Below are 115,343 nucleotides of genomic sequence, written 5' to 3'. Positions count from 1 at the left end.
TCGGTCTTGGCTGGAACCCACGTGCCACTGATGGGCAAGCCTTTGACTTAGACGCGGTCGCGTTTTTGGTCAATGAATCGGGTAAAGTACGGTCAGATGCAGATTTTATTTTCTTTAACAACCTAAAATCATCCGATGGCTCAGTAGAGCATACGGGTGATAACCGCACTGGTGAAGGCGATGGCGATGATGAAGTCATCAAAGTGGATTTAACTAAAGTCCCAGCCGATGTGAGCAAAGTAGTATTTTGTGCGGTGATTTATGATGGTCAAGCGCGTAACCAAAACTTTGGTCAAGTAGCAAACGCTTATATTCGCATCGTGAATACCCAAGGCGGCGCTGAAGTGGCTCGGTATGATTTGTCAGAAGACAGCAGCACCGAGACAGCAATGATTTTTGGTGAGCTTTATAAGAACAATGGCGAGTGGAAATTCCGCGCAGTTGGACAAGGTTTTGCTGGCGGTTTAGGACCATTGGCTGCGTCATATGGCGTTGCTGTTTAGTTCTTTGGCTAAAATTTTTTAACATTTTTTTAACAATGGGGTGGCATCGGCTTGCCCCTTTTTTTCAGCCTGAGCGCTTTTTTCAGCCTAAGGACTTTTTCAAACTTAGCTACTTTTATTATCATTTTTGCCAGTTATTTTATAAGGATACATTAACCTATGGCAGCGACGTTTAGTATGATTGGGACGATTGAGCCATTTTTGCATTGTAATCTCAAAAAAGGCGATTCGATTTATTGCGAATCCAATGCCATGGTCATGATGGAGTCAAATCTTGAGCTTAAAGGTCAGATGCGTGGCGGCATCATGCAAGCTTTGATGCGCCGATTTGCCAATGACGAGTCGATTTTTCAACAGCAAATTGAAGCGGTCAATGGTGAGGGTGACTGCTTACTTGCGCCCACACTTGATGGTGATATGCAAATTTTAGACGTCGGTGCCAATCAGTATACGCTCAGTGACGGTGCCTTTGTGGCAGCGACTAATGGCGTTGATTTGCGTGCCAATATCCAGCGCAATTTAGGCGGCGCTGTATTTGGGGATACCGGTGGCTTTATGGTCATGCAAACGCAAGGCCAAGGTCAGCTCGTGGTATCTGGGTTTGGTTCTTTGTTTGAGATTGATGTCACGCCTGATAAAGATGTGATTATTGATAACGGTCACGTGGTATGCTGGGATAGCCGACTGCAATATAGCCTGTCAATGGCGACCAGCCAGAAAAAAGGCTTTTTGGGCAATATCATCAATTCAGTCACGAGTGGCGAAGGCATGGTACTAAAGTTCTCAGGTCAGGGCAAAGTAGTGATTTGCTCGCGCAACCGTGATACTTACCAAGGCTGGATTCAAAGTTTACTGGGGTCAAACTCAGGCGGACGCGGTGGCAATGAAGGTATTTTGGGCGGTTTGTTATAGTCAGTTTCTGCTAAACCGTTATTAACCTCTTAAAACATAGCTTAAAACATAGCTAGATAGAATAGTAAAAAAATAAAATAAGGAAACCAACATGGCAGTGAATTTATCAAAAGGTCAAAAAATCTCGCTAGAAAAAGAAGCAGGTGGGGCACTTAGCCAAATCAAAATGGGTCTGGGTTGGGATGTCGGTGCTGCGCCGCAAAAATTAGGTGGATTTTTGGGTGGCTTGTTTGGCGGTGGTGGCAGCGCAGGCGGCAGCATTGACTTGGATGCGTCGTGTATCATGCTTGATGCCAACAAACAAATGGTGGATGCGATTTGGTTTGGACAATTGCAGTCAAAAGACAGTAGCATACAACACACAGGCGATAATCGCACTGGTGCTGGTGATGGCGATGACGAAGTGATTAATGTTAATTTATCTCGTATCCCTGACCATGTGCAAGCCTTGGTTTTTACTGTCAATAGCTTTACGGGTCAAACTTTTGCCACGGTCAATAATGCGTTTTGTCGTTTGGTGAATGCCAGCAATAATAGTGAAGTTGCCCGTTATGATTTGTCAGCCCAAGGCAGTCATACCGCGCTGATTTTGGCAAAAATTTATCGCCATAACGGTGAGTGGAAAATGCATGCTATTGGTGAAACTGCGTCAGGTCGTACCTTTCATGATTTGATGCCTGCGATTTTACCGCACGTGTAACCGCGCTTTTTAATGTGCAGCCATAAAGAAAGCCCTGTGATACGCAGGGTTTTTTATTTTGACAGCTATTTTTGATAAGTTTGTGTGGATTTTGCGTTGGTGGGTTTTGCATGCGGTGTGGGTTTGCTAAAATAGCGGCGATTTAGTTTTGCACTGTTGAATTTTACAGTCAGTTTTTTCAAAGTCATTTTTTTTAAGTCATTTTTTTAAGTCACTTTAGCGAAGCGACTCAAATAATTTTATGACGACAACCCACCGCTACAAAGGAATCCAACACCATGCCATTTAATCGTTTACAGCCGATTTTGATAGCAAGCTTGCTGCCGCTGCTGGTTTTTACTTGGTTTAGCCGTGACTACATTGGGCAGATTGATTTTTGGTTGTTGTGGCTAGTGGCGATGACCTTGGTCGGGTTACCATTGGTGTTTGCAGAGATTGGTTTGGCGCATCGTAGTGGTACGTCACCGCTGGTCGGTCTGCCCATACTGACCCGTGAAGCTGACGTGTCAACGGTCTGGCGCGGGTTTGGTTGGCTGACGATTGTGCTGCTGATGGCGGTTGTGGGGCATTTACTAGCAAGTAGTGGCGAGATTATCCATCCGCTGGTGAGCAATATTGCTCTGCCTGCCTTGTTAGCCATCATGGTGCTGATAGTGATTGGTTTGAGTTTTATCAAGCATTTGGCAGGTTGGTTGGCGGTCGGTTTTGCCGTTGCCGCGTTGGTGGTCAATGTCATGCAGGGTGGGTTTGTGGCGTGGCAGATGACAGCCACCTCCTTGACGGAGTGGGCGGGGGCGGTCGTGTTGGCGCTGGTCTGTGTTGGCGCAGGTACAGGATTATACTGGCATGCGCGCACCCACCAAATGCTCACGATGAACACTACGGCGACAGATCAAGTACGCGAATCCGCGAGTCGGTATGTATTACCGGTGTGGAGTTTTCAGTTACTAGCGGGTGCGCTGATTGCCATGACTTTATCGCCAAACAGCGCGATGGCGGCAGTGCTGAATGCATTGGCGATGCTGGCAGGGGCAGCGTATTTACTGCATATCTTGACCCATCAAGTGTCATTACGCTGGCAACAACAGCAATTTAACTTTTTGGCATTGGTGGTATTGGCGGTGCTTAGTCTTGCGCTAACCATGGTGCCAACTGCTTGGCTCAATCAGCTAATTATTGTAATAAGTTTAGTCACGGCGGTATGGCTAGCCGTATTTGCAGGGTGGCAAATGAAAATCAGCCATTTGCGCAAATCATTGAATTTTAGCTCAGAAGGCTTATATAACCTTTGGCGCATTGCGGTGCGTATTATTGTGCCATTGGCGGTGATTTTGGCGATGGTGGGGTGGGTGCTAGGATTGGCAAAATGATTACTGTTGATATAGCCTTTGCGCCTGATAGCCAAACACAGTTGCGGTTAACCCTGCAACTTGCCGATAATAGCCGCGTGATTGATGCAGTCAATGCCACAGGTTGGCAACAGCAGTATCCGCAGATTTTTAGCTATAGTGTCGGTGTTTTTTCCCATAAATTAGACTGGCAAAGTGCGATCAACACAGGCGATAGAATCGAAATCTATCGCCCTTTGACCATCGACCCGCAAAACAAACGCAAATTACTGTCCAAAAAATCCAACCGATGAGGGTGTGAGTCGGTATTATTGTGTATCTCACAAAAAAAGCCAATCACAGCATCACGGCAATGATTGGCTTTTTTAGTCAAAAAAACTTACTGAGTCACCGCTGGGCGCTCGATACGGGTGACAATACCATTTTGGTCAAAATAAATTTTGGCGTATTGTTGGGCGTTATGAATCGCTGGCTTGTTGGCGCGTTTGGCGTTAGTACCTGGGGTAAAATCATACAGGTAATCCCAACGTACTGGATTTAGGGTGTCTCTAAAGGTTGGGCTACCTAGTATATACAGCACTTGATTGGCATTCATACCCACTTGCACTTGGCTTAATTTGTCTTCATGAATCGGCTTGCCTTGTGGGATATCGATTTTGTACACGCTAAACCATGAGCAACCTGGTAATACGCTGACGCTGCTAATTACGGCAACCAAAGGCAGGACTGCCAGTTTTTTTGATAGTGTTGTGATAGATGTCATTTGTCAAACCGCTTTGAGATGGTGAACGATAAAATTTACGACTTATCATACGTGATTTGGGTTTTTTTGCCTACCTATTGACCGCAAAATTTAAATTATTTTACATACAGTTAATGTTTGGGTGTAAAACGCCGCGGTGTTTTGGTATTTGGCGTTCTAGTGGTTGGCGTACTTTGTCTATAGTCTGCATTCGCCCGTTATCTTTCAACGGGCGCTTTTGCCAGTGATGTCACGTTTTTTTACTGTGGGATTTTATCGAATTTGTTATTATAGTTATAATTTTCAGTTTATAAGCGACACCTGATAGGGTGTAAGGATTTATATGTCGTCTTTTACCAACCAAGATTTGCGTCGTGCCGGTTTGAAAGTCACGTTACCGCGTTTGAAAATTTTAGAATTATTAGAAAAGTCCGAATCCCATCACATGAGCGCGGAAGATGTGTATAAAGCCTTGATGGAGCACGGTGAAGACGTGGGGCTTGCGACTGTTTACCGCGTGTTAACCCAGTTTGAACAAGCGGGGATTGTCGAGCGTCACAATTTTGAAAACAACTTGTCGGTATTTGAAATCGCCAAAGATGAGCACCATGACCACTTGGTATGTGACCAATGCGGCAAAATCATTGAATTTCACAATGAAGAAATCGAAGCGCTGCAAGAAAAAGTCGCCAAAGACTTTGGCTTTACCCTATCAGGGCATTCGCTGGTACTATATGGAATTTGTGATAATAAAGACTGCCAAAATTCAGTAAAACGCTAATGCCTTGGCGCCTTAATAGATGAATAGGTTAAAAAATCTCACTTGCAAAAATCAGTCACAAAAATCAATTAAAAAAGCGGCTAGATAAATTTTATTTAGCCGTTTTTTTTGCCCGTCGTCTATTTTCTATTGTTTATTGAATGCTATGATGCGGTTTTAGTTCTGATAGTTTAAAGCCAGCGATTAGTAGCGCTGCGCCATACACCACAGCGCCCAACACACACAGCGCTAATAGCGCAACAATACGAATACCTTGATGCGCGGTAACCGGGAAAAAATGAATACCAGCAGCAAGTGCCAATCCCATTGCGCCATTTGCGATGGCAAAGATAACCGCTAATCGTCGCCAAGCCGCACCAAACCGGTAAATACCTTGGGTATGTAAATAAAAATATAACAGCGCCGCATTGATAAAAGACGCCAGTGTGTTGGCAAGCCCTAGCCCGGCGTGGGGTGCGATTTGCCACTTTTTAAATAACCCAGCCAGTACCAGGCTTAGCACGACATTGGCAATCACGCTAATCACACCGACTTTGACAGGGGTGCGACTGTCATGACGGGCAAAAAAAGCCGGGGCAAATATTTTAATCAGCATAAATGCCAAAATCCCACCCGACAAGCACTGTAGCGCAAGCCCACTCATCATGGCATCTTGCCGCACAAATTCCCCATGTTCAAACAGGGATATCATAAGCACATTACTAATCATGCCAAGCGCGATGGATGCAGGTACACCGACCAACACCGTCAATCGCGTCGCCCAATCTAGGGTGTGTCCAAATTGTTGATGGTCGTCGCTTGCGATACTTTTGGATAGACTGGGCAAAATCACCGTGCCAATCGCCACCCCAATCAGTCCTAGTGGCAGCTCACTCATCCGCTCTGCGGTGTACAGCCAAGAGACCGAGCCATCGACCATGGTTGAAGCCAGCACCGTGTTGACCAGCATATTGATTTGGGTGACCGAGACCCCAAACAGCGCAGGGAGCATGAGTTTTAAAATCCGTCGCACGCCAGGATGACGAAAGCTAACCTTTGGCATCACCAGCAGCTGATGGCTGTGCAATTGCGGTAATTGAATCAATAGCTGCAGCAAACCTGCCACCGCAACTGCATAACCGATTGCCAAAATTGGCTTGGCAAGCAGCGGCGCTACCCAAATCGCGCCCGCAATCATACACACATTTAAAAGCACCGGTGCAAAGGCAGGCAAGGCAAACCGCCCCACGCTTTGCAAAATACTACTAGCAAACGCAGTCATGGCGATAAATAACAAATAAGGAAAAGTGATACGAAGTAGCTCAACTGCCGTTACAAATTTGCTAGGCTCATGCAGATAACCGACCGCAAACACAGCAATCACGGCAGGCGCGAAAATGACTATCACGGCGGTTAAGCCTGATAGAATCAACAATAACGTACCTGCCACCCGACTGATAAGAATTTGAATGCTGAGCAAGGCTTTTTTGCTATCGGTCATGTCGTTATTTTGGGCTTGGTGCTGATAATCGGATAGTACAGGGACAAAAGCTTGGGCAAAAGCGCCTTCAGCGAACAGCCGCCGCAAAAAATTGGGCAATTTGAATGCCACCAAAAACGCATCCATCATGCCACCCGTACCAAACACGCTCATCAATACCATGTCGCGAATCATGCCCAAGATACGTGAAAATAAGGTAAAAAAACTAATAATAGCGGTGGATTTGATAAGTTTTGACATGAAAGAATCACTGCAAGTTTTGCCGAGAAGTGGGTGTGCTAATTGAATTTTGTAGTTTGATTTGGGCGCTATTATCTTACAAAGTTTTTATCTTGCAAAATTGTCATCTTACAAAATCGTTATCCTACAAAATTGCCATACGATAAATTTTTGAAAGTCATCTAACGGCATTTAATGGTTGATTTCACTTCTATTGACCATTTTTCTTAGTTTCACCCAATCAAAATACAGCCCCGGGTCGGACTTGCGACCGCGCGCGATATCGCTATGACCGGCTAGATGATTAATGGTTTTGGGATAAGCTTGATAAATCGCGGCAATCACGCCACTTAACGCTTGGTATTGCCTATCATCAAACTCGCTATAATCATCACCCTCCAGCTCAATCCCAATCGAATAGTCATTGCAGTTTGGCACGCCCAAATAACTAGATTTGCCAGCATGCCAAGCCCGCTCATCAAAGCTCACAAACTGCGTGACCCTACCATCGCGCTCAATAAACAAATGCGCGGAGACCTGCTGCTGATAGATGGTTGCAAAATACGGATGAGCTTTAGGGTCTAACTGATTTTGAAAAAATGCACGAACAAAATGCTCGCCTTGGTCATTTTTTACACCAAATTCACTGGGCGGCAAGCTGATGTTATGAATCACAATCAGGTGAATATCGTTAGGGTCGGGGCGTTGTCCAAAATTGGGTGACGCCACAAACTCGCATGGGCTTAACAAACCCTGCTCAATGCTAAATCCCGACATAACTATACCCCGCCCAATCATCCAAATGGTGTTTAAAATAGTTGGTAAAACGCTACTCAATGCTGTGGCTAATTTAGCATAAAATTGGTCTTATCTTCACCTTAACCGAAAGACACAGTTAAAAAAAAGCAATTTGGAAAAAAAATGGTATGCTATCGCTAAGCTGACAACAAGGGTAGGACATCTGATGGATACGATTATAGCGGCGTTGATACTGGCAGTGGTGGGAGCGCTTTATAAAATTTTTGTCCAACAAAAAGCAATTACCCGACTTGAATCCAAGCTCGACAACCTGCAAAAACAACTCGCTGACGTTATGGCAACTGTGTATATCCTAAGCAGCGAGGCAAAGCCATCATCTACCCAGCAATCGGCAAGCGATATTCGCCAAAATCAGCCTGTCACTAAACCTATTACTGACCCTATCACTCAGTCCATCAGTCAAGCTCCAGTCTCAGCGCCCCTTCCAGTGCCACTCCCAACATTAAACTCTTTGCCAATGGCGAATACGCTTGACGCTTCGACTAGTTCAGCTCCGCCAACGGCAACGCCGCCGTCAGTGAATGACGCAGCCCCACCGCATAAACCTAGCGTATCACAGCCATCATCTCCTTCTTTAAAAGATGATGAAAGCGCTACCAATATTGTGACATCGCTTTGGGCAAGTGCCACCCAATGGTTTTTTGGGGAGAACTTGGTGGTGCGTGTGGGTGCACTGGTATTGCTAGTAGGCGTGGTGTTATTACTCAAACTTGCCAGCCAATATATTGAGGTATCGATGCCTGTGCGCATGGCGCTGGTAGCGTTAGGTGGCTTGGTAATAACGGTAGTCGGTTATCGCACCACTGCCAAAAAACGCAGTTATGGGTTGACTTTGCAAGGTGTCGGCTTTGCGGTGATTTATTTGACGGTGTTTGCAAGTTTTAAATTGTATGGACTACTACCATCAACCTTAACCTTCGGCGTGCTTGCGTTACTGGCAGGGTTAACAGTGATGTTTTCGGTGTGGCAAAATGCGCTGCCGCTTGCGGTCTTGGCATTCGGTGGGGCGTTTTTTGCGCCGATACTGGTCAGCCGACCTGACGGTAGTGTGGTGATGTTATTTAGTTATTATTTATTACTCAATATAGCGGTTGCGGTGATTGCCCATTATCGCACTTGGAAATTGCTCAATGCGCTCAGCCTAGCAGTGACCTTTGGGCTTGCTTATGTGTGGGGATTTCGTGCATTTAGTGCCAATAGTGCAGGCTGGCTGTCATTACGCTGGCAACTGCTGGGGTTATTGGTTGGGCACATGGCGCTGTATTTGTTTATTGCAGTTAGATACTCTCAGCAGGTCGTGAGCTATAACCAAACGCTGCTACAAATGAACAGGGGGTTAGCCAAACGCCCGATTCTATCGATAGATTCAGGCTTGTTGTTTGGTACAGCGTTACTAGGGTTTGGGCTGATGGCAAGCTTGCTCAATGATTTGCCTTATCATCTGGCCTTTGCGAGCAGTGCGTTATCGGCTATTTATTTGAATTTAGGACTGTGGCTGCTCAAACATCATCGCCGTAGCATCGCAGGCGACCCACAAGCCAACAACCAATTTGATAACAGCTTTGAGCTACTTATTGAAGCCAGCCTTGCACTCGGCTGTGGGTTTTTGGCTTTGGTGATACCACTGGCGCTATCAGCCAAATGGATTAGTATCGGTTGGGCAGTGCAAGGTGCTGCATTGGTGTGGCTCGGTGCGCGTACCCAAAGACGCTGGACGGTATATTTTGGGTTGGCATTGCAAGGCTTTAGTATCGTGTTATTGGTGGGCTTTGATACCCTCATGCGGCATTGGTATGGGCTACTGGATCAATTATCTGTCCCGCACCAAATGTCTATAGTGGCTGCTTCATCCACCTTGCCACTGACCGTATTGACAGCGTGTGTGCTGCTGTCTGCTTTTATTTTGCGTCATGGTAGGGGCAATATCGCGGCAGCCACACCCCAAACGGCAGCCACACTCCAAGCTAAAGCCCAGCCTCAAACTCAGCCTCAAACTCAACCTGCGGCAGTCAAAACCACGCCTAAAAGGGTTCAACAAATTGCTGATAATGCCAGTCACAGCTTTGTTACCACCGCGCTTGTGGTTGTTGGGTTTGTGCTGTATCTGTCGGCGATTTTATCCGCTGACCCCTTTTGGAACAACGGTGGCAAAACCACCAGTATCAAACTTGCCGTGGCTATGGCGGTATTTTTAATTGTGGGACAGCTGATTCATCAGCGTTTTGTTTGGCGCAGTATGCGTAAGGTGAGTCGCTTGATTTTACCGTTTGCGATGATAAGTTGGGTGCTAGTCTGTCTCACCCACGTTAAGGTCGAGACGGTTGTAGACTTAAACGATTATCACATCAAAGCATTTAGCGGGTTGGGGCGTTATTTGCTCGCCATGCTCGGCTGTTTAGCCATCGCAAAATTGCTAGGCGCGTGGCTGCTTAGTCGCTGGCACCGCGACCGACTCGATACAAGATTTGACGCGCTCGTTTGGTTTTTGGTACTGATTGCCATGCTAACTTGGATGCTGCAACAAGTGCCATTTAACTATTGGCAGCATGCCCAAGAGCTTCGAGCCATTATCACTATTTTACCGACCGTGCTGGCTGTGCTTGGTTTGATGAGTTTGTTGTTGCTGCCAAGATTGCAGGCGCTTGGTGGTCGTTTGCTTGGTTGGTTAGAGGTTGATACGCTACTGAAACACAGCGCTTATATTTTGGTACCGATGACCTTTATTTGGAGTTTATCTGCCAATTTCTCGTTAGACGGTCAGCTATTGGGTGTTTATCTGCCCCTGCTCAATCCGCTGGATTTGACCTTAATCAGCATTTTAATGTACCAATCTTATGTGGCACTCAAAGTTGATAGCAACTATCGTACTATCGTTTCGGTGGCTTGCGGTCTAGGGGCATTTGTGACAGTCAGCAGTATGTTGGTGCGTGGGTTTGCCAGCGTTTGGGGCACGCCGACGTGGGAACATGGTGCTTGGTCAGTCAGTATGGTACAGACGGGGCTGACTATCTTATGGACCGTAATTGCGATGGTATTGATGTTTTTGGCAAACAAAAAAGCCATTCGCTTGGTATGGTTTGCCGGTATCGCATTATTGACCATTGTGGTTGCCAAGTTGGTATTGATTGATATGTCGAATACCAGTGCGGTACTGCGTGTGGTGTCTTTTATCGGGGCAGGCTTGTTGATGCTAGTCATTGGCTATCTTGCACCCTTACCGCCTAAGTCAAGTAAACCTAAGGCAGGTAAACTCAAGTCAGATAAACTTAAGTAAGACAAACCCAATGCAGCCAAAAAAAGATAAGTAGACCCCTGCTAAAGCTCGTGAATAACGTGGGTTATTTTTCGTATTTACGGCAGGCGGGCTTAGCTAAATGCACAAAGACTTGCTGCCTAATTGTCTTTAAATTGTAACATCTGGCTAGAATTTATCCAAAATATCGGTTCTCTTGTTAGTGGTTTGTAGCACGGTATAGAAGTTTTGAATGGGTATTGTTAATATCTTTATAGGGCAAAGTGCAACAGCAATTAAAGTATAAATCTAATTACTATCAATAAGTTAGAAAAACACTTATCGCGTTTCTAACATAAAAAATTAATGTTGTTACTGTCTACTGATGCTTACAATGCGAGGCCATGGTTTTTTTAAATTTTTTTAGATTAACTGCAACTGATGGCTTTATGTTGATACCCAAACACACGCTACGCTGCTTCTTGGGATGATTAATCTGGTAGGTCGGGGTTTTGTCAATGTGCTTCGCAATTTGCTAAGTTATAAAGCAACATAAATTATCAAGTAGCTATGCAGCTAAAATGAAGTAACAATGAAGCTAAAATGAAAAACAATAAGCACTGTCACGTAAGATTAGCCAAACACCGCGCCTGTATTTTATCGGCAACCTTATTTTCGCCGCTATTGTTGATAGCTATCATTTACACACAAGCAGATGCCCAAAATCCCACGCAAACGGCATCCATCACTGTTGCTTCGCAAAAAACCAACACGACCACGGTAGCGCCCGCCATCGTTGACAATTCAGAGCAAGAGCATGACACTGACAGTATCAACTATGGCTTTGAGGCATTGCAAAATAGCTTTGCAATCGATATTGATTTACCGGTCGAAAACCTAGATGACAACCCTAACAGTGCCCAACTGGTAAAATTTTCGTCGTTAACGCCCAGTTTGTTAGCTTTAATCATGCAGCAAAATGGGGCAACTATTAGCGATAAACAAAATTACCGCTTGATTGATGCCAAAGGTCATATTATGCCGATGGCGATTCGCCCGGTCAGTAAACAATCATCCGTCAATCAAGTATTGCAAGTAGTGAGCGTGGAGACGGATAACCCCAATGCGGTGGAAAAATTACGCCATGCGTTGACCGTACAGCTTGATAACCCAGACAACCAACAATCGATTAACATTGACCTTAGTAATTTACCTTCAAACCCAGTCGCCGCTGTTACCAATAGCCCAGTCAGAACTTGGTGGTTAACCAATCCCAACTTTGCCAAAAATCAATCTACTTTATCAACCGCGCAAGCAGTCAATCTTTGGCTAAAATTTTTACCCGTGAATTCAGCCCAGCCCAGCAAGCGCCCACTACAACTGCAAATTTATGGCAGTGATGACTTGCAAAGCTGGCAGATGGTCAGCCAAACGGTGGTCAGCCCTTTTGACTCTAGCCAACGTGGTCAACCTAGCCAGGCTACTCAACATAGCCAAATGGTAGCGCCGCAAGCTGACGGTACCAATCAGCCGATAGCGACAGGCAATGCTATTGCCATCGAGCCGCAGCAAACCAATTATCGGTATTGGCAAGTGGTGGCAAATCAGCCTATCAATCTTGAGGCAGCAAGCTTAAATCGCATGGTGAGTGAGGCAAGTTTCTTCTTGACCCGCGCCAATTTTTCAAAAACCAAAGATAACGCCAACCAATGGCGGCTTAGCCTTGCTCAACCCATGTTGACCACAGGGGTGAGTTTTTTTGTCCCCGAAAATCAGCTGTGGCAAGTGAGCATCAACGTACCTGAGCAAGAAGCCAATCAATTGGCTAAAATCAACAAGACCGCTAATGTAAGTGAGGATAAAACTCTAGCCAATTCACAAATTGATAAAAACCATACCACGGTCAGTTGGCAACCCACGTTGACCAAGTCGCTGCAATTGGGCGGTCAAATGCAGCAAGATGATTTACCAGTTGATCTGTTAACGCCCATGTATGAGATGTACTTTTTAGCACAAGGCACAGCGCCTTACCGACTGGTGATTAACGAGCCAGGTGTATTACAACAACCCAATATCACTCTCTCCAACCAACAACTAACCAGCCTCGGCAATACCGTTGAAGGACAAATGCAAAATATCGAGGCATTGAACAATCCCAACGCGTCATTTGAACGCTACAAAAAATGGGCACTGTGGGGTGTGCTCGCCGCGATTGTAGCGGCTTTGGCGTTGATTGCCCTGCGTTTATATCAACAAACTACTACCCAAGCCCCCAAAGAATAAGCGATAATACAATCAAACATACTTCATCGAAAATACCCCATCAAAAATAAGGGATTATTTGCATGCCTGCTGCTAGCCAAACCATTAGTGACACCTCGACCACCGCGCCGCACATTAGCTCACTACTACGTATTGAAATCGCCAAACAAGTCGCACTTGCGCTGCAAGAAGACATCGCGACTGGGGATATTAATGCCCAGTTAATACCTGACACACAGCGCGATACGGCAACGATTATTTGTCGTGAACCGATGGTAGTCGCGGGCAAGGCATGGGTGGATGAAGTATTTCGCCAGCTTGACCCCAACATGCAGCTTGATTGGGCAGTCAAAGACGGTGATGCTGTGGCAGCCAATCAAGTTTTGGTGACGCTCATCGGTAACACCCGGGCACTGCTGACGGGTGAACGTACCGCGCTCAATTTTTTACAGACTTTATCATCCACTGCCACTGTGGTTGCCAACCATGTGGCGGTTATCGCAGAACTACCGACCAAATTGTTAGACACGCGTAAAACCTTGCCAATGCTACGCCATGCGCAAAAATACGCCATGCTATGTGGCGGCGGCAATAATCACCGTATCGGGCTATACGATGCCTTTTTGATAAAAGAAAACCATATCATGGCGTGTGGCGGTATCGCCCAAGCAGTCAGTCAGGCGCGTCAGATTGCCAATAAGCCAGTGGAAGTTGAAGTAGAAAATTTTGATGAGTTGCATCAAGCCATCGCTGCCAATGCCGATATCGTGATGCTCGATAATTTTACCATTGAAGAAACCCAAAAAGCGGTCGAGCTAGTTGCTAGTCTTGGCAAGCCTTGCCAGCTTGAAGCTTCAGGCGATATTAGTCTTACCAATCTACGCCAAGTGGCAGAAACCGGGGTGGATTTTATCTCAATGGGCGCATTGACGAAGCATATTAAAGCCATTGATTTATCGATGCGTTTTCAACAATAAATCGGTTAAAAATACATCGATTAAAAATAGTCAGCTTTTTTAATGCCATTCACGATAGGTCATAGCATGATGCAAACCATTTTAATGATTGGACTGGGCAAAATTGGTTTACCTGTTGCTAAGCAATTAGCGGCGCAGGGGCATTGCGTGATTGGTGTCAGCCGCTCCACGCCTACAGATTTGGCTTTCTGCAGCCCCGTGACAGCCAAGCTGCCGCCCGATAATGATAATCTATATCAGGAAAATCTACATTTTGTTGCCAGTGATGCGCGCACGTTAGCCATTGCGCAGCTAAGTCAATGGTCAAGCCAAATTAGCCAAATCTGTATCATTGTCAGTCCAGATACCGTGTCGCTACAAGGTTACCGTGACAGTTATTATGCGATTGCCGAGCATGTGGTGCGATTGGGTGACCATCTGCCAAACCTCAAGCGTGTGATATTTATTTCTTCGACAGGCGTTTACGGACAAAACGCGGGCGAAATCATTGATATCAATACGCCTGTGTTCGCGCCAGCGAGTGCAACGTCTCAAGTGATTTTGCAGACTGAGCAGTTGTTGCAGCAGCACTTTGAAGATAAGAGCGTTATCATTCGCCCAAGTGGGATTTATGGGCAGTCACGACTGCGTCTACTGACCATGGCAAAACAGTTAGCAGCGCAGTCGCCAAATAGGGCGAGCGATTATCCGAGTAACACATGGACTAATCGTATTATGGATACAGATTTAGTCAGCATCATTGTCACTGTCATCAATGCAGGTGAAACCGTGCCAGTTTACTTGGCGACAGATAACGCGCCAGTCCCGCTCTATACTGTGCTAAACTATTTGGCGACTGCACAGGGCTTGAGCTTATCGCTGCCCTGTATGGAGCCAACAACGGGCAAACGCATTATCACTAACTTGCCAGCTACTTGGCTCAACTACCCAGATTGGCAGTCAGGCTATCAGTATATTTTGTCGAGTTTAGGCGAATAGTGATGGGTGGTGGGTTTCAACAAAAATTTTTCATCATTTATCTATCAGTGATTTTATAGCCGTGTATGCCATGACTTATTCCAACACCGAGCGCCACGCCGCAAAAAACCAAGTGGTTAAAGACAGAGACCAGCTACGCCATCCCAATGTGATGACTGAGGCAGAAAGATTGGCTTTGCCCGATCCTTGTCGCCCGATTGACAAGCGCGTCATACCCGCCCGTCACACCATTGACGTCTATATGCAAAAACCGCTTTCATTGCCAGTGGCGGATACTAACAACAACACCGCTAGTGGAAAAGACGTTGCCAAGCCCCACCCAACGAAGGATAACACAACAAAAATCGCTAAAAAAAATCCGCAAAGTCATCAATCTGACATGCTAGAGCAGTTACTATCTGAGCAAAGCATTGAGATGCGGCACTTTATCCAGCAGCAGCAACAGCAGGCAAATAGCAGCCAAAGCAAACACCCGTCATTGCATTTACCGCTGTCTTTGTTGCCGCAGCTCGTCAATGACAGCAGTGTTTCACTGATGAAAGAGGTGATGGGTCAATACCCACATTTAGCGAGTATGAATACGCTTACAACATCCTTCTCACAGCAGACAGTGCAAAATCTCTGCGCACATCAAGCCAACGATGCCCCCAGCACACAGTCTGACGCCACCTATAACCAAGCGTTACTCAATATCGAAACCAAACTGTATCTGATGGGACAAATGTACCATCTTGTGCTTTGTGTATTTTTGCTATGCCAATGCAAATCACGCAAATCACTCAACCCACAAATCACCTTGCAAGACTTGGCTGATGCTATCAATCAATACATCGAGGCGCATCGCACCCAATTGCATTTTTTGACCCGGCATAACGATTTATATATCGAGCCGACACATGTTGCACTCGCTGCCCTTGCCATGGATTGGCAAGTGGGTAAGCAAACAGCCATCAGCAAACGTACGATTACCATTAGCTCGCAAAACCCAATCACAGGCGGCTAATGGTATTTTTTAACTTGTTCTTTTTTGGAGTCGCGTATGTCGCAATTATCTCAAGCCCAAGCATCTCAAACCCCATCCTCTCAAACCCAAGCCGCTCACGCACCGCAGTTTATTCCCCAGCATTTTATTGAAGTGGCACTCAAAAACAATGTATTAAAATTTGGCGAATTTACCCTAAAATCAGGTCGTATAAGCCCGTATTTTTTTAACGCAGGTTTGTTATCAACCGGTGAGCTATTATCGGTGTTGGCAAATGGGTATGCGGATGCCCTTGCCAAGCAGCTACAATCTACCGAAAGTAGCGATTTGGTGATTTTTGGGGCAGCATATAAAGGTATTCCGTTTGTGGCGGCGACCGCGCAAGCACTGTGGAACAATCACCAAATCAATGCCGATTGGGGCTACAACCGCAAAGAAGCCAAAGACCACGGGGAAGGCGGTATGCTGGTTGGAGCCGATCTCAAAGGCAAATCAGTTTGGGTGATTGATGATGTGATGACCGCGGGTACAGCGATGCGCGAAGTCGTTGTGCTACTAGAAAAATCAGACGCCAAAGTCGCGGGGATTATCGTTGCGCTGGATCGTAAAGAAAAAGGTCAAAGCGAACAATCTGCCATTCAAGAATTGGCACAAAGCCTCAATGTACCGGTACTTGCCTTGGTCACGATGGATGACATTACCGAGTATGTCGCCAAAAATGGCACGCAGGAGGAACTTGCCAAAATGCAAGCTTACCGCGAGCAATACGGCGTTCAATAAGCGGCTGCTATCACCCAACCCCGCTAACGATAGATTGTTTTTAATTAACCATTGAAGAGGACGGCTATGTTGACAAAAGCCTTGCCCACCACACTAATAACTGCACACCTTTTACGTGTTGGCACTGCACTTACCTTATCGGCAATATTATTTGCGCTTGCAGGTTGTAGTAGTATCAATGAACTGATGGCAGAGGGTAGCAAACCGCCTGCGATTGTCAATGTGGCAACTGACCAACAGCCGTTTTATGATGCTTTAAATAGCCTTATCTTGCCGCCAAAATCGCCACAAGCTGCGCCACAAGGCATTGCCGATGGTCCTTATAATGGCGTGATGCCAGAAGGCGAGCAATTTACCACCTTTGTGAAAAACGGTTACTTCGATGAATTTTTGGCGGTGTACTACCCAAACTTTGTGACCCAGCTTCGCACCGACTTGGTTAACGGTTTATATAATGGTTGGGTGACATATCGATTCTCCGATAGCCGTATCAAACAAAAAGTATTGTTCCGCCAAGGTGCAGTACAAGAAGCGATTGTTTACAGCCAAGCGGGAAATCCTGAATACCATTTTTGGTTTACCAATGAACAACCGACCAGCGGTATGCGCTATGATAATAATGGCAATGCGGTCGAATCGATGTTTTAATAGCAAAACGAACAATTGATAAAAATTGAACAAGCATACTAACAAGGATCATAATGAAACCACTGAATTTTCTGATCGTCATGGACGATATCCACACCATCAACTACAAAAAAGACACCACGCTTGCGATGCTGTGGGCGATTGCAGATCGTGGTCACACAGCGCATTATTGCCAAATTCACGATTTGTGGCTCGATAATGGCGCATTGCAAATTGATAGCCAATCGCTCAAAACGTCTAAAGACCCTGCACATTTTTATGAGCTGGGTGAAAAAACCACGCAGCCTGCTAGCGAATTTGATGTCATCTTGATGCGTAAAGACCCGCCGTTTGACATGCGGTTTTTGTATAGCCTGTACTTGCTAGAATACGCTCAGCGAGCAGGTGTATTGGTGGTCAACAACCCAGCAAGCGTACGTGACTGTAACGAAAAACTGTTTGCAACGCAATTCCCTGAGCTGATGACACCGACGATTGTGACCAACAAACAAACCCATATCCGTGATTTTATCAAAACCCACCAAGATGTCATCGTCAAACCGCTTGATGGCATGGGGGGAATGGGTATTTTTCGTCTGACCGCCGATAGCCCTAATATCGGTTCAACCCTTGAGATGCTAACCCAGCTTGAAAGCTTGCCTGTGATGGCGCAAAAATACTTGCCTGAAATCAAGGACGGCGATAAACGCATTTTAATTGTCGGTGGTAAGCCCGTGGATTATTGCTTGGCGCGTATCCCAAGCCAAGGCGAAACGCGCGGTAATCTAGCCGCAGGTGGTCGTGGGGTCGCCATGCCACTGTCAGCGCAAGAGCGCCAAGTTGCCGAGCAAGTGGCGCCTGTGCTACTACAAAAAGGCTTGTACTTTGTCGGACTCGATGTGATTGGTGGTAAAGTGACAGAGATTAACGTGACTAGCCCCACCTGCGTGCGTGAGATTGACGACCAATGCGGCACGCATATCGCAGAAGATTTTATTGCGTTTATTGAATCGCATATTGAAACGCAAATTCACTAGCTGTCATTGTCAAAGCAAAATAAAAAACCCAGTCATTGACTGGGTTTTTTATATCATCGCTTGGCAGGGTATTAAGCTTTAAACGCCAAATAACCCACCGCAGCACTGTAGCCATCTTTGAAGTTTTGGTTAATGAGCGGGCGAACTGCTGTCTCAACGGCGGGGACAAATGTCATATCACCTGGGTGTTGGAAGTTTGACATGATATAGGTATAGCCATTGACTTCATCAACCGCGTGTAGACCCGTTGACTCAGCGCCCGCTGGTGTTGACAGGATGCGCGCTAATTTTTTGGTATCAACATTGTATGCCCAAAGATAGTTGTTAACGTGGTAACCAGAGTCTTCACCGATAAATAAGGTACGCATTTTTTCAGAGAATTTTAGGTTATCGGGGCAAGAGATTTTGTCAATGTTTGACGTGTTACCGAGCGCGTCTTTGGCAATGTCTTCCCCTGCTAAGCCTTCAGGTACATACATACGGGTAGAGACCCACTCAGAGTTAATCGCTTTACCATTGTTATCAAGCTGACCGCCTTTAAGCTCATGGGCATACACTGCGCCTGATTTTAGCTGAGCCACTTTGACATCGTACTCGTCCGTGGTCATGGATTTTTCAATGCGCGACATGGCAGAGTAGGCGATTTTATCCTTGATATTGACCGTGGTGCCTTCCATTTTGGTAAACGCCATTGACGCACCTTGCAGCGCTGCGTAGCGGTGGGTTTCTAAAAATGCAGCCGCTTGGGTGAGTTTGTCTGCCGGTAATTTGCTATTTGGCGCAAGTTTTACCCAGTTACTTGCCCCGTCATAGCCGATTTTTTTGTAAGAGGTATCATTGGGGTCAGTGTATTTGACATCCATGATATCGGTTGGTACTACCGTATTGGCTAAGGCTTCGATTTCAGCGCTGGTCGCATGTCCCAGATGCATCCATTTGATGCTAAAATCACTGGCAGCGGCAGGGCCACCTTTGGCTGACGTTTGGCTGATTTTGGCAACGTAGAGGTTACCTGCAGACAGGTCAGCTGCTTTATCGGCAACAAACATGAATAAACCACTGTTAGTAAAGTCATCACCCATCAACGCAGTACGTTGGTCAGGCATCACTTGAATCAGTTCGTGAGAGGTACGACCTAGATTGAAATGTTTTTTGGCGATACCAGACCCATCCGCATTGACTACGATTTCTGGTATATGACCATAGTGGTATGGGTTTGCTTTGGTTTCATCACCGTATAAGTTTTTACTAAATGCTTTAAATTGGGCGCTGCTTTTAGCCATGAAAGCGTCTGGTTCATACTCTTCTGATGACAAATGCGTATTCCATGGTGAAAGTGATGCACCACAAGTAATCCATAACCCATACACTTTTGACATATCCACATTGTGGTATTTGACGACTTTGAGTTCGCCTGTTTGTGGGTTTTGGTCAAGCGTGACTACCGCAATGGGTGAAGGTAGTGTACCGTAAGCATTGCTGCCTGCTTGGTCTTTAGTTGTATATTCAAACTGCACCACCGCAAATACGGTATTACCTGTTACACCTGCCACGCGCGCGCCTTTAACTGTCAATAATGAAGAACCATCGGGACAATCAGAGAAAAACTGGCGCGTAGAGGCTGGCACTGAACTATCCATGATAGGCTTGTTATAGATATCAAAATAGCCGCCTGCAATGATGTCATTACCCTTTAAGTCTTTTAATTTATCGCCTGTTATAAAAAAAGGTTGATACTGTAGCTTATAGTCAGTCGTGGTATTGTCATCAAAGGTTGCTTTTAGCTTTGAATCGACATACACCGTTGCCATATTGGCGGGATTTGATAAATTTGGTGCAGCCATACCGACAAATTCAGTCGCTTTAATGGTTTTTTGTGTATTATTGAGTATACCTGCTGTGCTATTAGTATCACTATCACTATCACTATCACAACCTGTTAATAAGGTGGCAACAGAGCCTGTGGCAAGTGGCAACGCAGGCACCCCTGCCAAAAAACGAATGACATTACGGCGGCTAATGGTTTGGTCTAATTGATTAATTTCAGTCATGAGTGAATTCCTTGCTGATAGCAGTTAGCAGTTGGCTACGAAATAAATTTTATTGAAATAATGCAGAAACAATTATGCTGAGTATGTTAGAGGGGATATGTGACAGTGGCTTGACTGATTCGTGACAGAACGGTGACAACTAATCATCCGGTTTGAATATAAAGCGATACCATGGCTGCAAAATCTTGATGCTACTTAGCAATTAAAGTGATTTACTTTATTATTGAGTGAAATAATGCTATGATTTTGCCATTTTTATGGTGATTGTTTTTTCCGATAAACGGTCAGTCATACGGGGTTTTCTAATCCCCACCTCACCTAGATTGGATTGATCAAGGATAATAAGATGAGTGAGCCAACGATGCAAAAACCGCGCGTGCTGATGATGGCAGCAGGCACGGGTGGGCATGTGTTTCCCGCGATTGCGGTGGCTCAAGCGTTACAACAATCAGGTGCCCAAGTACATTGGCTCGGCACCCTAGTCGGTATGGAAAATGAGTTGCTACAACATTACGACTTTACCTACCATGCCATCAATATGCAGGGATTACGCGGTAACGGTATCAAACGCTTATTTAAAGCCCCGTCAACCTTACTCAAAGCAACATTAGCGGCTATCAAAATCATCAAAACCAATAAAATCGACATCGTGGTAGGGTTTGGTGGTTATGTGACCGCACCCGGTGGATTGGCCGCCAAATTTTGTAAAATACCAATTTTGATTCATGAACAAAATGCCATCGCAGGCATGAGTAATAACTATCTATCTAAGCTTGCTAATCAAGTGTTAGAAGCCTTCCCAAACACCTTCACCGAACTACCTTCTAATAAAGTAATGACAGTGGGCAACCCCGTACGTGAGGCTATCGTACAAGTACCGCCACCAAAAGCCCGTATCGATGTCAATGATACCAGTCCTTTAAAGCTATTGGTGATTGGCGGTTCTCTGGGTGCTCAGGCACTAAATAACCATATCGCGCCTACGCTAAAAAAATTAGAAAGTATGCCAGATACCAAGCCGTGGCAAGTGCGCCATCAATGTGGCAAAAACAACCAAGAGGCTACCCAAGCGGTATATCGCGAAGCACAACTCCAATCAACCCAATATGAGATTTTGCCATTTGTCAAAGATATGGCAGAAGCATACAGCTGGGCAGATGTGATAGTCTGCCGTGCTGGGGCGCTCACGGTCACAGAAGTTGCCACGGTTGGATTGCCTGCGGTGTTTGTGCCACTGCCCCATGCAGTCGATGATCACCAAACGGCCAATGCCAAAACCCTATCAGAACATGGCGCCGCGTTTTTAATGCCGCAAAAAGAATTAACGGCAGAGAGTTTAAGTGCTATTTTAGCCAAGCTCGACCGTCATCAAATCTTAGCGATGGCAGAAAAAGCACGTGAATTTGCCAAACCCAATGCCACACAGCTGGCTGCCGATGCCATTTTATCCCAGTTAAAACCCTAATTATTTTTTACAACTTATAAGTCATTTATCATTGAGCCTGTCTATGTCAAAATCAGCCAAAACTGCCACTGCCCAATCCACCGAAAAACCTGAAAAAACCAACCGTGTCACCAAAAAAATTACCAAGCGTGTGGTCGAAATCCCAGAGATGCGCCGTATTCGCCACGTGCATTTTGTCGGTATTGGTGGGGCAGGGATGTGCGGTATTGCCGAAGTTGTCCATAATCATGGCTATATGGTTAGCGGTTCAGACATCAAACAAAGCCCAGTGACCGACCGTTTGACCCAAATGGGCATTCAAGTGTTTATCGGGCATGATTCCAAAAACATCAGTGAAGCCGATGTGGTCGTGGTGTCATCAGCCATTGATCATACCAATCCAGAAATCCAAGCCGCCTTGTCAGGACGTATTCCTGTGGTACGCCGCGCCGATATGCTAGGTGAGCTGATGCGTTACCGTCATGGTATTGCAGTAGCGGGTGCGCATGGCAAGACTACCACCACTAGCCTGCTTACCATGATTTTAACCGAAGCAGGGTTAGATCCTACTTACGTGATTGGTGGTAAACTTAACGCCTCAGGCAAAAACGCGTCATTAGGTCAAAGCCGTTATTTGGTGGCGGAAGCGGATGAGTCAGATGCGTCATTTTTATCGCTGCGTCCGATGGCAGCGATTGTCACCAATATCGACCAAGACCATATGGAAACCTATGGCGGCAGTTTTGACAAACTAAAAGCGGCGTATGTGCAGTTTTTACAAAATATGCCGTTTTATGGGTTGGCGGTATTGTGCGGTGATGACAAAGAGTTATACGGACTGATTGATAAAATCGCGCGCCCTGTGTTGACTTATGGGCTGGAAAAACATAACGATGTGCAAGCCATTGATGTGGTGGCGGACGGCACCAAAACCCATTTTACCGTACTGCGTAAAGACCGTGAGCCACTGCCGATTACTTTGAACATTCCCGGTATTCATAATGTCTATAACGCGTTAGCGGCTATCACCATCTCCACCGATGAAGGTGTCAGTGATGAAGCCATTTGCCAAGCGGTCAAAAAATTTGCCGGCGTGGGCAGACGTTTTGAAAACAATGGTAACTACCCTGTGAAAGATGGCGCAGGCGATGTGCTATTGATTGACGACTATGGTCACCACCCAACCGAAGTGGCAATGACCATCAAAGCGGCTCGCCAAAGCTATCCCGATCGCCGCTTGGTGATGATTTTCCAGCCTCACCGTTTTACCCGTACCCGTGATTGCTTCGATGATTTTGTGGACGTATTGTCACAAGTCGATGTGTTGATGCTGCTCGATGTGTATAGCGCGGGTGAAGCGGTGATTGAAGGCGCGGACAGTCGCAGTCTTGCCCGTACCATTCGCACCCGCGGACAAGTTGAGCCGATTATGCTAAACATCAATGACATGGATCAAATCCGTCAGGTGCTAGGTAGTATGTTAAAAGGCAATGATTTGCTGATTACCCAAGGGGCGGGTAACGTGGGTCAACTTTGTCTGGATTTGGCAAAAAACAATTTATTTCTCGCGGAAAAATAACCGTTTGATTGAACAACCGCTTGATTGAAAAGCACGCGGTAAACGGTTATGAAACTTAAGGTATTGAAAAGCTGATGTAGCTTGCCCATGCTGCCAGCAGGCGATTATTTTATGAGTGAAAAAAATTACTAAGACATACCCAAACCATAGCTAAGTCATAACCAAGCGATAGTTTAAAAATTTGTGTGAAATAATTATAGCAATAAATTCGGTTAACAAAAGATTAGGAATCAATATGTCAGAGCTTATCGATGTCAAACAATTTGGTAAAGTGGCGGTTGTCTGTGGCGGCTGGAGTGCCGAGCGTGAAGTGTCGCTGACCAGTGGTCAAGCTGTGCTTGATGCGCTACTCGCTAAAGGCGTGGACGCCCATCACTTTGACCCCAAAGAAACAGATATCTCAAAACTGCGCGACTATGACCGCGTATTTAATGTGCTGCATGGCACTTTTGGCGAAGATGGTAGCCTGCAAGGGGTGCTAGACGGTTTTAATATTCCGTATACCGGTTGTGGCGTGTTAGCCTCTGCGATTGCCATGGATAAGTTTCGCAACCGCCTAGTTTGGCAAGCGTTAGATTTACCAAACGTACCTTATGTCGTGCTTGACGACAATACCGATTTTACCGCTATCGAACAGCAGCTAGGTTTACCACTGTTTGTCAAACCCGCCGCTGAAGGCAGTAGTGTCGGCGTCTTTAAAATTAAAGAAGTGGGCGAGCTTGCCAAGACTTACCCACAGCTCAAACAATACCACGGCGCTATTTTGGCAGAAAAAGCCATCACAGGCGGTGAGTATGCTTGCTCAATCCTCGGTGATGAGGTGTTGCCCAGTATTCGCATCATCCCAACGACCGAGTTTTATGACTACGAAGCCAAATACAATCGTGATGATACCGTCTACCAATGCCCATCAGATTTGAGCGAGGCGCAAGAACAAACCATGCAACAAATCGCCAGAAAAGCGTTTGCCGCCATTGGGGGCAAAGGTTGGTCACGCGTGGATTTTTTACGAGATGACGAAGGCACGCTATATCTACTTGAACTCAATACGGTGCCAGGTATGACCAGTCATAGTCTGGTGCCGATGGCAGCAAAAGCGCGTGGCATGGATTTTGCGACGCTATGCGTGCGTATCTTAGAACAAACGTTGAGCAATTAAGTCGTTTTCGTTTATATTTGTTTACAAAAAAAGTACTTGAATTGTCTAGAAGCGTATTATCTATTTACCATTCATTTCATTGAATTTGCTATGATATGCTTCTAAGCATAAATCCTTGTAATATTTTTAGTTATTTTGATTTTTGTTGTTGAGATTTTAGTAATTAATAATTTTAGACCGAGTTATGATTGGTCAATATGGCAAATTCATTTGTGGCAACTGCTTCTCTAGATACTACGCTCCCTAATCGCTTTCATCAGCTGCTGCCAAAGTTGTTAATGCTTGGCGTTGTGTTATTGTTGCTGATATTAGCGGCTTTGGCGATTAATGTTTTCAATAAATTACCCAATGCAGCAATTAGTTTGCAGCATAAAGGGTTAAATACCCAGCAAACTCTGCAGCTTCAGCAATTATTGGGCGAAAAAGCCGACACAAACTTACTCAAGGCTGATTTACAAAGCTATCTAGCAAAACTTGAGACGGTAGATTGGGTAGGGCAAGCCGATGTGCGGCGCGATTGGCAACAAGGTATTGTGGTCAATGTAGTACCGCGCCAAGCCGTTGCCAAGTTTGGTAGTGAACGTTTAGTCGATGCCAATGGTACGGTATTTAAACCTGCCGATAGCAATGACTTAAATAATGCCAGCTTGATGCAGCTACAAGGCGATAGCCAAAATGCCGTTGTCATGATGCAGCAAATCAAGCAAGTTAGTGATTGGTTTATGCCACTGGGTATAAAAATTGAAGAAGTCATCGTAACGCCCAGAATGGCATGGTTATTTCGCTTTGATAACGGACTTCGGGTACTGGTTGATAATGACAATACGTCAGAAAAACTGTATCGACTAAGCATCATGTTACAAAATCAGCTTAAACCACAGCTCAAAACGCTGCAAACGGTGGATTTACGCTATAAAAACGGCATGGCAATTACCAAACGACCTGTGATACAGCAAGCTGGTGATACAGCTGCCGTCAATGCCAAATCGGATGATACTAAATCCGTGACCGATGCCAACTCAACAACCGATTCGAAAACTAACGCCTTAAAAACCACCGCCAACCCCAGCCATTAGGTGAAACATAATTTTGTAGTGTTCTATGAAAAAGCCAGATCTGATCGTCGTCGTCCACCTAAGTGCTACCGCTATTCATACTGTGATTGGTCAAATCCACAGTGCGCAAGATATTCGTATTATCGGTTTATCTACCGTCAAAAACCATGATTTCGCCCAAGGTACCATTCGCCACCGCGAACGTCTAAAATCTGCCATCAAACAATCTATTCAAAACGCTGAAGACATGGCAAATTGCCGTGTCAACAGTGTTTGGCTGAGCTTTTCTACCCCAGATTTGCAAAGCGTCAATAGTGTGGGCGAAGTCAAAATCAAACATGACATCGTACAAGCCAAAGACGTGGTCGCCGCGCTAACCCAAGCCAAAAATAAACATCTTACAGATGATTTGTATTTGATGCATTATGCCCAGCAAGGCATTGCTTTAGATGGCAATGCTGAGATGATTGATGATGCGATTGGGATGCAAGCGAGTGACTTGATGGTGCTCTATCATCTGATGATGATGCCGGTCAAAGGCCGCCAAAATTTGCAGCAACTGCTGCAAGAATGTGATGTCAGTATCGACCAAATGCTATTTGATGCGGTATCTACCGCCGAATACGGCTTATTGCCTGAAGAAAAATATCATGGCGTATGTCTGATTGATATTGGGGCATCGACCACCAGTGTCTGCGTTTACCGTGAGGATAAGCTGATTTATACCCATTGTTTTGCCGAAGGCGGACATCACGCAACGCTGGATATCTCTATGTTGCTAGACGTTACCATTGCTGAAGCGGAAAATATGAAAAAATCCCAAGCCAGTGTCGATCGTCATGGGATTGACTCAAGCCAATTTTTTACTATCAAGCGCTCACAGCATGACGATGAAAAAACCATTAATATGCTTGAGCTACTTGAAGTCACTGAAGCTCGCTATATCAGTATTTTAGGCAATATTAAAAAAGAGCTGGATAAAGAAGGGCTGAGTGATTTTTTACAGCAAGGGTATGTGATCACGGGCGGTGGTGCTGAAATGCGCGGATTATTGCCATTGGCCAAAAAAATCTTTGCCAATAAAGTCAATAAGGTCAATCAACACGCAGCGATTTCTGCCTATACCCAATACGGCGATGATGACAAGCTTCGCACCATTGCGGCAATGATTGGTGAGCGTAAATACCAAACCGCGTTTGGCACACTGTTATATAGTCAAAGCGAGGCGTTTCATCATAGCGAGAAAAGCTCACCTGACTCTTTGCAAGTTAAGCCCATGCGAGAAAAACTCAAAACTGTGAATAAATTTTTTGGTAAATTTTTCTAAAAAAGAGATATTTAGTATTTTAAGAGTGCTCATGTTATGATTGACTCTAAAATCCACTAATTGTGTAATGATTTAATTGATATTTAATTTAATATGTTTGCTATTTATGCCGCTCAAGCCTACTTGACAGCATACGGAGATTTTCAATTATGGAAGCGAAGTTTAGTATTGTACAAGATCACACTGATACATTTGCCGATTCAGCCCGTTTAACCGTCATCGGTGTCGGCGGTGGCGGTGGCAATGCCGTTGAAACCATGGTGCAAAATGGTGTAAAAGGCATTACCTTCGTCTGTGCCAATACCGATAGACAAGCGCTTGACCGCCTGTCAGCACCCAATAAAATCCAGCTAGGTATCAAAAATAACAACCGCGGCTTGGGCGCAGGTGCCAACCCAGAAGTAGGGCGTGAAGCGGCTGAGAGCGATGAAGAACAAATTCGCCAATTGCTAGAAAATTCTGACATGGTATTTATTACCGCGGGTATGGGCGGTGGTACAGGTACAGGCGCTGCGCCAGTCATCGCCAGACTAGCCAAAGAGCTGGGGGTCTTGACCGTTGCCGTAGTGACCATGCCATTTACTTTTGAAGGTGGCCGACGTAATAAAGTAGCTAGAGAAGGTATTGAGCAGCTTTCTAACTTTGTCGACTCCATCATCACTATCCCTAACGATAAATTGATGACAGTGTATGGCAAAATCTCTATGAAAGATGCCTTCAAAAAAGCCGATGAAGTCTTACTTCAAGCGGTGCAAGGTATCTCTAATATGATTTCAAAAGATGGTTTTATTAACATCGACTTTAACGATATTCGCACTGCAATGACCTCCCGAGGGCATGCGATGATGGGTATCGGTAAAGGCAGTGGGGAAGACCGCGCTGAGATCGCTGCTGAAAAAGCCATCAAAAGCCCATTGCTTGACAACTTATTGCTTAAAAATGCCAAAGGTCTATTGGTCAACGTGGTGGCTAGCTCAGATTTCAATTTTGAAGAGCAAGAACGCATCACCCAAAAAGTGCATAGCTTGGTGGATATTGACGAAGCCAACATCTTCTACGGTGTGGTATTTGATGAAGACATGGGCGATGAAATCCAAGTAACCGTGGTGGCAACGGGTCTTACGCTAGATAATACCCCAAAGCACCCAGCTAGAGATTTTGTCTCAGATGCCTCTAGCACCCACAAAGTGGAAGCAGGTACGCATGAACCTGCGTATGCGGCACGCCGTGATATACCACAATCCATCCCTGCACCTCAGCCACCTGTACAGCAAACTATCGAGCCTGCGCCAGCACCGCAATCATCGCAGCCACAGCGCACAGGCAACAGTATTCAAGACTATCTACGTCGCCAGCAAAATCGCTAAGATACTGTATGATTTTTTAAAAGCCCCACAGCTTAATCGTTGTGGGGTTTTTTTATCACTGTAGCCAATCGTAAAGGTCGATAAAATCAATCAAGCATCACTATGATGTAGCAAGGGACAATGGTAGAATAGCCAAATGTAACAAATTATATCAACCTAGCTTTGGCTAAGGATGAGTGCAATCTACTAGGGGGCATTATGCAGCAGCGTACTATTCAACAACCCATCAATCTTGAAGGCATCGGCTTACATAGCGGTAACCCTGTACACCTGCGCTTTTCTCCTGCACCCATTGACTATGGGATTCAGTTTTTACGTAGCGATGTGGCACAGGCAAAGCCCATTCCCGCTATCTATCATGCAGTAACCGATACCATGATGTCCTCAAATCTCACCAATGAATTAGGTCAGCGCATTGGGACAGTCGAGCATTTGATGAGTGCAATCGCTGCGCTTCAAATTGATAATTTACAAATCGAAGTGTCAGCGCCTGAAATCCCAATTATGGATGGTAGTGCCATCGAATTTGTGCAAGTATTGCAACAAGCGGGTATTGCCGAGCAAACGTCTGCCAAACGCTATATTCAGGTGTTGCAACCGATTGAGGTTCGCGTGGAGGATAAAGTCGCAGGATTTCGTCCCTACGATGGATTTGTGTTAGATTTCCAAATTGACTTTAATCACCCTGCGTTTGATGGCTCACATCAAAAGTTTAAATTGGATTTTAATGAAGGCAATTTTATCGAGCATATTGCCAAAGCGCGCACATTCGGCTTTTTAAAAGATATTGAGTACCTAAAAAGCAATAACTTAGGGCTTGGGGGTAGTATGCAGAATGCCATTGTTTTAGATGATAGCGGCGTACTTAATCCTGAAGGGTTACGTTTTGACGATGAATTTGTGCGCCATAAAGTACTAGATGCGATTGGTGACTTATACCTTGCCGGTCACCAAATTTTGGGTGAATTTTACGCTTACAAGTCAGGTCATGCACTCAATAATAAATTATTACAAGCTTTATTCAGTGATGAAACTAACTATAAAGTTGTAACAAAAAATGACAATGTTAACTAGATTTATTTAGATTTATTAATTTTATTATGTATTTATACTAATCAAAAAATTTTACCTATTGTTTGATTAGTAACATTTTTTCATCAAGAAGTTATCATTTTATTACACTAATTAAACCCAACCATCCAATTTTATCATTTAATTTTTGGATATCTTTTTTTAGCCATTGACTACTATAAGCGCACTAAAAATAAAAAAAAAGATATCTTTATCTATCATGTTAATTGTAAATTTTTTTCTACTTTTTTACTTTCACTTGCACAAGCCATCAATGCATTGATAAATCTTACTATATTAGTAACATAATTTACATAAAATTACATTGTAACTTGGTTATTTTAGTCTTTTATCAGTTTTTGTAACGCCGCTCTAAGTGGCTCGTTGTCCGTGACAAGGTCACATAGCTGTGTTATATTTCGCTTCGTAGATTCGCTTAGCTCACACTTCTTTACATTGCTAACATTGTGATTACACTGTAAATTTGGCATTTGCGAGTCATAACTAGCTTTGACAATCACCACGCGAAAACGTAACTGATTAAATTGATGAAAATTGTTATCGAACGCTTGCAGGGTTGACAGTAGGTGCTGCTGGTTGTAATTGAGGTGATTGGCAAGGGTATGACTATTTGTACTAACCACAAGTCTAAACGATTCACAAGCAATCACTTGTAAGCTTGCTAAGACTTCTTGAGGCAATACGTTTTGCCAAGCGCTGCGAACATCGTCCGTCAACTGCTGTAATTGCTGCAGTTTTTTTTGAAACGGTAATTGATAGTTGGCAAGACGCTCAGTGCGAGAAGCAAGATGGTTGGTTGGTTTTTTCATAGTCAATGCGCAGTGTGGTGGGTAGTTAAGCGACAAAAATTTTGATTTAGTCTTAGTATTGGGTCTTAGTGTAGGTGATTTTAAGACCAAATTATAGTGAATTAAATCTTGCCAATGCGCTAAAGTAGCGTTCACATGACATTGGCACAGGGTTTAATAGCATAAGGTTTAACAAAGGATAAAAGATGAAGTTAGCTCTAATCGCATTACCAGTTGTTGCTTTAACTACAATGAGTGTTGCACAAGCTCAAATTCTATCGATTACCAATGCTGGTAAAACCAGTCAAGTTATTGTCCGTGAAGACGATGGTGAAGATTATTATCTGCCTTCAGATGCCGTCAATGCCGCTATCAAAAATCTAAGCCAACAAACCCAGCAAAAAGAAGACCGCCTCGCAAGTTTAGCACAAAAGCTATCGACTCAGCCAACCACCACCATCATCAATATGCCTACCACGGGCAGCTATGCGGGTAATGGCATGTTAGCGTTGCGCCCAATTACGTCATCTGCACGCATGAGTTCAGGTTTTGGCTATCGTATCCACCCGGTCACTGGTAAATCACAGTTTCATAAAGGGATGGACTTTGCTGCTCCCATTGGCACCCCTATTTATGCCACCGGTAATGGTGTGGTGACTTTCTCAGGTTGGGGTACCGGGTATGGTCGTTATGTTGAAGTGGATCATGGCAACGGTACTGTCACCCGTTACGCCCATACCTCTGCAAACTATGTTAACGTTGGCGATACGGTGTATGCAAATCAGCAAATCGCTGCGGTAGGCAACACGGGTCGTTCAACAGGCGCACACTTACATTATGAAGTACGCCAAAATGGTCAAGCCGTCAATCCGCAAACTTACTTGGCAATGGCGCCAGCGCGTTAATCGTGACACTATCTCGATATTAAAAAAACTGGCTTATAGGCCAGTTTTTTATTTTTCGCTGCGCTATGGTTTAAAACGGTTTAAAACCATCATAATTTAGGTATTTATCCAGTGTGCCTTGTTATGAAAGTCCGCTGGTTGTGCATGCTGTATGGCCCAATAACTCATTTCATCGACTATTGGAGCTGAGTTATCTGCTAATCCATTGTCAGACGGTTGCTGAATCACACGCGTTGGATTTAGCGCATAATTACCCTTTGCATCAACCAGCTTGTTCAATGCTGATTTGGCAAATGTCATACCGACACGAAAAGTACCAGTGCTAAACCCATATTGCTGCTGTACCGCTCGTACATGAGTGAGCAGCATTGGACTTGCAGAACACCAAAAAACAAGCGGAAGCTCGCTATCTTGTGTAACTGCCTGGCTAAAAAAATTGATATCCTCACCATAAGTCAGCGCTGTGATAGGCAAGCGCCGAGGGGGTAACGCATTCGGTGTCCGATAGCTGTCAAAATAATAAAGATTAAACTCACCATTGGTCGCCAAATTGACCTCAAGATACGGGCTATCCGCTTGGCTATCTTTGGCAATAAAACACTCAAAACAATCTGCTTGCCATAAATAATCTTGACGCATTACACGTTGAAGTGCCGATGGGCTAAATGTCGGAAAATTTGCCCATAGACCAGCTTGTAGAGCGGTTTGACTATCATCAATCTTGGGATGGGCAGCATCAAATAAGATAGTTAAAAATTTACTATCAGCGACCACATGTACTGATAGCTGGTAGTCCAGTATTGCCGATACGGTGAGTGGCTCAACCGTGCTCGTCAGTGCGAATGTCACACCCTGTAACGTATCCATTGTAGCCCTAGCCAAAACGTACCAAGTTTGATAACTTAGGATTGGCGTCCAGATTGCGACGTAATAATAACACCATACGACCGATACTGGTGACCAAAATCGCATCAGTGGCTTCAGCAATCGCATTTGCCACAGCGTCACGATCTGCTTTGCTACCGGCTGGGATTTTTACTTTAATCAGCTCATGATCGTTCAGTGCGCGCCCAATTTCTTCAATAACGGTTGGGGTAACGCCTTGACCACCAATCATTACCACCGGGTTCAGCTGGTGACCGATGCCTTTTAAATGTTTGATATCAGCATTTGATAAGCTTGAATTTGCCATAACTGTCAATTGACCTATAAAAAAAATTAGCTAGCATTATACCATATTAATCATTTTGCCTAATAAATTATGGGCAATACATAGGCAAAAACACATAGGCAAAAACGCTGCCATGACTTATCAATCTACAAAAATCACTGGATTAAAAAAATCAATAGCCAATCCATGAGTTAACACAAGCTAACTGGGTGAAATATGCTAAAATAACAGCCTTAACCCTTGAGATTGTCAAAATTTACCAATGGTCATTCTAGGATGGCTTTGGATTTTTTAGCCAAATCCCAAGTGAAGAATTTTTAAACTATATATAAAGGGTAGTTTGTAGAAAATTATGGCAACGCGTATTACCAACAAAAAATTGTCCAAAAGTAGCCGTGCGTGGATGAAAGAGCACATTGACGACCACTATGTCAAACTTGCCCAGCGCGATGGCTATCGGGCAAGAGCGGCTTACAAATTGCTAGAAATCAACGAAAAACTGCAGCTGATTAAAAAAGGCATGACAGTGGTCGATTTGGGTTCTGCCCCAGGCAGCTGGTCGCAAGTTGCTGGCAAACTAGTCGGTGACACTGGCAAACTCATCGCCTCAGACATATTGCCGATGGATACGCTAGAGAATGTGACCTTTATCCAAGGGGATTTTCGTGAGCAAGAAGTCTTTGACAAAATTATGGCAGAAGTTGCTGATAAAAAAGTGGAAGTGGTGCTGTCTGATATGGCGCCTAATACCTCGGGGTTTTCTGCAGTCGATCAGCCACGCATGATTTATTTGTGTGAGCTTGCTATGGACTTTGCCGAGCAAGTGCTTCCTGAAGGTGGCACCCTAGTGATTAAGGTATTTCAGGGCGAAGGCTCTGATGCCTTACGAAAAAATATGCAGCAGCGTTTTAGTAAAGTGCGCAGTATCAAGCCTGCAGCGTCACGCGCACGCTCAAAAGAAATGTATTGGATTGCCACCAAATAAGATAATTTGCTTTAATCTATCCGTGAAGTTAACTGGATAAAAATTGGTAATATGTTTTTACTAGAAAATAACAGAGAATTCGCTTGATAATGTTAAGGTAAATCCATATATCATGCTATATTGAAAGATTAATGTAACGTCTATTTTTGGTGAAACATCTACCTATCTTTGGTAAACATTTTGATTTAACCCCACTTTTTTGATTAACCCCCTAACGCGAAGGATGAAAAATAACGTGAGCGACATGGTAAAAAATACCTTATTGTGGTTAGTTGTGATAGGGGTATTAGTGCTAGTCTTTAGCAATTTTGATACCCGCAATGAACCTGATAAGCTCAATTACTCCCAATTTGTCACTGCAGTGGCAACTGACCAGGTCAAAAGTGTCAAAATTGACGGTGAGCAAATTTCTGGCGAAAAGAAAAACGGCTCAACCTTTGAGACAGTGCGTCCTGCAGTCACTGACACTGAGCTAATGCCAAAGCTTATCAAGCATAATGTTGAAGTTCAAGGCGCCACCCCTGAACGTCAAGGTGTGATGATGCAATTACTGATTGCAAGCTTCCCAGTGCTATTGATTATTGGTTTGTTCTTGTTCATCATGCGTAACATGAGCGGTGGTGGTGCAGGTGGTGGTCGCGGTATGGGTCCGATGAGTTTTGGTAAATCTAAAGCCAAAATGTTATCAGAAGACCAAATCAAAGTGACATTTGCAGATGTAGCAGGGTGTGATGAAGCCAAACAAGAAGTGACAGAAATTGTTGACTTCTTACGTGACCCAGAAAAATTTACCAAACTTGGCGCGACTATTCCACGTGGTGTGTTGATGGTAGGCCCGCCAGGGACAGGTAAAACCTTGCTTGCCAAAGCGATTGCAGGCGAAGCCAAAGTACCATTCTTCTCAATTTCAGGTTCTGACTTTGTTGAGATGTTTGTGGGTGTCGGTGCAAGCCGTGTGCGTGATATGTTTGAACAAGCCAAGAAAAATGCCCCTTGTATCATCTTTATTGACGAGATTGATGCTGTCGGTCGTCATCGCGGCGCAGGTATGGGCGGTGGTCATGACGAACGTGAACAAACTTTAAACCAGTTATTGGTTGAGATGGATGGTTTTGAAGGCAATGATGGGGTGATCGTGATTGCTGCAACCAACCGCGTCGATGTACTCGATAAAGCATTGTTGCGCCCAGGTCGTTTCGATCGTCAAGTGCAAGTCGGGTTGCCTGATATCAAAGGCCGTGAGCAAATTCTTCGTGTACACATGAAAAAATTGCCCTCAACAATTGGCGTCGATATTCGTTCATTGGCACGTGGCACCCCAGGTTTTAGTGGTGCGCAATTAGCGAATTTGGTGAACGAGGCAGCGCTATTTGCTGCACGTAACAACAAAGCGTCAGTCGATATGAATGACTTTGAAGAAGCCAAAGACAAGCTTTATATGGGTCCAGAACGTAAATCGATGGTACTGCGTGAAGAAGAGCGTCGTGCAACGGCTTATCATGAAGCAGGGCATGCCTTAGTGGCTGAAATGCTACCGGGTACCGATCCTGTCCATAAGGTCACTATTATGCCGCGTGGTTGGGCATTGGGTGTCACTTGGCAATTGCCAGAGCATGATCAGACTAGCGTCTATAAATCAAAAATGCTAAATGACATTGCGATTTTATTTGGTGGTCGTATCGCTGAAGAAGTGTTTATCAATCAGCAATCGACTGGCGCGTCAAATGATTTTGAACGTGCTACTAAAATGGCACGTGCCATGGTTACCAAATACGGTATGTCAGATGCCATGGGTGTGATGGTGTATGAAGAAGATGAAAACCAAGGTTACTTTGGTGCCTCATCTCGCACTATTTCAGAAGCGACCCAGCAGAAAGTGGACGACGAAGTTCGTCGTATCCTAGAAGCGCAGTATGATATCGCACGTGCATTAATTGAAGGTAATGCGGACAAAATGCATGCCATGGTCGACGCGTTAATGAAATGGGAAACTATCGACCGTGACCAATTGCAAGATATTATGGCAGGTATTCCACCACGCGAGCCTAAAGTTTATCAAGAGCCTGTTAGAGTAAATTTCGATAAACCAAGCAACCCACCGTCAAGTGGGTCGGGCTTAACCCCGCCGCCGTTACCTGCAATGTAAATTATCCATGATATGAGTTACTCAAAAACCGCTACCAACTTGATAGCGGTTTTTTTGTTTTTCACTTAAAATAGTAGAAAATTTTAGCCATTATTGTAGACATCATGCAGTTACAGCCCATTCCCAACTTTGCCATTCATTATCATAATCAAACGCTTGATTTATCTTATCCCCGTATCATGGGTATTTTAAATGTTACCCCAGATTCATTTTCTGATGGCGGTCGATATAATCATATCGACCAAGGCTTGCGTCATACCGAGCAGATGATCAAAGACGGGGCGACGATTATCGATGTGGGCGGTGAATCTACTCGCCCAAACGCCAGTCCCGTGAGTGAGCAAGAAGAAATTGACCGCGTTATTAAAGTGGTTGAAGCGATTAATCGCAGCTTTGGTGAGCAAGTGTGGGTGTCGGTTGATACCAGTAGCCCGACCGTGATGACCCTCGCCAGTCAAGTCGGCGCCAAAATTTGGAATGATGTCCGAGCCTTGACACGCCCCGATGCCATTGCTACCGCTGCCAAACTTGATATTCCTGTCATGCTCATGCATATGCGCGGTGAGCCAACGACCATGAATCAGCTAGATAATTATCAAGATTTATATAGCGATGTTATTAGCGAGTTACAGCAGCGCATTGATGAGGTTATGGCGGGTGGGGTCAGACGTGACAATCTTATCATTGACCCAGGGTTTGGCTTTGCCAAAAACGCCCAGCAAAATCTGGCATGGCTGAATGAATTTTATCGGTTGCATACGTTTAACTTACCTGTCATGGTGGCATTATCCCGTAAACGCTTTGTTGGGGAAGTCCTTAAGTCAGCCAATCTACCCCATGACCCTACCGATAGAGATGTTGCTAGTATGGTTGCAGGGCTATTTGCTGTGCAGCAAGGGGCGTGTATCTTGCGCACCCATAATGTAGCAGCGACTAAAGCGGGGCTTGCGATGTGGCAAGCGACGCAACAGGCAAAAGCTTAATAACAGGTAAAAAAATACATGAATTTAACGCGCAACGACAAGGATTTATCATGAGTGACAATCAGCCAGAACCTACATTAGAGCAGCGCAAAGTCATCTATCGTGCCAGACGCGGTCTAAAAGAACTCGATTATTATTTTGACCCGTATGTGAGAGCGCACTATCTAAAAGCCGACTCACGAGAGCAGCAAATTTTTGCAGAATTGGTGAAAGAAGAAGATCCTGATTTGCTGGATTGGTTTTTACACAATCATCCGACCAAGCCAGAATTTGCTGATTTGATAGCCAAGCTCAAATCATTAAAAGCAGCCTCTTAATTTAAGATGAACGAGCGCTACTTGTCGCGTCATAACACCGCATTTATTGATATTGATGCCACGCTCAAACCCAGTGTGGATAAAAAACTGCTTTGGGGAGCTTGTTTATGGGTGGTTGTTGGCATTTTGGCACTCGTACCTTTGGCGCTTACCTATAAACTTTTACTAGGTATGGTCGCTATAGCCAGTCTTTGGTTCGGGCAAGTCTCTAGTTGTCACTTATTGGCTATTTCATCGTTACACGCCAAACCGCAAAGTAACAATCAAACCTTACCTTATGACAACTTTGATTTTTTAACTTGGCAAATCCAGTGGGTACGTGGGGTTGTCAAAGTACCTAAACAGGGTAAGCAAGCGGTTTGGCAGGCAAATTTGCTGGGCATCGCTGATATGGGGTGCCTAATGATTTTAACGTTTGGGTTGATAGAATCAGTGCCAGCTAAAATCAGTGTAACCATTTGGCAAGATCAAGTGGATAGCGATACCTGGCGGCAATTTAAGGTGCTAGCGAACACAGTAGGGCGATAACAAAAATGGTGTATAAGTTATAGTCAATATTGCTACAATTAAATCAACCAAGTGTTGAGGCGACTGCGCATTTTAGTTTGAACTTAAGTGCAGTTGGCAATGGGCGTGCATCAGTGCATTATTATTGGTGATATACGACAATCATTGAAAAAGATAAAAGGGAATGACCATGGGTCTATTAACAAGTCTAGTAACACAAGTGACGCAAAGTGCCATTCAAAGCAAAATGGGACAAAGCAGAATGGGCGGTCAAAGCCAAGCGGATATGGGCGGCCTAGGGAATATTTTTGGTAATGTATTAGGCGGCGGAATGCAGCAGCCGCAAATGCAATCAAACGGTTTTGGTTTGGATGATATCATCGGTATGGCGATGAACCAAAATCAAGGTATGTCGCAAATGTCTCAGGGTGGCGTGCTAGGGCAAGTGCTAGGTAGCGTGTTAGGGGGTGGCATGGGCGGCGGCCTAAATGGTGGTATGGGCAATAACATGGGTATGAACCAGTTGCCGCAAAGTCAAAGTGGCTTTGGTGGTAAGGGTATGTTAATGGCGGCTTTGTTGCCAATCGCGTTAATGTTTATTCAGCGTAATGGGGGTCTATCAGGCGCTTTTAATAAAATCCAAAATATGGGATTTGGGCATCAAGCCAACTCTTGGATGAGTGCGCATCAATCAAACCAACCGCTGGATGCTAATGATATCAATCAGCTATTTGATAATGATGAGTTGGCGCAAGTTGCGTCACAAACTGGTGTCGACCAAAGTGAAGTCCGTCAAAGTATGGCGGAGCTTTTGCCACAGTTATTTGATAGTTTGACGCCAAATGGCGATACCCAAACTGAGAGCCAGGCCAACAAAGAAATCAGTGATATTTTATCGCAATTAGGAAATGCGAATCGCTAAATTAGTATGACTAAAAAAAGCTAGTGACAAACTGGCTTTTTTTATTGGGTTTTCCTGCGCTCTCTTGGGCAAATTTTGGTTTTGTCTATTTTATCTAAAGCGTAGGCGAGTGCGTAGTGCTTTTTTATGAGAAAGCTAAAACTGAAAATTCGTCAAATCGACTTGTTTACCCGTCCAAAGCGCAAAACTTAATGCCCCTTGATTGACCAGCATTCCCAAGCCATCCGAGGTTTTGGCATGTTTCGCTTTAAAAAAGTCCAAAAACGCGGATGGTTTGCCATACATCATGTCATAGGCAAAATCGACCGTCATATCCTTAGCGAACGGCAAGGTGTCACCGCTTAGACCTATCGACGTTGCATTAATAATCACCTCAATATCATTGGGTAAATCCGTCAAATTTGAAAAGGTGAGCTTATCGGTATCAAATAATCGGGTTAAATTCTCTGCTTTTTCTACTGTGCGATTGGCAATATGTAGCGATTTTACTTGCGCATCTAGCAACGGCAAAATCGCGCCACGAGTCGCCCCACCTGCCCCTAAAATAGCAACGTTTGCGTCTTTTAACCTGACGCCTTGCGACAATAAATCTGCCACCAAACCGCGACCATCGGTATTGTCGCCATACAGTTTGCCCGCTTTGATGGCAAGGGTATTGACTGCACCCGCCAAGCGCGCGTATTCAGATAGCTCACCGCGCTGCTGGCACAGCGCAAATGCCATCTCTTTAAAAGGTACGGTCACATTTGCCCCTGTGCCACCGCCTGCAAAAAATGCTTCGATGACAGCGGTAAAGCTGTCGACATCGTTGGGACAATATTGGCGTTGGTAAGACAAGGTGATGCCAGTTTGTTTGGCAAAGGCTTGGTGCAAATCAGGCGATTTGCTATGGGCAATCGGATTGCCGATTACCATGCAATGATAACGGACGTTTGAATCAGGAATTGATGACATGGGAAAACCTATAATACGATGAGTAAAATTACCAATTGCCACCACTTTACAATAACTATGGCTGCGACATCAATGCTGGGTTTTGATTGGCTAGGTTTTGATTGGCTAGGTTATGATTGGGTGGATGTAAAGCGTAGCAATTCATCGATTCGGCTAAAAATAACAACAAAAGCGTACTGTTAACTGCTGTCAATGCCTTGTTACAATGCGCTATCCACACCAACCCGTTATACAATATACGTTTACAAAACACAATGAAGCTAATTGCCCGCAAACCGCTTTTTTTACCGCGTCAAAACCGCTCAGAACATCCGATAGGCGCTACTCAAAAAGGCGCTACCAAAAAATGCGCTGCCCAAAAAAGCGTTACCCAAAATAAACCCACTTGGCTAAAAAATCTTGGCGGGGGGTGCGTTATTCTAACACTCACCTTAACTGGCTGTGATAAGGTCAAACAAATCGCCTCACAGCATAATGCCAGTGTGACTGCTAGCACTACCGCATCGACCGCAGCCGCCAATCCGTCTATCAACCCTACCTCGCAGCCAACACCTGTGGTCTATCCCATCAATGAATGGCAGCAACAAACGCTGGCAAACAAAGTCAGTATTCACGATATCGACGCTGTGACGTTATTATTGGGTCAACCCATCACCATTGATACGCAAAGTTTGGACTACCGAAGCAATGTGGCAAGTAAATATAGTTTTGCCAAAACTGGCGAGCCGTATTTTGATTTGCTTGATTCGCCTATGTATATCGAGTTACAGTGGTATTATGCCAGTGCCTATGACAATGCCAGCGTTAAAAACATCAGCATCAAGCATGCCAAAACAGCGTTTCACCTGACCCAAAATTGGTTTGGACAAGATGGCTCAGACATTGTTGCCCACATGGTGCAAGGACAGCCGATTAAAAATGCGAGCTACCACGGAATTTTGGTAGAATTAGCACGCTGTGACAATTATCATTGTGATTTGGTGGTCAGAAAACCCACTGTCACCGCCAAAACCGCTAAAAAAAGCGGCTAATTGCTGCGGCTTTCACTGTCATACAGTCAACTATTAATTTAATCAAGTAGCCAAATAACCATGTGGTATTCATTATCTGATGCTCAGTATGCCAAGCAAACGCCAATCACCGCTATCGATATTGACTCACGGGTGATAGCGTATGGCGATGGGTTTTTTACCACCATGGCGGTGGTGGCAGGACAAATCAATTGGCTAAATTACCATTTAGATAGAATCAAAGAGAGTGTCCATGCGTTACAACTCAATTTAACCAACGCGGACTTAGACGCAGCCAATTTAGACGCCTCCAATTTAGACGCCTGCAATTTAGAATCCCCCAATCACACTATCCGCGCATACTTTAATAGTCAGTTAGCCAATTTTGCTAAAACCCTCAATCACGGTATGCTCAAGCTGATAGTCTGCCGAAAAAACCAACCTATCAAAGGCTATGGATTTTGTAACTCTGAATTTGACGCTTTTATTAAGCTTATGCGCACGGATAAGCCATTATCACAGCAAGCCAATCAAGTCATCATCCAATCTGCCGCTACCGCCATCTGTCTTACGCAGCAAATTGCGTGTCTACCCAAACCCTTGGTAGGACTTAAGCTACTAAACGCCCAAGATAAAGTGATGGCAAGTCACGAGCTGTGGCAGCACCAAACTCAAAATGCGCAAATGATTGATGGGCTGGTACAAGATGTGATGGGGCATTGGGTAGAAGGTACCTTTTGCAATGTGTTTTATCAGCTTAATCATGAAAACGTGTGGTACACACCGCCCATCAACCGCTCAGGGGTAAAAGGGGTGATGCGGCAGGTGTTATTGGCTAAGTTTGCCGACTCTGATAGGGCTCATGAGGAGCGGTATTTAGCCAGCGAGGAGTTAGCCAATATCACAAGCTTGTTCTTTTGCAATGCTGTACGCGGGATTTTGCCCATTCAGGCATTGATGCTACCTAATGGGCAGTCAACCGCGCTTGATTTGACCCCAATCTATGCGCAAAAATTCACTTAAATCGTGTTGCTGGTAACTAAAAAAAATTGCTATTTTTGTCATTAATTGTTAAATTCTCGCTTATTGAGTCAATATAAGCCTTCTCTATGAACGACCAATCTGATAATAATATGTCTAGTAACTCAGACGGTTCTGAGCATCATCCTACTCAGCACAGTGACGCCCCTCACGCCGCGGATATTCCAGATTCTCAATTGCAGGACAATCATAGCAAAGATAAGGGTATCGATGACAAGGATATCAATGATAAGGATGACGAAGACCCGCATAGCAAAAACGTCAATATTAATGATGCTTGTCTGATTAATCGTTCAACGCGAGAATTCAATGACCACATCACCGGTAGAAACAAAAAAAATAAATACCGTCTACTGGGGCTAGTGGGGTTTATTGTATTGGTGCTAGGCTGGTTGTTATTTGCTTGGTACAACACCCTATATGGCACTATCACCCAGCCTAAGCAGATGGTGACCATCAATAAAGGTCAAACCTACTATGCGCTGGTAGACGACTGGGATAAAAAGAAAAAGCTGTTCGTCGCGCCACTCGCCAAACTATATATCAAAATGACGGTGGATAAACCGCTCCATTCAGGGGTCTATCAACTGCCTGAAAATCCAAGTTTTGCCAATTATTTAGCCATGCTACAACAAGGTGAAAAAGTCGCTTTTATCAAAGTGCAAATCATTGAAGGCAAAACAGCCAAAGATTTATATCAACATTTGATGGACAATAAAGGGATTAAAAACGAAGTTATCCATGGTAGCAAAGTTGACGTCGATAAACTTGGGCTCAATATCCCTGCTGACTACCATCCGAATGGCAACCTTGAAGGTTGGTTTTCACCGGACACCTATTATTTTAATGAAGGCAGCAGCGATAAAAAAGTGCTAACGGATTTATTTACCCGTCAACACACAGCATTGATGGAAAACTGGAACAATCGCCAAGCCAATCTCCCGTACAAGACACCATATGAAGCGCTGATTATGGCATCGATTATTGAAAAAGAAACCAGTGTCGAAAGTGAGCGGGGTGAAGTGGCAGGCGTGTTCGTCAATCGTCTGAAGAATAATATGCGCCTACAAACCGACCCCACCGTGATTTATGGCATGGGCGATCGTTACGATGGCAATATTCGCAAATCTGACCTTGAAGAAAAAACCGCTTACAACACCTATCAGATTGACGGCTTACCACCGACACCGATTGCCTTGCCAAGTATTGCATCCATTAAAGCGGCACTCCACCCAAATCAAACCGATTCGCTATATTTTGTGGCAACGGGCAATGGCGGTCATAAATTTACCAGTAATTTAGAAGACCATAACCAAGCGGTGCAAGATTATCTGCGGGTGATGCGTGAAAAACGCGCCAGCCAAAACAGCCAATCAGGTCAGTAAAAAACGATACCCATGCAAACAGCTGCGAAAGCCCCCATTAGCCAAAAATTTATCTCATTTGAAGGTACCGAAGGGGTGGGTAAGTCCACCTTGATTGCCAATCTGGCAGCGTATTTGACCGCGCAAGGCATTGACTTTATCCAAACCCGTGAACCGGGCGGCAGTCCGTTTGCTGAGCAGTTGCGCGCCATGTTACTTGACCCAGCAACGACCATGACAGAGGACAGTGAACTGCTATTGATGTTTGCGGCACGTGCCGATCATGTGGCGCAAGTGATTTTGCCAGCGCTCGCTCAGGGTAAATGGGTGCTGTGCGACCGCTTTACCGATTCCACCATTGCCTATCAAGGGTTTGGGCGCAAACAGGGTGATAGGGCAGAACTGAGCAAAATTGAATTACTGATTAGGCAGTTTGTGGCAAAAATGCCAGATATGACCATTTGGCTAGATTTACCGGTGACAGAAGGGATGAGCCGTGCCAAAAATCGCGGCAAACTAGACCGCTTTGAGCAAAATCAGCTAGCGTTTTTTGAGCGGGTGCATCAAGGGTTTGCTTATCAAGCACAGCAAGAACCGCAGCGCGTCAAACGCATTGATGCGCAGGGTACACCTGATGAAGTGTTGGCAAAAGTGCTAACGCAGCTGGGTATTTAATGTCGTTATTTAGTGTTATAAAGCTTTTACAATTATTTTGAAAAAAGGGGATGATAAACATCCCCTTTTTTATTTAACCCATACTATGGCATAGATGGGGTTAGAATCACATCTGCCGCGACTGGCAAAGTTTGTGGAAAGTCTTTGTTGTAATGCAGTCCACGCGATTCGTGGCGACGTAGCGCCGAGCGGACAATGAGCTCAGAGACTAGCAGCAAATTACGCAATTCAATCAGATTTTTGCTGACCACAAAGTTGGCGTAGTAATCATTTACTTCTTGTTTTAACAACAAAATGCGGTTGAGTGCGCGATGTAGGCGTTTGTCTGAGCGCACAATACCAACGTAGTGCCACATGCTTTGGCGCAATTCATCCCAGTTTTGTAGTAGGATGACTTCTTCGTCAGGGTCGGTTACATGTTGGCTGTCCCAATCAGGAATAGCAGGAATGGGGGGGACGCGATTTTCTGCAAATGCGGCGGCAATATGGCGCGCTGCAGTCATCCCATACACAAAACATTCTAATAGCGAGTTGCTCGCCATGCGATTGGCGCCATGCAGACCCGTAAATGACGTTTCGCCCATGGCATATAGATTGAACACATCGGTTTGGGCGTTTTCATTGACCATCACCCCACCACAGGTGTAGTGAGCGGCGGGTACCACGGGGATTTTATCTTGGGTCATGTCAATGCCCAGCTCTAGTAGCCGCTCATATAACATAGGGAAATGACCTTTAATAAACGCTGGGTCTCTATGAGTAATATCTAACCAAACATGACGTATTCCCAAACGCTTCATCTCAAAATCGATGGTGCGAGCCACGATGTCACGCGGTGCCAGCTCACCCCGTTCATCGAAGCGAAGCATAAAGCGCTCACCTTCTGGATGTTCTTTGGTTGCTGGCAGGCGCAGGTAGGCACCTTCACCGCGCATGGCTTCGGTGATTAAAAACGAACGCGCTTCTGGATGATATAGACAAGTAGGATGGAACTGATTAAATTCCAAATTCGCAACGCGGCAACCTGCGCGCCATGCCATCGCGATACCATCGCCCGTGGCAATATCTGGGTTAGATGTATACAAATACGCTTTTGATGCCCCGCCGCATGCTAAGGCGATAAAGGGCGCGGTAAAGGTAATGACTTGATTGGTGGCCAAATCAAGGGCGTACAGCCCCACGGCACGATTGGGCTCGCTAATCGGACTGTAGTTGTGTTTGCTAAGTTTGTTGGTGGTGATGACATCAATGGCAGCGACATACTCAAACAGTTTGACATTCGGACATTGTTTGACACGTTTGACTAACGTGGTAGAAATGGCCACCCCAGTGGCATCTGCCGCATGGATGATACGACGTTTGGTATGACCACCTTCACGGGTCAGGTGCAAGGTTTCGTTCTCATCCAAGGTAAACTTGACACCTTGTTTGAGCAAAAACTCCACCGCTTCTCGGCTATGCTCTACTGTAAAACGTACCGCATCTTCATGACAAAGACCTGCCCCTGCAATCAAGGTATCATCGACATGCTCATCAACCGAATCATCATCCGATAGTACCGCTGCCACGCCGCCTTGGGCATAAAAAGTGCTGGCTTCAGTGAGCTTGTCTTTTGCCAAAACTGCAATCAATAGATGGCTTGGCAAGGATAAAGCTAACGATAAACCTGCACCGCCACTGCCGACAATCACCACATCAAACGCGTGGCGATGGTTAGCCTGTGCTTGCGGCTGGAGAGTTTCTTTGATAGGGGAGTTTGACACATTAACGCTTGCTGTCATAACGCTGACGTCCTTCAAATTAATGAGTTAAAGAGCCAAAAAATCTAAGCAAGCGCTGAGCAAATTGGGTCAGCGTGCTACATTTAAAAGGCTGTGTTTAAAAGGCTATTTTAAAAGCTATGGTTAAAAGGCTAGGTTTAAAAAGCTATGTGAAAATAAAACTATCATATCAGCTTTTATAAATGATGGCGGATTTTTTCTATGGTTTGTTTTTTAAGTAGCTAGCCCATCTAAATAGCCCATGGTTAAGGCTAAACAGGGTACGACGTATGCAAACGCGCTCGTCTTTGTTTTGCCGTCGCTGACAGACAATGGGGGAAAATGCAAAGTCAGGCGTTTTTTAAAGCAATTTAATACAAAAAACTCGCCTAGCTGTTAATCCATTTTTTGCGATATGATGATAGTTTAAATTGTCATATCCATGATTGCCATTTATAATGGGCGCTTTTTTTTATACGTATTTGTCATGCAAATAATTGATTATTCAGTAAATTTAGGTAACGCTTGATATGGGTGGTAGCATGATTGGCAGTTGGCTAGGTCATCTTGGAGCGCTCATTGCCGTTTTGGTAATCCTATGGTCGTGCCTAAAAACCGTGCAACTTAAAGCGCGAACAGATAACTTGCAAATCCTGCTGCAACTGGTCAGCTTTTACGCGCGCTATTGGTTTGTTTGGTTGTTGGTGTGGGCAAACGTGCAACTGCTGTATGACAACCAAGCCATCTACTGGCTGCTTATCGCGTTATCGTTGTTGTATATCTATATGAGCTGGGTTGAGCCCAATCGGCTGCGCGTTTCGCATTTTTCAATTAATTTGACCGCATCTGCGACCTATCAGCCTGCTACCTATCATACTGCGACCGATATTTCACTGGCTGCGTCATCATCACAACCTATCAAACGACAACCTATCAAACGACGAGCTGCAAAAATTGCGGTGCTGAGTGATATCCATGTGGGTATATTTTCTAACCCCCATCAGTTAGCGCGTTTGGTGAAATGCCTTAACCGCTTAGATGTGGATGCAGTGCTGATTTTGGGCGACTGGTTATATCAAGCGACAACCTTGGATGCCCATCTAAGCCCATTTAAAACGCTGAACAAGCCTTGCTATACCGTCCTTAGCGATGCTGATACCCAGCAGGTTATCGATGATGCGCAAAATAGCGAACCTGCTAGCAATATGCAGTTAAAGCACATCTTGCCAACCCTCGGTATTCAATTATTGCCTGAGCAAGGCTTGCATATTGCAGGGATAAAAATTATAGGTATTCATAATGGCAGTACAATGGATTTACCGCGCGTGATTGAACAGCAGCGCAGCGCGGGGCAGCCATTAGTCATTGCCACCCATGATATCAAGCAGTTAGAAGCCAATCCGCGAACGTTAAGTGACGCCAACAACGATACTTTGGTGATTGCGGGGCAAACCCATGGTGGGCAGGTCAATATACCTATACTGACACCGCTGATGGTGAGAGCATTGACAGGTAATAAACTGGCGGCAGGGTTACGTCAACCCGATATACCCAAACAATCCGACTATCATCCCAAAGCACTCAATGCGGCTAACAAACCCAGCAAACGTTACCAGGTATGGGTGAATACCGGGATTGGCGTGACAGGGTTGCCGTTTCGGTTTAACTGCCCGCCCACCATTGATGTGCTAACTATCCAGGTTCAAACGGTTGATGCTTAACCCATACCATTCGCCACTGTAAGCCAGCGACTATAAACCAGCTGCTGCCTTATTATCTGGTTGAGTGGGGTCTATAACCTGATTTGCTACAGCGGTGGAGAAACTTGCGTTTGCTATCAAAGCGCTTAAACTTCGCCCCAAATGTATGCTACACTAGACAAAAATTTTCAAAAAATTGTCGCAGCTGTTACATATTCTACTTAAGGTTTTGTCCAAGGTATTGTTATGACCCCCATTTTAGATAAACTACAAGGCTCTATGGTCGCGTTGATTACACCTATGCATAGCAATGGTGACGTCGATTGGCAATCATTGGCAAATCTCATTGATTGGCAAATCGAGCAAGGTACGGACGTACTGGTGTCGGTTGGTACGACGGGTGAATCCGCAACCTTATCCATGCAAGAGCATGTGGATGTCATTGAATTTACCATGAAGCAAGTGGGTGGTCGTATTCCCGTCATCGCGGGTACAGGCGCTAACAATACAGTTGAAGCCATTGAGCTGACCCAGCACGCCAAACAAGCGGGGGCTGATGCCGCGCTGCTTGTAGTGCCTTACTACAATAAACCGACCCAAGAAGGGCTATACTTACACTATAAAGCCATTGCTGAAGCCGTAGACATTCCCCAAGTGCTATATAACGTACCCGGGCGCACTGTTGTTGATATGCAGCAAGCCACTGTCGAACGCCTAGCGGACATCGACAATATCATCGCAATTAAAGATGCGACAGGTGACGTGGCGCGTGGTGCCAAACTGATTGAAGCAGTAAAAGGTCGCATGATTGTATGGTCAGGGGATGATGAAAGCGCGTTAGCACTGATGCGTCATGGGGCAAAAGGCAATATCTCAGTGACCGCCAATGTCGCACCAAAAATCATGAGCCAAATTTTTGGCTTGGCACTCAAAGGTGAGTTTGAACAAGCCGAAGCATTAAACCAAAAAATAGCCCATTTACACCAAGATTTATTTATCGAGTCAAGTCCAATTCCTGCAAAATATGCGTTACACAAAATGGGTCATATTGAGCAAGGTATCCGTTTACCATTAACTTGGCTTACCCCAGAACACCAACAAGTGATGGATGAAGCACTTGCCAAAGCAGGTTTACTATGAAAAAAACACGCAGCACCAACCGCAATCGATTCAACGCCCAGCTAGCCCTAGCGATTATTGCCTCTGCTAGCATTGCTATGACAGGCTGTACTACTTTTAAACGTAAAGTTGGCGACAATTCTTTGGACTATACAAAGACCAAAAAACTTGAACCCATCCAATTACCGGCAGATGCACAAACGCTACCTTTTACGCCAGTTTATGCAGTGCCGCAATCGGGTGAAAATACGTTAAAAATCACAAAAGAAGGCAGTAAGCGTTTTGAGCTACCGCGTCCAATTAGCACCGTAAAATAGAGAGTGGCTGACCGCATCTATGATAGTTTGCAGCTGGTGTTGCTAACCGCGTATCAGCCAATCAATGCAACTGTCATAAATTAGCTACACTGAGCCAACCTTAGCCAATCTTAAACAGCCATTTGGGAATTACCATGCAAAAACTCGATTTACTTTATAAAGGCAAAGCAAAATCCGTCTTCGAAACTGACAATCCAGATTATCTGATTTTAGAATTTCGTGATGATACCTCTGCGTTCAACGGCGAGCGTATCGAACAGTTAGCGCGTAAAGGCAAAGTCAATAACCGCTTTAATGCCTTTATCATGCAAAAACTCAGCGAAGCTGGCATCGAAACCCATTTTGAACAGCAATTATCGGATGAAGAAGTGCTAGTCAAACGCCTAACAATGATTCCCGTCGAGTGTGTGGTACGTAACTATGCGGCAGGCAGCCTAGTACGCCGCTTAGGTCTACAAGAAGGTCAAGCGTTGACGCCACCTACCTTTGAATTGTTCTATAAAGATGACGGTCTGGGCGACCCCATGGTGAATGATTCGTTAGCGGTATCACTCGGCTGGGCAACGCAAGCACAACTGGATGAAATGAAAGCCTTAACCTTTAAAGTCAATGACGTGTTATCAAAAATGTTTGATGACGGTGGTTTGATGTTGGTGGATTTCAAACTAGAATTTGGGGTATTCAAAGACCGTATCGTACTGGGCGATGAGTTCTCGCCCGACGGTTGCCGCGTCTGGGACAAACAAACCAAGAAAAAGCTGGATAAAGACCGTTTCCGTCAAAGCCTAGGTGATGTGGTCGAAGGTTATGAAGAAGTTGCTAAGCGTATTGGCGTGTCTTTGGTTGATGAGTCAGGTGGTTGATGAGTCAGATCGATAAATCGGATTCATTCATCAAGCTCGCTAATCGCTACAGCGAATCTAATTAAATCCAATTAAATTTGGATGGCATGTGAAATAGATAAACATCTAAAACTGGGGCTTGCTCCAGTTTTGCGTTTTTAGGCTTAAATTTAGGTTTTTAGCGATAAAAATTATCCACCAGTAAGGTTATCAAAACAAGTGCTCGAGAAGACTCACTTATTTGGGTTAATTTTATCAGAAGTCGCCGTAAAACCACCCACTTTAGGGGGTGGATATAAGGCGACAAAGTTGCTACAATCAATCAGCCATTAAATTAAACCATCTACAAAAAACAGATAAGACAAGTATAAATTGCGAGTACGCAGTGTCTTAACTGGTAGATAGTTCAACAAACACACTCTCAAACTGGCTCGTGTCAACAGACAATCCTAGCGGTAGAGTCAGTATTGAAATAAGAATCTTAGATGCAAAGTGTGAATTGCAAGGCGGTAGCCAACTCTAAGATTTGCGGTGGGACTTCACCGTCTAGTTGTAGGAATCCCCTCACTTTAGGGAGGGGAGGAAGTCAAGACGCCTAGTCATGGGTGTTGTATGACTGAGTCTATCAATCGCTCAATCCCAAGACAGTCATTACCCCATCGAGTCCTGCGACGGTTACCGCATAATCTGCTTGGTCGCGCACAATCGGTTTGGCGCGATAGGCAATACCGATATCAGCTAGCCCTAGCATTGGCAAGTCATTAGCGCCATCGCCGACAGCAACAGTCTCTGACAGCTTAATGCCTAGACGCTGTGCCACGGCTTGCAAAATTTCGGCTTTACGCTTGCCATCTACAATCGCTGAGGTGATTTCACCTGTCACTACATTATCGACGATATCTAGGTCATTGGCATAACTCTCATCCATGCCTAAGCTGTTTTTCACGTATTCGGCAAAATAGTTAAAGCCGCCTGAGACCAATACCACATAGTAACCATGATTTTTCAGTGCGCTAATCAAGCGTTTTGCCCCTGGGCTAAAGGTAATGTGATTGGCAATAATGTCCTCGAGCACTTCACTTGATAACCCTTTAAGTAAAGCCACACGGCGAGTAAAACTTTCGGCAAAATCAATTTCGCCGCGCATGGCAGATTCGGTAATAATATCAACTTGCTCACCAATCCCGGCTTTTTTTGCCAATTCCACAATCACTTCTTGCTCAATTAACGTCGAATCCATATCAAACAACGCCAATTTATGCGGGCGCACCAATGTTGCAAGGGGCATGACATTGATATCTACATGATAAAGGTTGTTGGCGGCGATTTGTTTGACCCGGTGCGGTAAGTCGCTGATATCGCTATCTGATTCCAGCGTCACAATCCAGCGAATTGTCGTCACAGGACTGGTTTGCTCAGCTTGGGCGAGTGTGTCATTGGCTTGCCAATCAAGCTCATTGACTAAGGTATCTTGATGTAAGAGGCGAATGGCAGGATGAAGGCTTGCAAGGGTTTCGCTGACTTGGCTCAATAGCCCCAATTCAAACTTGGCAGCGCTTAGGGTAATCGCGTAACTATGGGGAAAATGCTGATTAAGTTGATACAAAAAATTCGTCGTCATGGTAGTTTACCCCTTGTATGCCAAAAAAATAAACATGATAATGTAGCATTTAATCGCTCCTAAAGAAAGTTTAATCTACCCATGAATCATCTAGCTCCCCGTCAAGGCAAATTCGCTATTGTGCTACTTATTAGTTTTTGTTTACATTTTTTGATGCTTACTTTTAGTAGTGAAAAATCCCAATACGAGCAGCGTACCCAAAAGGGTGAAAAAATTGTTGAACAGTTAGCCAAAGAAGCCATGGTGGGCATCACGAGCCAAGATAGAATTAGCCTGAGCGTCTTGGCAAACCGCTACCAAGTAGATCAGGAAGTCGCCAAGCTTGTCATCAGTGACCAAAACAACCAGCCGCTGGTGCAAACGGGACAAGCGCAAAACGAAGTGGGGCAGGTAATTGATAAACCCATTATCCAAAACAACCAAGTTCTCGGTCACGCCACTATCATTATGAAAGCGGTCTCCAAAGGCGAGATTGTCAGTAGTCAATGGTTGTTTGTATTAGGGTCAGCAATTTTGCATGGGTTTTTATGGTTGATTTATGGCTATATGGCGCGCCCAACGCAGGAACAGCTTGCGCAATTGGGTGAAAAAGTCCAGCAGCATATCGCGCTTGCGCGTGGCGGTTTAGCACCCCCCAACCCTGTATTGACAGCCGATGGTGAATTGCAGTTAGACGAAGACACCTTGTACAATATAGGGGATAGCAACGCCACCGCGCAACCTGCCGCCACTGGCAAAACCATCAATGATTTTTTAAATCGAGAAAAATCAAAATCTGCTAAAGACATTCACCAAACCCAGCCTACAGCCACTGAAGCGACTGACAATCTGGCTCAAGAAAATATAGTAGACAGCCAAAAACAGCCTGAAATTGAATTACAAATTCATTTTTATGACCAGTATCATCTGCTAAAACGGGTGGCACCTGAAGTTGCAAAACCGTACTTTCAATTATGTAATCAGCTATTGATGCGCGCATCAAACAGTTTGTTTAATTCCTCAAACAATGTGTTAAATCGCTATATCAAAGACGTGTATATCAAAGACAACTCGCATTTTAATGCCAATGGCGCAGTCATTCATCTAGCAGGTAAAGCGGAGCAATTGCCACTGGCAGCGGTGTTGTTGTCAAAATTGTTGATTATCCTCAACCAAGTCGTATACGAAAAACACCGTGAGCTATCGCGTTTTGCCTTGCCATTAACCATCGGTACCAGTATCAGTCATCAATTCGATGACGTACAAAAACTGATGGCCAACCACGCCAAAGAAGATGGTTTATTACTCCTATATCCGCTGGATTTACTTAAAACTTTAGATGGTAAAGTGCAGTTTAAAAACCTGCAACATCCGACCACTATCACAGAGCGTGAGATGGTTTGGTACAACGGTTTATCAGAAACCTTAATGACCGAACTTATTGCCAAACGCGATGATATTTTGACCGCCACAGAAAAATAAAAGAATCATGGCTATTTTTTCTTTCGCCACTTGACTTGACTGACAAAACCCATTATAAGGCTTTATGAAATTGCAAATTTATCGAATCGACCAGCGAAAGGAGCACTAAATGGCTGATCCAGATATTGATGATAGCTTTGAAGATGACAGTTTTGATGATGACGATGACGCGCGACTCGTGGATGACGACGCATCGGGTCGAAGTCGGGCAAGTAGTCTTGAAAAACGTCGTTTGATTGACAATTTATTGGAAGAAAAGCGTCTAGAGCGCTCACTCAAAGACAGTTTTGATGACGATCTTGATGACTTAGACGATGACGACGATTTTGACGATGATGAGTTTTAAGTCAAGCAAAAGGTTAATACACTAGGTATTAACCTTTCTTTTTTCAATCCGCTTTTTTGATAGTATACTAGGATAACCACCATGGATTTTGATGATTTAATCGATTTTTTAGACAGTGATGACAATGAATTTGGGCTATCGAGCATCGCTACACACGGCTTTTTAACCGCCTCTATCGTCGGCAAACCTTTAGATAATTGGCAAACCTATCTTTTTGAAGGGCATGAAAAACAAGTCAAGCCAGAGGTGTTATCAGCCATTGAACAGTGGCGTGATGAGCTGCAAGCCATGCTGCAAGATGAGCGTGAAATTGAGCTGCCTTTTGATGTCGAAGAAACTGACTATCTCGATATTGAAAACTCAGAAATTAGCGAATGGTCGGTGGGTTTTGTTGATGCCATGTATGCCAGCGATGACGAAGAAGATGATTGGCTTGATGATGACGACAGCGAAGAAGATGTGGCAATGCTGACGTTACCGATGATTTTGTTTAGTGGCATCGATGAAGACCAACCGGATATGCAAGAGCTACTCAAAGACCCAGAAACCATGAGCCAAATGGCACAAGCCATAGAAAAAAACATCGTTGAGTTGTTTTTGTTATTTCATACCAATGACTAAATGATGGGTTGTAACAAGCTAAGGGCGTATTAAATACGCCCTTTTTATTTACCGCATTATTTTTGCTCTAGTTGTGGTACGTCTGAGCCATGGGCATTAGATAACAAACCTGATTGGCTATATAACGCCAATTTAGCCCGGGTATCTGAAATATCAAGGTTTCGCATGGTCAGCTGACCGATACGGTCCATTGGCGTGAACGCCGCATCTTCGACTTTTTCCATGGATAGACGTTCTGGTTGGTAGGTCAGGTTGTCAGATTTAGTATTTAAGATGGTATAGTCATTACCGCGGCGTAGCTCGATGGTGACTTCACCCGTGATAGCTTTGGCGACCCAGCGCTGGGCTGTTTCACGAAGCATCAAGGCTTGTGAGTCAAACCAGCGACCTTGGTACAACAAGCGACCTAGGCGTAAGCCATTGATACGGTACTGCTCGATGGTGTCTTCGTTATGAATGCCAGTGACCAAACGCTCATAGGCAATGTGCAACAGCGCCATGGCAGGGGCTTCATAGATACCCCGTGATTTGGCTTCGATGATACGGTTCTCAATTTGGTCACTCATACCAAGACCATGACGACCCCCGATTTCGTTGGCTTTTAAAATCAAATCTACTGGACTATCAAAGGTTTCATTGTTGATTGCCACGGGCATGCCTTGTTCAAAGCGTACCGTTACTGTTTCTTTGTCGATTTTGACATTGTCATCCCAAAATGCCACACCCATAATCGGCTCAACGATGTGCATGCTGGCATCCAAAAACTCCAAGTCTTTGGCTTCATGCGTCGCGCCGAGCATATTTGAGTCGGTTGAGTAGGCTTTTTCTTTGGACATTTTGTAGTCAAAGCCATTGTCGATTAAGAACTGTGACATCTCGCTACGACCGCCCAATTCATCAATGAAGGTTTGGTCAAGCCACGGTTTATAGATTTTAAGGGCAGGGTTGGTGAGTAGCCCATAGCGATAAAAACGCTCAATATCATTGCCTTTATAAGTTGAGCCATCACCCCAAATGTTGACATCATCTTCTTTCATGGCGGTGACTAGCATGGTGCCTGTGACCGCACGACCCAGTGGCGTGGTGTTAAAGTAGGGCATACCACCGGTGCTGACATGAAACGCACCACATTGAATTGCAGCAATACCTTCAAGCGCCAATTGCAAACGGCAATCAATCAAACGCGCTTTGACCGCGCCGTATTGGTCGGCTTTTTTCGGAATGGCGTTGTAATCGTCTTCGTCCGGTTGACCTAAGTTTGCGGTATAAGCGTATGGCAGCGCGCCTTTTTGCTTCATCCAAAGTAGCGCAGCCGAGGTGTCAAGTCCGCCTGAAAACGCGATACCGACTTTTTGCCCGACGGGGACAGATTGTAAAATGGTGGCGTTATTGGTGGCATTGTTTGTGGTATCGTGGCTCATAACCTTTCCTATCAAGTCATCAAAAAAAATCTGTAAAATCAACCTATCGAATTATTGTAACATTTTTGTCAACGTGTTTTTCGCCATTTTTTGACAATTAGCCATAATTTGTCACAATAAAAAAGCCAATCATTTGATTGGCTTTATCGGCTAAATAGCGGTTATTGGTACAAAACTTCGACGATTTCGTACTCAACCTCACCGCTTGGAGTTTGGATTTTGGCTTCATCACCTTCTGATTTGCCAATCAGACCGCGCGCGATGGGCGAGTTGATGGAGATTTTGTTGGCTTTAAAATCCGCTTCGTCATCCCCCACAATTTTATAGCGTTTTTGCTCTTCGGTGTCGAGATTTTCAATCACCACCGTGACGCCAAACACCACACGACCTTCTTGCGGTAGTTTGAGCGGGTCAATGACTTCAGCCCCGCCCAATTTGGCTTCGATATCGCGAATACGCGCTTCACAAAACCCTTGCTGCTCACGGGCAGCATGGTACTCGGCATTTTCTTTTAAGTCGCCATGTTCGCGCGCTTCGGCAATCGCCGCGGTAATACGTGGACGGTCAACGGTTTTGAGCTGTTTGAGCTCTTCTTCTAAAGCCGCGTGACCTTGAGGCGTCATTGGATAACGTTGCATAGGGGATTCCTTTTGTCACAAATAGGGATTCAAACGGCAAGATTGCCAAAGTAACAAGTCACAAAAAATGGTCATCAACTCTCGTGATTAACCATTATCTATTTTGTATAGATGAAAAAAACCATGCTAGACAGGGCTACTGCCTAACAAGGTTCTAGTAAAAAATTTGCTGTGCTGCGTCAATCACCACAATAACGGTATTTTACTTGATAACGGCTTGTGATGCAAAGCATTCACTCAATTGACTGTATGAACTCTCACATTACCAAGCTGAGCTGATGGTAACACCCACGGCTTTATTTTCATACCAAGGTAAAATAGTGGCATTGTCAAACGGTTGCGTCATCACCAAACCACTGACGACACCCAGCGCACAGCCAGCAACCACATCACGGGTATGGTGTTTGTCGGCATCCACACGTGACCAGCCCACATAGGCGGCAGGAAGCATTGCCATCGAGCCATAGCGCCAGCCATAGCGTTGACCGATGAAAGTCGCGCCCGCGCAAGAATCACTAGCATGCCCTGACGGAAATGAGTAATCTTCGCCATTGGGACGTTCGCCCCACGCGGTGTCATTGGTGGCGTATTTGAGCGCATAGGTAGCTGCCAAATTGGTTGCCATGGTTTTGCCTAATTGATAGACGCCTTCTTGGTCATGTTTGGCAAGTGCCATGCCTAAGCCTGCTACTGGGATAGCAATATGCAATATATCGCCCGCTTTTTCGCTATCGCTTTTGGCATATACCGTTGTCGTCGGCGCTAATACAGCAGCAAGCAGTATGACGTTAAAGGTCTTAGAAGGTTGTCTCATGGCATTCACACCCTGATTGTGGTTGGTGGTCAAAACATTGATAAACGTGGCTATACTTAGGGCAAACCCAGTATACACCCCAAACCTTAGGATTATCTTAGCCCATAAAAAAATACTGACAGCGCTGGCTATCAGTATTGTAGACTAGCGATGGTTATCCCTGTGTCTGTGTATGTAGCGATTGGAGCTTATACACATCAAATGGTAGTTGCACTTTATACGCTTGGGTAACTGCTGCCGCGGCATTTAAGGTGGTCACATTAAATACTTTATGCTGTAAGGCTGAGCGGCGAATCGAGAATGAGTCTTCATGCGCTTGTTTGCCTTCAGTGGTATTGACCACAATCGCAATCTCACCGTTTTTGATGGCATCGACGATATGTGGGCGACCCTCGGTGACTTTGTTGATGCGCTCACAGGGAATGCCTGCTTCGGTCAAGATTTTTTGTGTACCTGAAGTTGCCACAAGTTTAAAGCCATAGTCGGCAAATTGTTTTGCCACTGGTACCAGGTTGGCTTTGTCGCTTTCACGCACTGATAAGAACACTTTTTTAACTTCATTGTCCACTGGCAAACCGGGCAATCTATCATTACTGCCGATGATGGCTTTATAGTAAGCTTCACCAAAGGTCTGACCCACACCCATGACTTCACCCGTTGATTTCATCTCAGGGCTTAAAATAGGGTCAACGCCTGGGAATTTGGCAAAAGGGAATACCGCTTCTTTGACTGCAAAAAATGTTGGAATCACCTCAGTGGTAAAGTTTTGTTCCACAAGCGTTGTGCCCGCCATACAACGCGCGGCGACTTGCGCAAGTGAAGTGCCGATGCATTTTGATACGAAAGGCACCGTACGTGAGGCACGTGGATTGACTTCAAGAATATAAACCACACCATCTTTGACCGCGTATTGGACGTTCATCAAGCCCACCACACCGAGCTCTTTTGCCATTGCCACGGTTTGTTCGCGCATCACATCGCAAATCTCTTGGCTAAGTGAATACGGCGGGATTGAACACGCTGAATCGCCTGAATGCACGCCCGCTTGTTCGATGTGCTGCATGATACCGCCAATCACTACGTTGGTGCCGTCAGAGATACAATCCACATCCACTTCAATCGCATCATCCAAGAAGCGGTCAAGTAACACAGGGGCTTCATTGGACGCTTGTACAGCTTCACGCAAATAACGACGCAGTTCGTTTTCGTTATAAACGATTTCCATGGCGCGACCGCCCAACACGTAAGAGGGACGGACAACTAAGGGATAGCCCACTTGCGTCGCTTTGACGATACCGTCTTCGGTACTGGTCGCCAAGGCATTGGGTGGCTGAGTAAAGCCCAATTGCTGAATCATGTGTTGGAAACGTTCACGGTCTTCTGCACGGTCAATCGCATCTGGGCTGGTACCGATGATATGCACACCTGCAGCTTCCAGTGCGCGCGCTAATTTTAATGGCGTTTGTCCACCGTACTGCACAATCACGCCTTCGGGCTTTTCGATGCGCACGATTTCAAGCACATCTTCTAACGTAATAGGCTCAAAGTATAGACGGTCAGAGGTGTCATAGTCAGTTGAAACTGTTTCAGGGTTACAGTTGACCATGATGGTCTCATAACCATCTTCACGCATTGCCAAGGCGGCGTGCACACAGCAATAGTCAAATTCAATACCTTGACCAATGCGGTTGGGACCACCACCGATAACCATGATTTTTTTGTTGTTGGTTGGATTGGCTTCACATTCGTCATCATAGCTTGAATACATATAAGCGGTTGACGTCGAAAACTCCGCGGCACAGGTATCCACGCGTTTGTACACAGGATACACGCCCAAATCCCAACGTTTTTTACGCAGTTGTTTTTGTGAAATTCCCAAGAGCGTTGCCAAGCGTAAATCTGATAACCCTTTACGTTTGAATTGACGCAAGTTGTCGCTGGTCAAACCGCCAAAGCCAGTTTCTTTCACCAATTTTTCCGTTTTGACGATGTCTTCAATTTGCACTAAAAACCAAGGGTCAATGCGAGTAAACTCAAACACCTCATCCACGCTCATGCCAAAACGGAAGGCATCAGCAATGTAGAAAATACGGTCAGGTGTGGGGGTTTTTAACTTAACTTTTAAGGTGCTGCGAATGGTATCCTCGTCTTGATTGAAATCAAGATACTCATCAAAACCATTCACCCCAATCTCAAGACCGCGTAACGCTTTTTGCATCGACTCTTGGAAATTACGACCAATCGCCATCACTTCACCCACCGATTTCATTTGGGTAGATAAGGTGCTGTCAGCTTGGGGGAATTTTTCAAAGTTAAAGCGCGGTACTTTAGTCACCACATAGTCAATGGCGGGCTCAAAGCTGGCTGGGGTCAAGCCGCCTGTAATGTCATTGCTAAGTTCATCGAGCGTGTAACCGACCGCAAGCTTTGCTGCGATTTTGGCAATCGGGAAACCCGTGGCTTTAGATGCCAAGGCAGATGAACGGCTGACACGTGGGTTCATCTCGATGACCACCATACGACCTGTTTTTGGGTCAATACCAAATTGTACGTTTGAACCACCGGTCTCCACGCCAATCTCACGCAGCACCGCCAATGACGCATTACGCATGATTTGGTATTCTTTATCCGTCAAAGTCTGAGCAGGTGCCACAGTGATAGAGTCGCCTGTATGCACACCCATAGGGTCAAAGTTTTCAATCGAACAGACGATGATACAGTTGTCTTTTTTATCACGGACAACTTCCATCTCGTATTCTTTCCAACCAATTAAGCTTTCATCAATCAATAGTTGGTGAGTGGGTGATAAGTCAAAACCACGCTCACAAATCTCGACAAATTCGTCACGGTTGTAAGCGATACCGCCGCCCGAACCCCCCATGGTAAACGACGGGCGAATGATGCAGGGAAAGCCGACTTTGGCTTGAATAGCGAAGGCTTGTTCCATGGTTTCAGCCACTTCGGCGCGCGGGCACTCTAAGCCGATTTTTTTCATCGCTTGGTCAAACAGGTTACGGTCTTCGGCTTTTTCGATGGCGTCTTTGGTCGCGCCAATCAGCTCGCAGCCATATTTTTCCAGTACGCCATGCTTGTCCAAGTCTAACGCACAGTTGAGCGCGGTTTGTCCGCCCATGGTGGGCAAGATGGCATCGGGGCGTTCTTTATCAATGATACGCTCTACCGTTTGCCAGGTGATGGGCTCGATGTAGGTGGCATCTGCCATGACAGGGTCGGTCATGATGGTGGCTGGATTTGAGTTAACCAGAATGACGCGGTAGCCTTCTTCACGTAAGGCTTTACAGGCTTGTGCGCCTGAATAGTCAAATTCACAGGCTTGTCCGATGACAATTGGACCTGCGCCGATGATAAGAATGGATTTGATGTCGGTACGTTTTGGCATAGCTTCTCTCTTACTAACAATTAGTTAAAAGGCGGACTTGGCATTAATTTAATAACATTTTCAATTTTGTTAAAATCTTTTTGATTAACATTGACCAATTCTAAATTGCGAATTTTGGCGACAACATAATGAAATACATCAAAGTTCTGTTTATCGAGTCTGATACCTGTGTCTTTCGATGAAAAATCCTGACTACGGCTAAAGTGAAAAATTCTAGCGGAAGGATTGGCTTCTTTATCAGTGATATTAAATTCAACAAAATCGTCTAAAATTTCTTGGGCTTCATCAATTGAAATACTTTTTACACCTCGTAATACTTCATAACGAATCAAAGGGGTAATGGCAATCGTGGCATTTTGAGCGATTAAGTCATTAAATTTTTGTTTTGCTTCAATATGATTAGGATTATCATCCTTTCCATCAATCACAGCGATTAAAATATTAGCATCCACTAAAACAGATTTTTGATTCATTTTTTCACCTATCTGTTTATCCTATTTATTTAACAGGGCTAATAATTTTTGTTTCGCTTTGGTTTGGTCAATGTGTTCCATGTTTTCACGTTTCAATTGATTTAAATCGACATCAAACGCATCTTGTAATACATTTTCTAGTAACCGAGTATTGGGTGAATTTATTTCTTGACTTCTTACCACACCATCAGCGTCACGTTTTAATAAATACGCTTCACCTTCAGCCAGTTGTGATAATACTAAGGGTGAATGAGTAGCGATATAAAAGGTGGTGTTAGGAAATAAATTTTTCAGCGTTGGCACGATTTTGGTTTGCCATTCGATGTGCAAATGGCTTTCGATTTCATCAATCAACACCACGCCTTTGACGTTTAACAAATCGGTGGCGTTGGTAAATGCTGAATACGCAGAGATAATGGATTGAATGATTTTTACCACTGAAATAAAACCAGAGCTTAATTCACTTAACTCTCGTTCTTGTCCTTCGATGGTGAGAAATACATTGCCGTCACCATCGATTTTTAGCGTTTTTTCAATACGATTGTCTAAAATGTTTAAAGCGTTTAAAACAGTGTCAATTTCTATTTTTCTATTATCTTCTTCACGTTGGTAAGGATTTACAGACTGTGCTCTTAAAACAAACCATTCATTTAAGGATTCTGACATCCCTAAATCTTTCATGCCATCAACAGTGTAGAGGCTACTTTCAAATCTTTGCAAATAATCACTTTTTCTTTGGTTAAAATTACCAACTTGCTTATTGTAATAACCCGAATGATGATTAAAGACACCCCGTTGATTTGCACCTAAATAAGCAATAGCAAAAGATTTGCGTTCTGGGTTTATTTGTAAAGTATCAGTACTCACGTATTGAGTATCAAATAAAAGATGTATTTTATTTAAAAAATCAATATATTCTCGAAATAATCTTTCAAAAGAGCCATATTTTGGGGTTATATCGAATTCAGAGTTAGTAGCAACTAAACCAATAAATATTGACTCTAAAGTTTTGGTTTTGCCTACCCCATTTGACCCAAAAAAAACAAAAACTCGCTTAGTATCGTCAAGATTTAGCTCAACGTCACCCACCCCTCGCAAGTCTTTGATTTTAATTTCGGTCATATAAATCTCAAATTTTATCTTTAAAAAAGTGCAATTAATGCACTTTAAAATTAACCTTTCGCCTTTACCATCATAGCTGCGAATTTATCAAATAATGGCGCACAGTCATGGGGTCCTGGGCTTGCCTCTGGATGTCCTTGAAAACTAAACGCAGGCTTGTTAGTGAGCTCAATGCCTTGATTTGAGCCATCAAATAACGAACGATGCGTCACTTTCACATTGCTAGGAAGCGTACTTTCATCCACCGCAAAACCGTGGTTTTGTGAGGTAATCATCACCGTACCTTGCTCGATATCTTGTACAGGATGGTTGGCACCGTGGTGACCAAATTTCATTTTGACAGTTTGCGCGCCGCTAGCCAGTGCCAATAGCTGATGACCTAGACAAATCCCAAACAGCGGAATATCAGTTTGGGTAATGATGTGTTTGATCGCATCAATGGCATAAGTACAAGGTTCAGGGTCGCCAGGACCATTGGACAAGAAAATACCATCTGGGTTGTGTTTGAGTACCTCGTTGATAGGCGTTTGGGCTGGTACAACGGTGACATGACAGCCGCGGTCAACGAGCATGCGCAAAATGTTGGTTTTGACGCCAAAGTCATACGCCACGATGTTAAATTTTTGCTCGATGTCAGTGCCCAATTCTTTAAAGCGACCACAAGTTGGACTCACTTCTGGACTCACCAATTGCCATGAGCCTTGCGTCCAGGTAAAACCCGCTTGGTCACAGCAGACTTTCGCCAAATCCATGCCTTTGATACCGGCAAAACTTTTGGCAAGTTCGATTGCTTTGGCTTCATCGAGCTGACCGTCACTATCGGCAGTCATGATACAACCGTTTTGTGCGCCTTTTTCACGTAGTAGGCGAGTGAGTTTTCGGGTGTCGATATCAGCGATGGCAACGGTGTTATGGTTAATCAGATACTCGCTTAGTGATTGGCTTGAGCGAAAGTTACTGGTCGCCATGGTCAAATCACGGATAATCAATCCATTTGCCCACACTTTGTGAATACGACCTGACTCTGTGTCTTCATCGTTGGTACCAGTATTACCGATATGCGGATAGGTTAACGTGACGATTTGCTGGGCATAGCTTGGGTCAGTCAAGATTTCTTGGTAACCTGTCATCGCTGTATTAAACACGACTTCACCAACGGTATGTCCGCTAGCACCGATGCTTCGACCATAAAAAACCGTACCATCTGCCAATGCCAAAATTGCTTTTGCGTAATTCGTGTTCACCTAGTGCCTCCGCTCGTATCCTGTGTTCTACCCATGTGTGCGACGGTAAATTATGCCCACTCAATGCACATACTGTAAAAAGTATCGCCCACAAAAAAGCGAGAAGACATTGATTTTAAAGAAAATAGCTAACTGGTTTTAATGCGTTACCAGTCTGTGCCATTAACTTTATCATGCCAACTCGCTAAGGTTTGATTTTGCCTATTTTAACAGAACCTCACAAAAAAAGGTAGCCAAAATTTTTGTCGAAGTCAGTCTAAAAAGTACGTAAACTTGGTTGAAACAAACCGACCACAAACCAAATCGTTTCAACAATCCAAATGATCAGTACATACAAGCGGATTTGCTCAGCGGTCCAATCTAGCGAAAACCAGCCAATTAGCCACCAAGATAGCCAGCCTTCTAGCCATTTTGCGCCATTTCCCAGCAGCACCCAACTATAAAATATACTGCTAAGCAAAAACAGCAATAACCACTGTAATAGCGACATTTTGCTTATTCCTTTAACATTTGCTTTATGGATTTTACCCAATTGCCGCCACAAAGCGCGTAAGGATTTGTGCTAAACTGGTAAAAAATTCTGATAAGGTGCGCTTTAACCGCCCTTTAAAAAAGAGAACAATCATGAATATTCTTACCCCCCAAACTGTGGTGATTATCGGTGGCGGCAATGTTGGTTTATCCTTTGCTTTACTGCTTGCCGACAAAGGCATCTCAAGTACGCTACTAGAAAAAGCCAAATACCCCACCATCAGCCCTGATGATGACTTACACCGCGCGCAATTTGACAGCCGTAACATCGCGCTGTCACGCCGTACGGTACAAATTTATCGTGGTATCACCTTTAATGGCAAAGCGCTATGGGATGATTTACAAAGCCATGCCTGCCGCATCGATGAAGTTAACATCAGTGAAGAAGGTAGTTTTGGTAAAGCGACGCTCAACAAACACGCTGAAGGAGTAGAAAGTTTTGGACAAGTGATGGAAAACGCATGGCTTGGCAAAAAATTACTGCTCGCCGTGCAAAACAATCCGCTGATAACCTTGCTAGACGGTGCCACTTTGACCGATATACAACAGACGGCAACCGATGTCACCATTCGCTTTGACCAAGCCCACCAAGCTCGCCAAACCTTAACAGCTGATTTATTGGTGGCTTGTGATGGTCAGCACTCGCCAAGCCGGCAACTACTGGGCATTGGCGCAACTGCACACGATTATCACCAAGTAGGTGTCGTGGGCGTGGTCATGACGGACAAACCGCACCAGCATCAAGCGATTGAACGCTTTAATAAAATGGGCGCAGTTGCTGTGTTGCCTTTGGTTGATGCGTTTGATATCAGTCAAGGGGATGGACGACAAGCCCAGCAAGGCTACCGCCGCTCTGTGGTATGGGTGTGCCCAAAAGGCGAAGAACAGCGCTATCTAGACGACGACCAATACTTTCTTGACACCATTCAACAAGCCTTTGGCAGCCTAGCAGGCAGGTTTGTCAAAGCGGGTAAACGCGGCGCGTATCCACTGGTGAAAATATTGGCAGATAGTCAAGTCAAAGATCGCTGCGTCATCATGGGCAATGCCGCCCACACCTTGCACCCTGTGGCAGGACAAGGCTTTAACCTATGTATGCGCGATGCTGATACGCTCGCCAAAATGCTGGCACAGCAAGTGATGCGCGGCGAAGATATCGGCGATAGTCGCATGCTACAAACTTATGCCAAACGCCGTAAAGCCGACCAAAAACGGGTAGAAATTTTCTGCGATACGGTGGTCTATGGCTTTATGCACCAAAATCCCTTGCTCAAATTCGCGCGTAATGTCGGACTCATTGCCTTTGATAAAGTGCCATTTGTGAAGCCAGCTGTGGCTACCTTTGCGATGGGGCTGAAGTCTTAACGATAAAATTTTTTTATGGTTGTAATAAGATTGCTAAATTTTTACAGACAGGCTATATTTATTGTTAAATTAAGTTGAGTACTTGGGTAATGACGATGAAAAAACTTGGCGTAGCAATGGTTGCGGTGATGATGACCAGTACCGCTATCGGGGCGAATTGGGTGAATTTGGGTGAAACAGACAATAAAGAGTTTATACACTCACTCGATTTCGATTCAGTGCGAAAATTAAACACCTATAGCAAACAAATCTCTTATTTTACCAAGACAGATTTTAGCAAAGCCCAAAAAACCACCGATGGTAAATATTATAATTACGAGAAAGTGCAATGGAAAGGCGATTGCGAAAATAATCGAACTTCATTAATGGGTGCTATTGGATATACCAAAAACGGCTCAGCTGTTTATTCATACAATATTCCCTATGATAATTGGCAGCCTGCCTTTCCTGATACGGTTGCGGAAATCCGATTAAAAATAGCTTGCTATCTCGCAGGTTATCGGGATACGCTTTAATCAATTTTAACGAGCTGTGTATCAATAAGCCGTGTTTTAACGAACATGGCTTTTTTGCTATAAACCCACCACTATCTAGCGTATAATTTTGCAATACCAATTTCAAAATTATACGCAAAAAATGAAAAATAATACTCTCATTATCGGCGGTGGTGTTGTTGGCGCGACATTGGCGTTAAAGCTTGCCCAAGCGCGCCATCCTGTCACCTTAATCGATGCTCGCCCAAAACTTTTAGCAGCCGATTGGCACGACAAACTCACCCAGCGTGATGCTCGTGTCTATGCGCTAAGCGTTGCCAGTATCAACCTACTCAAAGAGGTCGGTGCCTGGCAGCGTATTGAACAAAGCAAACGCAAAGCCGACTATACCCAAATGCAGGTATGGCAAACCAATGGCGTGGGTGAGCTAAATTTTGGTGATGCTCAAACACCGCAATTATTGGGCAGTATGGTCGAACCTTTTATCATCGAAAAAGCGCTGTATGACGGTTTTGACGATGAGCGTCTTGTCCATCAGGGTCAATCTTATTTGCGCCATATTGCAGGGCATAAGGTCACTGATATTGCGTGGCAAGGTGAAGATTTAGGGTATCAAGTTAGCTTAGACGATGGCACCACGCATCAAGGTAAGCTATTAATCGGTGCTGACGGGCGCGGCTCTATGGTACGCCAAACGGCAGGGATTGGGTTAGATACTTTGGTGTACCAGCAAACGGCAATCTGCTGCGCCATCAAAACCGAGCAGCCACACAAGGCGACAGCCAGACAAGTGTTTTTGCCGACAGGGCCTTTGGCACTATTACCGCTGGCAGATGTGACCGCTGACGATCAGGCAAATCCGCAACATTGGCAATCGGTGGTATGGACATTGCCGACCAATGCTGCCCTTGATTTACTCACGCTCACGCCAAACGAGCTTGCCAAAGAACTCGCCTTTGCCAGTGGCTATGCCTTAGGGGACATCACTGAGATTGAGTCAATCGCCAGTTTCCCACTGGGTGCCCAACATGCCAAAAATTATGTCAAAGCCAACTTGGCGTTGATTGGCGATGCCGCGCATGGGGTGCATCCTTTGGCGGGACAAGGCTTAAACTTGGGTATGCTCGATGTCATTGCCTTGAGCGATATTTTACAAAAAGATTATCAGCGGTCAGGCAACAAGCTGTGGGCAAGTTTTGCCACCTTACAGCATTATGAGCGTCAACGCTATGCTAATAACGCGATGATGATGCACAGTTTTTCAGGGATTAATTGGCTTTTTGGCACACAGTTGCGTCCGATTCAGCAGCTACGCAGTGAAAGCGTGAGCATGGTTAGCAAAATCACACCCTTGATGAAATTTTTTACCCAAAAAGCCAGTGGCATCTAAAAATTTTTAACAGCAAAAAAAATCCTCGATAAGCTATCGAGGATTTTTAACGATGAATCAACCGTGAAAGGTGATTTATTTCGCTGGGCTTGCAACAGTTGTAACGGTTGTGGTACCGGTTGCAGGAATTGCGTTGTCATCAACAATGTATGCATCGACACGGCGGCCTTCTTGGTCTTTACCTGCAGCACCTGTCGTGTCTTGTGGTTTGATCAATTCAAGTTGTGATTGTGGCACACCATTAGCTACTAAGAATGATCTAACCGCTTGGGCACGCTCTTTTGCTAACTTCTCATTGGCAGCGGCATTACCTGTGCTGTCGGTATAACCACTGATACCGATTTTTTTGCCTTGTTTAGCGGCTTCAAGGATATCATTGGCTTTTTCTTTGGCATTACCAGCAACTTGTGCTTTACCCGTAGCAAAGTAGAAGCTTAAGCGACCATTTTCAAATACCACTGAAGGCTCAGTGCTAGAGATAGTTGTTGCCGTGGTTTCAGTGGTAGTCATCGTGGTGCCAGATGCCATTGGCATGCTTGCTACTGCCATGTCAGTGGTTGATGCTACAGGCATTGCCATGCTATTGGTTGCACTTGCCGCAGAGACTTCAGTTGTGGTAGTGGTTGTCGTTGTTGAAGCAGTGGTAGAAGCCACAACTGGCGTCGCGACTGGCTCAGTTTTATTACATGATTTTAATAAAGCCCAAGCGAGTGCGCCTAAAATCAATAAACCAATGATTGGCAATAACATTTTCATCAGGCCGCCTTCATCGCGTTTAGGTGTAGCAACCAAATGCTCCTCTCTACGAGTGGTCGTTTTGACAGTAGGCGTGGTGGCTGCATGCGCAGGCGACAAATTCAACATAGTCAAAATCCCTGCTGGGATAAATGTATATGCCCAAGCAGGAATCACAGAAGCCACAGACGCAATATTGTTTGACAAGAAAGTATTTAGCGGTGTCGTACCGGCTAGTGAGCGTAATTCACGCAGTACCAGCGGGGCAGCGCGGCTTACTAAAGAACTGGTTTCTTGCTCTGGTACACTGTAATGACGTGAGAGCTGTTGCACTAGATCTGTACGATGGGTGGTATCTGGCAGGACACGGTCAAAAAAGCTGTTGTCATCATCAGCGATAGTAGCGTTAGCAAAGCTATTAGAGATGTTACCGTCAGCCAGACGGGCAACTAAAATAGCGTATAATTTTTCTAATAAAGATGAGCGGTTGGCATCCGTTGCATTATTTAAAAGAACGGGTGTTACTGTACGGGTTAAATGTTCAATGATATTCATAATTCGATCCTCAAGAAAATGAAGGGTTATCAACCACCATAAAACTAATGTATTATTTTTATATCCAGCACACTAGCCAATAATTCTATTATATATTTTCAAAAATTATTATTTATGGTTGTTGGGTTTATTATTGCATTGCTATTTAATTTACGCTTAACAATACTGAGAAAAACTGCCGCAAAACAGGGGGTTTTGTTAAGTCTTTTGCAGTATTACTCAAATATAGCTAATAAATTAAAGCAAAATCGGCACGCCTTCAGTTATGTTAAGGTAACTATTGCGTAAATATTGTGTTAAAAATTCCAATCGTCCCCATTTTGGGTAAACTTGGGTAAAAGTGTGTTGCTCAAATTTGAAGGCTTTGTCATTAGTTTCATACTACAAAGTTAGCGTTATACTGCAAGACAGCTTTAGGTATCATCTACATCAATAAATTCACATTTGGCTTATTGAGATAATACGCTATCTTTATCATAATCCTACTTATCATTATTTATTGCTATTTTGAGGTGTTATGTCACTTTTTTCTAACCATACTTTATTTATCATTATCATTACGGTAGTTGTCAGTTTATTAGCTTGGCAATCACCCCAACTGATGCAAAGGTTAATTTTTTATCCGCCTGCGGTGCAGCGTGGACAAGTCGATCGCTTTGTTACTCATGGTTTTATCCATGCCGATGGGATGCATTTGTTTTTTAATATGTTTACTTTGTATTCGTTTGGACAAGCGGTGCAGGGATTGTTCATGTCCAAACTCGGCAGTCTAGGGTTTGTGCTGTTTTATCTTGCTGCTTTGGTGGTGGCGATTGTGCCAACCTATCTAAAACAAAAGAACAATCCTCGCTATAGCAGCCTAGGGGCATCGGGGGCTGTTTCAGCAGTAATTTTTAGCTATATTTTAATGAATCCTTGGTCGACATTGTTGCTGTTTGTGATTCCTGTACCTGCGATTGTGTTCGCAGTGGCGTATGTGGCGTATAGTGTGTGGGCGGATGGGCAAGGTCGCGGTAGTATCAATCATTCGGCACATTTGGTGGGTGGTATTTTTGGTATGTTAGCCACCATTGCCATTGAGCCCGGTATTGTGGCGCATTTTTTTAACCAATTAATGCACCCAAGATTTTTAGGCTTTGGTGGCTAACATTTGGGGGCAAAAAATTGCGTGGCGCCGCTTGCCTGATTACAGCTTGCCCATTCATAGGTTGTACAGCCACAGGTTGCCTAGTTAACAGTCGCTTGGCTGGTTAACGGTAAAGTCGTAAAAAGCAGTAAAAGGTAAAAAATATGATTTATGATGTGATTGGTGATGTGCATGGTCAGGCAGATAAACTCATTGGGTTACTGACGCAGTTGGGCTATCAACATGATGGTCAGTGTTTTCAAGCGCCTCCTAATCACCAAGCGATTTTTATAGGCGACTTGATTGATAGGGGCAGTCAACAGCTGCAAACCTTATCTATCGTATTTGCGATGATTGACCACGGGCAAGCGCTCGCGGTCATGGGTAATCACGAGTATAATGCGTTAGCTTACGCAACACCCGATGCCCGCGATGCAAGCCAATATTTACGACAACATAATGATAAAAATACCTCGCAGCATCAAGCGTTTCTTGATGAAGTAGGGTTTGGTAGTGAGTTGCACCAGTTTTGGCTCAAGCGGTTTTATGAATTACCGCTGTGGCTAGCATTGGATGATGCGTGTTTTGTGCATGCTTGTTGGGACAGTGATGCGATGGCGATGTTAAAGCCGCTGTTAACGATAGACAATCGCTTGACGCCCGTTGCGCTACAAAAAACCAGTGAGGAAGGCACGCCACCTTTTGAGGCACTGGAAAGAGTGCTTAAAGGTGTGGAAGCACCGCTACCTGAAGGCATTCATTTGGTCGATAAAGAAGGTCATCAACGTAAAAATGTACGCGTGCAGTGGTGGCAGCCTAGTTTGTCGTTTCAGCCGATTCACCAGATTGCGCGCGCCAGTCAAGAGGATTTGATTCATATCCCTAAAGACACGCTGAGCGCTGAGATTTTGTTTGGTCTTGACCACGACAAACCTATTTTTGTCGGGCATTATTGGCTCAATGGCACGCCTGAGCTACTTAGTCATCAAGTGGTCTGTGTGGATTATTCTGCTGCCAAAGATGGGTTTTTGACGGCTTATCAATTTGATACCGATCATCCGGCTTTGAGCTCAGCGAATTTTATTCAATATCAGCATTGACCCAAAGCTAAACGGTAAACTGGGTGTAACATAAATTAAAATATTTGTTTAAAGCTTACGGCTAATAATGATAGCCAGTGAGCAAACGATTAAGATGGGTTAGGTATGATTCGACGTCCGATTGAGCCGCTAAAGATGCTATTTGTGCTGCAAGGCTCGTACTTTAAACGGCTGATTGTGCCACAAGTTTTGTTGTTTATTTTCTCCTTTTTCATCTATTTTTATCAAACCCATATCGCCACCGAGCCTGTACCGCTCAATCCTTCGGTGTTTGCGATACTCGGTATCTCACTTGCGATTTTCCACGGGTTTTGTAATAACGCAGCGTATGATCGATTTTGGGAAGGGCGCAAGCTGTGGGGCACGCTGGTTTGGCTAAGTCGCAACATCGCCCGTCAAGTGATGACACTGCCGAATGTCAGTATGGCGGAAAAACAAGCCTTTATCCGTCATCAAATCGCTTTTGTCCACAGTCTACGCCAACAGCTGCGGAGTGAGGATAATACAGCAAACCTGCAGCGGCTATTAACGGTTGAAGAACAGCAAGCCGTGGTTGGGCAAAACTTTATTGCCTTACGCTTGACCCAAATCATGGGGCAGATGCTCGCCAACTGGCAAGCCGAGCAAAAAATCGATGTTTGGCAGTGGCAAAGCTTAGATAACACCTTGGGTGAAATTGCCCATATCCAAGCGGGCTGTGAACGCATTAATAACACACCGATTCCGTATGCCTATTTTGTGCTGCTGCATCGCACTGTGTATCTGTATTGCTTTATGCTGCCATTTGGACTGGGCAATGCGATTGGCTGGGTAACGCCATTTGTAGTCAGTTTTGTCGGCTACACCTTTATGGCGCTCAATGAAATCGTCGATGAAATCAGCGAGCCGTTTGGTACGGGGGAAAACGAATTGCCCTTAGGGATGATGTGCGATACGATTGAGACGCAGCTGGCCATGCTTAGTCATCAAAAATTTGCCCCTGAACAAAAGCCGCGAGTACCCGCCAATGTGGTGATATAGTTGCCTCATAGATTTTGATTTTCAAGGGTAAAAAATCATGCTATATTAAGTTTTAACCGTGCATTTCATGCACGTTTTTTTATTTTTAGTCCGTCAATTTTTTGGCAAAAGGAATTTTCCATGTCAGCAAGTCAGCCAAACGCCCAGACACACCAGCTACCACCACCCATCCCATCGCCACAAGGTCAAGCCAAAGTCGGTATCATCATGGGTAGTCAATCTGACTGGGAAACCATGCAAAACGCCGCGCAAATGTTAGCGGATTTTGGGGTGCCCTTTGAGTGTGAAGTGGTATCGGCACATCGCACCCCTGATAGATTGTTTGACTATGCCAAAACTGCCAAAGCTCGCGGCCTGTCTGTGATTATCGCAGGGGCAGGCGGCGCGGCGCATCTGCCCGGGATGTGTGCGTCTCAGACGGATTTGCCTGTACTTGGTGTGCCTGTCAAGTCCTCCATCCTAAGCGGTTGGGACAGTTTGCTATCCATCGTGCAAATGCCCAAAGGGGTGGCGGTGGGTACGCTTGCCATCGGGGCAGCGGGTGCGGCAAATGCAGGGCTACTGGCAGCGCAAATTTTGGCGATTGGTGATAGCACGCTTGCGCAAAAAATCAGTGATTTTCGCGCCAAACAAACCCAAACAATTTTGGATAATCCTGTGCCTGGTAAAATGGATTGATTTTAATAAAAACCGCCCTTTAAAATGGCGGTTTTTTGCTTTATCCAAATGTGGTAATAAGCCAGTTTTTAAAATTTTGGTAGGTAGCGGTGTTTGGGTCAGCTAGTGCCAAGGCTTTTGATAAATCTTGGGTGGGTTTTGATTGGGTGGCAAGCCATGTATAAATCCGTGCTTTATCCAGTGATGTGGTAGGATTTTTAAAATGGCTTGTTCCAAGGCTATGGATAAAGTTTTCGATTTGTCCAAAATGATTTTGTTCATTCGTTGGCATCGTCATTTTTATCCAAGTTTCGAGATAGCCTTCATCTTGATTATTTGGCATTAGCCAAACGCCAATTGGGTTATCGTAATCTAAATTTTCAAAATAAATACCTAATTCATCATTTTGTTGTGGGAATTGATAAAATCCTAATGGGTTTAATCGCTCGCTAATTTGCCGTAGATTTTGGGTTTTAATATCGGTTTTATCAGTAAAATCCATGTCAACCAAAATACCAATATGGCTTACTTGTCCTGTTTCTAAAAGTTTTACTAACCTTGGCAGCTGTTGCAATACTGCTTGTTTTGTCGTGTAGGCGGTTGGCTCAAGGTCTTGGGGTGTTGCTACGTCAATGTTTAATTGAAGGTTTAGATTTTCATGACGCAAAAAAGTTTGGATAAATAATTTATCTGATTCTGCTTCAACAATAAGGTGCTTTATCATTATCTAACCTCAATATTCATTTTGGTTAGATTGTATAAGTCATCTTCATCAAATACGGTGGCGATAAGTTTGCCTTTATCAGATTTGCGGACGCTGTGACCCATGCGAAATAGTACGCCTTCCATGTCGGTGCGGTCTTTGGCGACTTGGGAAAAACTTTCAATGCAGTCCCAGCTGTGTGTAGTGGCAAATACTTGAATGTTGAAGCGATAAGCCAGTTCAAAGATGAGTTCCCAAACTTTAGGTTGTACGCTGTAGTGTAAACCGTTTTCAAATTCATCTATTAATAAAAAACCATTTTTTGCAGAAAATATTTTCAAAATGATTTGCAATAATCGCATAATTCCGTCCCCCATAGCGGTTAAAGGATAACCACCATCACTATCTAGTAGTTTTATATAAGGGATACGAACATCTTCAGAATTAGCATATTTCTGGTGAAATTTTTTATCAGTTATAAAAGCTAGATTTTGTATATTTGGCACAATAATTTTTAACGCTTGAATAACTTCAGTTTCTGCTTCTGTAAAAACTAATTTATCCCAGTCACTAGCTAGTTTTGGTAAATTCACTACTCTTGTATCTATATAAGCTAAAGGGGAACTCTGCTCTAGTTTTAAGAATTGCAAAAGATTCAAACTATCGTCCAAATTTAATTCAGTATAAAAAGTATCCTTATTAGGTAACTTAATTTCTAAGCCGTTTTCTATGGTATTAAAAGACAATAAACCTTTAGTAGTCTTGCTGAAAGTATGTCTCTCACTATAAGTAGTAATAAGTGAGTGTTTTATTTCATCATAATAAGTATGCTTATCAAATTTATCAGATTCTAAAACTCGAATTTGTATCGAATTTTTTGTATCTCCAATAAAAATTGTAGGTACTTCTTGGTTGTAGTTATTATCCGTAAAAAAATCTTTTATGAGAATATTTGGTTCTTTTACGCTGGTTTCTTGATTGGGATTTAGGATTAGGCTACTTCGATTAGAAGCGATTTGATATAAAATATTAGACTTAAACCCACTCGCTAACAAAGCTAAAGCTTCAAGAACAGTACTTTTCCCCGAATTATTTTTTCCCACAATCAAATTCACATGACCCAATTTCTCAATCGTCACATCTTCCAAAATCCGAAAGTTCTTAATCTTTAGAGAGTCTAAGTGCATAACGCAAACCTTACGAGTTATTAACCCATTTATTATTTTATCAACCGCTATCTTACCCACAAAATACTCTACAATCTAGGCAATTTACGGTAAAATCCGTTAATTACCTTTTTGACATTCCTTTCTTTTTTATTGTAAAAGTTGACCATCTATGAGCACGCAACATCAAATCGCCCAAGCCTTAACGTCTTTAGAAAACGCTTACAACCCAAGCGACGTCGAAAACGGCATGTACCAAGTGTGGGAAGACAAAGGCTATTTTCAGCCAAGCTATGATAAACAACAATCGTTTTCTATTGCCCTGCCACCGCCCAATGTCACAGGCTCACTGCACATGGGGCATGGCTTTAACAATGCCATCATGGACACGCTCACCCGCTATCATCGAATGCTGGGCGAAAACACCCTCTGGCAACCAGGCACCGACCACGCAGGGATTGCCACGCAAATGGTCGTTGAGCGTCAATTGAACGCCCAAGGCATCAAACGCCATGATTTAGGTCGTGAAAAATTCCTTGAAAAGATTTGGGAGTGGAAAGCCGAGAGCGGTGGCAACATCACCCGCCAAATCCGCCGTCTAGGTAGCTCGGTGGACTGGAGCCGTGAGCGTTTTACCATGGATGATGGCTTGTCCAATGCCGTCAAAGAAGTGTTCGTGCGTCTGTACGAAGATGGGCTGATTTATCGCGGTAAACGTCTAGTCAACTGGGATACTAAGCTACAAACTGCGTTATCCGACCTTGAAGTAGAAAACCATGACGAGAAAGGCTCACTGTGGCATTTTCGCTATTATTTGACCGACAAAAATGCCAAAACCCAAGACGGTAAAAATTATCTTGTCGTTGCCACCACCCGCCCAGAGACCTTGCTCGGTGATACCGCCGTTGCCGTGAACCCCGAAGACGCACGCTACCAGCATCTTATCGGTCAAACCGTGACGCTACCGATTACCGGTCGCATTGTGCCGATTGTGGGCGATGACAAAGCGGTGGACATGGAATTTGGCACAGGCTGTGTCAAAATCACGCCTGCCCATGACTTTAATGACTACGAAACAGGCAAACGCCACAATTTGCCGATGATTAATATCTTTGATAATTCAGCGCATATCTTGCCAGAAATGCAGATTTTTACTGATTTACAAACCAAAGAGTCACAGCTTGAGACCACGCCTATCGAGTATGCAGGACTTGAGCGGTTTGCCGCGCGTAAAAAAATGGTTGAGCAAAGCGAGGCTGAAGGCTGGCTTGAAGAAATCAAACCGCATGATTTAAAAGTGCCCAAAGGCGACCGCAGTAACACCATCGTTGAGCCGTGGCTCACTGACCAATGGTATGTATCCATCGAAAAACTGGCAAAACCTGCCATCGACGCGGTGGAAGACGGGCGCACCGAGTTTGTCCCTGCCCAGTACAAAAATATGTATATGGCGTGGATGCGCGATATCCAAGACTGGTGTATCAGCCGTCAGCTTTGGTGGGGACACCGTATCCCAGCGTGGTATGACGATGAGGGCAATATTTATGTCGCCCGTTCTGTGTATAGTGCTTACGATCAAGCAGTTCAGCATAAAATGCAGGAAATACAATCTGATGATAGCCAGCAAGAATTATACAAATTGTTATCAGCAATTCATGAAAAATATAAAAACTTACATAATCAAAAAATCGCAGATTGGTTGGAATTTGAGACACTCACTGAAGAGATTAATAAACTAGGTATTCATTTACGTCAAGAAGATGATGTATTAGACACTTGGTTTAGCTCGGCATTGTGGACGTTTAGCACCCTTGATTGGACGGGCGAGCTAAACTTTGACGACTACAGCCAAGCGCTCAAAACCTTCCACCCAACCAGCGTATTGGTCACAGGTTTTGACATCATTTTCTTCTGGGTTGCCCGTATGATGATGATGACCATGTACTTCATTAAAGACAAAGACGGTAACCCGCAAGTGCCTTTTAAAACTGTGTATGTGCATGGCTTGGTGCGTGATGGACAAGGGCAAAAAATGTCCAAATCCAAAGGCAACGTACTTGACCCGATTGACCTGATTGACGGCATTGATTTAGAAACCCTAGTCGCCAAACGCACCACAGGTCTCATGAACCCCAAAGACGCGCAAAAAATCGAAAAAGCCACGCGCAAAGAATTTGCCGACGGTATCCCTGCGTTTGGCACGGACGCGCTGCGCTTTACTTTTACCTCCTTGGCAAGTACGGGACGTGATATCAATTTTGACCTCAAACGCATTGAAGGCAATCGCAATTTTTGTAATAAAATTTGGAACGCCACCCGTTTTGTGCTGATGAACTGCGTCGATAAGGACGGTAATGCGCTAAACATCGACAAAACCGCCAATACCGCACTGTGGGAATTGCCAGAGCAGTGGATTATGAGCCGTCTAAACTCCACGGTGAAAGCCATCCATGAGCACATGAGCCAGTACCGTTTTGACTTGGTGAGCCAAGATATCTATGAGTTTATCTGGAATGAATACTGCGACTGGTATGTTGAGCTTGCCAAATCAAGCCTAAACGACGAATCGGTGAGTGCCGAGCGTAAAGCCCAAATCCGCTATGTGCTGCTCAACTGCCTTGAAGTCGCCATGCGCTTTACCCATCCGATTATGCCGTATATCACTGAGAGCATTTGGCAAACCATTGCCCCTATCATCGATAAAAAAGCGACTGACAGTATCATGACGGCTGCCTTCCCAATAGCGGATGACAGCCTAATCAGCCTACAGACCGAGCATGACATGACGTGGCTACAAGCGCTGATTGGGGCGATTCGTAACATCCGCGGTGAGATGAAGCTTGGCAATGCGGTGCGTCTGCCTGTGCTACTTGATAACATCAGCGATGAGGAAACCGCGCGCCTAAGCCGTATTGAAAATCAGTTTAAATCGCTTGCCAAAGTCGACACGCTGACTATTGTGAATGCGGGAGACGGCTCTGATAAAGAGTTACCGTTGTCGTCATCAAGTATGGTCGGGCAGTTAAAAGTGCTAGTGCCGATGAAAGGCTTGATTGACCCAACGGCGGAGCTTAATCGCCTTGCCAAAGCGCAAGAAAAACTTATCAAACAAGCTGAAAGTCTGCGTAGTAAGCTTTCTAATGAAGCATTTGTGAGTAAAGCGCCCGCCAATGTGGTGGAAAGCGAGAAAGCGAAACTTGCTGAGATGGATACGCAACTTGCCGAAATGCATAAACAAATTGAGCAGTTAAGAAGTTTGTAATTTAAGTCTATTTGAAAAAATTAGGCATAATTGAGTCTTGTTATGCCTTTTTTTGCAATTAAGGTAAAGTTATGAATGTCTATCTACCACTATTTAATATTTTTGAAGAAAACCTTGTTTTACAAAAATATAGGAATGCCACACAAGATGAAATAAGGCAATCAAATTACGATTTAAACTTAGTTACTCGTGGTATTCCAATTTATCAAATTATTTTAGAAAACCATTTGCAATCTGCTATGTATATGGCGAATAAAGGTGAAGATAATCAATTGGAATTTGCCATTGATGACATAATTGAAAAAAGTAAAGTTTTCAAGGTATGGCGAAGTTATATGCCATCTAAAATACCCCAATTTTTATGGAATTATCAAAATCGGTATGCTCGTTGTAATGTTTTTAATGTTGATAAAGAAATTAATAACATTGGTATTAAATTAAGTGTAGGGCAGACTCTAATTCATGGTGGTTATTGGTATAATCATTCAACTGACACAATAATTACTGATAGACCTTTATCTACAACTTTTTGTCCGCAAGTAGCCTTACGTAATGCTGAGTGGTGTGGTAAAGCTTATGATAATGAAAGAATAGATATAATGGTTTTAAGAGTTTTAAGCCCAAGAACGAATGTTTATGTATTTAAACAGAAAGGAACTGATAAAGGACATGAAAAAGAAGTAGTTTTTGCTTCTGGTGCCAAATTGACCAAAGTAAAGGAGCATTACATTACCCATAGAACAGCTTACAAATCTGATAATAACAGCCAGCAACTGTTAGAAAAGTTAGTACCAATTTATGTTTTGGAAGTTAATATTTCTTAAAACGCAAAGTAGGATAAATAAATCTTTACCTTTGAAATTAGAAGCGAGAATTTAATTCGATTTATTTAAACATAGTATTTTATGAAAGAGATATAAAAATTGCTCATACTAAAAGGCATTCACGCTACAACCGCATACCATGCGAAAAATATCAATAAAAATGGATTTATTGTGCCACAAGAAAATTCTGGTAAAGCGGGCAGTGGATTATATTTTTGGAACTATGAAAGTAATCGAAAAAACGCTTTAGAATTATCAAAACAATGGTGGGATTTTGCTTTAAATAAAGCCAATATATACGACAGAAAGCAAGATTGTTCATTAGTACAATTTGATTGCGAAATACATATTCCTGAAGAAGAATTACTAGATTTTGTGGGAGATATCGCGTTATATGAAGCGTTTTTAGACGCTTATCCAATCGGTTTATATGATGAAGCCACTTATGGTGCAAAGTTGGACGATTTTATTAACATATTAGAACGAGTATCGAATCAACAATTCACTGTTTGTCGCATGAATTTATCAGTACCAAATTTAAGAAAAGTACCGTTTGCAAATGCCTTTCCTGCGTTCATTATCAAAAAGCCTATTGATATTTTTATCAAAGAATGTCTTAATAGTTAAATCAATTGGCATAAATTACAGGATATCATGATGATTAATCAAGAAATCTTAAATGCCGTTGTTCAAGAGATTAAATCGACACCAGCAGATGAGTTAGAAAGACGACTTCAACAGTCAGAACAATCTGCTTTTGCTCAATCAATTAATGAACTTTCGGCATTTTCAAGCTCAACTCCAACCGCCAAAAAGCCAAAACGTTTAGCTTTGCGTACCTTTTCGGTATATCGAGCAGAAGCGTTAAATCGTCGAAATAGAGTAAAGCACCGTTTAAGTTTTAGTAGATAATTTGTAACGTAATAAAAAACCCACAAAATCTGTGGGTTTTCATATGAACTTTAAAAAACTTATTTAAAAAGGCGAATGTCTTCCAAAGTTGGAAAATCCTGCCACGCTCCTGCTAGTTCTTGCACGTCAGACGACCAGTGAGAATTGACTTTATTAGGCTGATTAAACATACCAACACGTTGTTTGATTAGCTTATCAAGCCAACTAGTAGACGACAAGTTTTCCGCTTTGGCTTGGTGCAAAACTTGCTCAAGTACCTCATCATCAAGGGTTAAAACAATTTGCGCCATGTCTCTCTCCTTATTCGCTTTTCTCAAAGTATAACTGACAAATTCGGATTGAGCCAATCGGTTTACTCAACTACTAATAAAGCTTAATGCGCCTCATCCCAATTATCACCAATGCCCACTTCAACCACAAGCGGCACCGCAAAATCCACATCCCAGCCTTTATCTTTGGCTGTCTTAGATAGCACCTCTTGCATGGCGTTTTTTATCAACTCGGCAATCGCCTCGGCTTTATCCTCATCCGCTTCAAACACCAGCTCATCATGCACCTGTAATAGCATTTTGGCATGGTCTTGGGGCAATACCTCATTCACCGCAATCATGGCAAGTTTGATGATATCGGCAGCACTGCCCTGTAGTGGCGCATTAATCGCCGCGCGTTCTGCCGCTTGGCGCACGCCGCGGTTGGGGTGCTGCATATCGGGGGTAAATAGCTTACGCCCCAAAATCGTGGTGATATAGCCTTGATTTTGGGCAGCCGTGCGGGTGGCTTGCATATAGGCACGTACCGTAGGGTAGCGGGCAAAGTACAGCTTGATATAGTCTTGCGCTTGCTGGCGAGTAAAGCCCAACTGCTTGGCAAGCCCAAATTCACTCATGCCGTAGAGTAGCCCAAAGTTGACCGCTTTGGCTTGGCGGCGTTCTTCGCTCGTCACATCATCAAACGCCTTGCCCAAAATCTCAGCGGCGGTGGCGCGGTGAATGTCATGCCCTTCCTGAAACGCGCGGATTAGCACAGGATCATTGGCAAAGTGTGCCATCAGCCGAAGCTCGATTTGCGAATAGTCGGCTGATAGCACTTTGCGACCTTTGGGGGCAATAAACGCGCCACGAATGAGCCGCCCAGTATCGGTGCGAATCGGGATGTTTTGCAAATTCGGCTCAGTCGATGACAACCGTCCTGTGGTCGTCAACGCTTGATGATAACTGGTATGCACACGGTCATTGCTGTCTGCCACATTTGCCAACGCGTCTGTGTAGGTGCTTTTAAGCTTAGACAGACTGCGATGCTCAAGCACGGTTTCAATTAGCGGATGGTCGATGGTGGCAAGCACTGCTTCACTGGTGGAGTATTGCCCGGTTTTGGTTTTTTTACCGCCTGCAATGCCTAAGCGGTCAAACAGCACTTCACCCAACTGCTTTGGACTGGCAAGGTTAAAGGTTTCGCCCGCTTGCGCAAAGGCGACTTTTTCAAGTGCTTGGATTTTTTCATCAAAGCGCGCGGATAGTTCTCCCAAAAACGCTTTATTGAGCAAAATCCCATCATGCTCCATTTGGCACAGGATTTGGGCAACAGGGATTTCTAGTTCATGGAGCAGCTTGGCGTTGTTCGGTTCGGCTTTGAGTTTTTCGCTAAACAGTTCAAATAACTGATAGGTGATATCAGCGTCTTCACAGGCGTAGTCACTTGCCACGTTTAAAGGGACTTTGTCAAAGGTGATTTGCTTGGCGCCTTTGCCTGCCACATCTTCAAAGGTGATGGTTTGGGTATGTAGATAGTGACGTGCCAAGTCGTCCATACCATGGCGGGTGGCAACGGCATTAATCACATAGCTGGCAAGCATGGTATCCATTGCCCAGTTGCTCGGCTCGTTGATTAAGTCGATATCATAATTTGCCAAAATATGCGCGTCGTATTTTAAATGCTGACCGATTTTGCCGATTTGTGGATTTTGCAAAATCGGTTTTAACTGGGCTAAAACGTCCTCGCGGGCAAGTTGTTCAATCCGATTGCCCATCTCATCAACGTGGGCAACAGGTACATAATAGGCTTCATGCGATTGCAGCGCAAACGACAAGCCGACAAGCTCGGCATGTTGCCAATTCACATCGGTGGTTTCGGTATCAATGACAAAATGCTTTGATGCGCCAAGGCGTTGGATTAACGTATCAAAATCGGCTTGGCTGGTGACAGTGTGCCACTGCTTGTTGGCAGGGTTTTTGCTATCTTGGCTCGCTTTAATCGCTTCCACCACGGCATTTTGAGCAGGCTCAGCGGCTTTAAAATTGCCGTTATTGGATGGGTGAAACGGATGATTGAGCGACGCTATTTCGCTTTTAAATTCTAATTCGGTAAAAATTGCGCGTTTTTCTTCTATGTTAAAACTTGGGTCAGTCGGTAGTCGCAAAGTCTCCCAGTCAGGCACGATATCAAGGTCGGTGATAATGGTTGCCAAGCGTTTATCCAGCGCAATGCTGTCGGTGCTTTGCAAAAAAGTTTGTTGTTGCTTGCCTTTTAACTGGTCGACATTGGCAAGGATATTGTCAATGCTGTCGTATTGCTCAAGCAGTTTTTGCGCGGTTTTTGCGCCGATGCCTGCGACACCCTTGATACCATCCGACGCGTCGCCCATGAGGGTGAGATAGTCGATGATTTGACGGGGCTCAACGCCAAATTTTTCTTTGACCCCTGCGATGTCGTAACGCTTGTCATCAAAGCTGTTTTCCACGATGACGCAAGGATTGACCAGTTGGCACATATCTTTGTCGCCTGTGGAGATGATGACATGATGACCTTCTAGGCAAGCACGGTGGGCGAGTGTACCGATGATGTCGTCAGCCTCTACGCCTTCAATGGCGAGGAGGGGTATGCCCATCGCTTGTATCATCTTGTGAATATAAGGGATTTGCTCGGCAAGTTCGGCGGGCATTTCTGGGCGGTCGCCTTTATAAATGGGGGAAAGCTTGTGGCGAAAGGTGGGCGCTTTGGTATCAAACGCCACCGCCATGTGCGTCGGGCGGTATTTTTCCATCAGTTTTTTGAGGGCGTTGAGCGTGCCGCGGATGGAATTGGTGTGCAAGCCTTGGGTGGTTTGCATGGTGACAGGCAAGGCGTGAAAATTGCGGAACATATAATACGAGCCGTCCACCAAGATAAACGGCGGCTTGTCGGTATTGATGTGATCGGTATCAAGTAGGGCAGTTGCAGTCATAGGATTACTTATCTTTATGTTGTTAAAATAGGGTGTCAAAATACAGGCGAATATCAAAATATAAGACAGTGTCAAAATATAGGGAAAAATTTTATATTATCCGCGTATTATACTGGCTTTTTGCGGCTAATCGTTAAGCATTTCAAACTCATTCACTAGCCGAAGGTGAATAGATGTTGGCGGATGCCAATCGGGTGTATGCTAAGCGCGTGCGAAGTTTGGCGGGTTTTCATGGTGGCAACTTTGCAAAAATTCCACCAATAGCCGATAGCCAATGTGCTACAATTTTTTAGCAATTTTAGGCGGTTTACCAATTTTTAGGCACAACCAATTTTTAGGCATAAAAGGGAACTTTATGGGCAATAGCTATTACACACTGCTTGACCGCACCATGACCGATGATATCACCACATCAAACTACCGCTGCAATATCCACTGCCAAGGCGCATGGAATGATAACGAACAGCACATGGCGGCAGCAACAGGACTGTTGGCTTACGAGCTTGAACAATTCAAACCGCGCAGTGACATGCGTATCGGGCGCATTAGTCTAGATATTTTTGGGCTGATTCATTTTGGCGATTTTAGCGTGACCACCCACATCATCCGCCCGGGCCGCACTATCGAACTGATCGAAACTACCATGGCAGCCAATGGCAAAACCTGTATCGTTGCCCGCGCGTGGCGGATGCAAACCAGCGATACATCAGAGATTGCTGGGCTTGAAGATGAGCGAATCGGTCATCCAGAAAGCTACCCGAACTGGGACGGTATGAAGCATTGGGGCGGTGGCTATATTGACAGTATTTATCTCAAAGCCGATCCCGACAACCGCCAAGGCGACGGCATCGTGTGGATCAATACCGATATCGACATGGTCGAAGAAAACGGTCAAGTACAGCCCACATCCGACTTTGTGCATTTGATGGGCATGGTCGATACCGCCAATGGCGTGGTACCGCGCATTCACCAACCCAATACCATTGAATGGTTTTTCCCCAATTTAGATTTGCAAATCCATCTGCACCGTATGCCTGTTGGGCGTTGGCTGGGACTTGAGACCGTGCAACAATTTGGGGGCGATGGCGTGGGTCTGACCAGTAGCGTGCTGCATGACGCACACGGCGCGTTTGGTCGTAGCGAGCAAATTTTAACCATTCGAAAAGCCTAAAAAACTATCAGGATAACCAATCATGGAAGATAACAACACGCTAAGTCAACACTCGGTCAACGACGCCGAATTTTGGCAAAAACGCTATGATGATGGCTATACTGGGTGGGACATCGGTAAAATTTCGCCACCCCTGCAAGCCTATATCGAGCATTTACTCGACAACGGCGTGAGTAAATCGGTACATATTTTAATCCCTGGGGCGGGCAACGCCTACGAAGCAGGCTATCTTCATGAACAAGGTTTTAGCCATGTTTATGTGGTGGATTTTGCCAAGCTGCCTTTGGATAATTTTGCCAAGCGCTATCCCAGTTTTCCCAAAACGCACCTGCTACAAGCGGATTTTTTTGGCTTAGACCCTGTGCAGTATCAGTTTGATTATATTATTGAGCAGACGTTTTTTTGCGCGATTGACCCTAGTAGACGCAGCGATTATGCCAAGCAAATGCAAAAGCTCCTCAAACCCACGGGTAAATTGGTGGGCGTGTTGCTAGATAAGCATTTTGAAAGCAGTCCACCGTTTGGTGGGGATAAGCAAGAATATGAAACATTATTTCAGCAGTTTTTCACCATTGATACACTGGCGCCTTGCTATAATTCAATTAAGCCCAGACAAGGTAGCGAATTATTTTTTATCCTGAGCCAAAAGAAGGTAGAGGACGCAGGTATCCCCTAAGCGTTAAACCGCTAATCGTTAAACTACTAATCATTACCTTACCATTTCTTTGACGATGAAGCAGGTGGGAAAGAAGCAGTGTCTTGAAGCGCGGGAAATTAATGGCTTTGAGCGCATCTTGACCTCAGCGCGTGCCACTGCCCAAGAAAATCCGCAGCTAGTGGCATGGCGTTGATGATAAAAAAATTTGCCAAGACATAATGAATTAAATTTTTAATATTATGCCAATAATCTATATTGGCTTTTCAGCTTAACGCCATAATATCCATGATGGAAAAAGGATAATATAACGTCTTGGTAGCGGTGACTAGCACAGGTATTTTATCAGCAAATTCCAGCATATCTTGTTCTGGTAACTCGGCAATATCAATCGACTGCCAGCGTATATCGGCAACGGCTTGTGCTTGCAGCAATAAGCTTTCAGCGATTTCACACAGATGACAGCCCACTGTGCCATATAATTGCCAAGTAGTTGGGTCAGGCATCATGTGATCGTGCGGATTTGTCATGTGTTGCGCGTCGAAGTCGGACATATTCTGCCTTAGCATATAGCCAAAAATGCCATAATACGTTATATTTTTAGCTTAAGCCATCGCTGCTTTTGCTCCCGCCGCTAGGAATACACCGTGACCAAACCCGCTACCAAAATGTCGTTAAAGCCCAAACCTGTCAACACAGCTTTACCACCCACCAACCGTGGTATCGGGTTTGGTGGCTGGGTCAAGCGCATTTTGCTCATAGTCATTGCCTGTTTTGTTGCGTTTCATGTAATAGTTGCAGCCTTATTGGTTGTCTGGAAAACCCAGCCTATCAATAACAGTATGTTCATGATACTGTATCGCTTGGGCAATTTTGCCCCTGTCAGTCAGACCTGGGTAGATGATAATCAAATTTCGGTGAATGTAAAACGGGCAGCGATTGCCAGCGAAGATGCTAACTTTGTCAATCATGCTGGCTTTGATGTGCAAGGCATTGAGAATGCGATTAAGAAAAATGAAAAAGCGGGCGCTATCAGCGCGGGCGGCTCAACCATTAGCCAACAGCTTGCCAAGAATTTATTTTTATACCCCAATCGCTCGTATTTTCGCAAAGGCGAAGAAGCGTTAATTACCTTGATGATTGAAAATATGTGGACCAAAGAGCGGATTTTGCTTGCTTATCTCAATGTCGCAGAGTTTGGTAAAGGCGTCTACGGCATTGAAGCAGCCGCTCAGCACTACTACCAAAAGTCGGCAGCGCATTTGACCAAGCGACAAGCGGCATCTTTGATTGCTATGCTACCTAATCCCAAATATTTTGAAGGCAACCGTAACGACCGCCGCCTGCTTAACAAAACCCAAATTATTCTACGGCGCATGGGGGCGGCAGATTTGCCCGACACGCAATAGCCCAAAAACTCATTTATCATTACACGCTTATCATTACATTGTTAACTTTACACTGTTAAAAATGCTTGACCACAAAAGGACTGTACTATGCCAAACACTGCTAAACAAGATAGACCCAGCGAAGAGTATGTATCAGAAATTAATCCGATACTAGGCTTTAACAGTATTTGCTACCCAAACGTGTTTGAATACCAACAAAACGATAGCGAGCTGTATTTTAATCGTGAATTGTCACTGTTACAGTTCCATCAGCGGGTACTCGCCCAAGCCACCAATCCCCGCCACCCACTGCTTGAAAGACTATTTTTCTTGATTATTTTTTCATCCAATTTAGATGAATTCTTTGAAATCCGTGTCGCAGGCTTGATGCAAAAAGTACAAATGGGCGATGTGGTGAGCAGTATCGATGGTATACGCCCCAGTAAGGTTTTGTCATATATCTCTGAAATCGCCCATCATGCGGTAGATGAGCAATACCGTATTTTGAACGATGAAATTTTGCCTGCACTGGCGGAGCAAGACATTCGCTACTTAAAACGTGATGAATTGACCCAAGAGCAAGCCGCATGGGTAAAAAAATACTTTGCCGAACAAGTCGCGCCGGTGCTGACGCCGATTAGTATTGACCCTGCGCATCCTTTTCCTAGATTGGTCAATAAAAGCTTGAATTTTATGGTGGGCTTAGAGGGCAAAGATGGCTTTGGTCGCGATATTAACATGGCGATTGTGCCTGCACCCCGAAGCTTACCGCGGGTTATTCGCTTACCCAATGAACTGACAGGCGGTAAAGAACATCACATCATGCTCACCGCAGTGATTCACGGGCATATCGAAGACTTATTCCCTGGCATGACGGTCACAGGCTGCCACCAATTTCGTTTGACGCGTAACGCCGATTTAGATTTATCCGATGATGTCGAAGACTTGGCGAAAGCGTTGGAAGGTGAATTGGAAAACCGTCGATTTGGTGCCAAAGTGCGCTTAGAAGTGACCACCTATTGCCCACAGCCGATGGTGGATTATCTACTTGATGAGTTTGGTTTAAGCCAAGAGCAACTATACCGTGTCAATGGTCCTGTCAATCTGACGCGTTTGTTGTTTGATTTTAAAATCCCAAATTTGCGTTATCAGTCGTTTAATCATGCCATTCCCAAAGCGTTTCGCCGTGATAGCTTGGATAAAAATGAAAACGTATTTCATGCCATTCGTAAGCAAGATGTCTTGCTGCATCACCCGTTTCATTCGTTTTCACCTGTGGTCAACATTTTGCGCCAAGCCGCCAATGACCCCCATGTATTAGCCATCAAACAGACCCTTTATCGCTCAGGGACAAACTCTGAAATTGTCCAAGCGTTGGCCGAAGCTGCGCGTAAAGGCAAAGAAGTCACCGCTGTGATTGAGCTGCGTGCGCGCTTTGATGAAAAATCCAACATCGAAGTAGCAAACTTTCTGCAGCAGGCTGGGGCAGTGGTGGTGTATGGCATCGTAGGCTACAAGACCCACGCCAAGCTGATGATGATTGTGCGCCGTGAGGAAGATAAAATCCGCCGCTATGTGCATTTGGGTACAGGCAACTACCATGCGGGCAATGCCAAAGCTTATACCGACTATGGTCTATTTACCGCCAATGAAGCAATCACCGAAGATGTGCATAAAATCTTTAACGAACTCACAGGCATGGGCAAACCAGCCAAAGTGCAAAAACTACTGCATGCCCCCTTCACCTTGCATGACAGACTCATGGGCTTTATCGACAACGAAATTGCCCATGCCAAAGCAGGCAAAGAGGCGCATATCATTATCAAGGTCAATGCGATGACCGAAAAACTATTGATTGACAAGCTATATGAAGCATCGCAAGCAGGCGTTAAAGTCAATCTGATTATTCGTTCGATGTGTTGTATTCGTCCGCAATTACCCGGCGTATCCGACAACATCACCGTGCGCTCTATCGTTGGGCGTTTTTTAGAGCATACCCGCGTGTATTATTTTGCCAATGGGCATCAAAATCCCAATGCTAATGGCAAACGCACCTACCGTTTATATTGCGCCAGTGCAGACTGGATGGAACGCAATTTGTTTAGCCGTGTTGAAGTGGCTTTCCCCATTGAAGACCCCATCGTCTTTAAACGCATTATGGAAGATTTGCACAATTATCTCAAAGACAATGTCAATGCATGGGAGCTTGATGCCAAAGGCACATGGCGAGCGATTACCCCTGGTGAAGGTGAAGCAGCGTTTTCGGCACAAGATTATTTATTGACCAAAATTACCAGAAAAAGCTAATTTTGCTAATCACAAGTTTGAGTCAATTACACCGCTATCTACAGAAGATAGCGGTTTTTTTGTTGATGAATGCGCTGATTTACACCTAGAGTTCAAAATTTACCGAATAGTAATAAATCTGCCAAAATTTCACACAGCTAAACACTTATCACATAGTGATAACAGCTTGTTACGCGAACACTTATCACTAACAGCCTTTATTTGCTACTATCGAACTTATAAAAGCAAAAGTATGAAAGCGATTGAATTGGCTATTTTTTACATAAAAATTTAATCGCGCTCTGTTTAAAAGTCTTTGATTAAAATCATTGACTTGAATTGATACTAAAAAATCATAAGGAAAATTACCATGTCACAGAATCAAGCACAAAACCAAAAACAGAATCAGCCAAGCAACCAAACCGAGATTCAAAAAGCGACAGAAAATGTGGATCCCAGTCAATTATCAGAAAATTTAGATAAACAAAATAGCGTGAAAGGTGAGCCACAAGACTTAGACAAAAGTGAAAATACCCCGTTTATTGACGACTCATTGCGTACTGACAACCATTAAAATTTTAATTGTTAAACTTTTAAATACTAAGCTTTTAATCATTCAGTTTTGATTGACTAATTTATACAGCTCAACTTATAAAAATAATAACTTATTGAGCGATAACAATTAATTAAAGGAATGAAAAATGCAAAATCAAAATAACGTAGAAATTGTAGACCCAAAGACGGGTGTCGCCGTGACCCCGCAAGCCGTTATAGTAGAAGACAGTGTCACCCACCAATCAGGAGATGGTGTCACTACAGGCATGTCACCCTCAATGGAAACGCCTGATATTTTTGATAATACCCCACAAGCGGCGGTGAAAGTCCAATCTGCAGAAGACGTGGCGAATGGCGAATTATCGGATGAAAATGTGGCACGTATTTCTGAGGAAGAGGCGCAGAAATTACAGCAAACTGCCCAAGCCAATCTCAATGCAGAAAATTCACTGCATACGTTATCAGATGGTAGTGTAGATATCGACCGAGATCACTAATTTTCGATATTATTAAGTTAAGTTTAAGCATTTTATTGGGTTGATACCGAAAAAGGAATGACCATGAATTCACCAGAAGCACAAACCAAACACGTCAATTTAGGCGATAAGTCTGCCGAGTTTGTCGATCGTCGTAACCAACCGGGACAAGCGTTCGATGATAATGTCAATGAACATACCATTGGCGGGGACGCGGTTGGTAATGACCAGCTAAAAAGCGACACTATTAATGAGCATAATCTTTATACTACCCCAGAAAATGCCCAAAAACGCACTATTAATCCTGATGGTTCTATTCCAAGCGTTGGTAGTGAATGACAGTAAGTTGCAGTGAGTCAGTTTAAGGATTAAATTCTAATAGCTAACCATAACAGCTAACCATCCACCCCATTTGACGGTTAGCTTTTTTTATCGTTACAGTCTACAAAAACCTCACGCAATCCAACCTTACGCAATCCAACTAGGTACCCCACTATGAAAGCGCAATTCATCATCGGGTTCATTGATGAGCTGCGCCTCTACTTGACGAAAAAACGCCACCCGCGCATCAATCGGCTCGTCACTGATACTTTGTGCTAATGCCAGATAATCTTCAAAATGACGACTTTCTGATTTTAGCAAATAGCGATAATATTTTGCCAAACGCTCATCCTCAATCACTTGTGACAGTGCCCAAAAACGTTCACACGATCGAGCTTCGATGAAAGCACCAATAATTAAAGTGTCTATCATCGCTTGCGGCTCGTAAGTGCGTTTATGTTTGAGCATACCTGCGGCGTAGCGACCTGCAGCAATATGTTGCCATGATTGTCCACGTTCTGCCATCAATCCCATCACTTGCTCATAATGGAGCATTTCTTCTCGAATCAGCTGAGCAAGCTTTAATTGCAGCTCGGTATGCGACATATAGCGAAAAATCAAATTCATCGCAGTACCTGCGGCTTTTTTTTCACAATTGGCATGATCTTGGATGATAGTCGGCAAATCTGCCATCGCAGCTTTTAGCCATTTATCCGACGTTGTACCACCCAAAAACACCAAAACAGGGGTGATGTCGATGGGTTTTGGCTGATAGACAGAGTTATCATTATCCAAGTCGATAACGGCTAATTCATCAAAACTGCTGTCCGTTTGTACTGGATTATTGATAAGAGCGGAATTTGACAAGGGATTACTCACTTATTGGCACGTTAATAAAATGATATTTTACCAAAAATCAGCGATAAAACCCTTAGCACAAAAATTTATATATAACGATTATTTAAAAAATAAATAGTTTTTATTTCTTTATTTTTATAAATGATATTCGTATAATCAAATGTGAATTTTTTGCTATTTTAGGTCATAACATAAGGAAAAATGCCATGTCAGAACGCGTTCAAAAGGGTAGTCTAGCGATTGATACACAGCTTTATAACTTCATTGCCAATGAAGTTACGCCAGTCGTGGGCATCGATAACGAAAAATATTGGCAAGAATTTGAAAAAATTGTCAAAGCATTCCAACCCCGTAATAAAGCATTGTTGGCAAAACGTGACGAGATTCAAACCCAAATCGATGACTGGCATGCCAAAAACCCCGCTAGCAACGGTCAAATTGACAAAGCCGCTTATACCCAATTTTTAAAAGACATCAATTACATCGTACCAGAAGGCGATGACTTTTTGGTTGAAACCCAAAACGTGGATGACGAAATCGCCCATATCGCAGGCCCACAGTTGGTGGTACCCGTACGCAATGCCCGTTATGCGCTAAACGCAGCGAATGCGCGTTGGGGCAGCTTGTATGATGCGCTCTACGGTACTGATGTCATCGATGAGAGCAATGGCGCAGAAAAAGGCAAAGGCTACAACCCTGTTCGTGGCGGCGAAGTCGTAAAATACGCCAAAAACTTCTTGGATAGCAACTTTGCCTTAGCAGAGGGCAAATATGCTGACGTCACCGGTTTTAAAGTTGAAGACGGTAAATTAGTGATAGTCCAAGGTGACAAAACCACCTCATTAGCCCAGCCAGAAAAATTCGCAGGTTTCCTAGGCGATGCGGCAAATCCAACAGGTATTTTACTGAAAAATAATGGCTTACATGCCGAAATCCAAATCGACCCATCAAGCCATGTGGGTAAAGATGACCCTGCAGGCATCAAAGATGTCTTGATGGAGGCTGCGGTTACCACCATTCAAGACTGTGAAGACTCAGTCGCTGCCGTTGACGCCGAAGAGAAAGTAGAAGTATATCGCAACTGGTTTGGGTTGATGAAAGGCGACCTGAAAGACAGCTTTGAAAAAAATGGCAAACAAACCACCCGTACCATGAACCCTGACCGTGAATACACCGCGCCAGATGGTGGTAAAATCACCTTGCACGGTCGTTCAGTGATGCTGATTCGTAACGTCGGTCACTTGATGACCAACCCCGCGATTTTAGTCGATTTTGAAGGCAAACAAGAAGAAATTTATGAAGGTATCATGGATGCGCTAATCACACCACTGTGTAGCCTGCCAGATATTTTGGGTAAAAACAGCTTAAGCAATTCACGCACAGGTTCGATGTATATTGTAAAACCAAAAATGCACGGTCCAGAAGAAGTGCAATTTACGGTAGATTTATTCTCAGCGGTAGAAAAAGCGTTAGACCTACCCGAGAATACCTTAAAAGTCGGTATCATGGATGAAGAGCGCCGTACTACCGTTAACTTAAAAGAATGTATCCGCGTTGCTAAAAATCGCGTTATCTTTATTAACACAGGCTTTATGGATCGTACCGGTGATGAGATGCACACTAGTATGAAAGCGGGTCCCTTTGTCCGTAAAAACGACATGAAGAATACCGATTGGCTCAATGCTTATGAGCGTTGGAACGTAGACATGGGCGTCAAATTGGGCTTACCTGGTAAAGCGCAAATCGGTAAAGGTATGTGGGCAAAACCTGACAACATGAAAGAAATGGTTGCCACCAAGTCCAATCATCCAAAGTCAGGCGCGACTTGTGCTTGGGTACCATCGCCGACGGGCGCGACGCTTCACGCCATGCACTACCATGAAACCAACGTCATGGACGTGTTAGATAGTATCAAAGACCGCGAGCCTGCCAAGCTTGATGACATTTTGACCGTGCCACTTGCTACGGATACCAACTGGACAGATGAGCAAAAAACTGCCGAGCTTGAAAACAATATTCAAGGTATTTTAGGATATGTAGCGCGCTGGGTTGACCAAGGTGTTGGCTGTTCAAAAGTACTGGATATTGACGACGTTGCCTTGATGGAAGACCGCGCTACCTTGCGTATTTCTAGCCAGCACGTCGCCAACTGGTTAGAGCACGGTATTGTCACGCCTGAGCAAGTCGATGATGTGTTAAAGCGTATGGCAAAAATGGTCGATGAGCAAAGCAAAGACGATCCTGCTTATATCCCAATGGCAAATGACTATAACACTTGGGCATACAATGCAGCTCGCGATCTTATCTTTAAAGGTACAGTACAACCTAGCGGATATACTGAGCCATTGTTACATCAAGCCCGTCTTAATCTCAAAGCTAACTAGATTTTAGCCATTCAAACCTATCAATCATTCAAAAAACCATCAGATTCGTAACTGGTGGTTTTTTTATGGCATAAAAATATTGCAAAATGTTTCAGAGTGAATTACTCTAATTTCACAATTAAATTTAGATTCTGTTAACTGTTTCATTGTTTTGTAACAAATTGTTGGCAAAATCTATCTATACAAAAGAATTGCTACGCATCTGTGTAGTTTCACCTAGGATATTGTGGAGAAATCCTTATGAAAAAAATCGCAATCGCTTCAGCCATCGCTTTAGCTTCAATCACTGCTGCCCATGCTGCGCCAACTGTATATGGTAAAGCATTTTTAACCTTAGATTATGTTAGTACAGACTACGATGCAGCTAACAAGACAGATGAAGATACATTTAAACTTAACTCTAATCAATCACGTATCGGTTTTAAAGGTGACGACGATTTAACTGACACCACTAAACTTATTTATCAATTAGAATATCAAATCAACCCTGATGACGATAGCCAACAGTTTAAATCACGTAATACTTATGTAGGTTTAGCCCACAACACGCTCGGTACTGTACTAGCGGGTCGTCATGATACCCCATTAAAACTTGTACAAAACAAAGTTGACGTATTTAATGACACCTTATTTGATATGGCGAATGCGGGCGTTTCAGGTGAAAATCGCGCTAACAACGTATTAGCTTATCAATCACCTGCACTTGTCGGTATGCCAGTTACTTTTATGGTAGCCACTGCATTATCTGAAAATGATACAGATGGCGACGTTTTAGTGACAGCTGCGACTGATGTTGTCAAAAATGCTGACGGTACTGTTAAAACGCCTGCAAAACCTGCTGTATATCGCGATAGAAAAACTAAAGACAATGGTTATTCTGCATCATTAGCCTATGACCAAAATGGTATTTATTTAGCCGGTGCCTATGATAAAGACATGGGTGCTAATAATGTAAATACTGGCGTGATTGATAATACGTGGCGTTTGGTTGCTGGTGTAGACATGGGCAAAATGAATATGGTACAAGGTTTAACTTTGGGCGCTCTATACCAACAAAGCCAATACTATGATAACTATAGTATCGTTAATAACAACCGTGTTAACAAAGCCAGTGAAGATGAAAAATCATGGCTTATTAGTGGTAAATATAAAATCGCTAACACACCTTGGGCAGTTAAAGCGCAGTATGTTAATACCACTGACGAAAAAGGCGTAAAAGATGCCGATGCCGATGAAATCGCAGTCGGTGGCGAATATGCATTCAACAAAGCCACAATCGGTCATATCTATGCAGGGCAAATCAGCCGTGACAACTATAAAGATGAAACTATCGTAGGTACGGGTATTGAATACAAATTCTAATATATACCTGACTCTCAACTCTTTTTTCTAAAGCCCTGTAAATACTAGGCTTGCAATTTTTGGCTAAAAAGTTATTAAATTTTAAGCCTTTTAAAATTAATGAATTATAAAGAGTTGAGAGTGGAGTAATATATCTAACTCTTAGATTGCTGTAAAAGCTAACTAATTCTTTAGTTAGCTTTTTTATTTTCATTAACGCTAAAAAATTAATTAAAAAAAATATGATTTAATACTAGAAAGAATATTATGTCACTAAGATTAAAAATAAACTTACAATCACGTAAAAATTAAAAAAACTATTGCAAAATATTTCAGAATTGATATTCTATAAGGGAGAAGTATGAATTTAGTAACAAAAATGATGGTAATGTAATTTATTGCTAGGATTGTTGCTATATTTATGCAATTAATGGTGCAAGCTATTAACTCAAAGCTGACAATTAATTACCTTAGTTGTCATTTTTCGGAGAGGTAGTGGTGCTGACAAGCTACCAGTTATCTAAAATTTGTTTTTCCTTATAGAGATGTCCTATGAAAAAATTACTTTTAGCCACAGCCGTTGCTGCACTTTCAGTTTCTGCTGCCCATGCTGCTCCAACCGTTTATGGTAAAGCCTTTCTTACTTTAGATTACAAAGATGTTAACGGCAACACCACCGCTATCGAAGACGCTATAGGTGATAGACTTGATAACAGAATTTATAAAGATGAAGAAAATGGCACAAGCTTGAACTCAGTAGGTTCAAGAATTGGACTTAAAGGTGCAGAAGGTTTGACGGCCAATACTGACTTGGTTTATCAACTAGAGTATGGTGTTAAAGTTGATGATAATGACACGCAGTTTAAATCACGTGATACCTACCTAGGTTTCTCAAATAAACAATACGGTACCCTATTAATGGGTCGTTTAACTACGATTGATGACCAAATTCAATACGCTAATCAAGCATCAGGTAAAGTAATCGGTGGTAATGACGTACTTGCAACGATAACAGGGCCTCGTGCTAATAATACATTCGAATATTTTTCACCAACCTATAATGGCATGACTTTCATGGCAATGTATGGTCTAGATAGCGATAAAGACCGTAACTCAGGCGGTGACCTAGACGAATATGCATCACACGACCAATATGGTGTGGGGGTGAAATATGAGCCTGCTAACCAACCGTTTAAAGTAGGTGCTACTTATATGGGTGCTGGTGATGCACTAAATACCGCACGTGTAAACGGTACTTACAACCTTGACCCATCGTTGACAGTAGGTGGTCAATATCAGTTTACTGATTTTGATACCAATAACAATGAAAATGCGTTTATGTTAAGTGCTGCCTATAAAACTGCGACACCTTGGACTATATATAGTCAAGCCGATATGGTGACAGATGCAGAAGGTTCAGATGGTTTTGATAAACAGCGTTTCATCTTGGGCGGTCAGTATGCGTTTAATGGTAATACTGTAGGCCATGTATATGGTGCATATATCAATGCAGATTCAGCACCGTATGAACAAGTTACCACTCAACAACAAATTGTTAATAATACAATTGTTAACGTTGAAAATGTAGAAATTGGTAAAACAGATTATGATGGTTTTGGTATCGGTGCTGGTATCGAATACAAATTCTAATTTGTAAACAAGATAAACGTCTAAAAATCCACTCAGCGATGAGTGGATTTTTTTATGAGTGAGCGATTTATTGATAAAAATAATTTTTTGCTAAACCTAGGCATTTTCGAGTAAAATTCTTTTTTACCAACGAGCGAAATAGATAACATGACAAAATTCATCTTTGTAACTGGCGGTGTCGTTTCTTCACTTGGCAAAGGTATCACCGCTGCATCGGTAGCCGCGATTCTTGAGGCACGTGGTCTGAAAGTCACCATGACCAAAATGGACCCTTATATCAATATTGATCCAGGTACAATGAGCCCGTTTCAGCATGGTGAAGTATTTGTTACCGAAGATGGCGCAGAGACTGACCTGGATTTGGGCTATTACGAGCGTTTTTTGCGCCATTCAAAAATGACGCAACGCAACAATTTCACCAGTGGGCGTATTTATTCGGCAGTGATTGAGAAAGAACGTCGCGGTGATTATTTGGGCGGTACGGTACAGGTCATTCCGCATATTACCGATGAAATCAAAGCGCGTATCCGTGCCAGTGGCGAAGGCTACGATATTGCCATGATTGAAATCGGTGGTACTGTCGGTGATATTGAAAGCTTGCCATTCATGGAAGCGGTGCGTCAAATGCAAGTTGAACTTGGCCGCAACAATGCGATGCTGATGCATTTAACCCTCGTGCCTTATATCGCGAGTGCAGGCGAGAGCAAAACCAAACCAACACAGCACTCAGTCAAAGAATTACGCAGCATTGGCTTGCAGCCTGATGTGTTAATTTGTCGTAGTGAACACGCGATTAGCGATGATAATCGCCTAAAAATTGCATCGTTTACCAATGTTGAGCAACGTGCCGTTATCCTTTGCCCAGATGCCAAATCTATTTATCAAATTCCAAGTATCCTGCATGCCCAGCATTTAGATGATTTGATTTGTGAGCGCTTTGGGTTAGATACCCCAGAGGCGGACTTAAGTGATTGGCATCAGTTTACCCAAGCGTTGTTAAATACCCAAGAAACCGTAACTGTGGCAATGGTGGGTAAATACGTCGAACTACCTGATGCTTATAAGTCAATCAATGAAGCCTTGCTACATGCGGGCGTGGCAAACAATGTCAAAGTCAAGATTGACTATGTCGATGCCGAAAAACTTGAAAATGATGACAGCCTGTTCGAGCATATTAAATCTGCCGATGCTGTGCTTGTTCCTGGTGGATTCGGTGAGCGCGGCACCTTGGGTAAAATGAAAGCAATTCGCTATGCCCGCGAAAACAATGTGCCTTATTTGGGAATTTGTTTGGGGATGCAATTAGCCGTCATTGAGTTTGCGCGCAATGTATTAGGTCTTGACGCCAACTCAACAGAGTTTGATAAAAAAACCAAAGCGCCATTGATTGGTTTGATTACAGAATGGTTTGATGAAAAAGGTGAACTACAAGTGCGTAGTGACGCCTCAGATTTGGGCGGTACCATGCGTTTGGGTGCCCAAAAAGCCGAGCTTGTGGAAGACAGCAAACTGCGTCAAATCTATGGCAGCCCTGTGATTACTGAGCGTCATCGTCACCGCTATGAAATGAATGGTCGCTATATCGAACAGCTGGAAAATGCCGGTATGAAAATTTCTGGTTATTCAGCCAAACAGCATTTGGTCGAGTCAGTAGAGATTGCCAATCATCCTTGGTATGTGGCGGTACAATTCCATCCAGAATTTACCAGCCAGCCACGCGGTGGTCATCCATTGTTCAATAGCTTTGTTGCAGCGGCGAAGCAAACCAAAAAATAGTATTTATGATGCACAAAAAACCATCTGTTACAGGTGGTTTTTTTGTTTTTAGCAATTGCCTATAGCCAATTATGCTATAGTGACAATCAATAAAAACTTTAACAACATACTGAGAGCCCTATGACCACTAACTTACCGACACCACAATCCCATATTCAGCTCAACGATATCACCATCGGCAATGATCAACCGTTTGTGCTGTTTGGCGGCATGAATGTACTAGAAAGCAAAGATTTGGCATTTGAAATTGCTGAAAGTTATATTGAAATCTGTAAGCGCTTAAATATCGGCTATGTGTTTAAGGCAAGTTTTGATAAAGCCAATCGCTCAAGCTTGTATTCATTTCGTGGTCCAGGTCTGGAAAAAGGTATCGACTGGCTAAGCGATATCAAAAAAGCGTTCAATGTGCCCATTATCACTGACGTACACGAGCCGTACCAAGCTGAGCCTGTGGCAGCAGTGGCGGATATTATCCAGTTGCCCGCGTTTTTGAGCCGACAAACCGACTTGGTAGCAGCGATGGCAAAAACCGGTGCGATTATTAATGTCAAAAAAGCACAGTTTTTGGCACCCCATGAGATGAAGCATATCATCAATAAATGCCTTGAAGCCGGTAATGATAAAATCATCTTGTGCGAGCGTGGCAGTGCGTTTGGTTATAACAATCTCGTTGTCGATATGCTTGGCTTTGACACCATGAAAAAAATGCAGGTTCCCGTGTTTTTTGATGTGACCCATAGCTTGCAGCAGCCGGGTGCGCGTGCAGATAGTGCAGGCGGTCGCCGAGAACAGATTACCACGTTAGCACGTGCTGGCATGGCAACAGGATTGGCAGGGTTATTTTTGGAAGCGCATCCAAATCCTGATGTTGCCAAATGCGATGGTCCTTGTGCGCTGCGGCTGAGCCAGCTTGAGCCGTTTTTAGCCCAGTTAAAACAGCTTGATACCTTAGTCAAAGGGTTTGAGGTGTTAGATACCCACTAATTTTCACTCAACCTTTTAACACAAATTTGCAACGCCTCGTTATTAAAATGCTATCAATCGATAACGAGGCTTTTTTTTGGCTATGTTATAGTGCTAGGTTATAGGACTAGAACAATATTTTATCACCCACCGCATAAATACAGGAATAATCATGGCAATTCAAACAGTCGCGTATGATTTAAAAGGCATTCATGACCCAGCAGGCTATGAGGAAGTCATGAAAGCTCTAACCACCATTGACGGGGTGCAGGCAGTGCATCTTGAGCCTGAAAATCATCGCGTGATTGTAAGCTTTGATGATACCGAGACATCAGTTTTTGCCTTCAAAGCTGCGCTGACCAATGTTGACTATATCACCGAGCCGTTCCCGATTGAGGCACCTGCCAACCCTGCCAACAATCGTACTTTAGCGGGTGATTTGGCAAAAGATGGTAGACTTTTTTAAATTGTTTGTTCAGTGGCTACGCTCGGTGCGGCAAGGGTGGTTGGTCACGGAGTCATCTTGTACGCCATCTTGTACGCCATCTTGTAAGCCCTCTAGAATACTACAGGTAGGCGAGCCATCTCCCAAACAACTATCGTGCCATCCTTGTAGCGTGGCTTTCATTGATTGTAACCGCTGTATTTTATCGCTTAGTTCATCGATGTGATTGCGGGTTAATGCTTTGACTTGGGCATTGCTACGCTGCTTGTTGTCTTGTAGAGCCAATAACGCTTCAATTTGCGCTAATGAAAATCCCACATCACGGGCATGTTTGATAAATTTTAGACGCTGTAATTGGGTATCGCTAAAAATACGGTAACCACTGTCCGTGCGCTGAATGGTCTGTAATAAACCGAGTTTCTCATACTCACGAATTTGCCTAGGTGATAATTCAGTCAATTTAGCGACTTCATTAATATTCATTTTTTGCTTGACCTTGACCTAATGTTAAGGTTTATAGTAATACCACAGTGTGATAAATCAATCTTTTTTTCAAAGAACGTAAAAAAGCAACTTGAAGGATATGAATATGAATAACATCGTAGGTTTGTCATGTTTGGTGGTATTAGCCCTAGGTATGACAGCTTGTACAAAAAATGACACTACCCAAACTGCAACGACAGCATCAAGTACCGATTCAATGAGTATCGATGCGAGAAGTGCCGATGCGAGCATGACCCAAGCGCAGTCAATGCATCATATGGCTTCGGCAGCGGATACGCAGTCACAATCACAGCCGCCGCATATCATGGCTTATATGGATATCATGAATAAAATGCACCAAGCCATGTCAGCAGGGGTGCAAGCTAAGAATGCCGATGTCGGGTTTGCCAAAGGCATGATACCGCATCATGAAGGCGCAATTGCGATGGCAAAAGTGGAGCTGCAATATGGCAAAGATGCCGAGATGAAAGCCCTTGCGCAAAAAATCGTCGATGCCCAGCAAAGTGAAATCAGCGTGATGCAAAACTGGTTGGACAAGAACGAATCAAGTCAGCTAGCAGCGAGTAATGCCAAAGAAATAACGCAAGCCTATCAGCAAAAAGACATGAGCAACCACGATGCCATGATGCAGGGGACTATGGACGCCAATCCTGATATTGCCTTTGCCAAGGGTATGATACCGCATCACCAAGGCGCGATTGATATGGCAACGATAGAGCAAACCTATGGTAAAAATCCAGCGATGCTAACACTCGCCAAGCAGATTAAACAAGCGCAAACGCCAGAAATCAAACAAATGCAAGATTGGCTTAGCAAACAAGCCCATTAATTAAAAAAATAGCCACGTAAACGTAAAAAAGGAGCGTAGTATGACAACCCAAACCATCACCTTAAATATCCAAGGCATGACTTGTGGCGGCTGCGTCAAAAGCGTAACCAATGCACTCAATCAAGTGGCAGGGGTGCAATCTGTCGATGTCAGCCTTGACCAGAACAACGCAACCATCAGCTTTGATGACAGTCAAGCCCAACAAAGCACGCTTAAAGAAGCGATTGAAGACGCTGGTTTTGACGTAGTATAACGACGCCACGCAAGACGCCATACAAAGACACCATACAAGACAGACACTATCATGACTACCCAATCGATACACGCGTCAGACAACGCCCATACCGAGCAAATCATTCTTGATATCGATGGCATGACTTGTCAAGCCTGTGCCAGCCGCATCGAAAAAGTGCTTAATAAAAAGCCTGCGATTGTGCAAGCCGATGTCAATTATGCCAATGAAGTAGCGCAGGTGCAGTTTGATGCCTCACAAACCAACGCTGAGCAGATTGTAGCATGGGTGAAAAAGACGGGCTATGAGGCAAAAGTACAGCGGCAGAATGCGCTATTTGCGCATGAAGCCTATGAGCAGAAAGTGCCCTATACCTTGATTGCGGTCTGGATTTGCTTGCTGCCTTTTTTGATTGGCATGGCGGGCATGATGATAGGCAGTCATGCACTGATGCCACCGCTGTGGCTACAATTTGTGTTGGCAACTATCGTACAGTTTGGCTTGGCGATGGCGTTTTACAAAAGTGCCTGGGCGAGTATCAAAGGCGGTCTTGCCAATATGGACGTGCTGGTAGTGCTTGGCACACTGACAATTTGGGCGTATTCGACCTATAGTTGGTTAAGCTATCTGCAAACCACCGCCCAAATGGGGCATAATGGGATGGCGCATAGCATGCCCCATGTGTATTTTGAAGCCAGCGTGATGGTGATTGCCTTTGTCAAAATGGGGAAATACCTAGAAGCCCGTACCAAAAAACATAGCCTAAATAGCATCAATTTGCTATTAGCGCTCACCCCTGAGCAAGTGGAAGTTAAAAACCCCAACCCACAAAGCCAAGATGCGCAGTGGCAAACCCTGCCTCTTGAGCAAGTCACGGCTGGTCAAATTTTACGTGCTAAAGCAGGTACTCGCATTGCCACTGATGGCATCGTCACCGCTGGCGAAGGCTGGTGTGATGAGAGCCATTTGACGGGTGAATCAGTGCCCCTGTCTAAACATATTGGCAGTACGGTGCTGGCAGGTGCCATGGTAGAAAACGGCAGCTTTGAATACCAAATCACTGCCAAAGGTAGCCAAACACGGCTTGGCGATATGATACAAGCGCTCAACGACGCGCAAGGCAGTAAAGCCCATATCGCCCGTATCGCCGATAAAGTCGCGGGTATCTTTGTGCCGGTGGTGGTTGCCATCGCTTTGTTAACTTTTTTTGCCAATTATTGGTTCTTAGGCGCGTTTGACACGGCACTCATGCGCGCGGTATCGGTGCTCGTAATTGCTTGCCCCTGTGCATTGGGACTGGCGACGCCGGCAGCCATCATGGCGGGCATGGGTGTGGCAGCACGCTCAGGGGTTTGGTTTAAAGATGCGCAAGCCTTAGAAGCGGCAGGCGCAATTGATACGGTAGTACTCGATAAGACAGGCACCATTACCCAAGGTAAACCCCAATTATCTGCAGCGTACCTGATAGATGACAATCTAAAGCTGTTTAACTTAGATAAAGCAGCGCTGCTGCAGCTCGTTGCCAGTGTCGAGCGTCATGCGAACCACCCGCTTGCGACCACGCTAGTGAACTATGCTGAAGCCTACAATAAACAGACTGATACGCCTCAAAATCCAGCGGCATTTACCATAAGCCATGTGGAGACAGTGCTCGGGCAGGGGATACAGGCACAGGTAGCAACTATTGGGCGGGTGAAAATCGGCACGCCAAGTTTTGCCAATCTTCAGTTGCCTGCAGCGACTATGCAAGCCAATCCCATTTGGCAAATTGCCAGTCAAGTGGCAGTAAGTATCGATGACACCCCTGTGGCAGCCTTTGCGCTAGCCGATGAGCTTAAACAAGACAGTGTTAAGGTGATTGCGTCGCTGCAAGCCCATCATCTAGATGTGGTAGTGATGAGTGGTGACAAGCAATCGGTGGTAGATTATGTGGGTGAGCAGATTAACGCCAGCAAGGCACTTGGCGAGCTGTCACCACGTGACAAAGCGCAGCGCATTGATGAATGGCAACAACAAGGCAAAAAAGTAGCAATGGTGGGGGATGGGGTGAATGATGCGCCTGCAATGGCAACGGCGACTGCAAGTTTTGCGGTAGAAGGCGCAACCGATATTGCCAAGCATAGCGCCACGGCAAGGCTAATGGGCGAGTCGCTCAAACATGTCGATTATGCGGTCACAATTGCTCGCGCAACCCTGCGTAATATCAAGCAAAACCTATTTTTTGCGTTTATCTATAATTGCCTTGGTATACCGTTAGCGGCTTTTGGGCTACTCAATCCGATGATAGCGGCAGCAGCGATGGCGCTGAGCTCAATTTCTGTACTACTCAATGCGCTGCGATTGACTCGATTTAAAGTGTCACATTAGCCATACTTTTTCGACTTTGCAATTGATTTTAGGTTGTGGCTGTAGAGCTGCATAAGAATATTCACCCCCACCAACGGACATAGTATCGCCTAAACGGTATTTGGTTTTTCTTATAGTTAGAATTTGGTTTTGCGCATCCCAGCTCGTGGTTTCAGCTGGAAAAACAACCGCTTGATCACCTATCATCAAGCAATTATCTTTTAGATTAAGTGGACCCGTCAGTTTTGCCATCGGTGCAATACGATAACCCTCTTTAGTAAGAACGCTAGGCATAACAACTAAAGGGCTAGAAAGATTAGGCTTATTTATATCAAGTGATTTTTTGACTTCAGGATGAGTAATGACCATTGGTGGTGGGTTTGATAAAATTTTTGATTGACAACCCAACAAAGTCAGCGTCAAAAAAGTGCATAGGGTTGTGATGGATAAAGAGGTTTTAATCATTACGATTTTCGCTTATATGAGTAGATATTTATTACGATGAGTCTAACAAAATATGGTTTTCTATCCTACTAAAAAAACTTACCAAAATATGCTATTATGGCGAAAATTTTACTTTTACTGAATAAAAACAGGAAACGCCATGTACGCTGAAGAAACCACCACCAATAACCAAATCAAAGATATCATTGCCCGCGAAATTTTGGACTCACGCGGCAACCCAACCATTGAAGCCGATGTGATTTTAGCGGATGGTACTATCGGTCGTGCAGCCGCGCCATCGGGTGCATCGACAGGCTCACGTGAAGCGCTTGAGCTGCGTGATGGTGACGCATCACGCTATCTAGGTAAAGGGGTCAAAAAAGCCGTTGCCAACGTCAATAGTGAAATTCGTTCATCATTGGTTGATATGGATGTATCAAAACAACAAGACATTGACAACAAATTATTAGCGCTTGATGGCACAGAAAACAAAGAAAAATTGGGCGCCAATGCGACCTTAGCAGTATCTTTAGCAGCAGCCCGTGCCGCCGCACAATCACAAAAACTGCCACTTCACCAGTACATTGCTAACCTACGTGGGCAAACATCACTATCGATGCCGGTGCCGATGATGAACATCCTAAATGGCGGTGCCCACGCGGACAACACTGTTGATATCCAAGAGTTTATGATTGAGCCTGTTAATTTCACCAGCTTCGGTGAAGCGTTGCGTGCGGGTACAGAAGTGTTTCATAGCCTAAAATCTGTGCTAAAAAAACAAGGCTTGAACACCGCCGTCGGTGATGAAGGTGGCTTTGCACCAAACTTACGCTCAAACGAAGAAGCGATTACTGTCATCATGCAAGCGATTGAGCAAGCAGGATATACCGCAGGTAAAGACATTTACTTAGCGCTTGATTGTGCCTCATCAGAGTTTTACAAAAACGGTCAATACGTACTTGAAGGCGAAGGTAATAAAGCCTTTAGTTCAGAAGGTTTTGCGGATTATTTAGCAGGTCTTGTGAGCCAATACCCAATTATCTCGATTGAAGATGGTTTAGATGAAAGCGATTGGGATGGCTGGGCGTACTTAACGCAAAAATTGGGCGACAAAGTACAGCTCGTGGGTGACGATTTGTTTGTCACCAACCCAAAAATTCTACAAGAAGGTATCGATAAACACATTGCCAATGCGATTTTGATTAAATTTAACCAAATCGGTACTTTATCAGAAACCTTAGACGCCATTTATCTAGCGAAGAAAAATGGCTATGCCACCGTCATCTCACACCGCTCAGGTGAGACTGAAGACAGCACCATCGCTGACTTAGCCGTGGGGACAGCTGCAGGTCAAATCAAAACAGGCTCACTGTGCCGTTCTGACCGTGTTGCCAAATATAACCAATTGCTTCGTATCGAGCAGATGGTCACTGCAAGCTACCACGGTGCTGACGAGTTTATCGGTTTACGCAACCCAAAAGCCTAACTTTAAAAGCTTAGCTACAAAAGCTTAAATATTAGAGCTTGATAAAGCATTGAAGTGATAAAAACCTTAACCCATGACATTGAATTTGCTACAATGCGTGGGTTAAGGTTTTTTTATGCCAAAAGTTTTTATTATTGAGTGCTGTCATGACTTATTTGCGTCAACTGTTTATGATTATTTTTGCGGTGATTGTGTTGGTATGTCTACAATACCAGTATTGGTTTGGCACCAATGGTCGTGGCGATTTGGCAGCATTAAATAAACAAATCAGCGAACAGCAATCCATCAATACGGATCAGCAAAAAGCCAATGAGGTATTGCTTGCCGATGTTAAAGACTTAAAAAACGGACTTGAAGCAGTGGAAGAACATGCTCGCTCCGATTTAGGTTTAATCAAACAAGGTGAAACTTTTGTGCAAATGTCGACTGCTAGCAGTGTGTATAGTACCGATGTGGTCACACCGAATGCCCACAATACCGCCACGTCTCACCCATAAAAGCATAAAAACTGCCAAAGCTCTATTTGTCTCAATTTTTACTGTCAACTGTTTACTTTTTTGTTGAAAAGACGCCATGTCAGAACTTAACGCGATACCTGCCAATTTATCTAGCAACCTTACGATTGACACCGTGGTCGTCGCTGCAGGCGTTGGCAAACGCTTTGGTAGTCAGATGCCAAAACAGTACACCCATATTGGCAGTCAGACGGTGCTCCAACACACCATAGCTGCGCTGAGCAAAGTCCAGCAGCTAAGCAGTTGCTATTTGGTGATTTCTGAAGAAGATACGATTGCCAAAACACTTAACTTTAGCATGCCAATCAAGTGGGTAATAGGTGGCAAAGAGCGGATGAATTCGGTGTTTAACGCCGTGCAAACGATTTGGCAACAATATCAAAATCCGTTGAGTGATAAGACCTTCAATGACCAAGCTTTCAGTGACAAAGCCTTCAATGAAAAAGCTAGTCATCATGCGTATGATAATCATTGGGTGCTTATTCATGATGCTGCGCGTCCTTGTGTCAATCCGAGCGATATAGAAAAATTGATCACACAGACCACGCAGCAATTTTTGCAACAGTTACAGCAAGAGCAAAAGCAGGAGTCGGCGGGTGGTTTATTAGCAGTACCGGTGCGCGATACGGTCAAACAAATCATCCATGCACAAGACAAAGTATTGGCACAAAAAACGCTTGATCGCAGTCAGTTGTGGCTAGCACAAACCCCGCAGATTTTCCCATTGGCAACACTGTATGATTATCTAACCCAAGCCATTGAGCAAATGATTGCGTTTACCGATGAAGCCAGTTTATTTGAGCATTTTGGCAAACAGCCGTTATTGGTGGAAGGCAGTCATAGCAATATCAAATTGACGTTTCCAGAGGATTTGCAGTTTGCGCAGGTGTATTTGGCAAAACCTTAGCAAAAATGGCTTTGCAACAAATTGAGGTTACCGCTAAAAACCGCATAAGAAAAGAAGCCCATAACAAAAAAAGCGCACGAGCAAAAAACGGCAATGAGAATTTATAAAGCCACAAAAACAAAAAAGCCATACTAAATTAGTATGGCTTTTTAACTGTATTTTCTAGTGGTAACACTAAAAAAATTGGCGTCCCCACGGGGATTCGAACCCCGGTTACCGCCGTGAAAGGGCGATGTCCTAGGCCTCTAGACGATGGGGACACTAGCACGCTTAGTTTATAGCGTGACCTCGACCGCTTTCACCGTTAATGTCGAAGTGGAGCGTATAATATATATTTTTATTTTTGCCGTCAACTGTTTTTTATGTATTTTTTTATATTTTTAACAATTAGCCCATCATACGGTGACCCATGATGGTTAATAGAGCGGCATGACAAGCGCATTAGCCAACTAATGCGCTTAATTACAGTGTTTTCTAAAAAGTGTTGTCTAAAAATTTCACACCGTGCTTATGAGTGATTTTTCTGATGCGACTCAGATGTTGTATGAGCACGCGTCGTATGAGATTGCGGCGGCAGATTAGCGGCTTTATTTTTTAAGTGATAGCGAATCCAAAAATGGGTTACGATGCTAATCACAATCGATAAACTGATAAAACCTAAAATGGTCATCCAGATTTGACTATCTACTTGCATACTTGATCCTTGTGAGACAATCTAAGTTAACGCTGATTATCGATGCGCTGGCTATCAATACTTTGATTAGCTCCCATTGTTTGATTACGAATCGCATCATCGCGCTGTTTTTTCTTGAGTCGGAACGTTAGCCATAAATATGTTAATATGCCTAAGATTACGGCAGCAATCATATACATAATAATAGTAGTCCAAATACTGTTATCTACGCCCATGAAAGAGTCCTTTTTATTATTGTTAGCATTAGTGTAACAGGTCTTAACAGCTATTTTACGTCATTCACGTAATGATGTGTGGTAGCGATGTTACTGGCTATTTTCAAACACTGTAATAAGCGTCTACAAAAGCACTTTTTTTCACTTTTTCATATTTTTACGTTAAGATAATTGTCTAAAAAACGCTTTGGCAACTGACACGGTTGCAGCAAGGAAAATAATTATGAAAGTAGTCATCAGTGATGGCATCGAATACGCCCTAAATCTTAATTATCGTACCATCGATATTGAATCGACCGACTATACCAATATTGCAGCAATTGTGGTCACGATGACAGACTTGCCGCGTGTATATCAAGATATTGAAGATTTGGGTTTTGCCATTCCGATATTTGTGGCGATTGAATATGGTGATGTAGTGCCTGATGAATGGCTACCCAATGTGTATGGTGTGCTAGAGCTGGCAGATGATCAAAAGTTTTATAACGGACAATTGGTCAATGCGGCAGCGGCGGATTATATCGCCACGCTCGATCCGCCTTTTTTCCAAGCCCTGATGGACTATACCGACTATGGCAATGCGGCGTTTGACTGTCCTGGGCACCAAGGCGGACAGTTTTTTCGTAAGCATCCTTCTGGCAGACGCTTTTATTTATACTTTGGGGAAACGCTGTTTCGTGCCGACTCCTGTAATGCCGATGTCCGTCTTGGCGATTTGCTAATTCATGAAGGACCAGCTTTTGAGGCACAAGCGCATGCGGCGAAAGTTTTTAATGCGGATAAAACCTACTTTGTGCTCAACGGTACTTCCTCTTCCAATAAAATTGCGATTGGTGCCTTAGTAGCGCATGGTGATTTGGTGCTGTTTGACCGTAACAATCACAAATCTGTGTACCAAGGCGCCTTAACCATGGCAGGTGGTACGCCTGTGTATTTAGAGACCGACCGCAATGCTTATGGTTTGATTGGCGGCATTCCTGCCCATTGTTTTGATGAAGCCGAAATACGCGCGCGTATTCGTGAAGTTGCGCCCGATAAAGCCGATGATGCCCGCCCATTTCGCTTGGCGGTAATTCAGCTGGGCACGTATGATGGCACTATTTATAACGCCCGCCAAGTGGTGGATCGCATCGGGCATCTGTGTGACTATATTTTGTTTGACAGTGCTTGGGTGGGTTATGAGCAGTTTATCCCGATGATGCGTGATTGCTCGCCACTGCTGCTTGAGCTGGGTGAAAATGATCCTGGGATTTTGGTCACCCAATCGGTACACAAGCAACAAGCTGGCTTTTCTCAAGCCTCACAAATCCATAAAAAAGATAACCATATCAGCGGGCAAGCCCGTTATGTCAATCATAAACGCTTTAACAACTCGTTTATGATGCACGTGTCGACCTCGCCGTTTTACCCGTTGTTTGCCTCACTTGATGTCAATGCCAAAATGCATGAAGGTAAAGCCGGTCAGCGCATGTGGCATGAGTGTGTCATCGGCGGTATCGAAGCTCGTAAAATGCTGCTAGACACTTGTACCATGATTTTGCCGTTTGTTCCGCCTACAGTAGATGGGCAAGCTTGGCAAGACTACGATACTGAAACCATTGCCCATGATATTCGTTTTTTCCGCTTTGAGGCAGGGGCGCGTTGGCATGATTTTCAGCATTATGCCGATGACCAATACTTTATCGATCCCTGTAAACTACTACTGACCACGCCAGGCATTGATATGCAAACCGGTGAGTATGAAGCGACAGGGATTCCTGCCGCGATTTTGGCGCATTATCTGCGTGAAAGCTCGGTCATTCCAGAAAAAGCCGATTTAAACTCGATTTTATTTTTACTGACGCCTGCCGAAACCTTGGCAAAATTCCAGCACTTGGTCGCCCGTATTGTCAGTTTTGAAAAGCACATTCGCGAAAACAGCCCCGTCACCCAGGTGTTACCGACACTGGCTAAGGCATATCCGCAGTACCGCAAACTCACTATTAATGAACTTTGCCAACTCATGCATGACTTCTATGCCAAGCATCAGCTGAACAAACGACAAAAACAAATGTTTGAGCGCGAACATCGTCCCAAGGTTGCTATAAGCGCATTTGATGCCCATAACGCCTTTATCCGTAATGATGTCGAGCTGGTATCGCTGCATGACATCAAAGGCAGAATCGCCATGGAAGGTGCACTACCGTATCCACCAGGGGTGTACTGTATTGTACCTGGGGAAGTGTGGGATGGGGCTGTGCTGGACTACTTCTTGGCATTGCAAGAAGGGGTTAATCGCTTGCCAGGCTTTGAGCCAGAAGTGCAGGGCGTGTACTGGGAGTATGACGACCAAGGTAAAAAGATTGCCTATGCCTATGTGTTAAAACAGTCCCACCAAATTTGATTGACGGTTTTTGATTCATAGGCTTTCTCGGTGAAGCCCATATTCGGCACGTTTGCAGCAGTAACCAATGGCGCAAAAATTGGTCTGTGTAGATGGGTGCGATGTTATTTAATTAAATGATAATCATTATTATTTACATTCTCAATCTATTATTGGATAATGACGGCTCAATTTTTTAAGAGGCAGTCAAACAATGACAATGAAAGATTTTCGTATCTACATGAGGCTTGGGCACCGCTATGTTGGATTCTTTATGGTTGGCATTATGCTGGTCTATTCGCTAAGTGGCATGTTGCTGGTATTTCGCGACACTGATTTTTTAAAATCTTCAAAAACTGTCAAGCAAGTCGTGGCAAGCAATCTTGATGAGAAAAATTTAGCCAAAACCCTAAAAATGAAAAACATCGATTTTAGGGAGCAGCAGGGTGATATACAGCTTTTTAAAGATGGACAGTACAATACTAAAACCGGTGAGGTGACTTATACCAGCAAAAAACTGCCTGTGGTATTAGATAAAATGGTGAATTTTCATAAAGCGCCCTCTAAAGGTAGTATGGGTGGGCTCAATGTATTGTTTGGCATGAGTTTATTGTTTTTTGTGGTATCAAGTTTATTTTTATTCACCCCAAGTTCCAAAATTTTTAAACGTGGTTTGGCGTTTGTTGCCGTTGGGGCGGTGTTGTCGGTGATTTTGTTGATGTTGTAAATTACCCTAACAAAAAGTTTTTCAGCAGGGTTTTGGCGCCTTCGGTGGCGAAGGATTCTGGGTGATATTGCACCCCTTGAATTGGATAGTCACGGTGGCGGATGCCCATGATTTCATCGCCTGCTAGACTGGCATCTTTGAGGTCTTTATCACTATGTTGCTCACTAGATACCAGGCTGGTCACTACCAAACACTCGGGGAGTGAGGCGGCATCGACCATGAGTGAATGATAACGCATGATGTCAAGCTGCTGTGGCAAACCTTGATACACGCCTTGACCATCATGACGAATCGGTGACGTTTTGCCATGCATGGGCACATTGGCGCGCACCACTTGACCACCAAAAAAATGCGCAATGCCTTGCATGCCAAGACACACGCCTAGCAGCGGTGTGGTTTTGCCAAGCTCAGTAATGACGTCACCACACACACCAAAATAAGCAGGGTCATCGGGCGAGCCAGGACCGGGCGAGATGATAATGCGGTCAGGATTCATGGCTTGGATATCCGCTAAGCTAATCTCATTATTGCGTTTGACAACCACGTTAAAAGGTTGATTGTCTGCGGCTAAAATCTCACCAATATATTGGTATAAGTTGAAGGTAAAAGAATCGTAGTTATCAATAATTAACACTTGCATAGTCAACTCTAAAAATAGGTTTGGCGGTAGTTCTAAATGTTTAAAATACTGCTATATATCTTGCTATCATGCCAATCTATCATCACTCTTGTCTGTCTTAAGCTATCGTTATGATTAAAAACTAGCTTACGACACTGGCGCAAAATTGGACAGTACAACTTTCATCGCAGACAGTTTTCGCACAATTTCTTCATACTCATCTTCAGGATTGGAGTCATACACATTGCCACCGCAAGTTTGCGCATACGCTTTTTCGCCATTGATAAACAGCGAGCGAATCGGAATAGCAAAAATACAATCCCCATTAAAACAAAACTGACCGAGTGCGCCACCGTAAGCGCCGCGGCCATCGGGCTCTAGTGTATTTATAATTTTCATTGCTTCAATTTTGGGTGCGCCTGATAGCGTACCTGCGGGAAAATTACTGGCAAGCGCGGTGAACATATCATGATTAGGGTCAAGAATACCGACGATTTCACTGGAGATGTGCTGGACATGTGAAAAGCGCTTGATATCCATTAAGTTACGCACTTTTACCGTCCCAAAGCGTGCCACCCGCCCGATATCATTACGATGTAAGTCCACCAACATATTATGTTCGGCGATTTCTTTGCGGTCATTGAGCAAGGCGCGCGCTAATTGGCGATCTTCGGTCTCATCCTTGCCGCGCTTGGTGGTGCCCGCCAGTGGGAAGGTCTCCATCTCACCATTGCGCAATCGGAACAACAACTCAGGCGATGCGCCGATGATTTTTTGGGCGCCAAATTTGACATAGTACATATGCGGTGACGGGTTGACTTCGCGCAGTTTACTATAAATTGGCATAGTATCGCCTTGGATGCGATAATGCGACTTGAAACCCACTTCACACTGGAAAATCAGCCCAGCTTTAATGTCTTCTTTGACTTTCATCACCGCTGCCGCATGTTGCTCGCGGTTCATCCCATCGCCCAAGTGCTCAGCAGTCGGCTGCGTATAGTCAGGCGAAATAGCATTCAATAATGACTTGATTTCGTCAATACGATTGCTTTGGTGGTCGGTATCGTAATAATAATAAAAAATTTCACCGGTCATCTTATCAAGGCTTAACCCATCTAAGTACACCCCGAATTTGAACGGCTCGAAATCATCACTGGTTTGAATATTCAGGGTCGGCTCAAAAAAATTGACACTATCAAATCCCAAAAAACCGACCAATCCGCCGGTATGGCTACGTGAAATCACATGCTGTGGGGTGATTTCGCGCAGTAGTTGGTAAGGATTGTCACAGGTATAATCCGTGCTTTCCCCCGTGCGATTGTTGGTGATAGTCAAAGTATGGCGGTCTTTTGCCAACACTGTCATCGCAGGGTCAAAGCCGATGGCATGATGACGTGAAATATAGCTTTCTTCGCCCAACGATTCCAGTAAAAAACAAGTAGCGTATTTGGCTTCGATGCGTTTAAAGAGTTCAAAAAAATCAATGTCTTGTGCAAGTTTAATCAGGCTTGGTTTGCTGGCAAGGGCGATTTTGGGCGGTTTGGCGTGTGTAGTCATCATGGTGTCTTAAATTTATAGTGTCCTAAATTTACAGTATCTTAAATTTATAGCGGCTTAAATTTACCCTATCATAAATTTTAATCAATGTTTCAGTGTTCTAGTATGATGATACATTGTAATCAGATTAACCCCTGCTTGCAACTCTTTTATGGCATCACAGTTATTTTCATACGGATTTTCATCGCCCTTCTAATCACCCCAAAGTATGTCACCCCAAAGTATGCTACTGTGATGGGCTTATTCACGCTTGAAGCCATTATCACGAATTTATAGGTTCAAATGACTCAGATTTGGCAGTAATTGGTTGATATCGTGTTGTCCATATGCTTTGGCGCCCCGTGATACCGTTGCAATACCCACCCCCAAGCGCTCAGCGATTTCGCGTTGTGGTAGCGCTTGCTGAAACAAGGCAAAAATCTGAATGCGATTGGCGATTTCTTTTTGTTCTTTTTCAGTCAGTAGCGCTGCCAAAATTTCGCGGATAAAGTCACTATCATCAGTTTGGCTCAGTAGCTCAACCAAATAATCATAGGCGGGTAGGGATGATGGCGAAGTGTGCGGCATAGTAGGTTTTTTTTGAGTAAAAGATAACAAGTAAAGCATTTCAATGTTCTAGTATAGTGATACATTTTACGAAGTTTAGCAAGTGAACTCAATCGATTTTTATCCCTTTAGAAAACTAAAGAGGTGCGATGACTGGTTACTTTTGATTACAAAAGCGCAAATAACTGAATATTTAATCAAAGCTTAGTCGACACAAAGTCGCTTTAGCGAGGTTATATAATGTGGTTATAATAAAATTGCTTAGTTAAAAATCTAAGTGAGTTTATTAATTATAAATAATGACTATCAATCATAATTATTATAATCGCGCTGTTGTCTTTGTTTATTGTGTAGCAGTCTTAATGGGCAATTAAAAATGTGCAGTTAAGGTCAATGTCAAAGGGTAGCAACGCGGTTTAAAGAGTTAGTTAACGCTAATGTTATTCAACACTTATCTTATTCAAAATAGGGCACTTCATTATGACAACCAACGCTAAGAACAACAGTGAATTTTTGAACAATCTGGTTTTTAAAAAGGTCGATCACCAACCACAGCGAGCGGATTATCAATCTAATCAACCTGGCAATTCGATGCCTTTTAGCGATGCCCGTGGTAACTATCAGCGTAATATCGGTTTTGATACCGGACGTTTTAAAGACAGTAAAGTCTATATTGTCGGTGGCGGTATTGGCGGGTTGGCAGCCGCGTATTATTTTATCCGAGATGCCCATATCCCAGGCGAGAACATTACCTTTTTAGAAGAATTAGCGGTGCAAGGCGGCTCACTCGATGGCGCTGGTAATGCCAAAGACGGTTATATCATGCGCGGCGGTCGTGAGATGATTACCACCTACGAGAATTTTTGGGATATGTTCCAAGATATACCTGCGCTAGAGCTACCAGAGCCTTATTCAGTGCTTGATGAATACCGCCTGATCAATGACAATGACCCCAACTATTCCAAAGCACGGTTGATTCATAACAAAGGTGACATCAAAGATTTTCATAAGTTTAATCTTAGCAAATCCGACCAGCTTGCCATTGTCCGCTTATTATTAAAAAATCAAGACGAACTCGACAATCTCACCATTGAAGATTACTTTAGCCAAAGTTTTTTGGACAGTAATTTTTGGACGCTATGGCGTAGTATGTTTGCTTTTGAAAACTGGCACAGCTTACTTGAGTGCAAGCTTTACATGCACCGGTTTTTGGAAGCCTTAGATGGCATCAAAGATATGTCGACCCTGTTATTTGCCAAATACAACCAATATGACAGCTTTGTGGTACCTGCGCAAAAATTTTTAATCAATAAAGGCGTTAACCTACAAAGTGACACGTTAGTGACAGCGGTTGATTTTGAGCAGCAAGGCGACAAAAAAATCGTTAAAGGGCTGACAACCACCCAACAAGGTCAACAAGTCCATATCCCTGTACGGGACAATGATTTTGTGATTATTACCACAGGGTCAATGACGGAAGATACGCGCTATGGCACCAGTGATACTGCGCCTGATATCCGTCTAACTGATGATACAATGGGAAGAACGAAAGGCTGGGTACTATGGAATAACCTTGCTAAACAATCTGCTGTGTTTGGTCGTCCACAAAAATTTAACCGTCATGTACCCAAATCCGCTTGGATGTCAGCAACCTTAACCTGCAAAGACTCGGCATTTTTACGCAAAATCAGCGAAAAATACTGTGTCAATCCGCCGCTATCAGGCAAAACAGTCACAGGCGGTATTGTTACCATCACCGATTCCAACTGGCTTATGAGCTTTACTATTAACCGCCAACCGCAATTTCCTGACCAACCCAAAGACGTGGTGGTGATATGGGTGTATGGGCTATTGATGGACAAAAAAGGCAACTACGTGCCAAAAACCATGCCAGAATGTACGGGGCATGAAATTGTGACGGAGCTACTATACCACCTAGATTTGCTCGAGCAAAAAGATGATATTTTAGCCAACACCATCGCCAACACCGCCTATATGCCGTATATCACTTCGATGTTTATGCCACGTGCCAAAGGTGATCGTCCACAAATTGTACCCGAAGGTTGCACCAATTTAGGTCTCATTGGTCAATTTGTTGAGACTAACAACGATGTGGTGTTCACCGTTGAAACTTCGGTACGCTCGGCGCGGGTCGCGGTGTACACGCTAACAGATTGTAATAAGCAAGTGCCTGATATCGTGCCAACCCAATACGATATTCGCAATATGCTCCGCTCTGCCAGTACACTCAACGATGACCAAGGCTTTATCGGGGAGGGCATACTGCGCCGAGTGCTCGCCAATACCTATTATGAGCATATCTTGCCACCCGTCGCCAAAAAAGCACACAAAGACAGCTCCTTGATGCAGACGCTTACCGAGCAATTTGAAGTAGTCAAAGCCTTTTGGCATAAAGAAGGTCATAAAGACGAGCAAAAAGATGAGCAAAAAGCGCAGGATAAAAAATAAGCTTTGATATACTTTTGTCCTCAAACCGAAAAATCCTCCTGCCGCTAGGGGGATTTTTTCTTAGCAAAATTTCCTTTCCGCCTAAAAACCCTATTTCGTAAAACGGTGGTTTCAAGTATATTAAAGCTAAAATCACACATCATAAGGAACAAGTGATGAAACTATATACCATGAATGCCCCGCCAAACCCGCGCAAGGTCGACTTATTGTTAAAAGTCAAAGAGCTTGATATCAATGATATTCATAATTTACAAGTCATCAACGTGGATATTGCCAAAAACGAGCAAAACTCGCCGGAGTTTTTGGCGGTCAATCCACTGGGGCTGTTGCCTGTATTAGTGCTTGATGATGGCACTGTGCTTAACGATTCACATGCCATTTGTGAATACCTTGATAGTCGACTTGCAGGGAATGGTAAGCAAGTGATGGGCTCAGACCCTATACAGCGCGCCAAAATTACCGCGATGTCACGCAATGCGGAGTTTCACGTGCTGTATAACATGATGCTGGCTTTCCAGCATGGGCATCCATCTCGCGCGTCGGTGGGCAACCAAGTGCCTGGTATGGCAGAAGAGAGCATCAACCGCGTCAAAAAAGCATTGCCATACTTTGACAAGCTATTATCGAGTCACAAATACTTGCTCGGTGATCGACTCACCTTCGCTGATATCGTGTTGTATGTTGGTTTGGATTTTGGGCGAGTGATGAAGTTTAATCCAAAAGATGCCAGTGTAGTGGGTGACCATGTGGCACGTTTTTATGCGCAAATGAGTGAGCGTTTTGGTAAAAAATAACGGTTATTGACATAAAAAGGGCAAGATAGATGCCCTTTTTTTATTTGTAGTGGTTATTCATTGCTTTTATCCACCGTTTCTATTTACTGCTTTTATGCCTAGTTTTTTTCAATAGCGCTAGGGTTGTCATCACGACTGAGTATTAGCCATTAATGCACTAATGCCATCATATAGCGTGTCATTGACCGGGGTGTCAATGCCATGCTTATTACCCAATTCACAAATTGTCCCTGCAAACAAATCAAGCTCACAGCGACGCCCTGCTTTTAAATCCTGCCGCATCGAGGGCATGCCTTTAGGATCCAGCGCATCCATAATCGCCAGCCATTTTTTGAAATCTTCCTCAGTTAAGGTTACGCCTTCAGCGTGTGCCACTGCCATCACTTCACGCATGGCGGCTTTGAACATGTCGCGCGCTTCACCCGCTTGTTGCACGGTATCAAAGGTACCTTGATACAATGCCACGGTTTGATTGACGCCGGTATTTAACATCAATTTGCCCCACAGCTGGCGCGGCATGTCATCGCTTACTGAGTGCGGGAAATTGACTTGATTAAAGAGGGCATCGACTTGTTGCACGCGTGCGCGTTCAGCGTTATCAGTTGTCATCGCGCCAATGACCAATTGTCCATGATCGCGATAAATCA

At 44.1% G+C, this 115,343-nt stretch carries 106 protein-coding genes and 1 tRNA gene (2 of these 107 only partly in view); 73 read left to right on the top strand and 34 right to left on the bottom strand.

Annotated elements, in window-relative coordinates; translation table 11 throughout:
- From ACAM37_RS08630 to ACAM37_RS08610, 5 genes are all read left to right on the top strand, one after another.
- Positions 1-503, top strand: partial view of a TerD family protein gene (locus tag ACAM37_RS08630; RefSeq protein ID WP_369626010.1) — the 3' portion only. Its footprint begins 73 nt before the window's first position; only the last 503 of its 576 coding nucleotides appear in the window; the start codon falls outside the window, past its left edge; it ends in the stop codon at positions 501-503.
- A gap of 159 nt (positions 504-662) precedes the next feature.
- Positions 663-1,415 carry a TIGR00266 family protein gene (locus tag ACAM37_RS08625; RefSeq protein WP_060995590.1) on the top strand — a complete coding sequence of 251 codons (753 nt, stop codon included), beginning with the start codon at positions 663-665 and terminating at the stop codon, positions 1,413-1,415.
- Between the two features lie 91 nt (positions 1,416-1,506).
- Entirely contained in the window at positions 1,507-2,115 is a 609-nt protein-coding gene (locus tag ACAM37_RS08620) for a TerD family protein (RefSeq protein ID WP_099833442.1), read from the top strand.
- Positions 2,116-2,393: 278 nt separating this feature from the next.
- A complete protein-coding gene (locus ACAM37_RS08615; protein WP_099833443.1) occupies positions 2,394-3,485 on the top strand; it encodes a hypothetical protein in 1,092 nt (363 codons plus the stop codon).
- Positions 3,482-3,757 (top strand): RnfH family protein, encoded by a 276-nt coding sequence (locus ACAM37_RS08610; RefSeq protein WP_007115779.1) that lies wholly within the window; start codon positions 3,482-3,484, stop codon positions 3,755-3,757. The genes ACAM37_RS08615 and ACAM37_RS08610 overlap by 4 nt, the downstream gene beginning before the upstream one ends.
- 86 nt (positions 3,758-3,843) lie before the next feature.
- Here the strand turns inward: ACAM37_RS08610 and ACAM37_RS08605 are convergent, their stop codons facing one another.
- Positions 3,844-4,227 (bottom strand): outer membrane protein assembly factor BamE, encoded by a 384-nt coding sequence (locus ACAM37_RS08605; protein WP_227522670.1) that lies wholly within the window; start codon positions 4,225-4,227, stop codon positions 3,844-3,846.
- A gap of 322 nt (positions 4,228-4,549) precedes the next feature.
- On the opposite strand from ACAM37_RS08605, the gene fur reads away from it, so the two are divergent.
- Complete coding sequence (gene fur / locus ACAM37_RS08600; RefSeq protein ID WP_099833444.1) at positions 4,550-4,987, top strand: ferric iron uptake transcriptional regulator; 438 nt, start codon at positions 4,550-4,552, stop codon at positions 4,985-4,987.
- Positions 4,988-5,120: 133 nt separating this feature from the next.
- On the opposite strand, the gene murJ is transcribed toward fur, so the two are convergent.
- On the bottom strand, positions 5,121-6,707 hold the full coding sequence (murJ, locus tag ACAM37_RS08595; RefSeq protein ID WP_369626009.1) for a murein biosynthesis integral membrane protein MurJ: 1,587 nt from the start codon (positions 6,705-6,707) through the stop codon (positions 5,121-5,123).
- A gap of 171 nt (positions 6,708-6,878) precedes the next feature.
- The gene (gene ampD / locus ACAM37_RS08590; RefSeq protein ID WP_369626008.1) at positions 6,879-7,463 is read right to left on the bottom strand and encodes a 1,6-anhydro-N-acetylmuramyl-L-alanine amidase AmpD; all 585 of its coding nucleotides are present in this window, start codon (positions 7,461-7,463) and stop codon (positions 6,879-6,881) included.
- A 187-nt stretch (positions 7,464-7,650) separates the two neighbouring features.
- Between ampD and ACAM37_RS08585 the strand changes: the two genes are divergently transcribed.
- From ACAM37_RS08585 to gshB, 8 genes are all read left to right on the top strand, one after another.
- The gene (locus tag ACAM37_RS08585) at positions 7,651-10,779 is read left to right on the top strand and encodes a DUF2339 domain-containing protein (protein ID WP_369626007.1); all 3,129 of its coding nucleotides are present in this window, start codon (positions 7,651-7,653) and stop codon (positions 10,777-10,779) included.
- A gap of 561 nt (positions 10,780-11,340) precedes the next feature.
- Positions 11,341-13,020, top strand: a complete 1,680-nt coding sequence (locus tag ACAM37_RS08580; protein ID WP_065253727.1) for a DUF3999 family protein — start codon at positions 11,341-11,343, stop codon at positions 13,018-13,020.
- A gap of 62 nt (positions 13,021-13,082) precedes the next feature.
- Positions 13,083-13,976 carry a carboxylating nicotinate-nucleotide diphosphorylase gene (gene nadC / locus ACAM37_RS08575; RefSeq protein ID WP_369626006.1) on the top strand — a complete coding sequence of 298 codons (894 nt, stop codon included), beginning with the start codon at positions 13,083-13,085 and terminating at the stop codon, positions 13,974-13,976.
- 66 nt (positions 13,977-14,042) lie between these two features.
- Entirely contained in the window at positions 14,043-14,954 is a 912-nt protein-coding gene (locus tag ACAM37_RS08570; protein ID WP_369626005.1) for an NAD-dependent epimerase/dehydratase family protein, read from the top strand.
- A gap of 70 nt (positions 14,955-15,024) precedes the next feature.
- Positions 15,025-15,957, top strand: coding sequence for a hypothetical protein (locus ACAM37_RS08565; protein WP_369626004.1), 933 nt, complete (start codon positions 15,025-15,027; stop codon positions 15,955-15,957).
- A 36-nt stretch (positions 15,958-15,993) separates the two neighbouring features.
- On the top strand, positions 15,994-16,716 hold the full coding sequence (pyrE, locus tag ACAM37_RS08560) for an orotate phosphoribosyltransferase (RefSeq protein ID WP_369626003.1): 723 nt from the start codon (positions 15,994-15,996) through the stop codon (positions 16,714-16,716).
- A gap of 66 nt (positions 16,717-16,782) precedes the next feature.
- Positions 16,783-17,364, top strand: a complete 582-nt coding sequence (locus tag ACAM37_RS08555) for a hypothetical protein (protein WP_369626002.1) — start codon at positions 16,783-16,785, stop codon at positions 17,362-17,364.
- Between the two features lie 53 nt (positions 17,365-17,417).
- Entirely contained in the window at positions 17,418-18,380 is a 963-nt protein-coding gene (gshB, locus tag ACAM37_RS08550) for a glutathione synthase (protein ID WP_159374129.1), read from the top strand.
- A gap of 71 nt (positions 18,381-18,451) precedes the next feature.
- Here gshB and ACAM37_RS08545 read toward each other — a convergent pair whose 3' ends face one another.
- The gene (locus tag ACAM37_RS08545; protein ID WP_369626001.1) at positions 18,452-20,431 is read right to left on the bottom strand and encodes a PhoX family protein; all 1,980 of its coding nucleotides are present in this window, start codon (positions 20,429-20,431) and stop codon (positions 18,452-18,454) included.
- A 346-nt stretch (positions 20,432-20,777) separates the two neighbouring features.
- Between ACAM37_RS08545 and murG the strand changes: the two genes are divergently transcribed.
- The 7 genes from murG to lpxC all read left to right on the top strand — a co-directional run bounded on the left by murG (position 20,778) and on the right by lpxC (position 29,436).
- A complete protein-coding gene (murG, locus tag ACAM37_RS08540) occupies positions 20,778-21,896 on the top strand; it encodes an undecaprenyldiphospho-muramoylpentapeptide beta-N-acetylglucosaminyltransferase (RefSeq protein WP_369626000.1) in 1,119 nt (372 codons plus the stop codon).
- Positions 21,897-22,044: 148 nt separating this feature from the next.
- Entirely contained in the window at positions 22,045-23,454 is a 1,410-nt protein-coding gene (murC, locus tag ACAM37_RS08535; protein WP_050772864.1) for a UDP-N-acetylmuramate--L-alanine ligase, read from the top strand.
- Positions 23,455-23,689: 235 nt separating this feature from the next.
- Positions 23,690-24,613 carry a D-alanine--D-alanine ligase gene (locus tag ACAM37_RS08530; protein ID WP_076774849.1) on the top strand — a complete coding sequence of 308 codons (924 nt, stop codon included), beginning with the start codon at positions 23,690-23,692 and terminating at the stop codon, positions 24,611-24,613.
- A 197-nt stretch (positions 24,614-24,810) separates the two neighbouring features.
- On the top strand, positions 24,811-25,689 hold the full coding sequence (locus ACAM37_RS08525; protein WP_144918304.1) for a cell division protein FtsQ/DivIB: 879 nt from the start codon (positions 24,811-24,813) through the stop codon (positions 25,687-25,689).
- A gap of 25 nt (positions 25,690-25,714) precedes the next feature.
- On the top strand, positions 25,715-26,995 hold the full coding sequence (gene ftsA / locus ACAM37_RS08520) for a cell division protein FtsA (protein WP_369625999.1): 1,281 nt from the start codon (positions 25,715-25,717) through the stop codon (positions 26,993-26,995).
- A gap of 149 nt (positions 26,996-27,144) precedes the next feature.
- On the top strand, positions 27,145-28,362 hold the full coding sequence (gene ftsZ, locus ACAM37_RS08515) for a cell division protein FtsZ (protein ID WP_201664829.1): 1,218 nt from the start codon (positions 27,145-27,147) through the stop codon (positions 28,360-28,362).
- Between the two features lie 195 nt (positions 28,363-28,557).
- Complete coding sequence (gene lpxC, locus ACAM37_RS08510; protein ID WP_369626853.1) at positions 28,558-29,436, top strand: UDP-3-O-acyl-N-acetylglucosamine deacetylase; 879 nt, start codon at positions 28,558-28,560, stop codon at positions 29,434-29,436.
- A gap of 338 nt (positions 29,437-29,774) precedes the next feature.
- Here the strand turns inward: lpxC and ACAM37_RS08505 are convergent, their stop codons facing one another.
- Entirely contained in the window at positions 29,775-30,263 is a 489-nt protein-coding gene (locus ACAM37_RS08505; protein WP_099807562.1) for a DciA family protein, read from the bottom strand.
- A 185-nt stretch (positions 30,264-30,448) separates the two neighbouring features.
- Here ACAM37_RS08505 and ACAM37_RS08500 point away from each other — a divergent pair, with 185 nt between their 5' ends.
- Positions 30,449-31,147, top strand: a complete 699-nt coding sequence (locus ACAM37_RS08500; RefSeq protein WP_060995235.1) for a M23 family metallopeptidase — start codon at positions 30,449-30,451, stop codon at positions 31,145-31,147.
- A gap of 96 nt (positions 31,148-31,243) precedes the next feature.
- Here the strand turns inward: ACAM37_RS08500 and ACAM37_RS08495 are convergent, their stop codons facing one another.
- On the bottom strand, positions 31,244-32,014 hold the full coding sequence (locus ACAM37_RS08495) for a DOMON domain-containing protein (RefSeq protein ID WP_369625998.1): 771 nt from the start codon (positions 32,012-32,014) through the stop codon (positions 31,244-31,246).
- A 7-nt stretch (positions 32,015-32,021) separates the two neighbouring features.
- A complete protein-coding gene (locus ACAM37_RS08490; RefSeq protein ID WP_312535999.1) occupies positions 32,022-32,339 on the bottom strand; it encodes a YhbY family RNA-binding protein in 318 nt (105 codons plus the stop codon).
- Between the two features lie 331 nt (positions 32,340-32,670).
- Here ACAM37_RS08490 and rlmE point away from each other — a divergent pair, with 331 nt between their 5' ends.
- The 6 genes from rlmE (at position 32,671) to ACAM37_RS08460 (ending at position 38,178) form a co-directional block, all read left to right on the top strand.
- A complete protein-coding gene (gene rlmE / locus ACAM37_RS08485) occupies positions 32,671-33,303 on the top strand; it encodes a 23S rRNA (uridine(2552)-2'-O)-methyltransferase RlmE (protein ID WP_144918308.1) in 633 nt (210 codons plus the stop codon).
- 244 nt (positions 33,304-33,547) lie between these two features.
- On the top strand, positions 33,548-35,449 hold the full coding sequence (gene ftsH / locus ACAM37_RS08480; protein ID WP_040403605.1) for an ATP-dependent zinc metalloprotease FtsH: 1,902 nt from the start codon (positions 33,548-33,550) through the stop codon (positions 35,447-35,449).
- Between the two features lie 104 nt (positions 35,450-35,553).
- Positions 35,554-36,432, top strand: a complete 879-nt coding sequence (folP, locus tag ACAM37_RS08475; RefSeq protein ID WP_369625997.1) for a dihydropteroate synthase — start codon at positions 35,554-35,556, stop codon at positions 36,430-36,432.
- A 50-nt stretch (positions 36,433-36,482) separates the two neighbouring features.
- On the top strand, positions 36,483-36,749 hold the full coding sequence (locus tag ACAM37_RS08470) for an FAD assembly factor SdhE (protein ID WP_369625996.1): 267 nt from the start codon (positions 36,483-36,485) through the stop codon (positions 36,747-36,749).
- A gap of 6 nt (positions 36,750-36,755) precedes the next feature.
- Entirely contained in the window at positions 36,756-37,277 is a 522-nt protein-coding gene (locus ACAM37_RS08465; RefSeq protein WP_203171435.1) for a hypothetical protein, read from the top strand.
- Positions 37,278-37,446: 169 nt separating this feature from the next.
- Positions 37,447-38,178, top strand: coding sequence for a YidB family protein (locus ACAM37_RS08460; protein ID WP_369625995.1), 732 nt, complete (start codon positions 37,447-37,449; stop codon positions 38,176-38,178).
- A gap of 135 nt (positions 38,179-38,313) precedes the next feature.
- Here ACAM37_RS08460 and aroE read toward each other — a convergent pair whose 3' ends face one another.
- A complete protein-coding gene (gene aroE / locus ACAM37_RS08455; protein ID WP_007116164.1) occupies positions 38,314-39,132 on the bottom strand; it encodes a shikimate dehydrogenase in 819 nt (272 codons plus the stop codon).
- A gap of 254 nt (positions 39,133-39,386) precedes the next feature.
- Here aroE and ACAM37_RS08450 point away from each other — a divergent pair, with 254 nt between their 5' ends.
- From ACAM37_RS08450 to tmk, 4 genes are all read left to right on the top strand, one after another.
- On the top strand, positions 39,387-40,163 hold the full coding sequence (locus ACAM37_RS08450) for a hypothetical protein (RefSeq protein ID WP_369625994.1): 777 nt from the start codon (positions 39,387-39,389) through the stop codon (positions 40,161-40,163).
- A gap of 60 nt (positions 40,164-40,223) precedes the next feature.
- Entirely contained in the window at positions 40,224-41,165 is a 942-nt protein-coding gene (locus ACAM37_RS08445; protein WP_369625993.1) for an aminotransferase class IV, read from the top strand.
- Between the two features lie 86 nt (positions 41,166-41,251).
- On the top strand, positions 41,252-42,568 hold the full coding sequence (mltG, locus tag ACAM37_RS08440) for an endolytic transglycosylase MltG (protein WP_007116160.1): 1,317 nt from the start codon (positions 41,252-41,254) through the stop codon (positions 42,566-42,568).
- A 12-nt stretch (positions 42,569-42,580) separates the two neighbouring features.
- Entirely contained in the window at positions 42,581-43,222 is a 642-nt protein-coding gene (gene tmk, locus ACAM37_RS08435) for a dTMP kinase (RefSeq protein WP_369625992.1), read from the top strand.
- Positions 43,223-43,305: 83 nt separating this feature from the next.
- Here the strand turns inward: tmk and nadB are convergent, their stop codons facing one another.
- Positions 43,306-45,003 (bottom strand): L-aspartate oxidase, encoded by a 1,698-nt coding sequence (gene nadB / locus ACAM37_RS08430; RefSeq protein ID WP_369625991.1) that lies wholly within the window; start codon positions 45,001-45,003, stop codon positions 43,306-43,308.
- A gap of 509 nt (positions 45,004-45,512) precedes the next feature.
- Here nadB and ACAM37_RS08425 point away from each other — a divergent pair.
- The 4 genes from ACAM37_RS08425 to purC all read left to right on the top strand — a co-directional run bounded on the left by ACAM37_RS08425 (position 45,513) and on the right by purC (position 48,981).
- Entirely contained in the window at positions 45,513-46,703 is a 1,191-nt protein-coding gene (locus ACAM37_RS08425) for a metallophosphoesterase (RefSeq protein ID WP_369625990.1), read from the top strand.
- Between the two features lie 225 nt (positions 46,704-46,928).
- Complete coding sequence (gene dapA / locus ACAM37_RS08420; RefSeq protein ID WP_369625989.1) at positions 46,929-47,822, top strand: 4-hydroxy-tetrahydrodipicolinate synthase; 894 nt, start codon at positions 46,929-46,931, stop codon at positions 47,820-47,822.
- A complete protein-coding gene (locus ACAM37_RS08415; protein WP_007116155.1) occupies positions 47,819-48,118 on the top strand; it encodes a hypothetical protein in 300 nt (99 codons plus the stop codon). Before dapA ends, ACAM37_RS08415 begins: the two co-directional genes overlap by 4 nt.
- A gap of 134 nt (positions 48,119-48,252) precedes the next feature.
- On the top strand, positions 48,253-48,981 hold the full coding sequence (purC, locus tag ACAM37_RS08410) for a phosphoribosylaminoimidazolesuccinocarboxamide synthase (RefSeq protein ID WP_036594523.1): 729 nt from the start codon (positions 48,253-48,255) through the stop codon (positions 48,979-48,981).
- Between the two features lie 604 nt (positions 48,982-49,585).
- On the opposite strand, the gene serB is transcribed toward purC, so the two are convergent.
- Positions 49,586-50,581 (bottom strand): phosphoserine phosphatase SerB, encoded by a 996-nt coding sequence (gene serB / locus ACAM37_RS08405; RefSeq protein ID WP_309592977.1) that lies wholly within the window; start codon positions 50,579-50,581, stop codon positions 49,586-49,588.
- An 81-nt stretch (positions 50,582-50,662) separates the two neighbouring features.
- On the opposite strand from serB, the gene ACAM37_RS08400 reads away from it, so the two are divergent.
- The 3 genes from ACAM37_RS08400 (at position 50,663) to ACAM37_RS08390 (ending at position 53,009) form a co-directional block, all read left to right on the top strand.
- A complete protein-coding gene (locus tag ACAM37_RS08400) occupies positions 50,663-52,042 on the top strand; it encodes a hypothetical protein (RefSeq protein WP_309592976.1) in 1,380 nt (459 codons plus the stop codon).
- Between the two features lie 109 nt (positions 52,043-52,151).
- A complete protein-coding gene (locus tag ACAM37_RS08395) occupies positions 52,152-52,388 on the top strand; it encodes a PA3496 family putative envelope integrity protein (RefSeq protein ID WP_369625988.1) in 237 nt (78 codons plus the stop codon).
- Between the two features lie 81 nt (positions 52,389-52,469).
- Complete coding sequence (locus ACAM37_RS08390; protein WP_369625987.1) at positions 52,470-53,009, top strand: YecA/YgfB family protein; 540 nt, start codon at positions 52,470-52,472, stop codon at positions 53,007-53,009.
- Positions 53,010-53,065: 56 nt separating this feature from the next.
- On the opposite strand, the gene argG is transcribed toward ACAM37_RS08390, so the two are convergent.
- The 8 genes from argG to ACAM37_RS08350 all read right to left on the bottom strand — a co-directional run bounded on the left by argG (position 53,066) and on the right by ACAM37_RS08350 (position 62,611).
- On the bottom strand, positions 53,066-54,430 hold the full coding sequence (argG, locus tag ACAM37_RS08385; RefSeq protein ID WP_369625986.1) for an argininosuccinate synthase: 1,365 nt from the start codon (positions 54,428-54,430) through the stop codon (positions 53,066-53,068).
- A gap of 161 nt (positions 54,431-54,591) precedes the next feature.
- Positions 54,592-55,068: a transcription elongation factor GreA gene (gene greA, locus ACAM37_RS08380; protein WP_007116148.1), complete on the bottom strand. Its 477-nt coding sequence runs from the start codon at positions 55,066-55,068 to the stop codon at positions 54,592-54,594.
- A 262-nt stretch (positions 55,069-55,330) separates the two neighbouring features.
- Positions 55,331-55,882: a phosphatase PAP2 family protein gene (locus tag ACAM37_RS08375; protein WP_065253636.1), complete on the bottom strand. Its 552-nt coding sequence runs from the start codon at positions 55,880-55,882 to the stop codon at positions 55,331-55,333.
- Positions 55,883-56,036: 154 nt separating this feature from the next.
- Positions 56,037-59,282, bottom strand: coding sequence for a carbamoyl-phosphate synthase large subunit (gene carB, locus ACAM37_RS08370; protein WP_369625985.1), 3,246 nt, complete (start codon positions 59,280-59,282; stop codon positions 56,037-56,039).
- 20 nt (positions 59,283-59,302) lie between these two features.
- On the bottom strand, positions 59,303-59,755 hold the full coding sequence (locus ACAM37_RS08365) for a PIN domain-containing protein (protein ID WP_095356162.1): 453 nt from the start codon (positions 59,753-59,755) through the stop codon (positions 59,303-59,305).
- Between the two features lie 21 nt (positions 59,756-59,776).
- Positions 59,777-60,877: an AAA family ATPase gene (locus ACAM37_RS08360; protein WP_198510976.1), complete on the bottom strand. Its 1,101-nt coding sequence runs from the start codon at positions 60,875-60,877 to the stop codon at positions 59,777-59,779.
- Positions 60,878-60,927: 50 nt separating this feature from the next.
- Entirely contained in the window at positions 60,928-62,121 is a 1,194-nt protein-coding gene (gene carA / locus ACAM37_RS08355) for a glutamine-hydrolyzing carbamoyl-phosphate synthase small subunit (RefSeq protein ID WP_369625984.1), read from the bottom strand.
- A gap of 256 nt (positions 62,122-62,377) precedes the next feature.
- Positions 62,378-62,611 (bottom strand): hypothetical protein, encoded by a 234-nt coding sequence (locus tag ACAM37_RS08350; RefSeq protein ID WP_076774895.1) that lies wholly within the window; start codon positions 62,609-62,611, stop codon positions 62,378-62,380.
- Positions 62,612-62,745: 134 nt separating this feature from the next.
- Between ACAM37_RS08350 and ACAM37_RS08345 the strand changes: the two genes are divergently transcribed.
- From ACAM37_RS08345 to ACAM37_RS08335, 3 genes are all read left to right on the top strand, one after another.
- Positions 62,746-64,017, top strand: coding sequence for an FAD-dependent monooxygenase (locus ACAM37_RS08345; protein ID WP_369625983.1), 1,272 nt, complete (start codon positions 62,746-62,748; stop codon positions 64,015-64,017).
- 95 nt (positions 64,018-64,112) lie between these two features.
- The gene (locus ACAM37_RS08340; protein ID WP_369625982.1) at positions 64,113-64,532 is read left to right on the top strand and encodes a surface-adhesin E family protein; all 420 of its coding nucleotides are present in this window, start codon (positions 64,113-64,115) and stop codon (positions 64,530-64,532) included.
- 121 nt (positions 64,533-64,653) lie between these two features.
- Entirely contained in the window at positions 64,654-65,901 is a 1,248-nt protein-coding gene (locus ACAM37_RS08335; protein ID WP_369625981.1) for an FAD-dependent monooxygenase, read from the top strand.
- A 75-nt stretch (positions 65,902-65,976) separates the two neighbouring features.
- Here the strand turns inward: ACAM37_RS08335 and ACAM37_RS08330 are convergent, their stop codons facing one another.
- Complete coding sequence (locus ACAM37_RS08330; protein WP_369625980.1) at positions 65,977-67,191, bottom strand: OmpA family protein; 1,215 nt, start codon at positions 67,189-67,191, stop codon at positions 65,977-65,979.
- A 517-nt stretch (positions 67,192-67,708) separates the two neighbouring features.
- Here ACAM37_RS08330 and ACAM37_RS08325 point away from each other — a divergent pair.
- The 4 genes from ACAM37_RS08325 (at position 67,709) to purE (ending at position 71,115) form a co-directional block, all read left to right on the top strand.
- On the top strand, positions 67,709-68,338 hold the full coding sequence (locus ACAM37_RS08325; RefSeq protein WP_007116139.1) for a rhomboid family intramembrane serine protease: 630 nt from the start codon (positions 67,709-67,711) through the stop codon (positions 68,336-68,338).
- A gap of 143 nt (positions 68,339-68,481) precedes the next feature.
- The gene (locus ACAM37_RS08320; RefSeq protein WP_007116137.1) at positions 68,482-69,417 is read left to right on the top strand and encodes a metallophosphoesterase; all 936 of its coding nucleotides are present in this window, start codon (positions 68,482-68,484) and stop codon (positions 69,415-69,417) included.
- Positions 69,418-69,522: 105 nt separating this feature from the next.
- The gene (locus tag ACAM37_RS08315; protein WP_007116136.1) at positions 69,523-70,437 is read left to right on the top strand and encodes a bestrophin family protein; all 915 of its coding nucleotides are present in this window, start codon (positions 69,523-69,525) and stop codon (positions 70,435-70,437) included.
- Between the two features lie 120 nt (positions 70,438-70,557).
- Positions 70,558-71,115, top strand: coding sequence for a 5-(carboxyamino)imidazole ribonucleotide mutase (purE, locus tag ACAM37_RS08310; RefSeq protein ID WP_095356172.1), 558 nt, complete (start codon positions 70,558-70,560; stop codon positions 71,113-71,115).
- Between the two features lie 40 nt (positions 71,116-71,155).
- Here purE and ACAM37_RS08305 read toward each other — a convergent pair whose 3' ends face one another.
- Together ACAM37_RS08305 and ACAM37_RS08300 are read right to left on the bottom strand one after the other, a co-directional pair.
- Entirely contained in the window at positions 71,156-71,818 is a 663-nt protein-coding gene (locus ACAM37_RS08305; protein ID WP_060995081.1) for a DUF3226 domain-containing protein, read from the bottom strand.
- A complete protein-coding gene (locus tag ACAM37_RS08300) occupies positions 71,818-72,984 on the bottom strand; it encodes an AAA family ATPase (protein ID WP_314027119.1) in 1,167 nt (388 codons plus the stop codon). Before ACAM37_RS08300 ends, ACAM37_RS08305 begins: the two co-directional genes overlap by 1 nt.
- Positions 72,985-73,135: 151 nt before the next feature.
- Between ACAM37_RS08300 and ACAM37_RS08295 the strand changes: the two genes are divergently transcribed.
- From ACAM37_RS08295 to ACAM37_RS08280, 4 genes are all read left to right on the top strand, one after another.
- Positions 73,136-76,225: a valine--tRNA ligase gene (locus tag ACAM37_RS08295; RefSeq protein WP_369625979.1), complete on the top strand. Its 3,090-nt coding sequence runs from the start codon at positions 73,136-73,138 to the stop codon at positions 76,223-76,225.
- 71 nt (positions 76,226-76,296) lie between these two features.
- Positions 76,297-77,049 (top strand): hypothetical protein, encoded by a 753-nt coding sequence (locus ACAM37_RS08290; RefSeq protein WP_099807589.1) that lies wholly within the window; start codon positions 76,297-76,299, stop codon positions 77,047-77,049.
- Between the two features lie 171 nt (positions 77,050-77,220).
- Entirely contained in the window at positions 77,221-77,676 is a 456-nt protein-coding gene (locus ACAM37_RS08285; protein ID WP_157819353.1) for a hypothetical protein, read from the top strand.
- A 27-nt stretch (positions 77,677-77,703) separates the two neighbouring features.
- Positions 77,704-77,961, top strand: a complete 258-nt coding sequence (locus ACAM37_RS08280) for a hypothetical protein (RefSeq protein WP_157819354.1) — start codon at positions 77,704-77,706, stop codon at positions 77,959-77,961.
- Positions 77,962-78,020: 59 nt separating this feature from the next.
- Here ACAM37_RS08280 and ACAM37_RS08275 read toward each other — a convergent pair whose 3' ends face one another.
- Both ACAM37_RS08275 and polA read right to left on the bottom strand, forming a co-directional pair.
- A complete protein-coding gene (locus ACAM37_RS08275; RefSeq protein WP_099807592.1) occupies positions 78,021-78,251 on the bottom strand; it encodes a hypothetical protein in 231 nt (76 codons plus the stop codon).
- 83 nt (positions 78,252-78,334) lie between these two features.
- Positions 78,335-81,181 carry a DNA polymerase I gene (polA, locus tag ACAM37_RS08270; RefSeq protein WP_369625978.1) on the bottom strand — a complete coding sequence of 949 codons (2,847 nt, stop codon included), beginning with the start codon at positions 81,179-81,181 and terminating at the stop codon, positions 78,335-78,337.
- 391 nt (positions 81,182-81,572) lie between these two features.
- Here polA and ACAM37_RS08265 point away from each other — a divergent pair, with 391 nt between their 5' ends.
- Both ACAM37_RS08265 and ACAM37_RS08260 read left to right on the top strand, forming a co-directional pair.
- Positions 81,573-82,352 (top strand): thioesterase family protein, encoded by a 780-nt coding sequence (locus ACAM37_RS08265; RefSeq protein ID WP_409418161.1) that lies wholly within the window; start codon positions 81,573-81,575, stop codon positions 82,350-82,352.
- A gap of 22 nt (positions 82,353-82,374) precedes the next feature.
- A complete protein-coding gene (locus ACAM37_RS08260) occupies positions 82,375-83,028 on the top strand; it encodes a methyltransferase domain-containing protein (protein ID WP_369625976.1) in 654 nt (217 codons plus the stop codon).
- Between the two features lie 245 nt (positions 83,029-83,273).
- Here ACAM37_RS08260 and ACAM37_RS08255 read toward each other — a convergent pair whose 3' ends face one another.
- Positions 83,274-83,561 carry a glutaredoxin family protein gene (locus ACAM37_RS08255; RefSeq protein ID WP_369625975.1) on the bottom strand — a complete coding sequence of 96 codons (288 nt, stop codon included), beginning with the start codon at positions 83,559-83,561 and terminating at the stop codon, positions 83,274-83,276.
- 114 nt (positions 83,562-83,675) lie between these two features.
- On the opposite strand from ACAM37_RS08255, the gene mtgA reads away from it, so the two are divergent.
- From mtgA to ACAM37_RS08230, 5 genes are all read left to right on the top strand, one after another.
- Positions 83,676-84,416: a monofunctional biosynthetic peptidoglycan transglycosylase gene (gene mtgA, locus ACAM37_RS08250; protein ID WP_472826345.1), complete on the top strand. Its 741-nt coding sequence runs from the start codon at positions 83,676-83,678 to the stop codon at positions 84,414-84,416.
- 87 nt (positions 84,417-84,503) lie between these two features.
- Complete coding sequence (gene ppk1, locus ACAM37_RS08245) at positions 84,504-86,702, top strand: polyphosphate kinase 1 (RefSeq protein WP_369625973.1); 2,199 nt, start codon at positions 84,504-84,506, stop codon at positions 86,700-86,702.
- 349 nt (positions 86,703-87,051) lie between these two features.
- Positions 87,052-87,255, top strand: a complete 204-nt coding sequence (locus ACAM37_RS08240; protein ID WP_099833492.1) for a hypothetical protein — start codon at positions 87,052-87,054, stop codon at positions 87,253-87,255.
- Positions 87,256-87,382: 127 nt separating this feature from the next.
- Positions 87,383-87,733, top strand: coding sequence for a hypothetical protein (locus ACAM37_RS08235; protein WP_369625972.1), 351 nt, complete (start codon positions 87,383-87,385; stop codon positions 87,731-87,733).
- A gap of 63 nt (positions 87,734-87,796) precedes the next feature.
- Positions 87,797-88,051 carry a hypothetical protein gene (locus ACAM37_RS08230; protein ID WP_159675883.1) on the top strand — a complete coding sequence of 85 codons (255 nt, stop codon included), beginning with the start codon at positions 87,797-87,799 and terminating at the stop codon, positions 88,049-88,051.
- Between the two features lie 129 nt (positions 88,052-88,180).
- Here ACAM37_RS08230 and ACAM37_RS08225 read toward each other — a convergent pair whose 3' ends face one another.
- Positions 88,181-88,828, bottom strand: coding sequence for a MiaE family protein (locus tag ACAM37_RS08225; protein ID WP_472826344.1), 648 nt, complete (start codon positions 88,826-88,828; stop codon positions 88,181-88,183).
- A 269-nt stretch (positions 88,829-89,097) separates the two neighbouring features.
- Between ACAM37_RS08225 and ACAM37_RS08220 the strand changes: the two genes are divergently transcribed.
- The 6 genes from ACAM37_RS08220 to ACAM37_RS08195 all read left to right on the top strand — a co-directional run bounded on the left by ACAM37_RS08220 (position 89,098) and on the right by ACAM37_RS08195 (position 97,471).
- Positions 89,098-91,275, top strand: coding sequence for a malate synthase G (locus ACAM37_RS08220; protein WP_369625971.1), 2,178 nt, complete (start codon positions 89,098-89,100; stop codon positions 91,273-91,275).
- 240 nt (positions 91,276-91,515) lie between these two features.
- Entirely contained in the window at positions 91,516-92,637 is a 1,122-nt protein-coding gene (locus ACAM37_RS08215; protein WP_369625970.1) for a porin, read from the top strand.
- A gap of 531 nt (positions 92,638-93,168) precedes the next feature.
- Positions 93,169-94,266 carry a porin gene (locus tag ACAM37_RS08210; RefSeq protein ID WP_369625969.1) on the top strand — a complete coding sequence of 366 codons (1,098 nt, stop codon included), beginning with the start codon at positions 93,169-93,171 and terminating at the stop codon, positions 94,264-94,266.
- Positions 94,267-94,413: 147 nt separating this feature from the next.
- The gene (locus ACAM37_RS08205) at positions 94,414-96,042 is read left to right on the top strand and encodes a CTP synthase (protein WP_007116111.1); all 1,629 of its coding nucleotides are present in this window, start codon (positions 94,414-94,416) and stop codon (positions 96,040-96,042) included.
- A 120-nt stretch (positions 96,043-96,162) separates the two neighbouring features.
- Positions 96,163-97,026, top strand: coding sequence for a 3-deoxy-8-phosphooctulonate synthase (kdsA, locus tag ACAM37_RS08200; protein WP_099807605.1), 864 nt, complete (start codon positions 96,163-96,165; stop codon positions 97,024-97,026).
- A gap of 151 nt (positions 97,027-97,177) precedes the next feature.
- Positions 97,178-97,471: a cation transporter gene (locus ACAM37_RS08195; RefSeq protein ID WP_369625968.1), complete on the top strand. Its 294-nt coding sequence runs from the start codon at positions 97,178-97,180 to the stop codon at positions 97,469-97,471.
- 9 nt (positions 97,472-97,480) lie between these two features.
- Here the strand turns inward: ACAM37_RS08195 and ACAM37_RS08190 are convergent, their stop codons facing one another.
- Positions 97,481-97,933 (bottom strand): MerR family DNA-binding protein, encoded by a 453-nt coding sequence (locus tag ACAM37_RS08190; RefSeq protein WP_369625967.1) that lies wholly within the window; start codon positions 97,931-97,933, stop codon positions 97,481-97,483.
- A 106-nt stretch (positions 97,934-98,039) separates the two neighbouring features.
- Between ACAM37_RS08190 and copM the strand changes: the two genes are divergently transcribed.
- The 3 genes from copM to ACAM37_RS08175 are packed head-to-tail and all read left to right on the top strand — an operon-like array spanning position 98,040 to position 101,382.
- Positions 98,040-98,783, top strand: coding sequence for a CopM family metallochaperone (copM, locus tag ACAM37_RS08185; protein WP_369625966.1), 744 nt, complete (start codon positions 98,040-98,042; stop codon positions 98,781-98,783).
- Between the two features lie 40 nt (positions 98,784-98,823).
- On the top strand, positions 98,824-99,036 hold the full coding sequence (locus tag ACAM37_RS08180) for a heavy-metal-associated domain-containing protein (protein ID WP_369625965.1): 213 nt from the start codon (positions 98,824-98,826) through the stop codon (positions 99,034-99,036).
- A 51-nt stretch (positions 99,037-99,087) separates the two neighbouring features.
- Positions 99,088-101,382 (top strand): heavy metal translocating P-type ATPase, encoded by a 2,295-nt coding sequence (locus tag ACAM37_RS08175; RefSeq protein WP_369625964.1) that lies wholly within the window; start codon positions 99,088-99,090, stop codon positions 101,380-101,382.
- Here ACAM37_RS08175 and ACAM37_RS08170 read toward each other — a convergent pair.
- Positions 101,374-101,826, bottom strand: a complete 453-nt coding sequence (locus ACAM37_RS08170; RefSeq protein ID WP_065253194.1) for a hypothetical protein — start codon at positions 101,824-101,826, stop codon at positions 101,374-101,376. The two genes, ACAM37_RS08175 and ACAM37_RS08170, sit on opposite strands and share 9 nt — an antisense overlap.
- Positions 101,827-101,965: 139 nt before the next feature.
- Between ACAM37_RS08170 and eno the strand changes: the two genes are divergently transcribed.
- From eno to ACAM37_RS08155, 3 genes are all read left to right on the top strand, one after another.
- A complete protein-coding gene (gene eno / locus ACAM37_RS08165; RefSeq protein ID WP_050325797.1) occupies positions 101,966-103,291 on the top strand; it encodes a phosphopyruvate hydratase in 1,326 nt (441 codons plus the stop codon).
- A 146-nt stretch (positions 103,292-103,437) separates the two neighbouring features.
- The gene (locus ACAM37_RS08160; protein ID WP_076774942.1) at positions 103,438-103,788 is read left to right on the top strand and encodes a septum formation initiator family protein; all 351 of its coding nucleotides are present in this window, start codon (positions 103,438-103,440) and stop codon (positions 103,786-103,788) included.
- A 76-nt stretch (positions 103,789-103,864) separates the two neighbouring features.
- On the top strand, positions 103,865-104,713 hold the full coding sequence (locus ACAM37_RS08155) for an IspD/TarI family cytidylyltransferase (RefSeq protein ID WP_369625963.1): 849 nt from the start codon (positions 103,865-103,867) through the stop codon (positions 104,711-104,713).
- A gap of 184 nt (positions 104,714-104,897) precedes the next feature.
- Here ACAM37_RS08155 and ACAM37_RS08150 read toward each other — a convergent pair.
- The 3 genes from ACAM37_RS08150 to ACAM37_RS08140 form a co-directional block, all read right to left on the bottom strand.
- Positions 104,898-104,973: transfer RNA gene (locus ACAM37_RS08150), tRNA-Glu, on the bottom strand.
- Between the two features lie 248 nt (positions 104,974-105,221).
- A complete protein-coding gene (locus tag ACAM37_RS08145; protein ID WP_007116100.1) occupies positions 105,222-105,407 on the bottom strand; it encodes a hypothetical protein in 186 nt (61 codons plus the stop codon).
- Between the two features lie 26 nt (positions 105,408-105,433).
- Positions 105,434-105,622, bottom strand: coding sequence for a hypothetical protein (locus tag ACAM37_RS08140; protein ID WP_007116099.1), 189 nt, complete (start codon positions 105,620-105,622; stop codon positions 105,434-105,436).
- Positions 105,623-105,845: 223 nt separating this feature from the next.
- Here ACAM37_RS08140 and speC point away from each other — a divergent pair, with 223 nt between their 5' ends.
- Both speC and ACAM37_RS08130 read left to right on the top strand, forming a co-directional pair.
- Entirely contained in the window at positions 105,846-108,005 is a 2,160-nt protein-coding gene (gene speC, locus ACAM37_RS08135; RefSeq protein ID WP_369625962.1) for an ornithine decarboxylase, read from the top strand.
- 193 nt (positions 108,006-108,198) lie between these two features.
- Positions 108,199-108,711, top strand: coding sequence for a hypothetical protein (locus tag ACAM37_RS08130; protein WP_369625961.1), 513 nt, complete (start codon positions 108,199-108,201; stop codon positions 108,709-108,711).
- Between the two features lies 1 nt (position 108,712).
- Here ACAM37_RS08130 and ACAM37_RS08125 read toward each other — a convergent pair whose 3' ends face one another.
- From ACAM37_RS08125 to ACAM37_RS08115, 3 genes are all read right to left on the bottom strand, one after another.
- Complete coding sequence (locus ACAM37_RS08125; RefSeq protein ID WP_369625960.1) at positions 108,713-109,351, bottom strand: anthranilate synthase component II; 639 nt, start codon at positions 109,349-109,351, stop codon at positions 108,713-108,715.
- 126 nt (positions 109,352-109,477) lie between these two features.
- Entirely contained in the window at positions 109,478-110,890 is a 1,413-nt protein-coding gene (locus tag ACAM37_RS08120) for an anthranilate synthase component I family protein (protein ID WP_082741450.1), read from the bottom strand.
- A 267-nt stretch (positions 110,891-111,157) separates the two neighbouring features.
- Positions 111,158-111,454, bottom strand: a complete 297-nt coding sequence (locus ACAM37_RS08115; RefSeq protein WP_060996241.1) for a Trp family transcriptional regulator — start codon at positions 111,452-111,454, stop codon at positions 111,158-111,160.
- 459 nt (positions 111,455-111,913) lie between these two features.
- Between ACAM37_RS08115 and ACAM37_RS08110 the strand changes: the two genes are divergently transcribed.
- Both ACAM37_RS08110 and ACAM37_RS08105 read left to right on the top strand, forming a co-directional pair.
- A complete protein-coding gene (locus tag ACAM37_RS08110; protein WP_369625959.1) occupies positions 111,914-113,902 on the top strand; it encodes an oleate hydratase in 1,989 nt (662 codons plus the stop codon).
- A gap of 155 nt (positions 113,903-114,057) precedes the next feature.
- The gene (locus ACAM37_RS08105; protein ID WP_369625958.1) at positions 114,058-114,696 is read left to right on the top strand and encodes a glutathione S-transferase family protein; all 639 of its coding nucleotides are present in this window, start codon (positions 114,058-114,060) and stop codon (positions 114,694-114,696) included.
- A 129-nt stretch (positions 114,697-114,825) separates the two neighbouring features.
- Here the strand turns inward: ACAM37_RS08105 and ACAM37_RS08100 are convergent, their stop codons facing one another.
- A protein-coding gene (locus ACAM37_RS08100; RefSeq protein ID WP_369625957.1) for a ketopantoate reductase family protein crosses the window boundary here: on the bottom strand, positions 114,826-115,343 show its 3' portion. Its footprint extends 451 nt past the window's final position; the window shows 518 of its 969 coding nt (coding positions 452-969); its start codon lies beyond the right edge, outside the window — the gene reads right to left on this strand; its stop codon occupies positions 114,826-114,828.

The organism is Moraxella sp. K23 (assembly GCF_041154765.1).
In the GTDB taxonomy this organism is placed as follows: domain Bacteria; phylum Pseudomonadota; class Gammaproteobacteria; order Pseudomonadales; family Moraxellaceae; genus Faucicola; species Faucicola tetraodonis.
This window is presented reverse-complemented; position numbering and strand designations above follow the sequence as displayed.

Excerpts from the sequence above, each read along its gene's own strand:
- ACAM37_RS08220 (WP_369625971.1), top strand. The coding sequence starts at position 89,098 with ATGTCAGAACGCGTTCAAAAGGGTAGTCTAGCGATTGATACACAGCTT.
- ACAM37_RS08365 (WP_095356162.1), bottom strand. The coding sequence starts at position 59,755 with ATGAATCAAAAATCTGTTTTAGTGGATGCTAATATTTTAATCGCTGTG.
- gshB (WP_159374129.1), top strand. The coding sequence starts at position 17,418 with ATGAAACCACTGAATTTTCTGATCGTCATGGACGATATCCACACCATC.
- dapA (WP_369625989.1), top strand. The coding sequence starts at position 46,929 with ATGACCCCCATTTTAGATAAACTACAAGGCTCTATGGTCGCGTTGATT.
- ACAM37_RS08605 (WP_227522670.1), bottom strand. The coding sequence starts at position 4,227 with ATGACATCTATCACAACACTATCAAAAAAACTGGCAGTCCTGCCTTTG.
- ACAM37_RS08580 (WP_065253727.1), top strand. The coding sequence starts at position 11,341 with ATGAAAAACAATAAGCACTGTCACGTAAGATTAGCCAAACACCGCGCC.
- ACAM37_RS08530 (WP_076774849.1), top strand. The coding sequence starts at position 23,690 with ATGTCAGAGCTTATCGATGTCAAACAATTTGGTAAAGTGGCGGTTGTC.
- copM (WP_369625966.1), top strand. The coding sequence starts at position 98,040 with ATGAATAACATCGTAGGTTTGTCATGTTTGGTGGTATTAGCCCTAGGT.
- ACAM37_RS08465 (WP_203171435.1), top strand. The coding sequence starts at position 36,756 with ATGAACGAGCGCTACTTGTCGCGTCATAACACCGCATTTATTGATATT.
- ACAM37_RS08395 (WP_369625988.1), top strand. The coding sequence starts at position 52,152 with ATGGCTGATCCAGATATTGATGATAGCTTTGAAGATGACAGTTTTGAT.
- ACAM37_RS08125 (WP_369625960.1), bottom strand. The coding sequence starts at position 109,351 with ATGCAAGTGTTAATTATTGATAACTACGATTCTTTTACCTTCAACTTA.
- ACAM37_RS08360 (WP_198510976.1), bottom strand. The coding sequence starts at position 60,877 with ATGACCGAAATTAAAATCAAAGACTTGCGAGGGGTGGGTGACGTTGAG.
- eno (WP_050325797.1), top strand. The coding sequence starts at position 101,966 with ATGTACGCTGAAGAAACCACCACCAATAACCAAATCAAAGATATCATT.
- ACAM37_RS08195 (WP_369625968.1), top strand. The coding sequence starts at position 97,178 with ATGGCAATTCAAACAGTCGCGTATGATTTAAAAGGCATTCATGACCCA.
- ACAM37_RS08230 (WP_159675883.1), top strand. The coding sequence starts at position 87,797 with ATGAATTCACCAGAAGCACAAACCAAACACGTCAATTTAGGCGATAAG.
- ACAM37_RS08205 (WP_007116111.1), top strand. The coding sequence starts at position 94,414 with ATGACAAAATTCATCTTTGTAACTGGCGGTGTCGTTTCTTCACTTGGC.
- ACAM37_RS08390 (WP_369625987.1), top strand. The coding sequence starts at position 52,470 with ATGGATTTTGATGATTTAATCGATTTTTTAGACAGTGATGACAATGAA.
- greA (WP_007116148.1), bottom strand. The coding sequence starts at position 55,068 with ATGCAACGTTATCCAATGACGCCTCAAGGTCACGCGGCTTTAGAAGAA.
- folP (WP_369625997.1), top strand. The coding sequence starts at position 35,554 with ATGCAGTTACAGCCCATTCCCAACTTTGCCATTCATTATCATAATCAA.
- ACAM37_RS08495 (WP_369625998.1), bottom strand. The coding sequence starts at position 32,014 with ATGGATACGTTACAGGGTGTGACATTCGCACTGACGAGCACGGTTGAG.
- ACAM37_RS08525 (WP_144918304.1), top strand. The coding sequence starts at position 24,811 with ATGGCAAATTCATTTGTGGCAACTGCTTCTCTAGATACTACGCTCCCT.
- ACAM37_RS08325 (WP_007116139.1), top strand. The coding sequence starts at position 67,709 with ATGTCACTTTTTTCTAACCATACTTTATTTATCATTATCATTACGGTA.
- ACAM37_RS08450 (WP_369625994.1), top strand. The coding sequence starts at position 39,387 with ATGAAGCTAATTGCCCGCAAACCGCTTTTTTTACCGCGTCAAAACCGC.
- murG (WP_369626000.1), top strand. The coding sequence starts at position 20,778 with ATGAGTGAGCCAACGATGCAAAAACCGCGCGTGCTGATGATGGCAGCA.
- ACAM37_RS08265 (WP_409418161.1), top strand. The coding sequence starts at position 81,573 with ATGACCGATGATATCACCACATCAAACTACCGCTGCAATATCCACTGC.
- ACAM37_RS08445 (WP_369625993.1), top strand. The coding sequence starts at position 40,224 with ATGTGGTATTCATTATCTGATGCTCAGTATGCCAAGCAAACGCCAATC.
- murJ (WP_369626009.1), bottom strand. The coding sequence starts at position 6,707 with ATGTCAAAACTTATCAAATCCACCGCTATTATTAGTTTTTTTACCTTA.
- ACAM37_RS08335 (WP_369625981.1), top strand. The coding sequence starts at position 64,654 with ATGAAAAATAATACTCTCATTATCGGCGGTGGTGTTGTTGGCGCGACA.
- ACAM37_RS08415 (WP_007116155.1), top strand. The coding sequence starts at position 47,819 with ATGAAAAAAACACGCAGCACCAACCGCAATCGATTCAACGCCCAGCTA.
- ACAM37_RS08555 (WP_369626002.1), top strand. The coding sequence starts at position 16,783 with ATGTTGACAAAAGCCTTGCCCACCACACTAATAACTGCACACCTTTTA.
- ACAM37_RS08110 (WP_369625959.1), top strand. The coding sequence starts at position 111,914 with ATGACAACCAACGCTAAGAACAACAGTGAATTTTTGAACAATCTGGTT.
- ACAM37_RS08375 (WP_065253636.1), bottom strand. The coding sequence starts at position 55,882 with ATGAGACAACCTTCTAAGACCTTTAACGTCATACTGCTTGCTGCTGTA.
- ftsA (WP_369625999.1), top strand. The coding sequence starts at position 25,715 with ATGAAAAAGCCAGATCTGATCGTCGTCGTCCACCTAAGTGCTACCGCT.
- fur (WP_099833444.1), top strand. The coding sequence starts at position 4,550 with ATGTCGTCTTTTACCAACCAAGATTTGCGTCGTGCCGGTTTGAAAGTC.
- ACAM37_RS08565 (WP_369626004.1), top strand. The coding sequence starts at position 15,025 with ATGACTTATTCCAACACCGAGCGCCACGCCGCAAAAAACCAAGTGGTT.
- ACAM37_RS08340 (WP_369625982.1), top strand. The coding sequence starts at position 64,113 with ATGAAAAAACTTGGCGTAGCAATGGTTGCGGTGATGATGACCAGTACC.
- tmk (WP_369625992.1), top strand. The coding sequence starts at position 42,581 with ATGCAAACAGCTGCGAAAGCCCCCATTAGCCAAAAATTTATCTCATTT.
- ACAM37_RS08625 (WP_060995590.1), top strand. The coding sequence starts at position 663 with ATGGCAGCGACGTTTAGTATGATTGGGACGATTGAGCCATTTTTGCAT.
- ACAM37_RS08320 (WP_007116137.1), top strand. The coding sequence starts at position 68,482 with ATGATTTATGATGTGATTGGTGATGTGCATGGTCAGGCAGATAAACTC.
- ACAM37_RS08300 (WP_314027119.1), bottom strand. The coding sequence starts at position 72,984 with ATGCACTTAGACTCTCTAAAGATTAAGAACTTTCGGATTTTGGAAGAT.
- pyrE (WP_369626003.1), top strand. The coding sequence starts at position 15,994 with ATGTCGCAATTATCTCAAGCCCAAGCATCTCAAACCCCATCCTCTCAA.
- rlmE (WP_144918308.1), top strand. The coding sequence starts at position 32,671 with ATGGCAACGCGTATTACCAACAAAAAATTGTCCAAAAGTAGCCGTGCG.
- ACAM37_RS08470 (WP_369625996.1), top strand. The coding sequence starts at position 36,483 with ATGAGTGACAATCAGCCAGAACCTACATTAGAGCAGCGCAAAGTCATC.
- ACAM37_RS08460 (WP_369625995.1), top strand. The coding sequence starts at position 37,447 with ATGGGTCTATTAACAAGTCTAGTAACACAAGTGACGCAAAGTGCCATT.
- carB (WP_369625985.1), bottom strand. The coding sequence starts at position 59,282 with ATGCCAAAACGTACCGACATCAAATCCATTCTTATCATCGGCGCAGGT.
- ACAM37_RS08210 (WP_369625969.1), top strand. The coding sequence starts at position 93,169 with ATGAAAAAATTACTTTTAGCCACAGCCGTTGCTGCACTTTCAGTTTCT.
- argG (WP_369625986.1), bottom strand. The coding sequence starts at position 54,430 with ATGAGCCACGATACCACAAACAATGCCACCAATAACGCCACCATTTTA.
- mtgA (WP_472826345.1), top strand. The coding sequence starts at position 83,676 with ATGTCGTTAAAGCCCAAACCTGTCAACACAGCTTTACCACCCACCAAC.
- ACAM37_RS08305 (WP_060995081.1), bottom strand. The coding sequence starts at position 71,818 with ATGATAAAGCACCTTATTGTTGAAGCAGAATCAGATAAATTATTTATC.
- ACAM37_RS08170 (WP_065253194.1), bottom strand. The coding sequence starts at position 101,826 with ATGATTAAAACCTCTTTATCCATCACAACCCTATGCACTTTTTTGACG.
- ACAM37_RS08235 (WP_369625972.1), top strand. The coding sequence starts at position 87,383 with ATGCAAAATCAAAATAACGTAGAAATTGTAGACCCAAAGACGGGTGTC.
- ACAM37_RS08500 (WP_060995235.1), top strand. The coding sequence starts at position 30,449 with ATGAAGTTAGCTCTAATCGCATTACCAGTTGTTGCTTTAACTACAATG.
- ACAM37_RS08275 (WP_099807592.1), bottom strand. The coding sequence starts at position 78,251 with ATGGCGCAAATTGTTTTAACCCTTGATGATGAGGTACTTGAGCAAGTT.
- ftsZ (WP_201664829.1), top strand. The coding sequence starts at position 27,145 with ATGGAAGCGAAGTTTAGTATTGTACAAGATCACACTGATACATTTGCC.
- purC (WP_036594523.1), top strand. The coding sequence starts at position 48,253 with ATGCAAAAACTCGATTTACTTTATAAAGGCAAAGCAAAATCCGTCTTC.
- ACAM37_RS08350 (WP_076774895.1), bottom strand. The coding sequence starts at position 62,611 with ATGTCGCTATTACAGTGGTTATTGCTGTTTTTGCTTAGCAGTATATTT.
- ftsH (WP_040403605.1), top strand. The coding sequence starts at position 33,548 with ATGGTAAAAAATACCTTATTGTGGTTAGTTGTGATAGGGGTATTAGTG.
- polA (WP_369625978.1), bottom strand. The coding sequence starts at position 81,181 with ATGACTGCAACTGCCCTACTTGATACCGATCACATCAATACCGACAAG.
- ppk1 (WP_369625973.1), top strand. The coding sequence starts at position 84,504 with ATGCCAAACACTGCTAAACAAGATAGACCCAGCGAAGAGTATGTATCA.
- ACAM37_RS08490 (WP_312535999.1), bottom strand. The coding sequence starts at position 32,339 with ATGGCAAATTCAAGCTTATCAAATGCTGATATCAAACATTTAAAAGGC.
- ACAM37_RS08610 (WP_007115779.1), top strand. The coding sequence starts at position 3,482 with ATGATTACTGTTGATATAGCCTTTGCGCCTGATAGCCAAACACAGTTG.
- nadC (WP_369626006.1), top strand. The coding sequence starts at position 13,083 with ATGCCTGCTGCTAGCCAAACCATTAGTGACACCTCGACCACCGCGCCG.
- nadB (WP_369625991.1), bottom strand. The coding sequence starts at position 45,003 with ATGACAGCAAGCGTTAATGTGTCAAACTCCCCTATCAAAGAAACTCTC.
- ACAM37_RS08215 (WP_369625970.1), top strand. The coding sequence starts at position 91,516 with ATGAAAAAAATCGCAATCGCTTCAGCCATCGCTTTAGCTTCAATCACT.
- ACAM37_RS08260 (WP_369625976.1), top strand. The coding sequence starts at position 82,375 with ATGGAAGATAACAACACGCTAAGTCAACACTCGGTCAACGACGCCGAA.
- ACAM37_RS08345 (WP_369625983.1), top strand. The coding sequence starts at position 62,746 with ATGAATATTCTTACCCCCCAAACTGTGGTGATTATCGGTGGCGGCAAT.
- aroE (WP_007116164.1), bottom strand. The coding sequence starts at position 39,132 with ATGTCATCAATTCCTGATTCAAACGTCCGTTATCATTGCATGGTAATC.
- murC (WP_050772864.1), top strand. The coding sequence starts at position 22,045 with ATGCGCCGTATTCGCCACGTGCATTTTGTCGGTATTGGTGGGGCAGGG.
- ACAM37_RS08120 (WP_082741450.1), bottom strand. The coding sequence starts at position 110,890 with ATGATGACTACACACGCCAAACCGCCCAAAATCGCCCTTGCCAGCAAA.
- ACAM37_RS08255 (WP_369625975.1), bottom strand. The coding sequence starts at position 83,561 with ATGTCCGACTTCGACGCGCAACACATGACAAATCCGCACGATCACATG.
- ACAM37_RS08330 (WP_369625980.1), bottom strand. The coding sequence starts at position 67,191 with ATGAATATCATTGAACATTTAACCCGTACAGTAACACCCGTTCTTTTA.
- ACAM37_RS08290 (WP_099807589.1), top strand. The coding sequence starts at position 76,297 with ATGAATGTCTATCTACCACTATTTAATATTTTTGAAGAAAACCTTGTT.
- ACAM37_RS08105 (WP_369625958.1), top strand. The coding sequence starts at position 114,058 with ATGAAACTATATACCATGAATGCCCCGCCAAACCCGCGCAAGGTCGAC.
- ACAM37_RS08295 (WP_369625979.1), top strand. The coding sequence starts at position 73,136 with ATGAGCACGCAACATCAAATCGCCCAAGCCTTAACGTCTTTAGAAAAC.
- ACAM37_RS08585 (WP_369626007.1), top strand. The coding sequence starts at position 7,651 with ATGGATACGATTATAGCGGCGTTGATACTGGCAGTGGTGGGAGCGCTT.
- ACAM37_RS08240 (WP_099833492.1), top strand. The coding sequence starts at position 87,052 with ATGTCACAGAATCAAGCACAAAACCAAAAACAGAATCAGCCAAGCAAC.
- ACAM37_RS08280 (WP_157819354.1), top strand. The coding sequence starts at position 77,704 with ATGATGATTAATCAAGAAATCTTAAATGCCGTTGTTCAAGAGATTAAA.
- ACAM37_RS08180 (WP_369625965.1), top strand. The coding sequence starts at position 98,824 with ATGACAACCCAAACCATCACCTTAAATATCCAAGGCATGACTTGTGGC.
- ACAM37_RS08145 (WP_007116100.1), bottom strand. The coding sequence starts at position 105,407 with ATGCAAGTAGATAGTCAAATCTGGATGACCATTTTAGGTTTTATCAGT.
- serB (WP_309592977.1), bottom strand. The coding sequence starts at position 50,581 with ATGACGACGAATTTTTTGTATCAACTTAATCAGCATTTTCCCCATAGT.
- ACAM37_RS08545 (WP_369626001.1), bottom strand. The coding sequence starts at position 20,431 with ATGACTGAAATTAATCAATTAGACCAAACCATTAGCCGCCGTAATGTC.
- ACAM37_RS08425 (WP_369625990.1), top strand. The coding sequence starts at position 45,513 with ATGGGTGGTAGCATGATTGGCAGTTGGCTAGGTCATCTTGGAGCGCTC.
- ACAM37_RS08140 (WP_007116099.1), bottom strand. The coding sequence starts at position 105,622 with ATGGGCGTAGATAACAGTATTTGGACTACTATTATTATGTATATGATT.
- purE (WP_095356172.1), top strand. The coding sequence starts at position 70,558 with ATGTCAGCAAGTCAGCCAAACGCCCAGACACACCAGCTACCACCACCC.
- ACAM37_RS08160 (WP_076774942.1), top strand. The coding sequence starts at position 103,438 with ATGACTTATTTGCGTCAACTGTTTATGATTATTTTTGCGGTGATTGTG.
- ACAM37_RS08570 (WP_369626005.1), top strand. The coding sequence starts at position 14,043 with ATGATGCAAACCATTTTAATGATTGGACTGGGCAAAATTGGTTTACCT.
- ACAM37_RS08400 (WP_309592976.1), top strand. The coding sequence starts at position 50,663 with ATGAATCATCTAGCTCCCCGTCAAGGCAAATTCGCTATTGTGCTACTT.
- ACAM37_RS08620 (WP_099833442.1), top strand. The coding sequence starts at position 1,507 with ATGGCAGTGAATTTATCAAAAGGTCAAAAAATCTCGCTAGAAAAAGAA.
- ampD (WP_369626008.1), bottom strand. The coding sequence starts at position 7,463 with ATGTCGGGATTTAGCATTGAGCAGGGTTTGTTAAGCCCATGCGAGTTT.
- kdsA (WP_099807605.1), top strand. The coding sequence starts at position 96,163 with ATGACCACTAACTTACCGACACCACAATCCCATATTCAGCTCAACGAT.
- mltG (WP_007116160.1), top strand. The coding sequence starts at position 41,252 with ATGAACGACCAATCTGATAATAATATGTCTAGTAACTCAGACGGTTCT.
- ACAM37_RS08115 (WP_060996241.1), bottom strand. The coding sequence starts at position 111,454 with ATGCCGCACACTTCGCCATCATCCCTACCCGCCTATGATTATTTGGTT.
- ACAM37_RS08130 (WP_369625961.1), top strand. The coding sequence starts at position 108,199 with ATGACAATGAAAGATTTTCGTATCTACATGAGGCTTGGGCACCGCTAT.
- ACAM37_RS08190 (WP_369625967.1), bottom strand. The coding sequence starts at position 97,933 with ATGAATATTAATGAAGTCGCTAAATTGACTGAATTATCACCTAGGCAA.
- ACAM37_RS08315 (WP_007116136.1), top strand. The coding sequence starts at position 69,523 with ATGATTCGACGTCCGATTGAGCCGCTAAAGATGCTATTTGTGCTGCAA.
- ACAM37_RS08615 (WP_099833443.1), top strand. The coding sequence starts at position 2,394 with ATGCCATTTAATCGTTTACAGCCGATTTTGATAGCAAGCTTGCTGCCG.
- ACAM37_RS08175 (WP_369625964.1), top strand. The coding sequence starts at position 99,088 with ATGACTACCCAATCGATACACGCGTCAGACAACGCCCATACCGAGCAA.
- ACAM37_RS08505 (WP_099807562.1), bottom strand. The coding sequence starts at position 30,263 with ATGAAAAAACCAACCAACCATCTTGCTTCTCGCACTGAGCGTCTTGCC.
- ACAM37_RS08155 (WP_369625963.1), top strand. The coding sequence starts at position 103,865 with ATGTCAGAACTTAACGCGATACCTGCCAATTTATCTAGCAACCTTACG.
- speC (WP_369625962.1), top strand. The coding sequence starts at position 105,846 with ATGAAAGTAGTCATCAGTGATGGCATCGAATACGCCCTAAATCTTAAT.